Raw genomic sequence first — 114,744 nt, forward strand, 5'->3', positions numbered from 1 at the left:
TAAGAGACAGCCTCAACGCCCCCAGCCCACTTGCCGTCAGTATCCCGTCGGGCGTATCATCACGCCAATTGATTGGAGAAATAATGACTATCAAAGAAAATGATTTCCGCAAAATCGATCTCAATTTGCTGATCGCTTTTGCCGTGCTGTTTCGTGAGCAAAGCGTCTCACTGGCAGCGGACAAACTGCATCTCGGGCAACCCGCGGTCAGTGGCGCACTGGCGCGGCTGCGCGATATGTTTGACGACCCACTGTTTATTCGCAGCGGCCATCGCATGCAGCCGACCGCTCGCGCAAGCGAACTGCATACCGAACTGATGCCCCTGCTGGAACAGCTGCAAAGCGCCCTTTTCCAGCAGGCGGAATTCTGCCCGGCAAGCGCCAAAGCAACCGTCACTATCGGCATGACTGACTGGGTTGAAATGTGGCTGATGCCAAAACTCATTCCCGCGCTAAAACAGGACGCGCCGGGCATGCGCATTAACGTCGTGGCAAGCGATCCGTTTACCGATGCTCAACGGCTGGAAGGCGGCGAGCTGGATATGGCGATAAGCGTGGCGAACCAAAGCGCCCGCTGGCTGGAGCGCGAGGTGCTGACCAGCATGGATTTTGTGACGCTCTGGCAACCGCAGCAACTAGGGGCCAGCGCTCCGCTGTCGCTGGAAGAGTATGTGGCCCACCAGCACGTGCTGGTGAGCTACCGCGAAGCCACCAGCAGCCAGATAGATACACTGCTGGCAAAAACCGGCCGGACGCGCCAAATCACCTACACGACACCGCATTTTGCCGCCCTGCCGGGCCTGCTGATGCAGATGCCCGCGTTGGCAACGGTGCCTGCGGGGCTGTCAGACAGCTGGCAGAAAACCTGGGGGCTGACTGCCAGCCCGGTTCCCGTTGAAGTACCGCCGTTTGAGGTCGCGCTGCTCTGGCACCAGCGCCACAACAGCGACGCCGCGCTGATGTGGCTGCGCGGGTTTATTCAGCGGCTGGTGAATGTGGCGTAACAGGAGACAAGATGAAGAAGGGAAAGTGTTTTCCCTCCCGGACTACTGACAAAGTGCATTTTTCTTAAAAGGTTTGCTGCCTGAACGAATAGAAACAATGAATTATGTTCTCTGATTTGCCCCAAAGAGCTAAAAAACACGTTTTTTGGCTCTTTGTCATAAAGTGAAGAGGGAAAACGAATTTTCCCTCCTGTGGACGCAGCTTAGCGTTTCAGGCTGCCGCCGTTAGTGGCTATCACCGCTTTGTACCAGTGGAAACTTTTCTTCCTTGAACGCGCAAGCGTGCCGTTCCCCTGGTCATCACGGTCAACGTAGATAAACCCGTATCGCTTCGACAGTTCGGCCTTCGAGGCGCTGACCAGGTCAATTGGCCCCCAGCTGGTGTAACCCATCATTTCTACACCGTCCTCAATCGCTTCCCCCACCTGCACCAGATGGTCGTTCAGGTAGCTGATGCGGTAGTCATCGTTGATCGTGCCGTCGGCTTCGGGTTTGTCCTTCGCCCCCAGGCCGTTTTCAACAATAAACAGCGGCTTCTGATAGCGATCCCACAGGGTGTTAAGCAAAATGCGCAGCCCGACCGGGTCAATCTGCCAGCCCCACTCGGAACTTGCCAGATGCGGATTCGGCACCATGCTGAGAATGTTGCCTCGCGCCTTCGCATTCAGCTCTTCGTCCGCCGTGACGCAGCCGGTCATGTAGTAGCTAAATGAGATAAAATCGACGGTATTTTTCAGAGTTTCACGATCGCTTTCACTGATTTCAAGCTGAATGCCGTTATCACGGAAGTAACGCAGCATATAGCCCGGATAGCTGCCCCGGCACTGGACGTCGCCGAAGAACAGCCAGCTGCGGTTTTCCTGCAACGTTTCCAGCATGTCTTCCGGTTTACAGGTAAGCGGATACATCAGCCCACCGAGCAGCATATTGCCAATTTTGGCGTCCGGGATAATGTCGTGGCAGGCCTTTACCGCCAGGCTGCTGGCGACCAGCTGATGATGAATAGCCTGATAGATTGCGCCTTTTCCCGGCTCCCCTTCCAGCCCGACGCCGGTCAGCGGCGCGTGCAGCGACATATTGATCTCATTGAAGGTCAGCCATAGCTTCACCTTATGCTGATAGCGGGTGAACACGCAGCGGGCATAGCGTTCAAAACAGTCAATCACTTTGCGATTGCCCCAACCGCCGTATTTCTTGACCAGGCCCCACGGCATTTCGTAATGGGACAGGGTCACCATCGGCTGAATACCGTGCTGAGCCAGTTCATCAAACAGTTTGTCGTAAAATGCCAGCCCGGCCTCGTTCGGTTCAGATTCGTCCCCCTGCGGGAAGATGCGCGTCCAGGCAATGGAAACGCGCAGGCAGCTGAACCCCATTTCGGCAAACAGCGCGACATCCTGCGGATAGTGATGGTAAAAATCGATCGCCACGTCTTTAATGCCACTGTCTCCCGGTGCTCGTTCTTTCACCGGGCCAAATACTCCCTGCGGCTGGACGTCTGAGGTAGAAACGCCTTTGCCGTCCTCCAGCCATGCTCCTTCGACCTGGTTTGCGGCGATAGCACCGCCCCACAGAAATGTTTTTGGAAATGCTGTCATATCACTCTCCTTTGTTTAACGTTCTACCGTCAGGAACGGCATACCTGAATCGAGGGTGGACTGCTGCGTCACGCGCGTAATATCCCGGTAATCATCGCTATTACTGATGATTACCGGCGTGGCGAGATCGTACCCGGCGGCGAGGATCGCCTCGCGGTCAAACTCAATCAGCAGGTCACCGGGTTTAATTTTGTCACCCGGCTGGACGTGTGCGGTGAAGTACTGCCCGCCAAGCTTCACGGTGTCGATACCTATGTGGATCAAAACTTCAATGCCGCTTTCGCTCAGTAGGCCAATGGCGTGGCGAGTCTGGAATAAAGAGGCAACTTCACCGTAAAACGGCGCGCGGACTTCGTTATTCAGCGGGATAATGGCCGCCCCCTGCCCCAGTAACCCGCCGGCAAAAGTGGCGTCCGGGACCTGGTCCATCGCCAGCATAGTGCCGCTCATTGGGGCCAGGATGTCATCATCCCCGGCAATCGCAGTAGGTGACGCGGCGAGCTGTGTACTGCGCGGCAGGCCAAAGGCCCATGTCAACGCGCAGGCCAGCACCAGCGACAACGACGTGCCGATAATCGCCCCCCATACCGTGCTGTCCATGCCACCCGGAGGAAGCATCTGTGCCAGACTGAAAATGCTCGCCAGCCCGAAGGAGTAAAGGTTGCTCTGGCTAAAACCGACGATAGCCCCACCGATTCCTCCGGCAATACAACCAAAAATAAACGGACGACGATGAGGCAGCGTCACGCCGTAAACCGCAGGTTCTGTGATGCCAAAAATACCGGCGGTGACCGCCGAGCCGGCCAGCACTTTGAGCTTTGCGTCTCGCGTGGAGAGGAATACCCCGAGCGTGGCCCCCACCTGCCCCATCACCGCTGGGAGCAGGAGCGGCATCAGCGTGTCCTGTCCCAGCACGCTGAGGTTATTGATCATAATGGGCACCAGCCCCCAGTGCAGGCCGAAGATCACGCAGATCTGCCAGATGGCGCCCATCACGGTTCCCGCAAGCCAGGGAGCAAAGGCATAAATAGCCTGATAGCCGTGCGCCAGCATCTGACTAAGCCAGGTTGCCGCAGGGCCAATAACCAGAAACGTGAGAGGAACCACGACGCCAAGGCAGACCAGAGGGGTGAAAAAATTCTTCATCGCCGCAGGGAACAACCTGTTGCAGCGCTTTTCCAGCCAGCAGCAGATCCAGGCCGCAAAGATGATGGGAATAACCGATGAGCTGTAGTTGATAAAGGTCACCGGTATACCCAAAAAACGTTCGGGCTGGGTTGCGGCTTCAAAGGCCTGGGTAATCAGCGGATGCGTTAAGGCTCCGCCGATAGCCATCGTCAGGAACGGGCTGCCGCCGAATTTTTTCCCGGCGGTGTAACCCAGTACCAGCGGGAAGAAGTAGAACAGAGAATCGCTGGCGGCAAACCAGATTTTATAAGTGGCCGACTCGGTATTCAGCCAGCCACAAACGACACTAAGCGCCAGCAGCCCTTTGAGGATACCGGAGGCGGCCATCACGCCGAGAAATGGCGTGAAGATCGCCGAAACAATGTCAATCAGGCGATTGAGCGGGTTACTTTTCCCTCTCTCATCTTCCTGCGGCGTGGCCTCTTCGCTGATCCCCGCCGCCGCGCAAACCGCGATGTAAACATCGTGTACGTGGTTACCAATCACGACCTGAAATTGTCCACCGCTTTCCACCACCATGATAACGCCTGGGTTATTTTTCAGCGCCTGGGCATCAGCCTTCGCGTTGTCTTTTAGCTTAAAGCGCAGCCTGGTGGCACAATGCACCAGGCTAACGATGTTCTCCTTCCCGCCGACATGCTTCAGGATCTCCTGCGCCAATCCTTGATAGTCCATAACCGCTTTCCTTCTACGTCACGCCCGCAGGCGAAATGTGCTGAGTAAGGTTAAAAAAAAACCTGAGCCAGCCGCCGAAAAGGGAAGCTAACGCTCAGGTTTTGCCTGCCGAAGCAGTAACAATCCGTCTTGTTGTTTAGGCCTTGCGGCTCTCTTTACGCACTCGCTCGATATGGATCGCGAGGAACATGATTTCTTCGTTGGTCAGCTCACGCTGATAGCTTTTCGCCAGGTGCCGCTCAAGTTTCTCCGCGCAGCGCCACGCCAGCGGGTAGTTGTCCTTGACCGCCGCGTGCAGCGTTTCGTCATCGTCCGCCACCGTGGTTCGGTTCAGCATCCTCTGAGCAAAGAATTTTAAATGGGTCACGAAACGCTGGTAGCTCAGACTCTCTTCATGGTACTCAATTTGCAGCTGGTACTTCACGATATGCAGGATCTCCTGCATCACGCGGGTGACGCCCATCACCTCCGGCATCTCCCCCTCAAGCTGGGCGGTCACCAGATGCAGCGCAATAAACCCCGCCTCATCTTCCGCCAGCTGTATGCCAAGGCGCCGACGGATAATGCCAAGCGCCTCCAGGCCCAGGGCGAACTCTTTTGGGTACAAGCGTTTGATATCCCAGAGCAGCACATTGCGGATCGCCATCTCTTTTTTCTGACGTTCAATCGCAAAGTGGCAGTGGTCAGTGAGCGAAATATAGAGGCTTTCCTGTAGCTTGCCGAGGCGCTCTCGCGCCAGCTGAATAATCCTGTCGCAGGTGGTCATGACCTCCAGCGGGATCTGATTAAGCAGCTCGCTTAGCCTTGCCACCAGCTCGTCGCTTTGCAGGGCGAAGACTTTTTCAATTTTACCGCGGTCAAGGCTGTCTCCCGGCTGCTTTTGGAAGCCCAGCCCTTTTCCCATCACCACCTGCTCACGCTGGTGCTCGTCAAGAATAACCACTACGTTGTTGTTCAGTATCTTGGCAATTTCCATGGTTACCCCAGAAACAAAAAAACCTGACCTCTGGCAGAGCCAGATAATCAGGTTTTGCCTGCGAAGTGCAGTAACAATCCAACGTTTACACTCTAACACGGAGGATATATCGCTCAAGCCACCAAAGTGAAAAGCGTGATAGCGATCGCGGCTATGCAGGGCTATTTGGCCTTGGCTTCCGTGGCGAACAGCTTGCGATACTGCCCTTCAAACTGCGGCGCATTCCATTCCCCATCAAAAACAGTCCAGGTGATGTACCCGCGGTTCAGCCAGCCGGTATCGGTGTCAGAATCGACCGGCGTCAGCACTTTTTCACTCATGATTTGCTGTGCTTTGCCGTCAGGCAGCAGCTTGTACTCGTGCTGCGGTACCGGGTGTCGCTCGTTCTCGACGAATTTCACGCCCTGAATTGCTTTCTTTTCCAGCGGCGGATAGTTAATGCTTAACCCCGAACCGGCAGGCAGTACCGGCTGACCAGGCTGCCAGGTTTTTGCCAACGTGTCTACCAGACCCACGACATAGTCAACGGAATCAGGCCAGTATTTATGGGTGCTCGGCCATCCGGCCTTCATCTCCTGCTCGTTGAGAATATAACCAATACTCGCGGCGATCGACGGATAACCGTAACGTACCGCGCGGGCAGCAGCGCCGATAGTGCCGGAGTTAAGCTGTGCAACACCAGTGTTCGGGCCATCGTTAACACCGGAGATAACCAGATCCGGCGGCGTCTCTTTCATCACGCCGAGTACGCCAAAATCAACGGAGTCCGCCGGGGTCCCCGGGAAGCAGTAGCGCTTATCAGCAACCTTTTTAACGTCAAAGATTTTATTCGGCTTAAAGGTAATCGCCGAGCCGATACCGCTTTGGTTGGTGGCGGGCGCAACCATCCAGACGTCATACCCTTTCGCCGCCAGTTTTTCCTGCAGCGAAGTGGTCCCTACAGACCGGCAGCCGTCGTCATTAACCAGTAGAATACGCATCGGGCGTTCAGCGGCAAAGGCAGAACCGGCAATGAATGTCAGCGCCAGCCCGGCGATTATTTTCTTTTTCATTTTCACTCCTTACTTATTATGTAATCAGAATAAATTAAAGCGATATTCAACGCGTACGGTTCCTCCCAGGCCTTTTGCGCGACGGAAGCTGTGGTTATTTTCACTCAGGGAAGGCATTTTGGCCGACGTTAATTTCCAGCTGTAGCTTGGGCCAAACCCGGCAAATACATTCAATCCTTTTAACTGTGGGCTACTCCAGAGGAAATAGCCGCCATACTCCCACTCATTTAAATCAACGCCTTTATACTCCATGCCAAAACCATAATTGCCATACATACCAATTAATAATTCTGGCAGAATCTGATATTGGCTGTATAAATACAGTATCTGCTCACCGTCATTGATATAATCATTACCCTCGCCGTCGGCTTTACTATTAAATGCTCCGCGAGTATTTTTACCAAAATGCCAGTAAAAATGGCCCAGTCCATTATCCAGTCGGGCGCGGGTATGCGACCAGCCGACTCCGGACTCAGAACGCCCATATTGATAGCCGACCAGAGCAAACAGGTGCTGTGCGCTGCGGCTAAACCCGCGCGCACCTTCCCATTCGCTGAGCCCCCTCGCGTAATAGTAAGTGCTCCTTGCCAGCAGATTGAACGCTTCGGTCATCGGTACCACGGCGTTGGCTTCGATGCCGTGGCGCATAAGGTAGCTTTCGCTTTCCGCCGCGATATAACTCACCTTGCTTCCTTTGGCAGGCATCCAGCTCAGCTCGCCGGTAGCGATATAGTCAATTTGCTTATTGGTTTTTAGGGTCCTGAAGCGGCGCTTTTCCGGCTCGTCTCGCTCTGAAAAACGGTTAACAACGGCGGCTTTCGCGCCAAACTCATCCCAGACAAGCTCCGAGCTCACGCCTTCCTAGGTGCTGGGCGCCGCGCGGCTGCGGGTCACGTTTAGTGCGGCAAATTTATAGAGCTGTCGCCAGCCGGCCCAGAAAGAAAGATGCCGCTGCGAGTCGCCCCAACGCGCTTTAGCATACAGCTGCCCGAGCTTGTTGAAGCCTTCGGCTTTGCCGTTATTATCACGCAGTAAATCCCTGCCATAGAATGCATCGTTGGCGTACAGCTTCGCTACGCCGTACCAGGAAGCATCGACCCCAACGTGATCCCAAAGCCAGCCGCTTTGCCAGTCCAGATGCAGCGCCTGAGCCCAGGCATTCTGATCGCCGATCCCCTGATCTGCCATCGCATCGGTGGTATTAAGCATCCAGACATTTTTTAAGGTTAAATCGAGATGGCTATCACTAAACAAGCCGCCGTCATAACGAGAATAATCGGCCAGGACCTCAGGAATGGCGCCCCAGCTAAGCAGCAGCATCAGGCCACCTGTTATTTTTGTGTGTGAGTACATGGTAAACTTCCTTGTTTTTTAAAAAAAGAAGCAAAAAAAACCTAAGTTTCTTCCCCGACAATCGGAGAATAAACTTAGGTTTTGCCTGTTAGACAGTAACAATCCTTTATGTAATTTATGTCGCCATTCTGGCACTACGCTTAAATAAGCTCCAGCACTAAATAAAGCGAATATGCAAAAGTGTGAACCAGATTGCGAATTGTGTGAAAACAAGGAAATAGATTAACAAAGAAACGCAGCACCCGTTGATTAAAGAAAGCGTAAACGGGCACTGCAAATAGATTATTTCAACTCGCCAATGACACGTGAGATTTCACCGGAGGTTTTTAGCGTGCGGATAATTGTAAATAAATCCGTTGCCTCAGAATATTCTTTTCTCAAATAGCCAAGCCACTGCTTAATACGCGCCACGTGATACAATCCGGTATCCCCCTGTTTTTCCAGGCGGCTGTATTTTTGCAAAAGCGTAACGACGTCGGCCCACGGCATACGTGCTTCGTTGTATTTAATCACGCGGCTCAGGTTCGGTACATTTAACGCCCCGCGGCCGATCATCACTGAGTCACACCCCGTCGCCGCAAGGCAGTCCTGCGCGCTTTGCCAGTCCCAGATTTCACCGTTAGCGATGACCGGAATCGACAGCCGCTGGCGAATTTCGCCGATAGCACCCCAGTTGATAAGCTCGGCTTTATAGCCATCTTCTTTGGTGCGCCCGTGAACCACCAGCTCCGTCGCCCCCGCCTGCTCCACAGCGTCGGCAATTTCAAACTGCCGCGCGCCGCTGTCCCAGCCGAGGCGAATTTTTACCGTGACCGGTAAATGCGCGGGAACGGCCTCACGCATGGCTTTCGCCCCGCGATAAATGAGTTCAGGATCTTTCAGCAAAGTAGCGCCGCCGCCGCTGCCGTTGACCAGCTTTGACGGGCAACCGCAGTTCAGGTCAACGCCCCAGGAACCCAGCTCGACCGCGCGAGCGGCGTTCTCAGCCAGCCACTCTGGGTACTGCCCTAACAGCTGAACGCGCACCAGCGTTCCGGACGGCGTGCGGCTGGCGTGGTTAAGTTCAGGGCAAAGTTTGAGAAAGGATTTAGCCGGTAAAAGCTGATCGACCACGCGAAGAAATTCGGTGATACAGAGATCGTAGTCGTTAACCTCGGTAAGAAGTTCGCGAACTAAGGAGTCGAGAACGCCTTCCATCGGGGCAAGAAGAACACGCATGACGCATCCGATAATATTTGTGTTGTTGTCCCCTCACCCCGGCCCTCTTCCAGAGGAAGAGGGGGAAAACACAGGGCGTCTTTAATCCCCTCTCCCTTTTAGGGAGAGGGTTAGGGTGAGGGTATAAAAAATTACTGCGCTGACGCTGGCTTACGCGGTGGACGACGACGACGGGCGTTTTCACCTGCCGGCTTCGCTGCACCTTCGCCCTGCGGTTTACCGCTGCGGCGCGGGCCGTTGTTACGTTCCCCGGAGGCATTAGCGCTGCCGCCGTTACCGCTGCGACGCTGACCCTGCCCCTGGCTTTGTCCACCGCGACCGCCCTGGCCACCACGACCACCGCCGCCGCCGCGCTGCTGGCGACCGTTCACGATAGGCTCGGCCGGAATCGACGGATCGACGTCGTATCCCGCCAGCGCCATGCGCGGGATCTCACGCTTCAGCAGACGCTCGATATCGCGCAGCAGCTTATGCTCATCGACACAAACCAGAGACAGTGCTTCGCCGGTGGCCGCCGCACGACCGGTGCGGCCAATACGGTGAACGTAGTCTTCCGGGACGTTTGGCAGCTCGTAGTTAACGACGTGCGGCAGCTCTTCGATATCCAGCCCGCGAGCCGCGATATCGGTCGCAACCAGGACGCGAATGCCGCCGCTTTTAAAGTCGGCCAGCGCGCGAGTACGGGCACCCTGGCTCTTGTTACCGTGGATTGCCGCCGCGGTGATACCGTCTTTTTGCAGCTGCTCAGCAAGGTGGTTAGCGCCGTGCTTGGTGCGAGTAAACACCAGCACCTGCTGCCAGTTACCTTCGCCGATCATCTGCGACAGCAGTTCCCGCTTACGCTTTTTGTCCACAAAGTGAACGTGCTGAGTAACCTGCTCAGAAGCCGTGTTGCGGCGAGCCACTTCCACTTCTTCCGGGTTGTGCAGCAGCTTTTCAGCCAGCCCTTTAATGTCGTCGGAGAAGGTTGCCGAGAACAGCAGGTTTTGCCGACGCGCAGGCAGCTTAGCCAGCACGCGACGGATATCGTGGATAAAGCCCATATCCAGCATGCGGTCGGCTTCATCCAGCACCAGGATCTCGATCTGGTCGAGTTTCACGGCGTTCTGATGCTCAAGATCCAGCAGACGACCCGGAGTCGCGACCAGCACATCCACGCCACCGCGCAGTTTCATCATCTGCGGGTTAATGCTCACGCCGCCAAAGACAACCAGCGAACGGATATTCAAATATTTGCTGTAGTCGCGGACGTTCTCACCAATCTGTGCCGCCAGTTCGCGGGTTGGGGTGAGGATCAGCGCACGCACCGGGCGACGGCCCTTCAGGTGAGGCGCACTGTCGGTCAGACGCTGTAACAGCGGCAGGGTAAAACCTGCGGTCTTGCCGGTACCGGTTTGGGCACTGGCCATCAGATCACGGCCTGCTAACACTACCGGAATTGCCTGGCGCTGGATGGGGGTAGGCTCGCGATAGCCCTGCTCTTCCACAGCACGCAAAATATCGGCATTCAGGCCGAGAGAATCAAAAGACATAGGAACTCCAGAACCGCCCTGACCACATTGTGCGGTGTAGTTTCCAGGGGGAACATCACGCGCCAGCCCTAAGCTGGCGAAGAGAGGAGGCGCAAACCACGGCGCCGTTCGCGTGCAGTGTAGCAGTTTTTGTGATCTTCCGCATAAATTCTCACTTTATGCCTCATCAGCAGAATAAAGACTTGAACTGGACAGGGTTGATAACTTTGCTTACTCTTAATCAATCGATTGATTAACTTTTTAAGAGGTCGGTATGACACCCTCGCCGACGCCCGCCACCAGCCGCGGTGAGCAGGCTAAAAATACGCTAATTGCCGCCGCCATCGCGCAATTTGCCGAGTACGGCATGCACGCCACCACGCGTGATATCGCCGCCCTGGCTGGGCAAAACATTGCCGCCATCACCTATTACTTCGGTTCTAAAGAAGCGTTGTATATGGCTTCCGCCCAATGGATTGCCGACTTTATTAGCGGTAATTTTCACGAGCATGTTGCCGCCGCAGAGGCCATTCTGAGCGAGTCCAGGCCGGACAATCAGAAAATACGCCACCTCATTCATACCGCGCTCGGGCAAATGATCGCCCTGCTGACCACTGACAACACGCTCAACCTAAGCAAGTTTATCTCCCGCGAACAGCTTTCCCCGACCGCCGCTTACCAACTGATCCACCGGCAGGTTATCGACCCCATGCACTCTCTGCTAACCACTCTGGTCGCACACTACACCGGGCGGGATCCTTTCGATACCGACACGATTTTGCATACCCATACGTTGCTCGGCCAGGTACTGGCCTTCCGGCTTGGGCGAGAGACGATTCTGTTGCGCACCGGCTGGCCGCAGTTTGACCAGACCAAAGTGCAGCAAATTACCCGCGTGGTGCTGAGCCACGTTGATTTCATCCTGCAGGGATTATCCGTAAACAGAGGAAACGCGAGTGATGAACAGTAAGAAGCCGGTAATTGCCGTCATTGTCATTTTAGCGCTGGTAGCCGCGGCATTTGGTGGCTGGAAATGGTATCAAAGCCAGCAGAACAGCGCGCTAACGCTTTACGGCAACGTGGATATTCGCACCGTTAACCTGAGCTTCCGCGTTGGCGGTCGTCTTGCAGCGCTTGAGGTTGACGAGGGTGATGCCATCAAAGCCGGTGAACCCCTGGGGCTGATTGACAAAGCGCCATATGAAAACGCCCTGCGTCAGGCAGAGGCAAACGTGGCGGCGGCGCAGGCCAAATACGATTTGATCATTGCCGGCTATCGTGACGAAGAGATTGCTCAGGCCGCCTATGATTATGCGCAGAACTTTTACCAGCGCCAGCAGGGGCTTTGGGCGACAAAAACCATCTCGGCGAATGATTTAGCCAACGCCCGCTCCTCAAGCGACCAGGCAAAGGCCACGCTGAAAGCAGCCCAGGACAAGCTCAGCCAATATCGCAGCGGCAACCGTCCGCAGGAAATTGCTCAGGCTCAGGCCAGCCTGCAGCAGGCTAAAGCGCAGCTGGCACAGTCTCAGCTCGACCTGCAGGACACCACCCTGCTCGCCCCTTCAGACGGCACGCTGTTAACCCGCGCCGTTGAGCCCGGCAGCATGCTTAACGCAGGCAGCACGGTACTCACGCTTTCACTTACCCGCCCGGTGTGGATCCGCGCCTATATCGACGAAACTAATCTTGGGCAGGCAAAACCCGGCAGCGAACTGCTGATTTACACCGATGGCCGCCCGGACAAGCCCTATCACGGCAAGGTAGGTTTTGTTTCACCGACCGCGGAGTTCACCCCTAAAACCGTAGAAACGCCTGATTTACGCACCGATCTGGTATATCGCCTGCGGATTATCGTCACCGATGCGGATGACGCCCTGCGCCAGGGGATGCCGGTTACGGTGAAATTCAACGGCGGAACCCAGCATGAGCAACAATAAAGCGACAATTCGCCTCCAGGGGTTGATGAAGCGCTTTCCGGATCTGGAGAAACCCGCTGTCGCCAGCCTGGATTGCGAAATTCATGCCGGGGCAGTGACCGGTTTAGTCGGCCCGGATGGGGCGGGCAAAACCACCCTGATGAGGATGCTGGCCGGATTATTGAAACCCAGCGAAGGTAAGGCTTCGGTGATTGGCCTGGACCCGATTAAGGACGATCGCGCCCTGCGTGCTGAACTGGGCTATATGCCGCAAAAGTTTGGCCTGTACGAAGATTTAACGGTGATGGAAAACCTCACGCTTTATGCCGACCTGCGAGGCGTGACCGGGGAGCAGCGTAAGAACACGTTTGCCCGGCTGCTGGAGTTTACTTCCCTGGGCCCGTTTACCGGTCGCCTGGCGGGCAAGCTCTCCGGCGGGATGAAGCAAAAGCTTGGCCTCGCCTGCACCCTCGTTGGCCAGCCGAAGGTACTGCTGCTGGATGAGCCCGGCGTGGGCGTTGACCCTATCTCAAGGCGCGAACTGTGGCAGATGGTGCACGAGCTGGCGGGCGAAGGCATGCTGATCCTCTGGAGCACGTCATACCTGGACGAAGCCGAGCAGTGCCGGGAAATCCTGCTGATGAACGAAGGTGAGCTGCTTTATCACGGCGCGCCGAAAGCGCTGACGCAGAAGATGGCCGGGCGTTCGCTGCTGGTCAGCCATGAGTACGAAAACAACCGCCAGCTTCTTCAGCGGGCCCTGAAACTGCCGCAGGTCAGCGACGGCGTGATTCAGGGGCGATCGGTACGGCTGATCCTTGCTAAAGACGCTAGCATCAGCGAACTGGCAAACGCGCTAAATGTATCTGAGTCCAGCCTCAAAGAAACCGACCCGCGTTTTGAAGACGCCTTTATTGATTTACTGGGCGGTGCCGCCGCTAGCGAATCTCCGCTCGGCGATATTCTTCATACCGTTGAAGGGGAGTCCGGCGAGACGGTGATTCAGGCCGAAGCGCTGACCAAAAAATTCGGCGACTTTGCGGCGACCGACCACGTTAACTTTGCCGTGAAACGCGGCGAAATCTTCGGTCTGCTCGGCCCCAACGGCGCGGGGAAGTCCACCACCTTCAAGATGATGTGCGGTTTGTTAGTCCCCACTTCGGGTAAGGCGCTGGTGCTGGATATGGACCTGAAAACCAGCTCCGGCAAGGCGCGCCAGCATCTTGGCTACATGGCACAGAAATTCTCGCTTTACGGCAACCTGACGGTGGCGCAAAACCTGCGCTTCTTCTCCGGGGTTTATGGCCTGCGCGGGCGTGCCCAGCAGGAAAAAATTAACCGCATGAGCGAAGCATTTGCGCTGCAGCCTATCGCCAATAGCACCACGGACTCGCTGCCGCTGGGCTTTAAGCAGCGGCTGGCGCTCGCCTGTTCGCTGATGCACGAGCCGGGCATTCTGTTTCTTGATGAACCAACCTCAGGCGTTGACCCGATTACCCGGCGTGAATTCTGGCTGCATATCAACAGCATGGTGGAGAAAGGCGTCACGGTGATGGTGACCACTCACTTTATGGATGAGGCCGAATACTGCGACCGTATAGGCCTGGTGTACCGGGGCAAGCTGATTGCCAGCGGCACGCCGGACGACCTGAAGCAGCAGGTGGCAGATGACGAGACGCCGGACCCCACCATGGAGCAGGCGTTTATCGGGCTGATTCACGAATGGGATAAGGAACATAGCGATGAGCGAACATAGCCAGAGGGTATCGTGGCGCCGCGTCCGTGCCCTGTGCGTGAAAGAGACGCGGCAAATTGTGCGCGACCCCAGCAGCTGGTTAATCGCCGTGGTGATCCCTTTGCTGCTGCTGTTTATCTTCGGCTACGGCATTAACCTGGACTCCAGCCGCCTTCACGTTGGCGTTCTGATCGAGCAACAGAGTGAAGACGCGCTGGATTTCACCCACGCCATCAGCGCCTCGCCGTTTATTCAGCCCACCATCAGCGATAACCGCGAGCAGCTTATTCAGCTGATGCAGGCCGGGAAAATTCGCGGCATGGTGACAATCCCCACTGACTTTGCGCAAAACATGGCGCGCCCCGGCGCCACGGCTCCGATCCAGGTAATAACGGACGGCAGCGAGCCGAATACGGCTAACTTTGTGCAGGGCTATATGCAGGGAATTTGGCAGCTTTGGCAGCAGCAGCGGGCGGAGGATCGCGGTGAACATTTTGAGCCGCTAATTGACGTCCAGCTTCGCTACTGGTTTAACCCCGCTGCCATTAGCCAGCACTTTATTATTCCCGGTGCGGTGACCATCATTATGACGGTGATTGGCGCGATACTGACGTCTCTGGTCGTGGCCCGTGAATGGGAGCGCGGCACCATGGAGGCGCTGCTTTCAACTCAGGTAACGCGTACCGAGCTGCTGCTCTGCAAGCTGGTGCCTTACTATGTGTTGGGCATGCTGGCGATGCTGATATGTATGCTGGTGACGGTGTTTATCCTCGGCGTACCGTGGCGCGGTTCACTGATTCTGCTGTTTCTGATAACCAGCCTGTTTTTACTCAGCACGCTGGGTATGGGGCTGCTTATTTCCACCATCACACGCAACCAGTTTAACGCCGCTCAGGTCGCGCTGAACGCCGCCTTTTTACCCTCAATCATGCTGTCAGGCTTTATCTTCCAGATAGACAGCATGCCGGCCATTATCAGGGCGGTGACCTATGTCATTCCGGCTCGCTATTTCGTCAGTACCCTGCAAAGCCTGTTTCTGGCCGGAAATATCACCTCGGTGCTTATCGTTAACACGCTGTTTTTAATCGCTTCGGCGGTGATGTTTATCGGCCTGACGGCGCTGAAAACCAAACGTCGGCTCGATTAAGGGAGAAAGCATGTTTTATCGTTTATGGACGTTAATCCGCAAAGAGCTGCAGTCGTTGCTGCGAGAACCGCAGACCCGCGCCATCCTGATTTTGCCGGTGCTGCTTCAGGTTCTCCTGTTCCCGTTCGCCGCAACGCTTGAGGTGACTAACGCCACTATCGCCATCTATAATGAGGATAACGGCAGTCAGTCGGTAGAGCTGACCCAGCGCTTTGCCCGCGCAAGCGCCTTCAGCAACGTGCTGTTGCTAAAAAGCCCGCAGGAAATACAGCCGACTATCGACAACCAGAAAGCATTACTGCTGATTCGCTTTCCGGCAAATTTCTCGCGCGATATCGCCAGCCAGCAGCCAGCTAAGCTGCAAATTCTGCTCGACGGACGCAACTCAAACAGCGCACAGATTGCGGCAAACTACCTCCAGCAAATCGTCAATAACTACCAGCAAGAACTGATGACGGGCATGCCAAAGCCAAACAATAGCGAGCTGACGATCCGCAACTGGTATAACCCAAACCTCGACTACAAATGGTTCGTGGTGCCGTCGCTGATTGCCATGATCACCACCATCGGCGTGATGATTGTGACCTCGCTTTCGGTCGCTCGTGAGCGCGAGCAAGGTACGCTCGATCAGCTGCTGGTTTCGCCGCTGGCGACCTGGCAAATCTTCATCGGCAAAGCGGTTCCGGCACAGATTGTCGCGCTGGTTCAGGCTACTATTGTGCTGGCGGTGGGGATTTGGGGCTATCACATCCCCTTCTCAGGCTCGCTGCTGCTGTTTTACTTCACGATGATTGTGTACGGGCTGTCGCTGGTCGGATTTGGGTTGCTGATTTCCGCCCTCTGCTCAACCCAGCAGCAGGCGTTTATCGGCGTATTTGTCTTTATGATGCCGGCGATTCTGCTTTCCGGCTACGTCTCGCCGGTAGAAAACATGCCGGTGTGGCTGCAGGATTTAACGTGGATAAACCCGATTCGCCATTTCACCGACATAACGAAGCAAATTTACCTGAAGGATGCGAGCTTTGGGATTGTCTGGCAAAGCTTATGGCCGCTGTTGGTGATTGCGGCCACTACCGGCTCAGCGGCGTACTGGATGTTTAGGCGTAAGATTGCGTGATTTGTCTTTCGCGAGCAGAGAGAAGATAGCCGGTCCGGCGAGCATCGCAAGGCCGGCCAGCGCCAGAATCAGGTGGCTCTGCACCACACGTGACAGCAGCCACAGGGCAATCATCGCGTTGCCAAAATACCAGGTGGTGGTCAACTCTTCGAGGAAATCACCAATGTCGCGCAGCAGGCCGGTGTGAACACGCTGGAAGATAAACATCATCACCACGGTGGCGACATAAAGCAGGCACAGCCCAACGCCCACGGGGATCAGGGTTGCCGTTTTCCAGCCAACGAGCAGGGCAGCGATCACCGCAAGATGCAGCATAATCTGCCAGCAACCCAGTCCGGTTCTCACTCTCACACGTTGTTGCCACTTCATGGTTTATCTCCTGGAGTATTTCTTCCTGTTAATCAGAGTACGCAAGTGTACGGAAATTTCCTCAATACGCCCCCTTTTTGTGACAGGTATTGCAATATATTTCCGTTCAGGCAGGCAAAAGTGCAGGAAAGAAAAGGGGAAAACCCTCTTCCGGGAAAGAGGGTACGGGCATATTAGCGGCGGTTACCGAAGATACGCAGCAGCATCAGGAACAGGTTAATAAAGTCCAGATACAGCGTCAGGGCGCCCAGAATGGAATACTTACGCAGCATTTGCGCGTCGCGGGTATCAATTTGCTCGCCGATGTTTTTCAGTTTCTGCGTGTCATAGGCGGTTAAGCCCACAAACACCACCACGCCGATGTAGGTAATCGCCCACATTAACGCATCACTTTTCAGCCAGAAGTTAACCAGAGAGGCAAGAACGATACCGATCAGCGCCATAAACAGCATATTGCCGAAGCCGCTCAGGTCACGTTTTGTGGTGTAGCCATAGAGGCTCATGGCACCAAACATCCCGCCTGCAACAACGAAGGTGCTGGCGATAGACGAATAGGTGTACACCAGGAAAATACTCGCCATGGTCAGGCCGGTCAGCGCCGAGTAAAGCATAAACAGCGACGTCGCCACCCCGGCGCTAAGCTTGTGCACCATACCTGAGAGCACAAACACCAGCCCCAGCTGGACGATAATCAGGCCAAAGAAGGTGATTTTACTGGAGAAGACAAACTCCATGACCGCTGGAGTATTGGCTGCATACCAGGCAATAAAGGCGGTCAAAAGCAGGCCGCAGGTCATCCAGCCATAGACTTGCGCCATAAAGGTCTGGAGGCCAGTATTGGCACGCTGCACGATAGTCTCATTGGGACGCGGGAATCGGTCCATGATGCTTCCTCTGTGTTGTGAATTTAGCTTCTGACGCGAGCGGTTTGGCTCACCCGCTTTAAGATTAACACATCCCGCAGGCCGCGTAGCCTACCAGCGTTTAGCCGCCTGTTTATCGCTGTCTCTCGCCTCAACCCAGCGATTGCCTTCCTGAGTCGCTTCACGCTTCCAGAATGGCGCCCGGGTTTTCAGATAATCCATAATGAACTGGGCCGCTTCAAAGGCAGAGCTGCGGTGCGCGCCCGTCACGCCGACAAAAACAATTTCATCCCCTGGCCACAGCTCACCGATGCGGTGAATCACCGTCACGCGCTGCAGCGGCCAGCGGCTTCTGGCATCTTCAACGATTTCGGCCAGCGCTTTTTCGGTCATCCCCGGGTAGTGTTCGAGCGTCAGGGCGCTAACGCTATCTCCAAGATTGTGATTGCGGACCTTGCCGGTGAAGGTCACAACCGCGCCGTCTTCATCACACTGAGAAAGCCACTGGTACTCTTCGCCAACGTTAAAATTCTCGCGGCCAACAATAATACGCGTGCTGTCCACTTAGCCCCCTGTCACAGGTGGGAAGAAAGCGACTTCGTCACCTTTCGCTAGCGGATGGTCGAAGCTCACCAGCGTTTGGTTTACCGCCGCCAGCAGCTTGCCGGACTCCAGCGCCAGCGCCCAACGGTCGCCTCTGGCGGCTAACGCCGCGCGCAGCTGCTCCACATCCTGATAGGTTTCTTCCAGCGTCAGGCTGTCGCAGTCGACCAGCTCGCGTACCTGGGCAAAAAACAGAACATTAAGCATCGCTTTCCACCCTGAAGTCACCAGATTTACCGCCGCTTTTTTCCAGCAGACGTACCGGGCCGATAACCATGTCTTTTTGCACAGCCTTGCACATATCATAGATGGTCAGCGCCGCGACGGACGCCGCCGTCAGGGCTTCCATCTCAACGCCGGTTTTACCGGTCAGTCGGCACAGTGACTCAATGCGTACTCGGTTGTGCCCGGTCTGTGCCTCCAGCTGCACTTCTACTTTGCTCAGCAATAGAGGGTGGCATAGCGGGATCAGTTCCCATGTCCGTTTAGCGGCCTGGATACCCGCGATGCGCGCCGTGGCAAACACGTCACCTTTGTGGTGGCTGCCGTCAACGATCATTGCCAGCGTTTCCGGTTTCATGGTAACAAACGCTTCCGCGCGAGCTTCGCGCACCGTTTCGGCTTTGGCGGAGACATCCACCATATGCGCTTCTCCGGCGGCGTTAATGTGGGTCAGTTGCGACATAACTTACTTCTTAAGATGTGGGTGGAAATTGCAAGGACGCTGGCGGGCATCCAGCTGTGCCTGAATGATATTTTCCCAGGCGGTGCGGCAGGCTTTTGTTGAGCCCGGCATGGCGAAAATCAACGTTTTGTTTGCCATACCCGCCACGGCGCGGGACTGCAGCGTAGAGGTCCCAATTTCTTCAAAAGAGAGCATGCGGAACAGCTCACCGAAACCTTCGACTTCGCGATCGAACAACGGGAGTAGCGCTTCTGGGGTCTGATCTCCATCCGTAAACCCGGTTCCGCCGTTAATCAGCACCACTTGAATCTGTTCATCGGCGATCCACTGCGAAACCACGGCCCGAATGGCATAGCGGTTTTCTTTTGCGATAGCCTGATCCACCACCAGGTGCCCCGCCTCCGTTGCAACCTCACGCAGATAATGCCCTGAGGTGTCGTCTTCTTCGCCGCGGCGGCTGGACACCGTCAAAATAGCAATACGTGCCGGGATAAACTCTACGCTTACCTGACTCATCGATATTCTCCTTTTGGGCAGGCTTTAGCCGCCGATATACGACAAATTTTGGGTGATGCCGGTGTTACCGTCATGCAGGAAATGGGTTTGCTTTTTCTGCGCCAGCGCGGAAGCGATACGCCCTTCCAGCTCACCTTGTTGGGCGTCATCCGCCAGCAGATCGCGGAGCGCAATCCCCTGTTCGCCAAAAAGGCAAAGGTGCAGGTTGCCAACCGAGGAGACGCGCAGCCGGTTACAGCTGGCACAGAAATCTTTCTCGTACGGCATGATGAGCCCGATTTCCCCTTTATAGTCGGGGTGGCAGAAGACCTGAGCGGGGCCATCGCTGCGCTGGCGTAGCTGGTGTACCCAACCACGTTCAAGCAGCTGGTCACGGATGGTTTTACCAGAGATATGGTGTTTGCGGAAAAGCGTACCGCCGTCGCCGGTTTCCATCAGCTCAATAAAGCGTAGCTGGATAGGACGAGGTTTGATCCAGGCAAGGAAGCTTTCAAGCTGATTGTGATTTACGTCACGCATCAGCACGGTGTTCACCTTTACGCGTTCAAAACCGGCGTCAAAGGCGGCATCAATCCCTTCCATCACCTGGCGGAATTTATCCTGGCCGGTGATGGCGTGGAACTGACGGGCATCGAGGCTGTCGACGCTGACATTAATGGCGGTCAGCCCGGCATCACGCCACGCGTTAACATCTCTCGCCAGTCGATAACCGTTGGTTGTCACGGCAAGCTGGCGAATAGAGGCGTTTTCACGCACCGCGGCGATGATGTCGGTGAAGTCACGGCGTAGAGAGGGTTCACCGCCGGTCAGGCGTACCTTTTCCGTCCCCAGGGCGGCAAAAGCTCGGGTGACACGACGGATCTCATCGACGTTGAGGAAGCTTTTATTCGCCACACCGTGGGGCTTATAGCCGTCGGGCAGGCAATAGCTGCAGCGGAAATTGCAGACGTCGGTTATTGATAAGCGCAAGTAATAGAACTTACGCGCAAAAGCATCGGTAAGCTGGGACACTGAGTACACCTTTCCAAATACGGGAGATGCAGTCATTTCTTCCTGCACCCTGGCAGCCTCAGGGGCTGCGGCCAGGGCACCTTATCGTATGACTTAGGTACCAGGGCTTGAGTGTGTGTTACTGCGATAGTAGCGCGACATCTTCCTTCGCGCTATATCAGTTTTCGCTATATAAATCCATACATAACGAGATAATTGCTTAACTTCGCTACAGAGTACTTAAAAAGATAACTTTTACCTTGATTTGCATCATTATCCACAGAGCAAGAATCGTCTTTTTAGCGCTTTTACGCTACCTTAAGCGCCTGTATGCCTCTTAAGGATTATCTTTTCTATGCGTAATCGCACGCTTGCAGATCTTGATCGGGTCGTCGCGCTGGGCGGTGGCCACGGTCTGGGCCGCGTAATGTCATCGCTTTCCTCCCTGGGCTCACGTTTGACCGGTATCGTTACCACGACCGATAACGGCGGTTCTACCGGGCGTATTCGGCGCTCGGAAGGCGGTATTGCCTGGGGAGATATGCGTAACTGCCTGAACCAGCTGATTACCGAGCCGAGCGTGGCGTCAACCATGTTTGAGTACCGTTTTAGCGGTAATGGTGAACTTTCAGGGCATAACCTTGGAAATCTGATGTTAAAAGCGCTGGATCACCTCAGTGTGCGCCCTCTGGAAGCGATAAATCTAATTCGTAACCTGCTTAAAGTGGATGCGCAGCTGATCCCAATGTCAGAACAACCGGTAGATTTAATGGCGACCGACGACCAGGGCAATGCGGTTTACGGTGAAGTGAGCATCGATCAGTTAATCAGCCCACCTCAGGATCTGGCGGTCTACCCAAAAGCCCCGGCTACCCGTGAGGCGCTGGAAGCTATCGCTGAAGCCGATTTAATTCTTATTGGCCCTGGCAGTTTTTATACCAGCCTGATGCCTATTCTACTGCTTGATGAAATGGATCAGGCGCTGCGCCGAACACCAGCCCCGATGGTGTATATCGGTAATTTGGGCAAAGAACTCAGCCCCGCGGCGGCAAGCCTGTCATTGCGACAGAAGCTTGAACTGATGGAACAACATGTAGGAAAACGTATCGTGGACGCCGTGGTCGTTGGCCCTCAGGTTGACGTAAGCGAAATGACCGACAGGCTGATTATCCAGCAACCGCTTGAAGCCAGCGATATCCGATACCGCCATGACCGCCAGCTGCTGCGGGCTGCACTTGAGCAGGCCGTACAACAGCTCGGTTAAGCGCGCCGCTTACGAAGCGGCGATAAACAGCTCACGCAGCTTATGAAGCTGGTCACGAACCTGCGCCGCCTCTTCAAACTCAAGGTTCTGTGCATGCTCCAGCATCTTCGCTTCGAGCTGGTGGATTTTCTGCTGTAGCGCCTTCGGCGTCAGGACAACTTCGTCGTCTTCAATCACGCTGCGCGCTTTGGTTTTGACTCGCCCTTTGGTTTTTGCCATGCCTTCGCCAAGCTGCAGGACGTCCACTACTCGCTTATTCAGGCCCTGAGGCGTAATGCCGTTTTCTTCGTTGTAGCGCTGCTGCTTCTCGCGACGGCGTTCAGTTTCGCCAATCGCCTTCGCCATGGACGGGGTAATTTTATCGCCGTAAAGGATCGCTTTGCCGTTAACGTTTCGCGCCGCGCGGCCAATAGTCTGGATAAGTGAACGCTCTGAACGCAGGAAGCCCTCTTTATCCGCATCCAGAATGGCCACCAGCGACACTTCGGGCATATCCAGGCCTTCGCGAAGCAGGTTTATCCCTACCAGCACGTCAAACTCACCAAGCCGTAAATCGCGAATAATTTCCATTCGTTCCACGGTGTCGATATCCGAATGCAGATAGCGTACGCGTTCGCCGTGTTCTTCCAGATATTCAGTCAGGTCTTCTGCCATCCGTTTAGTCAGCGTCGTCACCAGCACGCGCTCGTTAATGGCCACGCGCTTGCGGATTTCTGAAAGCAGGTCATCGACCTGTGTGGCCACAGGACGTACTTCAATAATCGGGTCAAGTAGCCCCGTAGGACGCACCACCTGATCGACAATATCCTCGCCGGATTTTTCCAGCTCGTAGTTGCCCGGCGTGGCGGAAACGTAGATGGTCTGCGGAGCAAGCGCTTCGAACTCTTCGAATTTAAGCGGACGATTATCCAGCGCGGACGGAAGGCGGAAGCCATATTCCACCAGCGTCTCTTTACGCGCGCGGTCACCGCGGTACATCCCGCCGATTTGCGGAATTGTCACGTGGGATTCATCAACCACCAGCAGGCCATCCGCCGGAAGGTAGTCAAAAAGGGTTGGCGGCGGCTCGCCGGGACCACGCCCTGAAAGATACCGAGAGTAGTTTTCGATGCCCGAGCAATAGCCCAGCTCGTTCATCATTTCGAGATCAAACTGGGTACGCTGAGCAATACGCTGCTCTTCCAGCAGTTTATTATTGGCCAGCAGAAATTTACGGCGCTCGGCCAGCTCCACTTTGATGTCTTCCATCGCCTGCACAATACGCTCACGCGGCGTAACGTAATGCGACTTAGGGTAGATGGTGAAGCGCTGAATCGTTTGATCGATTTGCCCGGTCAACGGATCGAAAAGTGACAGCCTCTCCACTTCTTCATCGAACAGCTCCACGCGCAGCGCAAGGTCATCCGACTCCGCCGGGAAGATATCAACCACCTCTCCTCTCACGCGGAAAGTCCCGCGCTGGAATGCCTGATCGTTACGTGTGTATTGCAGTTCGGTCAGACGGCGCAGGATCGCCCGCTGGTCGATGATCATGCCCTTCGTCAGATGAAGCATCATTTTCAGGTACAAATCCGGGTCGCCCAGACCGTAGATTGCCGACACGGATGCCACCACGATAACGTCTCTGCGTTCAAGCAGCGCTTTCGTCGCCGACAGACGCATCTGTTCAATGTGTTCGTTTACCGAAGCGTCTTTTTCAATGAAGGTATCTGAGCTTGGGACATAAGCCTCAGGCTGATAGTAGTCATAGTAGGAGACGAAAAACTCAACCGCGTTATCCGGGAAAAACTCTTTCATCTCCCCGTAAAGCTGTGCCGCCAGCGTTTTATTCGGAGCCAGTACCATCGTGGGGCGCTGAAGGTCAGCAATTACGTTGGCGACAGTGAAGGTTTTCCCGGACCCCGTCACCCCCAGCAACGTCTGGTGGGCCAGCCCATTTTCAAGCCCGTCTTTCAGGCGATGGATAGCTTCAGGCTGGTCGCCAGAAGGTTTAAATGCAGAATTAAGTTTGAACGCTTTACTCATGAACGGGCTACCTGATGAAGAAACGAGCGGGCCGGAGAGTAATTTTACCCGGCAACGTAATTTTTGCCAGTAGAAAACTGTATAAAACACCAGTTCTCATTTTTACTACGCCTGCCAACAAATGTATTTTGCCGTTTTGTTTGCCCACAATTTCACCCTTCGCCAGATAAATCTCCAGCTTCTGGCGGTTATCCCCAAATTTTTTCGCCTTTTAACATTTGTCAAGGGAGGTCAGGACACCACAGGCCCATTGTTTGACACTTTTATTGCAGCAGTTGATTTTATTTAACAGATTGAATTTAAATAGATATTTAGCAAAGACCGGTTTCGCGTCAATTTGGCTGCAGGCCGCGCCCGCTCTCGCTTCCGTGAAGTTTTCTAACTCTAATGCACAAGGTTATCCACAGGAATAGTGGATAACTGCAGCAAGCCCTTTTAGTTCGCCACTCGGGAAAACCCCTAATTTTTCTGTGTCAGGGGCGAAAAAAAAATTTCGCTAATTTTTTTGCTTTTATTCATTCGATTTCGCTATACCGCGCCGGTTTGAAGCAGATCCCGAAATCGAGATATATCCTGAGGTTAAAACGCGTTTTATTGCACCAAATTCGTTCTTCTTTAGCACTCGTCAGGTGCAGCGAAACGCGAACCTGAGCACCATCAATTTGTTTAACGAAGTAAATACTAAGTTTTATCCTGGAGTGACGGTGGTTTTCAGGGAATATCACCAAGCTGGCAAGCTAATTGCAGAATATCACTGGGGGAAGCCTCCTCCCAACCAAGGAGATGAACCATGCTGAGCTTACGCGCTGTAAATCAGTTCTACGGTGACAATCACATATTGTGGAACCTCGACCTCGAACTGGCACCGGGCGAATGCACCTGCGTCCTTGGTGCTCCCGGGCAGGGAAAAACCACGCTGGTAAACTGCATTACCGGCTATTTGCCCGTACAAAGCGGCAGCATGCTCTGGCAACAAGCGGGGCTGCCTCCTGAAGACCTGGTCAATAAACCTGTTGAGAGCCGGGCCGCGCTGGGAATTGGCTATGTCCCGCAGGACAGGCGCATCTTCTCCCAGCTTAGCGTTGAAGAAAACCTGCAGATCGCCATGATGGCGGGCCACCACGCGCCCCGGGTTATCCCTTCGCTTATCTATGACCTTTTTCCGGAGCTCTATAGCCTGAGGCAGGTAAAAAGTGGCGAGCTCCACGTTGATATGCAACAGCAGCTGGCGCTTGCCCGGGCGCTGGTTCTACAGCCAAAGTTACTGATACTGGATGAACCAACCCTGGGCGGTGGTCAACGGTTTATCACTGAGATGGGTAATCTAATTCGGCGCTTAAACCGTGACTTCGGCTTGACGATTCTGCTGGTTGAACAGCGGCTGTCGTTTATACGCCGGGTAGCAGATAAATTTTGCCTGCTGCACAAGGGCAGGAATATCGCTCAGGGTCATGTGTCGCAGCTGGATGATAAGCTTGTCGCGGGCTGGCTGGAGCCCTGAACGCATCTACTCTCCAGCGCTACAGATTTGCCAGCCGCGCCTGAAATGCCGGATTCAGGGCGGTCAATGCTCTGCGAAGGTTGCACTGGCGAGTCACTTTTGCAATATCCAGCAACGGCGCAGGTATCGCCTTCACGCCGGTGCTATTCATCCAATGTAAAACCGTTTCGAGATTCCACAGTGCGGTTTTTCCGTCATGTACCGGCGTCGGGAACGCTTCGCGGGAGACCATGACTTTTCGAATATACTGCCGAGAAACGCCCAGCAGTTCAGCTACGTCACTCAGCCCAACTAAGTCAGGTGCGGCTTCAACCAACGACGCGCCTGGAATAATATGAGAGACCTCCTTCAGCGCGCTAAGCAGCGCGTCTTCGGCACCGTTAGCTTCACGGGTGAAGTTCAGGGCGATGCGCCCCGTTACGCCTATACCAATAAGAGCATCATCGCACCCACCGGCACCCAGTACGCCAACCCACGGCTCAGGATCCTTCTGGCCATCAGGCAGGTTGAAAATAAGCGTAAACGTGTATTCCGCCATGATACGTTCTCCTTGTTAGTGCAGCACGCTGCGGGATGCTATGTTTGCGCACCCATCCACAAGCCTGCGAATTTGCCTGGCATGGTTCTGCGCGTTTCGCGGCGTGCTCCAGACACAGCTAATGCAAAACTCTCCGCAGCGGCAGGCTTTATCATTCCACGGGCAATAAAGCTTTCCCCAGCAGTGAGCGCCCCCCTCTTTTACCCGCCATCCCTGAAATTCGGCGTAGCTTAGTGCCGCCTCTATCTCTTTTTGCGGGTGCCGTTGTCTTGCCATATTTCCTCCGGCTAAAAAAGCATCTCATAAAGGTTGTCACATGACAACTTAAACTATGAAATACTCTATACCCTTTGCCGGTGGGGAAGAATCGTTGTTTATGAGGAAAGCACTAAAGAGGGAGCCAGCCCGCAGCGCGGCTGCGAGCGTGGCTTTTGTTGCATCAGACTTGAGGCTTATAGCGCAATGACGGAGAGATCGAGATAATGACCAAGCGGGGTTTCATCGCTTATTCCCTCAAGCCAGGGGATCTCCCCCAGCAGAGGTGCCGGCAGCCGCTGCTTAAGCGTGGCAAGATATTCTGCGTGCCTTTTGCCTGCTGGCTGAACCCCGTTTGCAATCCAGCCAACAAGCGGTAATCCCGCAGCACACACGGCCTGCGCCGTCAGCATTGCATGATTAATGCAACCAAGTTTCACCCCAACGACCAGAATGACCGGCAGTTGCTCACCAATGGCCCACTCGGCAAACGTGGTGGTATCCGAGAGCGGCGTAAACCAGCCTCCCGCGCCTTCTACCTGGATCCAGTCGGCTTTGCTGGTGAGGTTTTCCAGCCCTTCAGACAGTGCAGAAAACGTAATGGGGCGCTGCTCTTCCACGCTAATAATGTGTGGCGAGGTCGGTTCAATAAAAGCCAGCGGATTAATTTGCTCATATGGCAGCATAACCGAGCCATTACGCTGTAAGGCTAACGCATCGCTATTACGTATGCCCTCAGGCGTCATTTCGCTGCCGGAGGCAACGGGCTTATAGCCTACCGAACGATACCCGGCGGCATTAGCCGCCTGCAGTAGCGCACAGCTGGCGACGGTCTTTCCAACTTCGGTGTCTGTCCCGGTTACAAACCATTTTTTAATCACGTTCAATTACTCCAAAAACTATCTGCCAGCTGAGGGAAAATTGCCCATCCTGCCGGGGCCATGTTTCGCTAAGCCGCTTTAGTTGCCCGCGCGTCATCAGCGTGTTTTTTCGGCCTTCATGCAGGTGTGTCGCGCCAACGCCTTTCAGCGAACGCATGGCGCTCATGACGTCGGGAAAACGCTGGCTGACCGTGCGGCTGGCGACGACGGACCGCCACGGCCGACACGCTTGTTCAATCTCGGCCACGGATAAAAACTGATTGGCATGCGCCCGTTCATCTATCCCGCGCCAGGCCTCGTGCAGTTCAGGCAGTGAGCCTGCTGCAAGCGTAGTAAATGCAATGCACCCACCCGTTTTTGTCACGCGGTAAAGTTCGGATAAGCCTTGCTGCAGATCGCTACACCACTGAACGGCAAGATTACTCCACGCCAGATCTACTTGTTCATTCGCCAGAGGAATAGACTCGATATCGCCCTCAAGGACACGATGCGCCGACTGGGTTTGCTGGCACTGCTCAAGCATCGCTTGCGAAATATCCAGCGCCAAAACTTCGCTTCCTTTATCCCGCCAAATTCGGCTGTACCAACCGGTGCCGCAGCCTGCATCCAGCACACTGACTGCGGGGCGGCCTGCCACCTCTGTCAGCAGGTTATCGCCGCAGACTCGCTGCAACTCGGCAAAACGCTCGTAACTTCCCGCAGCCCGGCCAAACGCCGCGGCTACAGCGGCCTTATCGACCTGTTTCGTCATAAAGCGCCTCCAGCAGTGCATCAATATCGTGTGATATATGGGCGGCCGTGAGAGTAATACGCAGGCGTGCGCTGCCGGGCGGCACGGTTGGAGGGCGAATGGCCGTTAACCACAATCCACGCTCTCGCAGACGAGAAGCAAGATCCAGCGTGCGCTGATTCTCTCCCACAATTAACGGCTGAATAGCGCTGCCGGAGTCAGCAAGCCTCAGCGAAAGCTGTGCAGCCCCTTGCCGAAAGCGTTGGATATTCGCCGAGAGCCGAGCTCTGTAGGCATCCCCCTGCCGAATAACCGTTAAGGCAGCCTGAAGCGCCACGGCCTGCGCCGGCGGCATCGCGGTGCTGTAGATCAGATGACGAGCAAACTGCAGCAGATAGTCGGCGGTTTCCTGGCTGCACAAAACCGCAGCGCCGCTTCCGCCAAACGCTTTGCCAAACGTAATGACCAGAATCTCTGGGCTGATATTTTGCTGATGACAGCTGCCGCGGCCTTCGTCGCCCAGGACGCCAATACCGTGCGCATCGTCGACCATCAACCAGCCACCGGCCTGATGGGCAACACGTGCAATTTCAGCCAGCGGCGCGCTGTCGCCGTCCATGCTGAAAATACCTTCGGTAAAGATCAGCCGTTCGCCGTCATGCGCCTGACTAAGCAGCGCCGCAAGCGCCGGAATGTCGTTATGATGGAATCTTCGCAGCTGGGCCGAACTTTGCATCGCCGCCTCCATCATTGAGGCATGGCAAAGCTTATCGGCGATAAGCGTATCCGTTTTTTGCGCCAGCGCGGAGATCACCGCCTGATTCGCGCTGTAGCCTGAAATAAACAACAGCGCTCGCTCAAACCCCAGCCATTCAGCCAGCTGTTCTTCAAACGCCTGATGCGCGCGGCTATAGCCGGTCACGTGCCCGGAACCACCGCTGCCAACGCCAAACTGCGCCGCGCCTTTTTGCCATGCATCAACAATCTGCGGATGGTGGCTAAGCCCCAGATAATCATTGCTGGAAAAATTCAGATACTCCCGCCCGTTAGCCGAAAAAATACGCCCGTTTCCGAGCGTATTGGCCTGCCGGGTGCGGAAGCTTGCGCTCGCCCGCCGTTCGCTTAAGGCTTCAGAGATTCGCTGCTGCCAGCTCATACCGCCGCCGCGTTGTAGTAACTGTCGGTATCGGCGTTCAGCAACTGCCCTGCCAACTGTTGCTGCTGCTCGTTATCCCCCATTTCGGTGGTGGTTTGCTGCGGATTAAGCCCCAGCTTACGGAACAGCTGCAGATCCTTGTCCTCTTCCGGGTTTGGCGTCGTCAGCAGTTTGCAGCCGTAGAAGATGGAGTTTGCCCCGGCCATAAAGCACATCGCCTGTGTCTGCTCGCTCATTTGTTCGCGGCCTGCTGAAAGGCGCACGTAAGAGGCTGGCATCATGATTCGCGCCACGGCAATGGTACGAATAAAATCAAAGGCATCCACGTCTTCGTTATCCGCCAACGGCGTGCCCTTCACTTTTACCAGCATGTTAATCGGCACGCTTTCCGGCGGGATGGGTAGATTGGCTAGCTGCAGCAGCAGACCCGCCCGGTCGGTCACGGTTTCGCCCAGCCCGACGATGCCGCCGGAGCAGACTTTGATCCCCGCATCACGCACTTTATCGAGGGTATCAAGACGCTCCTGATAGGTACGGGTGGTGATGATATTGCCGTAGAATTCCGGTGAGGTGTCCAGATTATGGTTGTAATAGTCCAGCCCTGCCGATGCCAGACGCTGCGCCTGTTCATTGGTCAGCGTACCGAGCGTCATACAGGTTTCCAGTCCCATGGCACGAACGCCCTGCACCATCTGCTCAAGATAGGGCATATCGCGCTCATGCGGGTTTTTCCAGGCCGCGCCCATACAGAAACGGGTCGACCCTGCGTTTCTTGCCTTACGAGCAGACGCCAGAACCTGCTCAACTTCCATCAGGCGCTCGGACTCAAGACCGGTTTTATAGCGTGCGCTCTGCGGACAGTATTTACAGTCTTCCGGGCAGGCGCCGGTTTTAATCGACAGTAAGGTACTGACCTGTACCTGATGCGGATCGAAATGTTTGCGGTGGATCTGCTGGGCTTCAAACAGCAGATCCAGCAAAGGTTTTTGAAATAAAGCAGTGACCTGCGACAGTGTCCAGCGTGCGTGGTGAGCCATGGGGCCTCTCCAAAGGGGTGTTATAGTGAATCGATTGACGTTATAATTGTAAACCTAAATGTTTTTCAAATGGTTTACAAGTCACCCTATGAGCCCTGCTGATTTAGCATTCGACCAACGACATATCTGGCACCCTTACACTTCAATGAGCCAACCGCTGCCGGTTTACCCCGTAGTCGCGGCAGCCGGCTGCGAATTGCAGCTGGAAGATGGACGTTTGCTTGTGGACGGCATGTCTTCCTGGTGGGCCACCATTCATGGCTACAATCACCCGCGCCTGAATCAGGCGATGAAGGCCCAGATAGACAGCATGTCGCACGTGATGTTTGGCGGAATCACCCACCCGCCTGCCGTTGAGCTTTGCCGCAAGCTGGTGGCGATGACGCCCGCGCCGTTGGATTGCGTGTTTCTGGCCGATTCCGGTTCAGTGGCCGTCGAGGTCGCCATGAAAATGGCGCTGCAGTACTGGCATGCAAAAGGCCAGCCGCGCCAGCGCTTCCTGACCTTCCGGAACGGCTATCACGGCGATACTTTTGGCGCGATGTCGGTCTGCGATCCCGATAACTCTATGCATAGCCTGTGGCAGGGCTATTTGCCTGAACATCTGTTTGCTCCGGCTCCGCAGTGTAGGTTTGGCGATGAGTGGAACGAGATGGACATGGTTCCGTTTGCACGCCTGATGGCCGCACATCGGGAAGAGATTGCTGCGATTATTCTGGAGCCGGTAGTACAGGGAGCCGGGGGAATGCGTTTCTACCATCCTGAATGGCTACGTCGCATCCGCCGCATGTGCGATCGGGAAGGAATCTTGCTGATTGCCGACGAAATTGCAACGGGCTTTGGCCGCACCGGAAAACTGTTTGCCTGCGACCACGCGGATATTTCACCGGATATTATGTGTCTGGGAAAAGCATTGACCGGCGGCACGATGACGCTCTCCGCAACGCTTGCCACCCGTCACGTTGCGGAAACCATCAGCAACGGTGAAGCCGGATGCTTTATGCATGGCCCAACGTTTATGGGGAATCCTCTCGCCTGCGCGGTTGCCTGCGAAAGCCTGGCGCTGCTGGAAGATGGAGACTGGCAGCAGCAGGTTCAGGCTATCGAGCATCAGCTGCAGGAAGGCCTGCTGCCACTGGCCGCGAGCGAGCACGTTGCCGATGTTCGCGTTCTGGGCGCAATCGGTGTTGTGGAAACGCACAGGCCGGTCGACATGGCGGCTTTACAGCGTTTCTTTGTCGAACAGGGCGTCTGGATCCGTCCGTTTGGTCGCCTGATTTACCTGATGCCGCCTTATGTCATCAGCCCCGCGCAGCTGGACAAGTTGATGACCGCTGTTGCACGGGCGGTAGCAAATCCTGCGTTTTTCAAGCCGTAATATTCGGCGAACGCCCCCGTCTATACTAGACTGAGCGGGTCAAATACGGATTGAGGAGGGTTGATGAAACTGATCTCTCAGGATATTCGCGACGGTGAAAAGCTGCCTCCGCGTCATGTCTTTAACGGGATGGGCTATGAAGGGGATAATTTGTCTCCTCACCTGGAATGGGACGCCGTACCGTCCGGGACAAAAAGCTTTGTCGTGACCTGCTACGACCCCGACGCACCTACCGGCTCGGGCTGGTGGCACTGGATTGTGGCAAACCTGCCGGCAGAAACGCGCGTGCTGCCTCAGGGATCGGGTTCAGGTCTGGTGGCTTTACCCGGTAATGCCATCCAGACCCGAACCGATTTTGGCCAAACTGGCTACGGCGGCGCGGCGCCGCCGAAGGGCGAAACGCACCGCTATATTTTTACCGTGCACGCGCTGGATGTGGAAAAGATTGACGTTGATGAGGGCGCATCCGGCGCGATGGTCGGCTTTAACGTTCACTTCCATACCTTAGGTAGCGCTTCAATAACTACCTTATATAGCTAATCCCCAACGCTCTCTGGCTGGTGTACTTTGCCAGCCTTCTGCCTTTGCTGAGTAATCTTTTTCTGGAATTAATTTATACAAATAAATTCCGTTAAGTTATTAATCCCTCCCCGTCTCGCTGCCGATTAACATTGCACCAGTTTCACATCACAGAGAGACAGAAAATGAAGAGAATCGTTGTACTCAGCTTCTGCCTGATGGCGGGAAGTGTCTTTGCCGATACGGGTTCACCGCAGCTCAAGGCGGAATCACAGTCGGTGATTCGCCAGGCGGGCTACCAGTGCGATACCGTGAACAGCGTTTACCCGGCCGCTTTTGGCGGCTCGCTCACCGTCTCCTGCGACAGTGACCACAAATATATTATTCGCAAGAAAGACGGCCAGTACACCGTAGAAAAAGATTAACCACGCCCTTTTCATCATCGGATAATGCCCTCTTCCCTCTTTCTGAAGCCGATTTGCACAAATCGGCTTCCCGTTTCGCTCAACTTAGTATAAAAAGCAGGTTTTGAAATAACCCTCTATTCCACCGTACAGCAAGGAGCAACCTTGAACACATTATCGGTTTCTCGTCGCGCCGCAGCCCTGGCTTTCGCCGTGGCGCTGAGTGCATGTAGCTCAACCCCACCCCAGGACAAACCGTCTACTCAGGTGGCGCCAGGAACCCAGTCCCGCCCGATCCTGGCGGCTGACGAAGCGCAGAATTTTGTGGCTGCACGCTACTTCACATCAATGAACCCAAATGAAGCCGCGTGGACGCCATCCTCGATTCGTACTCCTCAGCAACCTGATTTCGTGGTTGGCCCTGCTGGCACAGCCGGGGTAACCCACACGTCAATTCAGGCCGCCGTCGATGCAGCGATTATCAAGCACAGCAGCTCCCGACTTTATATCGCCATTATGCCGGGTGAATATGAAGGTACCGTGTATATTCCGGCCGCCTCCGGGAGCGTAACGCTGTACGGGACTTCAGGTAATGCAGACGATGTTAAAATTGGCCTGACGCTGGACTCCGAAACCGACCCGGCAACGTGGCGCCGCACCGTTAACCCGGCGGGTAAATACATGCCTGGGAAACCGGCATGGTACATGTTTGACAGCTGCCAGAGCCGCCGTAGCGCGACCGTGGGCGTGATGTGTTCCGCCGCAGTTTGGTCGCAAAATAATGGTCTGCAGCTCCAGAACCTGACTATTCAGAACACCCTGGGTGACAGCGTGGATGCCGGTAACCACCAGGCCGTGGCGTTGCGCAGCGATGGCGATAAAACGCAGCTGAACAACGTTCACCTGCTGGGCCGCCAGAATACCTTCTTCGTCACCAACAGCGACGTTCAGAACCGCATGCTGACCAACCGCCAGCCGCGCACGCTGGTGACCAACAGCTATATCGAAGGTGATGTGGATGTGGTCGCAGGCCGTGGCGCTGTGGTGTTCGATAACACCGATTTCCGCCTGGTGAACAGCCGTACCAAAGAAGGCTATGTGTTCGCACCAGCAACCCTGCCAAACATCTACTACGGCTTCCTGGCGACAAACAGCCGCTTTACCGCAGCCGGTGACGCTCAACTGGGCCGCTCATGGGATTTAGCCGGTGAAAACGGCCAGGCCGCGAATGGCCAGGTTGTTATCCGCGACAGCGTGATCAACGAAGGTTTCAACACGGCTAAACCGTGGGGCGATGCGCTGGAGTCTAAGCGTCCATTCGCAGGCAACGTTGGCACCAAAGACGATAAGGGCGCGATCAAACGCGATCTGAATGACCCAAGCTTCAACCGCATGTGGGAGTTCAATAACCGCGGTTTAGGTAGCCCGGTCGTCGAAGAGAAGTAATTTTTAACTCAGTAAGAAAAAACCTCGCCGCGGCGAGGTTTTTTTTATGTCTGACAATCAGTGCGCGTGAATCACAACCCACATAGGGCCCTGCCCGACTGCATAGCGGCCTTTTTCTTCCAGCAGCCCCTGCTCACCATTAATTTTATACACGGCCGCATGATGGGATTTCTGCCCGACGGCCACCAGGAACTTACCGCTATGGTCAACGTTGAAGCCGCGAGGCTGCTCTTCCGTTGGCTGATAACCTTCGATGTTCAGCACGCTACCGTCTTCGGAAACGCTGAACGCGGTGATAATACTGGCGGTACGGTCACAGGCATACAGGTGGCGGCCATCCGGCGTGATATGGATATCCGCAGCCCAGCGGGTCCCGGAGAAGCCTGGCGGCATAAAGTCCAGCGTCTGAACGCATTCGATTTTGCCGTGCGGGTCGCGCAGTTCCCAGACATCAACGGTGCTGTTCAGCTCGTTAACGCAGTACGCATACTGCTGGTTCGGATGAAACGCCATATGGCGTGGGCCTGCGCCCTCAACCGTCGTCACCTCAGCAGGCGTTTGTGCCACCAGCTTGCCGTCTTCGGACAGCGTGAACAGGCAAATACGATCCTGCTTCAGGGCCGGCGTCCAGAGCGTGCGGTTATCCGGAGAGATGTTCGCCGAGTGGCAGCCGTCCAGCCCGTCGACCACATCAACGGTTTCGCCCGGCAGGCCATCGTTTTCAAGGCTTATCACCGCAACGTTTGCTGCATTGTACGAGGCACTGAACAGGAAGCGGCCTTTACGGTCGGTAGAAATATGGGTTGGACTGCCCGGCAGCGGGGCGACGCCCGCTTCCGTCAGGGAGCCATCATCCGGCGTAATGCGGTAAGCGATGACGCGAAACTCAGGACGCACGCCAACGTACAGAAAACGTTTATCCGGGCTAATGACCATCGGCTGAACCTGCCCTGGAGCATCCACCACCTGTACAAGGGTCATTTCACCGCTGGCGTGCAGCGTCCAAACGTGGATCTGCTGGCTTTCCGGGCTGGCGGTATAGACTGTCTGTTTCATGCGTTTACTTTCCTCCTGACGTCGTAAGTAATAATCATAAGGTGAGCCCCAGGCCGCTCGCTATTTTGCGCTTCAGCGCGAGCGGTGTACCATCGGAACAAACCTTATGAATAATGACTGGAACCCTAAATGAGTTATCGCGTAATCGCTCTCGATCTCGACGGCACCCTGCTGACCCCGCAAAAAACGATTCTTCCGGAGTCCATTACGGCCCTTCACCGCGCCCGCGAGGCGGGAGTGAAAGTGGTGATCGTGACGGGTCGCCATCATGTCGCCATACATCCTTTTTATCAGGCACTGGCGTTAGATACACCTGCAATTTGCTGCAATGGCACTTATTTGTATGATTATCATGCAAAAAAGGTTCTGGCCTCCGATCCCCTTCGCCCAGACCAAGCTGCGCAAATGGTAGATTTGCTCACCGCTCACCGCGTACATGGCCTGATGTACGTCGACGATGCGATGCTTTATCTGGAAAGCTCGGAGCACGTGAAAGCCCACGTAGCCCGAACTCAAAACTGGGCACAATCATTGCCTGAAACCCAGCGCCCGGTGTTCCGCAGCGTGCCTTCCCTTAAAGAAGCCGCTCAGGACGTGAAGGCTATCTGGAAATTCGCCCTGACGGACTCAGACATTCCTAAGCTCAAGCAGTTTACCACGGAGGTAGAGCGCGAGCTGGATCTCTCCTGCGAATGGTCCTGGCACGATCAGGTTGACGTTGCCCAGCGAGGCAACAGCAAAGGCGCACGACTGGCTCAGTGGGTTGAGTCTCAGGGACTGTCGATGGATCAAGTGATTGCTTTTGGCGATAACTATAACGATCTGAGCATGCTGGAAAGCGCCGGGATGGGCGTCGCGATGGGTAATGCGGACGAGGCGATAAAATCGCGTGCCGATATGACCATCGGTACCAATCTCGAAACCGGCATCGCCGAAACGCTGTACAAATACGTGCTGTAATCAGGCCGTAATCGACACGCTTTTCACCTGCGCATACAGCCACTGACCGGGTTTCACCGCCAGTTCATCCCGGGCCCAGGGGCTGATGCGCGCCCACAAGGTACGGGAACCCACTTCAAGCTGAACCTCTACCTGCCCCTCGTCATCAAAGCACTGAGCAACCTTAGCCCGCAGCACGTTACGAATACTGCTGTTAACCGGCGGCTGCAATGCCAACGATACGTCAGAAGCCTGAATGCGAATACGCAGCGGGGCCTGCACCGGCTTGTCGAGCTTATTGACCCACAGATGCTGGTCGCCCAGCGCCAGCGCCGTCATAGCGTAATGCGGATGGTGTTCCAGCACGGTGACTTTCAGCACGCTGCTTTGCTGCTCCTTGGGCAACCAGGGATGCATCACGCTGCTGCCCCACACCTCTTCAAGGTTGCCAAACGCCTTCACGTTTCCCGCATCCAGCACCAGGACTTTATCCGCCAGATGTAAAATCTCCTCCAGCGAATGGCTAACATAGAGCATCGGGATATTAATCTCACGCGCCAGACGCTGGAGATAAGGTAGCAGCTCGCGTTTACGGGGGATGTCCAGCGAGGCCAGCGGCTCATCCAGCAGCAATAGCTCAGGCGCGGTTAACAGCGCGCGGCCAATGGCAACTCGCTGCTTTTCGCCCCCGGACAGGCTCCACGGGAAGCGTTCCAGCAAATCTTCGATGCCGAGCAGCGCCACCAGCTTGTCAAACTGGCCTGCCATACTTTTTGCCATTCCGTATTTTAAATTGCCGCGAACCCGGTAATGCGGAAACAGTCGCGCATCCTGGAATACATAGCCAACCCGGCGTTTTTCTGGCGGCAGATAAAGCTGTTTTTCCGCGTCCGTAAGGACACGGTCATTGAGGACGATGCGCCCCTGTTCTGGACGAGTCAGCCCGCTGATAGCATTGATTAATGACGTTTTCCCGGCACCGGACACGCCAAAAACGGCGGTAATGCCCTGCCCCGGCAGGGTTTCATTAATTTCCAGCCGATGCGTGCCAAGCGTTTGAATAAAGTTAAGCTCCAGCATCAGCTCGCTCCCATACGTTTACGGCTCACTCGAGCCAGCCACTCAGCCACCAGCAGCGAAGCCATCGCCAGCACAATAGCAATCAGGCACAAACGCGCGGCAGCGCTTTCACCGCCGGGGGTCTGGATCAGGGTGTACATGGCCGATGGCAGCGTTCGGGTTTCACCGGGAATGTTGGAGACGAAAGTGATCGTCGCGCCGAACTCACCGAGCGATCGGGCAAATGCCAGCACGGTACCGGCAATAATACCCGGCAGCGTTAACGGTAAAGTGATAGTGCAGAAGACACGCCAGCGCCCTGCGCCCAGCGTTCTTGCCGCCTGTTCAAGACGGAGATCAACGCCTTCGAGCGCCAGGCGAATCGCACGAACCATCAGCGGGAACGACATGACCGCCGCCGCCAGCACCGCGCCACGCCAGCTAAAGGCAAAGGTAATGCCAAACCAGTCATACAGCCAGGCGCCGATAAACCCGCGACGGCCAAAAGCGACTAATAACAGATAGCCCACCACCACCGGCGGCAGGACTAAAGGAAGATGAATCAGACTGTCGAGCAGGGCTTTGCCCGGGAAACGGCAACGCACCAGTACCCAGGCAAAGAAGATCCCGATGGGAAGGCTAAACAGTACCGCAATAGATGACACTTTTAGGCTTAGCAGCACCGCCTGCCATTCGGGATCGCTCAATATCATTGTTTCGTCGTAAATCCGTATTTTTGGAAGACTTTCGCCGCTTCCGGTCCTTTCAGATAGCTATAGAACGCGGTCACTGACGGGTTATCGTGGCCTTTAACGATCGCAATCGGGTATTCCACCTTCTTGTGGGAATCTTCCGGGAAGGTGCCCACAACTTTCACGCCTTTTCCGGCCACGGCATCAGAGCCGTAAACAATACCCAGCGGGGCTTCGTCACGCTGAACCAGAGCCAGCGCACCGCGAACGTCTTCAGCAGGGGCAAGTTTACTGGATAAGGTGTCCCACGCGCCCAGTTTTTGCAGCGCTTCTTTGGCGTAAATCCCCGCAGGCACGTGGTCAGGATCGCCTACCGCCAGACGACCGCCTTTTAACAGCGAGGCCCAGTCAGTTTTCGCGTCAATGGTGATTTCACCCTGCTTGCTGGCAGTCGGGGCGACCACCACCAGGCTGTTGCCCAGCAGCGTCTCACGGGTATCCGTTTTGATGGTGTCTTTCTCAACAGCATAATCCATCCATTTCTGATCGGCAGAAATAAACAGATCGGCAGGTGCCCCGGCTTCAATCTGGCGAGCCAGAGTAGAAGAAGACGCAAAGGAAGAGGCAACCTCAACCTTCTTCTCTTTCTGATACTGCGCCGCAATATCCTGCATCGCATTGGTTAACGATGCCGCCGCAAAGACGGTAATTTTGTTCCCCTCAGCCAGCGCCTGGCCTGCCAGAGAAACCGATAAAGCCGCGCCCAGGGCGAGGCGTACCCAACGTTGTTTCATGTTTTCACTCCGTTTGTTTCGTTATGTAACCTGAAATATAACGATTGCCATGCGGAAGATACAGAATTTATCGGCAGAAAGGAGAAGGGCTTTAAAGTTCTTGACTGAGATCAACAGAAAGACGGCGTGTGCGGGGCTAATACGGCAGAAAGAGAAAGCCCGGCGAGTGCCGGGCTTTCAGGGAATCAGTGATGCTGTTTCGGCTGTTGGTCGCGATGACCGACTTTTGAAAAGACGTTAAACACTTCACCCAATCCATAGATAAGACCCAGGATCACTGCCATCACAACCGGCACCATGACCACGGCAAACACCAGGCTTTTCAATAACTCGAACATAGTTGCCTCCGGCAAAAGCGAGAATGATTATTCTAGCGGCAGTTGCGAAAAACGCACTCTCCTTTTGTGCCATTTGCCCGGATCGGCACAATAGAGGAAAATAAGGGTTTTTCTGGCACGGAGAGACCATGCAAGCTGAAATTTTGTTAACGCTGAAACTCCAGCAACGGCTGTTCGCCGACCCGCGACGTATTGCGCTGCTTAAACAAATCCGCCACACAGGTTCCATTAGTCAGGGTGCGAAACTGGCAGGCATCAGTTACAAAAGCGCCTGGGATGCCATTAACGAAATGAACCAGCTGGCAGAATCAAGCCTGGTCGACCGTGCTACCGGCGGCAAAGGCGGCGGCGGCGCAGTGCTCACCCGCTACGGCGAGCGCCTTATTCAGCTCTACGACCTGCTGGCGCAAATTCAGCAAAAAGCGTTCGACGTTTTGCAGGATGATGCCCTGCCGCTGGACAGCCTGCTTGCCGCCATTTCCCGCTTTTCACTGCAAACCAGCGCCCGCAACCAGCTGTTTGGCACCGTGCTCAAACGCGATGACGAACAGGTTCAGCAGCACGTCGATATTCTGCTGGCTGACGGTGAAACTCGCCTGAAAGCGGCGATTACCCGCCAAAGTGCAGAGCGGCTGGGGCTGAACGAAGGCAAAGAAGTTCTGGTGCTGATTAAAGCGCCGTGGATAGACATCGCCGCGGATGCCAGTGCGGCAGGAAATGCAGATAACCAGCTGCCGGGCAAAATCAGCAGCATTGAGCAGGGTAAAGAGCAAACCGAAGTCCTGGTTCAGCTTGCCGACGGCCAGACGCTTTGTGCGACCCTGCCGAATCTCCACGTCGAGCAGCAGGCGCTGGCGGAAGGTGCTGAGGTCACAGCATATTTCAATGCAGATCGGGTGATCGTCGCCACACTCTGCTAAAAGCAGCGTTCTCATTGACATCGACGCGGACAGGTCGTATTCCTGTAGCCTTATCGCTGCAAAAAATGGGATAAAACATGTCTGCGTTGCAAATTTCGCAAGGTACGTTTCACCTTAGCGACACAAAAACCCTTACCCTGAACAATCTTACTCTGCGCGCCGGCGAGAGCTGGGCGTTTGTCGGTGCTAACGGCAGCGGAAAATCTGCCCTTGCTCGCGCCCTGGCCGGCAGCCTGCCGGTAATGAAAGGCGAACGCCGCTGCGACTTCACCCGTATCGCCCACCTCTCTTTTGAACAACTGCAAAAGCTGGTCAGCGACGAATGGCAGCGCAATAACACCGATATGCTGAGCGTCGACGAAGATGACACCGGCCGCACCACCTCAGAAATCATCCAGGATGAGGTCGTGGACGAAGCCCGCAGCCGCGAACTTGCTACGCTGTTTGGCATTGAACATTTACTCACTCGTCGTTTCAAATATCTGTCGACGGGTGAAACGCGCAAAGCGCTGCTTTGCCAGGCGCTGATGTCGGAGCCGGAGCTGCTGATCCTTGATGAGCCGTTCGACGGGCTGGACGTGAAATCTCGCCAGCAGCTGGCAGAGCTACTGGCACAGCTGAGCGCTCAGGGCTATACCCTGGTGCTGGTGCTCAACCGCTTCGATGAGATCCCGGATTTTGTTCAATTTGCCGGCGTGCTGGCAGACTGCACGCTGACGGAAAGCGGTGAAAAGCAGGCCCTGCTGGAACAGGCGCTTATCGCGCAATTAGCCCATAGCGAAAAGCTGGCTGGCGTGGCGCTCCCGGAGGCAGACGATCCCTCGGCCCGCTATACCCTGCCCGAGCATCAACCGCGAATTGTGCTCAAAGACGGCGTGGTGGAATACAACGATAGCCCCATCCTGCACAAGCTTAGCTGGACGGTTAACCCAGGCGAACACTGGCAGATTGTAGGGCCTAACGGCGCCGGAAAGTCGACATTGCTCAGCCTGATCACCGGCGATCATCCTCAGGGCTATAGCAACGATCTGACGCTGTTTGGCCGCCGTCGCGGCAGCGGTGAAACGATTTGGGATATCAAGAAACACATCGGCTATGTCAGCAGCAGCCTGCACCTGGACTACCGGGTTAGCACCACCGTTCGTAACGTTATTCTTTCGGGCTATTTCGACTCGATTGGGATTTATCAGGCGGTTTCAGATCGCCAGCAAAAGCTGACCCGAGAATGGCTGAACATGCTGGGGATGGATAACGCCACCGCCGACGCTCCTTTCCACAGCCTCTCGTGGGGCCAGCAGCGCCTGGCGTTAATTGCCCGCGCGCTGGTTAAACACCCGACGCTGCTTATCCTGGATGAGCCTCTGCAAGGGCTGGATCCCCTGAACCGGCAGCTGATACGCCGCTTTGTCGACATTTTGATTGGCGAAGGGGAAACACAGCTGCTGTTTGTTTCTCACCATGCCGAAGATGCACCGCAATGCATTACCCATCGGCTAACCTTTGTGCCGGAGGGGAATAAGTACGGCTACCGGATAGAAAACATTCTTCCCGCATAATCCTTTAAGGCGCTACGGCGCCTTTTTCATTGACTGCCACACGCAGACTTTCGGAATAGACGCACGCTTTCTTCTTTACGTATTTGTTTTACAATGCGTTACGCCCCTTTTATTTACGGTAAGCAATGCTGTGTAAACGATACCACTAATCTAGCACATATCACATTTTTCGGCTCTCTGTTATGCTATGGTTATCTTAACCCATAGGCTATATGGAGCGAAAAATGAGAGTTCTGGTTACAGGTGGTAGCGGTTACATTGGAAGTCATACCTGCGTGCAGTTACTGCAAAACGAGCACGACGTAGTGATCCTCGACAACTTGTGCAACAGCAAGCGCAGCGTACTGCCGGAGATTGAACGCCTCGGCGGTAAGCACCCGCTGTTCATCGACGGCGATATTCGCGACGAAGCGCTGCTGGCAGAGGTTTTCCGTGACCATCGTATTGATGCCGTCATCCATTTTGCCGGCCTGAAAGCCGTCGGTGAATCGGTGAATAAGCCGCTGGAATATTACGACAATAACGTTACCGGCACCCTGAAGCTCATCTCCGCCATGCGCTCGGCAAATGTCACTAACTTCATCTTTAGCTCCTCCGCCACCGTATACGGCGACCAGCCCAAAATCCCTTACGTAGAAAGCTTCCCTACCGGCAAACCTGCCAGCCCTTATGGCCAAAGCAAGCTGATGGTTGAACAAATTCTTACCGACCTGCAGAAAGCACAGCCGAACTGGAGCGTTGCGCTACTGCGCTATTTCAACCCGGTTGGTGCGCATCCGTCAGGCGACATGGGTGAAGATCCGCAGGGTATCCCTAACAACCTGATGCCTTACATTGCACAGGTTGCCGTAGGCCGCCGCGACTCGCTGGCTATCTTTGGTAACGATTACCCAACCGAAGACGGCACTGGCGTGCGTGATTACATCCACGTGATGGATCTCGCCGACGGTCACGTCGCCGCTATGCAGGCGCTGAACGGCAAGCCTGGCGTCCATATTTACAACCTCGGCGCGGGCGTCGGCAGCAGCGTACTTGACGTTGTGAACGCGTTCAGCAAAGCCTGCGGCAAGCCGGTGAACTACCACTTTGCACCGCGTCGCGATGGCGACCTGCCTGCCTACTGGGCAGACGCCACCAAAGCCGATAAAGAACTCAACTGGCGTGTCAGCCGTACGCTGCAAGAAATGGCAGACGATACCTGGCGCTGGCAGTCACGCCACCCCCAAGGTTATGAAGACTAAGGATATGTGATGGAGCAGTTTAACCCGGTCGATCATCCGCATCGCCGCTATAACCCCCTAACGGGTCAATGGATTCTGGTTTCGCCACATCGGGCGAAGCGTCCCTGGCAGGGCGCGCAGGAAACGCCAGCGCAAGAGAAACTCCCGGCTCACGATCCGGACTGTTTTCTCTGCCCCGGCAACACGCGCGTCACCGGGGATAAAAACCCTGATTACGCCGGCACTTTCGTTTTTACCAACGATTTCGCCGCGCTGATGACGGACACGCCCGATGCACCCACCAGCCATGACCCACTGATGCGTTGCGAAAGCGCGCGGGGTACCAGCCGGGTTATCTGCTTCTCTCCCGATCACAGTAAAACGCTGCCGGAGCTTTCCATTCCTGCTCTGGAAGAAGTGGTAAAAACCTGGCAACAGCAAACCGCCGAGCTGGGGCAGACATACCCGTGGGTTCAGGTCTTCGAAAATAAAGGCACGGCCATGGGCTGCTCCAACCCACATCCTCATGGACAGGTTTGGGCGAACAGCTTTTTGCCTAACGAGGTCGCCCGTGAAGATTACCAACAACGTGAATATTTCGCCCACCAGGGCACGCCTATGCTGTTGGACTATGTGCAGCGTGAACAGGCGGACGGTAGCCGCACCGTGGTTGAAACCGAACATTGGCTGGCAGTCGTCCCTTACTGGGCTGCCTGGCCGTTCGAAACGCTGCTGCTGCCCAAAACACACGTCCTGCGTATCACCGACCTAAGCGCAGAACAAAGTACTGACCTGGCACTGGCGCTGAAAAAGCTCACCAGCCGCTATGACAACCTGTTCCAGTGCTCTTTCCCTTACTCCATGGGCTGGCACGGCGCACCGTTTAACGGTGAGGACAGCCAGCACTGGCAACTTCATGCCCATTTCTACCCGCCGCTGCTACGCAGCGCCACGGTGCGTAAGTTTATGGTCGGCTATGAAATGCTGGCTGAAACGCAGCGAGATTTAACCGCAGAGCAAGCCGCAGAACGCTTGCGTGCCGTCAGTGATATCCATTTCCGCCAGTCAGGAGCGTCATTATGAGTCTGAAAGAGAAAACCCAGCGTCTGTTTGCTGAACAATTTGGCTACCCGGCAACCCACACCATTCAGGCTCCGGGCCGCGTTAACCTGATTGGCGAACATACCGATTACAACGACGGTTTTGTGCTGCCCTGCGCCATCGATTACCAGACGGTTATCAGCTGCGCGAAACGAGATGACCGCACCGTGCGGGTCATCGCCGCTGATTATGACAACCAGCAGGACAGCTTCTCGCTGGATGCGCCCATTGTGAAGCACGAAACGCAGCAGTGGGCAAACTATGTCCGCGGCGTGGTGAAGCATCTGCAAAAACGTGATAAAAACTTTTCCGGCGTGGATATGGTGATAAGCGGCGACGTGCCGCAAGGTGCTGGACTAAGCTCTTCTGCGTCGCTGGAAGTGGCGGTAGGCAAAGTGTTCCAACATCTTTACCATCTGCCTCTTGATGGCGCACAGCTGGCGCTCAACGGCCAGGAAGCAGAGAACCAGTTTGTCGGCTGCAACTGCGGCATCATGGACCAGCTGATTTCCGCCCTTGGTAAGAAAGATCACGCGCTGCTGATCGACTGCCGTTCTCTCGGCACAAAAGCCGTTTCGATGCCAAAAGGCGCCGCGGTGGTGATCGTCAACAGCAACTTTAAGCGCACGCTGGTTGGCAGCGAATACAATACCCGCCGCGAACAGTGCGAAACCGGCGCCCGCTTCTTTAGCCAAAAAACGCTGCGTGACGTCGAGCTGGCAAAATTCAATGAAGTGGCGCACGAGCTGGATCCCATCGTTGCCAGACGCGTTCGTCACGTGCTGACCGAAAATATCCGTACCGTGGAAGCGGCTGACGCGCTGGCGAAAGGCGATCTTGTTCGCATGGGGCAGCTGATGGCCGAGTCACACGCCTCCATGCGCGATGACTTCGAAATTACCGTGCCGCAGATTGATACCCTCGTGGACATCATCAAAGCCACGATTGGTGAGAAAGGCGGCGTACGCATGACCGGCGGCGGTTTTGGGGGCTGCATTGTCGCGCTGGTGCCTGAAGACCTTGTCCCGGCCGTTAAGCAGGCGGTGGAAGAACAATACGAGAGCAAAACAGGTATTAAAGAAACCTTCTACGTTTGCAAAGCCTCCGAAGGAGCGGGTCAATGCTAAAAGAGACCCCGAAGCTGGCGCCGGACGGCCAGCCGTTTCGTCTTATCACCCTGCGTAACAGCGCAGGGATGGCGATCACGCTGATGGACTGGGGCGCGACTTTGCTTTCCTGCCGCGTGCCGCTTAAAGACGGCAGCGTGCGGGAGACGCTGCTGGGCTGCGCTTCGCCGGAACACTATCTGCAGCAAAGCGCCTTTATGGGCGCGACCGTGGGGCGTTACGCTAACCGTATTGCGGGAGGGAAACTCACCGTCAGCGGCGAGACTCTTCAGCTAGACATTAACCAGGGTGAAAACCAGCTACACGGTGGGCCGGAAGGCTTCGACAAGCGCCGCTGGCGTATTGCCGTACAAAATGAGCAGGAAGTGATTTACGAGCTGGACTCATGCGACGGGGACCAGGGTTTCCCCGGCAAACTCCGCGCGACGGCCCGTTACGCCCTGACGGAAGATAACCGCATCAGTATTAAGCTTCGTGCCACCGTCGATAAGCCCTGCCCGGTCAATCTCACTAACCATGCCTACTTCAATCTGGACAACGCTCAGAACGACGTTCGTCAGCATCGGCTTCAACTGATGGCCGACAGCTACCTGCCGGTTGATTCCAGCGGGTTGCCCACCGATGGCCTGAAAAAAGTGGACGGTACCAGCTTCGACTTCCGTGAGCCGAAACCCATCGGACAGGATTTCCTGAGCGATGCCGATCAGCAGGCCACCAAAGGCTATGATCACGCGTTCCTGCTGCAGGCAAAAGGCGATCTCAGCCAGCCGGTGGCCCAGGTCTGGTCAGCGGACGGCGAGCTGGAAATGGCGGTCTATACGACGGCACCGGCGCTACAATGCTACAGCGGCAATTACCTGGCGGGTACGCCAGCGCGCGACGGGCAAAACTACAGCGACTGGAATGGTGTGGCGCTGGAAAGCGGATTCTTACCGGACAGCCCAAACCATCCGGAATGGCCGCAGCCGGACTGCTGGTTAAAGCCGGGAGAAACATACCTCAGCATCACGGAATACCAGTTTTTGCCTCATTAAAATTTGTTGCCCTTTTCATTAAGGGCAATATCTCACCAAATCGCTGACTTTACCGCCAAATCACGCCAAAAATATAACAACCTTTTACAACCACCTTACACTCCACGCGCTTTTTCGCTATGTTAAACGTTTATCATTGCCGAGCCTTATCGCTCGGCAATATAATGATAATTGTTATCATTAACCCCAGGCTCATTAAGGAGTAAATTATGGCTGTTACTAAGCTGGTTCTGGTTCGTCACGGCGAAAGCCAGTGGAACAACGAAAACCGCTTCACCGGTTGGTATGACGTTGATCTGTCTGATAAAGGGCGTACCGAAGCCAAAGCCGCGGGTAAGCTGCTGAAGGATGAAGGTTTCACCTTCGACTTCGCTTACACTTCTGTGCTGAAACGTGCCATCCACACCCTGTGGAACATCCTCGATGAACTGGACCAGGCCTGGCTGCCGGTCGAGAAATCCTGGAAACTGAACGAGCGCCACTACGGTGCCCTGCAGGGTCTGAACAAAGCTGAAACCGCTGAAAAATACGGTGACGAGCAGGTTAAACAGTGGCGTCGCGGCTTCGCGATCACCCCTCCTGAGCTGTCTAAAGACGACGAGCGCTTCCCTGGCCACGATCCACGTTACGCTAAATTAACCGATAGCGAGCTGCCAACCACCGAAAGCCTGGCGCTGACCATCGACCGCGTAACGCCGTTCTGGAATGAGTCCATTCTGCCACGTATGAAATCCGGCGAGCGCGTCATCGTTGCGGCTCACGGCAACTCCCTGCGTGCGCTGGTTAAATATCTGGATAACCTGAGCGAAGATGAGATCCTCGAGCTGAACATCCCTACCGGCGTGCCGCTGGTTTATGAGTTTGATGAGAACTTCAAACCGCTGAAACGTTACTACCTGGGCAACGCTGACGAAATCGCAGCCAAAGCCGCAGCGGTAGCCAACCAGGGTAAAGCGAAGTAATTCGCCGCCCATAAAAAAAGGCGTGGTGCTTACCACGCCTTTTTTATTTATGAAAACAAGCGATTAGCCGCGACGAGCTTTTACCGCAGCGGCAAGCTTGCGCAGCGCCACTTCGGTATCTTCCCAGCCAATGCAGGCATCGGTGACGCTTTTGCCGTAGACCAGCGGTTCGCCACTCTCCAGATTTTGGTTACCTTCCACCAGATGGCTTTCAATCATCACGCCGATGATAGCCTTCTCACCCCCGGCAATCTGACCACAAACGTCATCAGAAACGTCCATCTGCTTTTTAAACTGTTTACTGCTGTTGGCGTGGCTGAAGTCGATCATCACCTGTGGCTCAAGACCCGCTTTCACCAGGCCTGCCTTCACCTCCTCTACATGCTTCGCGCTGTAGTTAGGCTCTTTACCGCCACGCAAAATAATGTGGCAGTCGCCGTTCCCACTCGTGTTGACGATGGCGGAATGACCCCATTTGGTCACGGACAGGAAGCAGTGCGGTGCCCCAGCTGCATTAATGGCGTCAATGGCGACTTTGATCGTACCGTCGGTGCCGTTTTTAAAGCCAACCGGGCAAGACAGGCCTGAGGCCAGCTCACGGTGAACCTGCGACTCGGTGGTACGTGCGCCGATTGCTCCCCAGCTCATAAGATCCGCAAGGTACTGCGGAGTGATCATATCAAGGAATTCCCCTGCGGCTGGCAGGCCAGAATCGTTGATATCCAGCAGCAGCTTACGCGCGATGCGCAGACCATCGTTAATTTGATAGCTGCTGTCCATGTGCGGATCGTTAATCAGGCCTTTCCAGCCCACGGTGGTACGCGGCTTTTCAAAGTAAACACGCATAACCACTTCCAGCTCGCCCTGAAGCTCTTCACGCAGCGCCAGCAGGCGTGCGCCGTACTCTTTGGCAGCCTTCGTGTCGTGAATGGAGCAAGGGCCAATCACCACCAGCAGGCGATCGTCGCTGCCTTTAAGGATTTTATGGATTGCTTTTCGCGCCTGAGAAACAGTCCGGGCGGCGTTTTCAGTGGCGGGAAATTTTTCCAGCAGTGCTACAGGAGGGAGAAGCTCATTGATCTCTTTGATTCTTAAGTCGTCGTTCTGATAATTCATGATAGTTCCGGGGTCATCCTGATATTTTTCTTCGTTGCAATCCTTTCAATCTAACTCGCATAACCACAAGTGTAAACGGGCTTTTACACTTCTCACAGATTAATCCTGAAAACTCGAAAAAAACAGCGGAAACATGGCGAACACTCTCCTGCTAACTACACTTTCCAACTGTTAACGCTGAAAAATATTAAATTTTCAATATTGAATACCATTTTGAAGATTAAGATTTAAAACACTCACTTGTACTGCACGGTTTTTCAGCATTTATCACTGCACTGTTGGACGAAGTTATCCAGCAATAACGACCCGAACAGGAGCATTAACATGAAAAAATTAACCACACTGTTATTAACCGCTACTCTGGCGTTCGGCAGCGGCATCGCCTTTGCGGCAGATTCAACGTCAGGAGCAAACAACGGACAGGCAAACGCCAGCGCCGAAGCGGGCCAGGTCGCGCCTGACGCACATCAGAAAGTTGCGCCTAATGGCGTCAGCAATGACAAAATCAACGGCTCTCACCATAAAATGAGCAAAAGCGAAGTGCACAAAAACAGCATGTGCAAAGATGGACGTTGCCCTGACACCAACAAAAAGGTTGAGACCGGCAGCGGGCACGACGTGAATAAGAAAGTGGACGGGACGTCACAGTAATTTCTGCCTTTCAAACAGAGGTAGCCTTTCAAATCACAGTGCCTTTTAACAACCTTCTCAAGAGAGCCAGCCGGCTCTCCTTTTTTATCAGCATCTTTCAACTAGTTGAAGCCAGGAAGCGGTTATAATTAGCGCATCGTGACTGATATTTGTGAGAGATTATGGCGCATTCACACCAACACACACCTTCTGACGGTAACGCAAAACGCCTGTTATTTGCCTTCCTCATCACGGCGATTTTCATGATTGCCGAAGTTGTCGGCGGCCTGCTTTCCGGCTCCCTTGCCCTGCTCGCCGACGCCGGTCATATGCTAACCGATGCAGCCGCCCTGCTGTTTGCCCTTATGGCCGTACATTTTGCTCGCAGACCGCCCAACGCCCGCCATACATTTGGCTGGCTGCGCCTCACTACACTCGCGGCATTTGTGAATGCCATTGCGCTGGTACTGATCACTATTTTAATTGTCTGGGAGGCGATTCAGCGCTTCTCTCACCCTCAGCCTGTTGCGGGTTGGGCGATGCTGGTTATCGCTATCGCAGGCCTGCTGGCTAATCTGTTTTCATTCTGGATATTGCATAGCGGTAGCGGGGAGAAAAACCTTAACGTCCGTGCAGCTGCGCTGCATGTTTTAGGGGATTTGCTGGGTTCAGTGGGGGCCATTGTGGCGGCGGTGGTGATCCTCTGGACGGGCTGGACGCCTATCGACCCGATTCTCTCCGTGCTGGTTTCCTGCCTTGTACTGCGCAGCGCCTGGAGCCTGCTGAAAGAGAGCGTCAATGAACTGCTGGAAGGTGCGCCGAGCGCCATTGATATTGCCGCTCTGAAACGCAATCTGTCACGTTCGATACCGGAAGTACGTAATGTGCATCACGTGCATATCTGGCTGGTTGGAGAAAAACCGTTAATGACGCTGCATGTTCAGGTTGTACCGCCCCACGATCACGATGCCCTGCTTGAGCGCATACATCACTTTCTGGCGCACGAATACCAAATTGAACATGCCACGGTGCAGATGGAGTATCAGCTTTGCCACGGGCCCGATTGTGACCTGAACGAGCATGACCATACGGCCGGCCATGCTCATCACCATCACTGATCAGGAGAAGGCGCGCGAGCCCGACTGCCGCGCGCTTTTGATCCACATCCGGCTACCGTTTAGCGCAATGAAGGTCAGGATGAGATATTCCAGCGACATCGCGTAAACGCCCTGCAGGGCAAAGATAACCACGCTGATAACGTTAATGACAGTCCACAGCAGCCAGTTTTCCACGTATTTACGCGTCATGAGAATCATGGCCACAATCGACAGCACCATCATGCACGAGTCCCAGAACGGGTAAGCATCTGGCTGGAGTTCTGGCAGGGTAACGTTCATCCCCAGGCTTTGCATCACCGTCACGGCAATCCGGGTGAGGAAAACAAAGACCGGGTCGATAAACATCGTCATTAGCCCAATCGAGGCGATGATAATCACCAGCCAGGCAATAGCCTTAGGCAAAGGAAGCCAGCGGATTTTCAGCAACGACTGATTATTGCTGCTTTGCCGTGACCACGCATACCATCCGTAAATATTCGCCACGAAAAAGAACAGCTGCAGCAGCAGGCTGGCGTAGAGCTGGATTTGAAAGAAAATGATGGCAAACAGCGTGACGTTGATTAACCCGAAAGCGTAGTTTCCAATTTTCTCCAGGCTGGCAAGCCAGATGCAAAGCAAACCCGCCAGCGTCCCCACGGCCTCAATCCATGATAAGTCATACCCACCCGCCCCAATGGGAATGTGGACAAGTATGTTCTGCGTACTAAAAAAATCCATGAACTCCCCAGAGCGTAATTCTCTTACGCGTTACCTTTTACCGTCCGACGTAACTCTGCCGCAAAGTCGAGCATACGATTAAGCGGAACGAGAGCCCCTTCACGCAGCGCAGCGTCTACTTCTATAGTGTGCGCAGCGCCACCCTGCTCCAGCCCCTCTGCAATCGCTTTGAGCCCATTCATTGCCATCCACGGGCAATGTGCACAGCTACGGCAGGTTGCTCCTTCCCCTGCAGTAGGCGCCTCCAGTAACTCTTTGTCCGGGCACGCCTGCTGCATTTTATAAAATATCCCGCGATCCGTTGCCACAATAAGCTGCTGATGAGGCAGCGTTTTTGCCGCGTTAATCAGCTGGCTGGTCGATCCTACGGCATCGGCCATATCAACCACCGCCTGGGGTGACTCGGGATGTACCAACACCGCGGCGTCAGGGTACATCGCCTTCATGCGCGCCAGCGCCTGAGTTTTAAATTCATCATGCACAATGCAGGCTCCTTGCCAGCACAGCACATCGGCACCCGTTTGCTTTTGAACATAACTGCCAAGGTGGCGATCCGGCGCCCAGATGATTTTCTCACCCAGGCTGTCCAGATGTTCAATCAACTCTACCGCAATACTGGATGTGACCACCCAGTCGGCACGGGCTTTTACCGCCGCAGAGGTATTAGCATAGACGACCACCGTCCGATCCGGGTGCTGGTCGCAAAAAGCGTTAAACGCCTCAATCGGGCAGCCGAGATCTAATGAACATTCTGCATTGAGGGTTGGCATTAAAATTGTTTTTTCAGGGCTGAGGATTTTCGCCGTTTCCCCCATAAAACGAACGCCCGCCACCAGCAGCGTAGAAGCCGGATGGTTAGCACCGAAGCGAGCCATCTCAAGCGAGTCAGAGATACAGCCTCCGGTCTCTTCTGCAAGAGACTGGATTTCCGGGTCAGTGTAGTAATGCGCCACCATCACCGCATCACGCTCTCTCAGCAAGCGCTTGATTTTTTCACGATAAAATTGCTTTTCTTCCGCCTTTAGCGGGGCCGGTTTAGGTGGAAATGGATAAATCGCGGTTTCCGGGTCAAACATTACGCTCATCATGCAATCTCGTTTTACTGACTTAACATAACAGGCCACAGTTAGCGTGATTCACGCTATTACCTGCATTCATTGTTTTATATGCTAAACAAGATAGCGAAATTTAATCAAAATGTCGTGAGGAATTGTTTGATGGGTCAGGTCAGAATCAAGAAAGTAGCGTCGAGTTTGTTCGGTGGCTGGGTTCTTAAATCTCAGATAGCAAAAAGGCGCCTTTAGGGCGCCTTTCTACATTGGTGGGTCGTGCAGGATGACTCGCTTTGCTCGCCCTTCGGGCCGTCGTCGCAAGCAACGACGTTATCCTGCACATAATAGTCCTTGCTCCAGAGACAACTAAAGCGCCTGAAGGCGCTTTAGTTTGAATTTGGTGGGTCGTGCAGGATTATTATCACCCTCTGGGCCGTTGTTATCACAACGTTGTTTCGCTTTCGCTCAACTCGAACCTGCTGCAGGCTCGAATCCTCTATCTTGCAGATAGCAAAAAAGCGCCTTTAGGGCGCTTTTTTACATTGGTGGGTCGTGCAGGATTCGAACCTGCGACCAATTGATTAAAAGTCAACTGCTCTACCAACTGAGCTAACGACCCGCTTTGTGCGGTTACTGCTTTGAAGTTTTGCTTCGCTAGATTAGAACCTGCTGCAGGTTCAAACCCTTCACGATTCACTTACATTTTTCATCTTAAAAGATGGTGGGTCGTGCAGGATGATTATCACCCTTCGGGCCGTTGTTATCACAACGTTGTTTCGCTTTCGCTCAACTCGAACCTGCTGCAGGTTCAAACCCTTCACGATTCACTTACATTTTTCATCTTAAAAGATGGTGGGTCGTGCAGGATTCGAACCTGCGACCAATTGATTAAAAGTCAACTGCTCTACCAACTGAGCTAACGACCCGCTGTGCGGCTTATGCAAACTTCTTTACTGCTTTTACTTTAAAGCGGTGGGTCGTGCAGGATGATTATCACCCTTCGGGCCGTTGTTACCACAACGTTGTTTCGCTTTCGCTCAACTCAAACCTGCTGCAGGTTCGAACCCTTCACGCCTGACTACAGCTTATTACTTTAAAGTGGTGGGTCGTGCAGGATTCGAACCTGCGACCAATTGATTAAAAGTCAACTGCTCTACCAACTGAGCTAACGACCCACTTTTGCGTCACTTTGGGTTTGTTTCGTATCCCTTGGCAACGGCGGCATATATTACTGATTTAAGATTTTGACGCAACAATAATTTTGACGCAGATCGCTCAACTGCTTATGTTTCGCACGGCAAGACCAGAAAAACGACGATATCTGGTCAGGCCGCACGCATTATTGCGCATTCAGACGTTTTTGAGCCTGCTTTGCACCGTCAGTATTGGGATACTGTTTAACGACCTGCTGGTAGACGGCTTTCGCTTTTGCAGCGTCGCCTTTGTCCTGCATGATCACGCCAACCTTAAACATGGCGTCCGGTGCTTTAGGAGATTTTGGGTAGTTTTTCACCACGGAGGCAAAATAAAACGCCGCATCATCCTTTTTGCCTTTGTTGTAATTCAACTGACCAAGCCAGTAGTTGGCGTTAGGTAGATAAGTTGAATCCGGATACTTCTTCACAAAGGACTGAAACGCGTTGATAGCATCGTCCTGACGCGATTTATCCTGCACCAGCGCGATAGCAGCGTTGTAATCGCTATTAGCGTCACCGCCCTGCACCGGGGCAGCAGGAGCCGTGTTTGAGGCCCCAGCGTCCGGCGTGGCAGTCTGGGTAGCTCCGGCAGCAGGCTGTTGCCCTGCTCCCGCAGCCGCGCCGCTAAGGCTATCCATTTGCAGCAAAATTTGCTTTTGACGTTCCACAACCTGATTCAGCTGATACTGATTTTCCTGAATCTGACCGCGCAGGGAATCAATATCATTCTGGTTATCGGAGAGTTGTTGCTGGAGTTGGGTCAAAAGCTGACTGTGAGCGTTAGAAATACGCTCGAGTTGAGTGACGCGGTCTTCGACCGAGCCTGAGCCGACACTACTGATTGGCGCCTGAGCAGTAGCGGCCCAGGGGGCCGCTATGCCAACCAGTAACGACAGACTCAACACGTGATGTCTGAAGTTACTGCTCATGCGATTCTCTTAGTAAACCAGTACGGCACGACGGTTTTTAGCGTAAGCCGCTTCGTCATGACCCAGTACTGCAGGTTTTTCTTTACCGTAAGAAACGATGGAGATCTGGTCTGCAGAAACGCCTTTACCTTGCAGGTACATTTTAACAGCGTTAGCACGACGTTCGCCCAGTGCGATGTTGTACTCTGGGGTACCGCGCTCATCCGCATGACCTTCTACGGTCACTTTGTAAGACGGGTTGCTACGCAGGAAGTTAGCGTGTGCATCCAGCATTGCAGCGAATTCAGAGCTCACATCGTATTTGTCCAGACCGAAGTAAACGATGTTGTTCTGCTGCAGCTGTTGCATCTGCAGACGAGCCTGCTCTTCAGAAGACATGTTGCCGTGGCCGTTAGCGTCCATACCAGTGCCGGCACCCAGCATACCTTCACCGCTCTGACCATTGTTGGCGCTCTTGTTAGAAGAACACGCCGCGATAGCCATAACCGGCAGAGCAATCATCAGCCCTTTCAGCACTTTGTTCAGTTGCATTTCTTTGATCCTTTAATAATCAATATTGTTATCACAGATACGGCGACCAGGCAGGGAATTTGACCTGTCCATCAGTTGCCGGAAGACGCGCTTTGAAACGCCCATCTGTTGAAACCAAATTCAGCACGGATCCCATCCCCTGAGAAGAGCTGTAGATTACCATAGTGCCGTTAGGTGCCAGACTTGGCGTTTCATCCAGGAACGTTGACGATAAAGTTGTTACGCCACCCGCTACCAGATCCTGTTTGGCAATGTGCTGCTGACCGCTAGCGGAGCTGACCATTACCATAATTTTACCGTCGGCACTGACATCGGCATCCTGGTTCTGAGAACCTTCCCAGGAAAGACGCTGCGGAGCACCGCCACTAATACTGACTTTATAAATCTGTGGACGACCCGCCTGGTCAGAGGTGTAAGCCAGGGTTTGGTTGTCCGGGAACCAGGTTGGTTCGGTGTTGTTGCTGCGACCTTCAGTCACCTGACGAATCTGACCAGAGCCAAGGTCCATCACGTACAGCTGCAGGCTGCCGGTTTTAGACAGCGCGAACGCCAGCTTAGAACCATCCGGAGAGAATGCCGGTGCACCGTTGTGCTGCGGGAACGACGCAATCTGACGCACTGCGCCGTTAGCCAGCGTCTGCACCACCAGCGCAGAACGACCGCTTTCGAAGGTGACGTAAGCCAGTTTGCTGCCGTCCGGAGACCATGCAGGAGACATCAGCGGCTGCGGAGAACGGTGAACCACAAACTGGTTGTAGCCATCGTAATCAGAAACACGCAGCTCATACGGGAACTGGCCGCCGTTAGTCTGCACAACGTAAGCGATACGGGTACGGAATGCGCCCTTAATCCCGGTCAGCTTTTCAAACACTTCGTCGCTGGCGGTGTGGCCAGCATAGCGCAGCCACTGTTTGTTCACTTTATAGGAGTTCTGGGCCAGAACCGTGCCCGGCGCACCTGAGGTGTCGACCAGTTGGTAAGCAACGGTGTAACTCCCGTCGCCGTTTGGCGTAACCTGACCTACCACGACGGCGTCGATGCCGAGCGCGGTCCAGGCCGCAGGCTGAACTTCCTGAGCAGAACCCGGCTGCTGAGGCAGGCGAGATCTGTCGAGAGGGTTGAATTTACCGCTGTTACGCAGGTCGGCAGAAACAATACCACCAATATCTTCAGGCGCGGCGCCAGGGCCTGCCCAGGTAAACGGAACCACACCAATAGGGCGAGCAGAGTCGACACCCTGGGTGATCTCGATACGAACTTCTGCGTGCAGCACCGCTGCCCACAGCATTAAGAAACTTAACGCTACACGAAATGCCTGCTTCATCATATCTCCCTTATCCAGGCGGAAAGCCCACGATAATTTAGCAGAATGTTAACAAACTCAAATACACAAAACTACCAAAACCCTGTAACTCAGCTTAGTGTGCTTTCCCCGCGTTGGCGGGGAAAACGGCGTTAAGGCTTAAAGTCGATCGGTGCGTTTTTGAAGACTTCATAAACGGCTTCAGTTGGCGGTTTCGGAATCTTAGCCAGACGCGCTGCCGCAATAGCAGCCTGACAAAGAGCCGGATCGCCACCTTCGGATTTAATATCCAGCAGCAGCCCATCTGGCGCCAGCTTAACGCGCAGTGAACAGGTCTTACCGGCGAACGAAGGATCGTTATAGAACTTACTCTCGATCGCTGCTTTTATCTGACCTGCGTAACCACTGATCTCGGCACCGCTTGCGCCGTTGTTTTTATTATTCCCTTTTCCGGCAGCGGCTGCGGCATTACCTTTCGCCCCACCGCCGGTTTTCGGTGCATTCTTACCTGAGCTTAAATCACCGAACAGGTCATCAACGCCCTGCGCTGCGGCTTTGTCAGAAGCGGCTTTCTCAGCAGCCGCCTTTTTCTTCGCGTCAGCTGCCGCTTTCTTATCTGCTGCGGCTTTCGCTGCCGCAGCTTTATCAGCGGCGGCCTTCTCGGCAGCCTTTTCAGCCGCTGCTTTTTCGGCAGCAGCCTGTTTAGCCGCTTCTGCTTTTTCGGCGGCGGCCTCTTTCGCGGCCTCAGCGGCGGCTTTCTTCTCGGCTTCCTGCGCAGCTTTCTTAGCGGCAGCATCTGCAGCTTTTTTCTCAGCATCCTGCTGAGCTTTCTTCGCTGCTGCTGCAGCGTCTGCGGCCGCTTTTTTCTCTGCGTCAGCCGCTTTCTTAGCGGCTTCTTCAGTGGCTTTCTTCTGAGCGTCCGCCGCGGCTTTCTTCGCCGCTTCTTCCGCAGCCTTCGCCTGGGCATCAGCCTGAGCTTTCGCCTGTGCGTCTGCCTGGGCCTTCGCCTGCGCATCGGCTTTTGCTTTCGCGGCTGCTGCAGCGGTCTCAGCCTGTTTCTGCTGTTCCTGAGCCTGCTTCGCGGCCGCTTCAGCCTGCTTCTGCTGCTCGGCCTGCGCTTTTGCCTGCTCCTGCGCGGCTAAACGCTCTTTCTCCAGCGCTTTCAGGCGCTGTTGCTCCGCCGCCTGTTTTTGCTGAAGTTCTTCTGCCTGCTGCTGCGCCTGTTTTTCACGCTGCTCGGCAGCACGTTTACTGCTTGCCTGCTGCTGCTGTTGGCGATTGTAGTTATCCACTACCGCACCCGGGTCAACCATCACCGCGTCAATAGAAGAACCACCGCCACCACCCGCGGATGCATCAATGTGCTCATCAAACGAGCTCCAGATCAGGATGCCAATCAAAATGATATGCAGCACCACTGAAACGATGATCGCTCGTTTTAATTTAGCGTTTTCTTCGGTTGCCTTTGACACTATCGGTTCCCAAACGTTTTAAGCGAGATGGATCAGATTGGCTGCGTCATCAGACCAACGGACTTCACGCCCGCCTGATGCAACAGATTCAGCGCCTTGATGATCTCGTCATACGGAACATCTTTTGCGCCACCGATCAAAAAGACCGTTTTAGGATTCGCCTGCAGACGGCGCTGCGCTTCCGCAACAACCTGCTCTGACGGCAGCTGATCCATACGATCTTTTTCAACCACTACGCTGTACTGCCCTACCCCGGACACTTCAATAATGACCGGCGGCTCATCGTTACTGCTGACGGTCTGGGAATCTGTCGCATCCGGCAGATCCACCTCAACGCTCTGAGTGATGATAGGTGCCGTCGCCATAAAGATAAGCAACAGCACCAACAGCACGTCCAGCAAAGGAACGATGTTAATTTCTGACTTCAGCTCACGACGACCACGTCCACGTCTGGCCATGACTTACCCCTTGTTACTGCTTTTCGCTGCTGGTAAAAGCCTGACGGTGCAGGATAGCCGTGAACTCTTCCATGAAGTTGTCGTAATTCAATTCCAGTTTGTTCACGCGTTGGTTAAGGCGGTTGTACGCCATAACGGCCGGGATAGCAGCAAACAGACCAATCGCGGTTGCGATCAGCGCTTCAGCAATACCGGGCGCAACCATCTGCAATGTCGCCTGCTTCACCGCACCCAGGGCGATAAACGCATGCATGATCCCCCACACCGTACCAAACAGGCCGATATACGGACTGATGGAACCAACGGTGCCAAGGAAAGGAATGTGGGTTTCCAGCGTTTCCAGCTCGCGACTCATTGAGATGCGCATCGCACGAGATGCCCCCTCAACCACGGCTTCTGGCGCATGGGTATTGGCGCGGTGCAAACGCGCGAACTCTTTGAAGCCAGAGTAGAAGATCTGCTCGGAACCGCTCAGGTTTTCGCGACGGCCCTGGCTTTCCTGATACAGACGAGAAAGTTCGATCCCGGACCAGAACTTGTCTTCAAACGCCTCAGCTTCACGGCTGGCGGCATTAAGGATACGCGTTCGCTGAATGATGATTGCCCATGATGCGATGGAAAAACCAATCAAAATCAACATGATAAATTTGACCAGAAGGCTAGCCTTCAGGAACAAATCAAGGATATTCATGTCAGTCACTGCTTGAACTCCGCGACAATAGACTTGGGAAGCGCACGAGGCTTCATTAGGTGTGGATCAACACAAACAATCAGCACTTCAGCTTGGTTCAGTAACTGATTTTCAGCGTTGACTATTCGCTGCGTAAACACCATAGAAGTGCCGCGCATCGATGTAATTTCACTTTGGATTTCGAGTAAATCGTCGAGTCGGGCAGGCGCAAGATAATCAACAGTCATCCTGCGTACGACAAAGGCGACACGCTCCGCCAACAGGGAATGCTGGTTAAAGTTGTGCTGGCGCAGCATCTCTGTGCGTGCTCTTTCATAAAAAGCAACATAACTGGCATGGTAAACCACACCACCGGCGTCTGTGTCTTCATAGTAAACACGAACCGGCCATCGAAACAGCGTTGTACTCACTTTACATCCCGGTAATGCAATTTAACGCTGCTTACTATACGCAAGAGAATGAGGGTTTGGAATGGATTGTTTTAAACGTTAAGTAAATTTTTATGGGCTTGTTAAAGCCCATAATTTCTGCATCGTGCGGGGGAATGCGCGACGGCATTCAGAAGAAGAAAAACAGCAGTCCAGCGATGAGCACTAAATCGGCAATCAGCGGGCAGAAAATACCCTGCCAAAGTACTTTGGTTGGGCGGAAGCCCACGCCGTGAACGATCCCGGCACAAACGCCCCACATCAGCAGGAAGCCGTGCCAAATCTCCAGCTCACTCGTTTTCGCGGCGAAACGAGACGGGTCCCAAAAAATGCACCCTGCCAGCACCAGCGCCATCACTAAGGAAAGAGCCCGCAAGGGGCTCTTGTCCATTACCGCGTATAGTTTCGCGATAACGTATTCCATCAGTGCTCTTCTTTTCCGGCTTTGCTCGCCTCAACGTGCTCGAGAGCCAGCGCGGTAATAATCCCGAATGCACACGCGAGAAGCGTGCCCAGAATCCATGCAAAATACCACATAATCAGCTCCTTATTAGTACAGAGAGGTGGAGTTGCTTTCGATGTGCTCTTTGGTGATACGACCGAACATTTTCCAGTAACACCAGGTGGTGTAGAGAAGAATGATGGGTACGAACACGATAGCAACATAGGTCATCACATTCAGCGTCAGCTGGCTGGATGTCGCATCCCACATGGTCAGGCTAGCGTTCATCATGGTGCTGGAAGGCATCACGAACGGGAACATAGCAATACCGGCGGTCAGGATCACACAGGCCAGCGTCAGTGAGGAGAAGATGAACGCCAGAGCGCCCTTCTCCAGACGAGACATCAGAATGGTCAGCAGCGGCAACACAACGCCCAGCGCAGGAATTGCCCACAGGCCTGGCATATTGTTGAAGTTAACCATCCAGGCACCGGCCTGACGCGCGACTTCTTTAGTCAGCGGGTTAGAGGCAGCATGATGATCCAATACGGAGGTCACAACGTATCCATCGATGCCGTAAACCACCCAAACGCCTGCCAGTGCGAAGCAAACCATCATTACCAGCGCGGCAATCTGAGCCGCCGCTTTAGCACGCAGATGTAACTCACCGACGGTACGCATCTGCAGGTAGGTTGCACCCTGAGCAACAATCATCGACACGCTGACAACGCCGGCCAGCAGGCCAAACGGATTCAGCAGCTGGAAGAAGTTACCGGTGTAGTAGAGACGCAGATATTCATCTACGTGGAACGGCACGCCCTGCAAGAGGTTGCCGAACGCCACGCCAATGACCAGCGGCGGCACGAAGCTGCCGATGAAAATGCCCCAGTCCCACATGTTACGCCAGCGGGTATCTTCAATCTTCGAACGGTAGTCGAAACCTACCGGGCGGAAGAACAAAGAAGCCAGCACCAGAATCATCGCCACGTAGAAGCCGGAGAACGCTGCGGCATAGACCATTGGCCAGGCGGCAAATAACGCACCACCGGCGGTGATCAACCAGACCTGGTTACCGTCCCAGTGCGGCGCAATGGAGTTCACCATAATGCGGCGCTCAACGTCGGTGCGGCCAATCACGCGTGACAGCATGCCCACGCCCATGTCGAAGCCGTCGGTGACGGCGAAGCCAATCAGCAGGACGCCGACCAGCAGCCACCAGATAAAACGCAATACTTCATAATCAATCATTTGACGACTCCTGTCTTAGCGTGCCGGCTGAGAAGCCACGTTGGACTGCTCAAAGTGATAGCGTCCTGTTTTCAGACTGCTCGGCCCAAGGCGAGCAAATTTGAACATCAGGAACAGCTCCGCCACCATAAACAGCGTGTAAAGGCCGCAAATCAGTATCATGGAGAACAGCAGGTCACCCACGCTTAGCGAAGAGTTGGCCACTGCCGTCGGCAGAACTTCACCTACCGCCCACGGCTGACGGCCGTATTCAGCCACAAACCAGCCGGACTCGATAGCGATCCACGGTAGCGGAATGCCATACAACGCGGCGCGCAGCAGCCATTTTTTCGAACCGATGGCGTTGCGGGTCACGGTCCAGAAGGACGCAGCAATAATGAACAGCATCAGGAAGCCACAGCCCACCATGATGCGGAACGCGAAGTACAGCGGCGCTACGCGAGGGATAGAGTCTTTGGTCGCATTCTGAATCTGCTCTTCGGTCGCGTCGGTGACGTTTTCCGTGTAGCGCTTCAGCAGCAGGCCATAGCCAAGGTCTTTCTTCACATGGTTGAAGTCATCACGCACGCTTTGATCGGCCGAGCCTTTACGCAGCTGCTCGAGCAGGCTGTAGGCCTTCATCCCGTTACGGATACGCTCTTCGTGCTGCACCATCAGCTCTTTCAGGCCGGTAACCTGCTTATCAACGGAACGGGTAGCAATAAGACCCAGCGCGTAAGGGATCTGAATAGCAAAGCGGTTTTCTTGTTTGTCCTGGTCCGGGATACCAAACAGGGTGAAGGCAGCCGGTGCAGGCTGAGTTTCCCATTCGGCTTCAATCGCCGCCAGTTTGGTTTTCTGCACGTCACCCATTTCATAACCGGACTCATCACCCAGCACGATAACGGAGAGAATAGCCGCCATACCGAAGCTTGCAGCAATCGCAAAGGAACGCTTCGCAAACGCGAAATCACGGCCTTTCAGCATGTAGTAGGAGCTGATGCCGAGAACAAACATTGCGCCACACACATAGCCGGATGCCACGGTGTGAACAAATTTAACCTGCGCAACCGGGTTGAGGACCAGCTCGGAGAAGCTGACCATTTCCATGCGCATGGTTTCGAAGTTGAAGTCGGAAGCGATTGGGTTTTGCATCCAGCCGTTGGCGACCAGAATCCACAGTGCGGAGAGGTTGGAGCCCAACGCCACCAGCCAGGTGACGGCCATATGCTGAACTTTGCCGAGGCGATCCCAGCCAAAGAAGAACAGACCAACGAAGGTGGACTCGAGGAAGAACGCCATCAGACCTTCGATCGCCAGCGGCGCACCGAAGATATCCCCGACGTAGTGAGAATAGTAAGACCAGTTAGTCCCGAACTGGAACTCCATGGTTAAACCGGTTGCCACCCCCAGCGCAAAGTTGATTGCAAACAACTTGCCCCAGAATTTGGTCATATCTTTATAAATCTGCTTACCTGACAGCACATAGACCGTTTCCATGATGGCCAGCAAAAACGCCATACCGAGCGTTAATGGCACAAACAGGAAGTGGTACATCGCGGTCAAGGCAAACTGTAAGCGCGACAGTTCGACAATATCAAACATCTTGACTCCTTGCTCTTCGCATGAAGACTTCGACTGTGGTTCACCGGGAGGTTTGCCACAAGCATGCCCTAATACAAATACATTCGCTTCCAGACCCCTTTTGCTCGCCCACTTTATTCAAATGTGAAATCAAAAGGTGAAAGGTTACAAACACGTTAATAAAATCAAAAATAACCCGTAATTATATTACCCTGCAATTCCCTTACAATAAACAGGTCATTGCTTAATGTTTTTTACGTTTTACGACGGCGATCAATTTATAGCTAAAGCACACATATTCAGCCAGTTTGATCTAAGGCAATTTTGCCCCTTTATACCCCGCAATGCCAGCTTTAAACATTGATCCAAAACAATTTACGCTGGACATGTTAATTATTTTTCAATAGAGAATTAATCGTGAGTTTGTTGTTAATGATATGTTTTAGCACTTCGCTTTGCGTTAAAATCAAAACGCTTATTATCAACATAAAGCGAGAACTGGGGCGTATAGCGACAATTTATCGGCGGCCCTTACCCTTTCCCAAACGTTATTTAACTCACATTATTTCGCCCTTATTGGTAGTATCTTTTTAATATTCACAAATACTTCACTTTTGATAAAAAATAAATTAACAATGCATTATTTTTTATAAGGTTACAGAGCGTAAATATCGCGGAAGGAAACAATTATTGTTTATGAATAGAAAAGGGTTGAAACACGGAATATCGGCAAAAGAACCGAGCGAACGGAAGAGAAAACATAAAAAAAGGCCACCCAGGGTGGCCAACCATGTCGAACACTTATTATTGCTGTTTCCCCCGCTTACACGGGGGCATCTGCTTACTGCGGCAGAATAGCTTTCAGCGCGTCGCCGATGTCGGCGAGGCTGCGAACGGTTTTCACGCCAGCGGCTTCGAGCGCGGCGAATTTCTCATCCGCAGTCCCCTTCCCGCCTGCGATGATGGCGCCAGCATGGCCCATACGCTTGCCTTTAGGCGCGGTTACGCCAGCAATGTAGCCTACAACAGGTTTGGTCACGTGCTCTTTAATATAAGCAGCCGCTTCTTCTTCTGCGCTACCGCCGATTTCACCGATCATCACAATGGCTTCTGTTTTCGGATCGTCCTGGAACATCTTCAGGATATCAATGAAGTTAGAGCCAGGAATCGGGTCACCACCGATGCCGACACAGGTCGACTGGCCGAGGCCGATGTCGGTAGTCTGCTTAACAGCTTCATAGGTCAGCGTACCGGAACGGGAAACGATGCCCACTTTGCCCGGCAGGTGGATATGGCCCGGCATGATGCCAATTTTGCATTCGCCTGGGGTGATAACGCCCGGGCAGTTTGGTCCGATCATGCGCACGCCTGCTTCATCCAGCGCAACCTTCACGGTCAGCATATCCAGCGTCGGGATACCTTCGGTAATGGTAATAATCAGCTTGATGCCTGCATCAATCGCTTCCAGGATGGAGTCTTTGCAGAACGGAGCTGGAACGTAGATAACGGAAGCGGTCGCCCCGGTCGCTTCTACGGCTTCACGCACGGTATTGAATACCGGCAGGCCCAGATGTTCAGTACCGCCTTTGCCTGGCGTCACGCCGCCAACCATTTTCGTACCGTAGGCAATCGCCTGCTCGGAGTGGAAAGTCCCCTGGCTGCCGGTGAAGCCCTGGCAAATTACCTTGGTGTTTTTATCGATCAAAATGGACATTATTTCCCCTCCACGGCAGCAACAACCTGCTGTGCTGCGTCCGTCAGACTTTTCGCTGCAATGATGTTCAGGCCGCTATCCGCCAGTTTCTTCGCGCCCAGTTCGGCGTTGTTACCTTCCAGACGAACCACAACCGGCACGTTAACGCCCACTTCGGCTACCGCGCCGATGATGCCGTCGGCAATCAGGTCGCAGCGTACGATACCGCCGAAGATGTTCACCAGAACGGCTTTCACTTTGTCGTCTGACAGGATGATTTTGAAGGCTTCGGTAACGCGCTCTTTGGTCGCGCCGCCGCCCACGTCAAGGAAGTTAGCCGGCTCACCGCCGTGAAGCTTAACGATGTCCATGGTGCCCATTGCCAGGCCCGCACCGTTAACCATACAGCCGATGTTGCCGTCCAGCGCAACGTAGTTCAGTTCCCACTGTGCAGCCTGAGCTTCACGCGGGTCTTCCTGAGACTGGTCGCGCATTTCACGCAGATCCGGCTGGCGGAACAGCGCGTTGCCGTCAGCGCCCAGTTTGCCGTCGAGGCAGATCAGGTCGCCCTGCTTAGTGATAACCAGCGGGTTGATTTCGATAAGCGCCAGGTCGCGCTCGAGGAAAATCGCCGCCAGCCCCATAAAGATCTTAGTGAACTGCTGAACCTGTTTACCTTCCAGACCCAGTTTGAACGCCAGCTCACGGCCCTGGTAAGGCATTGGCCCTGCCAGCGGATCCAGCGCTACTTTGTGGATCAGGTGCGGGGTTTCTTCCGCCACTTTTTCGATTTCCACGCCGCCTTCGGTGGAAGCCATGAAGACTACGCGGCGAGAGCTACGGTCAACAACCGCGCCCAGGTACAGCTCTTTGTCGATGTCGGTCGCGGCTTCAACCAGAATCTGGTGTACCGGCTGGCCGTTTGCATCCGTTTGATAAGTTACCAGGCGTTTGCCCAGCCAGTGCTCAGCGAAAGCGCGAATATCTTCTTTGCTGTTAACCACTTTCACACCGCCCGCTTTACCGCGGCCACCGGCATGAACCTGACATTTCACCACCCAAGGATCCGCGCCAATTTTAGAGGCGGCTTCTTCCGCTTCACGCGGTGTGGTGCAGGCGTAACCGACGGGTGCCGGTAAACCATACCGAGCAAACAACTGTTTCGCCTGATATTCGTGTAAGTTCATGAGTTCTATCCATCCAGATAAAGAGCATTAACGCTCGGGGTAAGGTTAGATTAGGTTGTAGGGGCGGGTGTCTAAGCACCCGCCAGAGTCTTATTCGACTATACGTCCAGCAGCAGGCGAGTCGGATCTTCCAGCAGCTCTTTAATCGCGACCAGGTAACCCACGGACTCGCGGCCATCGATCAGACGGTGATCGTAAGACAGCGCCAGGTACATCATCGGCAGGATCTCAACTTTACCGTCAACCGCCATTGGGCGGTCTTTGATGGCATGCATACCCAGAATCGCGCTCTGCGGTGGGTTGATGATCGGCGTAGACATCAGGGAACCGAAAACACCGCCGTTGGTGATGGTGAAGTTACCGCCGGTCAGCTCTTCTACGGTCAGCTTGCCGTCACGGCCTTTCACCGCCAGCTCTTTGATGCGTTTTTCGATGTCGGCCATACCCAGGGTATCAACGTCTTTCAGCACCGGCGTCACCAGGCCACGCGGAGTAGAAACCGCGATGCTGACGTCGAAGTAGTTGTGGTAAACCACGTCTTCACCGTCGATGGAAGCGTTCACTTCCGGATAGCGTTTCAGTGCTTCAACCACGGCTTTAATATAGAAGGACATGAAGCCCAGACGCACGCCGTGACGTTTTTCAAACGCTTCACCGTACTGCTTACGCAGTTCCATGATTGGCTTCATGTTCACTTCGTTGAAGGTTGTGAGCATGGCGGTGGAGTTTTTCGCTTCCAGCAGACGCTCGGCCACGCGCTTGCGCAGGCGGGTCATCGGAACGCGTTTTTCGCTGCGGCCAGCCAGCGGTGCAACCGGTGCCTGAGTCGCTTCAGCTGCTTTCGCCTGTGCAGGCTGCTTCGTTTTTGCTTCGCTCAGGTGTTTTTCAACGTCTTCACGAGTGATACGGCCGCCTACGCCGCTGCCTTTGATAGCGCTGGCGTCGAGGTCATTTTCTGCGATCAGACGGCGGATGGCCGGGCTGAGGGCATCGTTATTCTGCTCTTCCAGAGAAGCCTGCTGGCGCTGAGCCGGAGTGGACTCTTTGCTGTCAGATTTCACGGAGGTTTCTTTCCCGCCGCTGTTGCCTTCACGCAGGCGGCCCAGGATCTGGCGGGAGGTGACGGTGGTACCTTCGTCTTCCAGTACCGCATCCAGAACGCCGTCCGCAGATGCCGGTACTTCCAGCACCACTTTGTCAGTTTCGATCTCAACCAGTACTTCGTCGCGCTTGACGCTGTCGCCCGGTTTTTTATGCCAGGTTGCCACTGTCGCGTCGGCTACGGACTCTGGCAGGTCAGGAACTAGAATATCTACGCTACTCATTATTTATCCTTTAATTTATTCGACGTTCAGCGCGTCATTAACCAGATCTTGCTGCTGCTTCTGGTGAACGGACATATACCCTACCGCCGGAGAGGCGGAGGCTGGGCGACCTGCATAACGCAGAGCGGACCCAAACGGAATCACTTCGCGGAGGTGGTGTTGGCTGCAGTACCAGGCGCCCTGGTTCAGCGGCTCTTCCTGGCACCAGACAAAATCATGCACGTGAGCGAACGGCTTCAGCGCTTCCTGTACCGCCTGATGCGGGAACGGATAGAGCTGCTCGATACGCACAATCGCCACATCCTTCTGGTCGTTCTTGCGACGCTGCTCAAGCAGGTCGTAGTAAACCTTACCGGAACACAGTACTACACGCTTCACGCCTTTAGGATCCAGTTCGTCAATCTCACCAATTGCCGGCAGGAAAGTGCCGTTGGCCAGTTCGTCGAGGCTGGAAACCGCCAGCGGATGGCGCAGCAGAGATTTCGGTGACATCACGACCAGCGGACGGCGCATCCCGCGCAGCGCCTGACGACGCAGCATGTGATAAACCTGAGCCGGCGTAGACGGGACGCAAACCTGCATATTCTGCTCGGCGCACAGCTGGAGGTAACGTTCCAGGCGCGCGGAAGAGTGCTCTGGCCCCTGGCCTTCATAACCGTGCGGCAGCAGCATCACCAGGCCACACATACGGCCCCACTTCTGCTCGCCGGAGCTGATGAACTGGTCAATGACGACCTGAGCACCGTTAGCGAAGTCGCCAAACTGGGCTTCCCAAATGGTCAGCGTGCGTGGTTCTGCCGTGGCGTAACCGTATTCAAAGGCCAGAACCGCTTCTTCAGACAGTACGGAATCCCAGACTTTGAAGATGCCCTGGCTGTTATGCACGTGCGCCAGCGGGGTATAGGTAGAACCGTTGGTCTGGTTATGAATCACCGCATGGCGGTGGAAGAAGGTACCGCGACCCGCATCTTCACCGGACAGACGGACGGACACGCCCTCGTCGACCAGCGTGGCGTAAGCCAGATTCTCGGCAGCGCCCCAGTCGAATAGCTTGTTACCGCTCGCCATTTCCTGACGATCGCCGTAAATCTTAGCCACGCGAGACTGCATTTCTACGGCTTCCGGCACGGTGCTGATGCGCTTAGCCAGTTCCTGCACGCGCTTCATCTCAACCTTGTTCGGGTAGCTTTCGTCCCACTCGTGGTTGAGGTACGGCGACCAGGTAAAGGAGTGCATGTTCATCGGACGCCATTCGTTGACGACGCATTCGCCGGCATCCAGCGCATCGCGGTACAGATTCACCATTTCGGTGGCATCTTCCAGCGTTGCCAGCTTAGCTTGCTCAAGCTTATCAGCGTAGATCTTACGTGGGGTCGGATGTTTTTTGATTTTCTGGTACATCACTGGCTGAGTTGCGCTTGGCTCATCCGCTTCGTTATGGCCGTGGCGACGGTAGCAAACCAGGTCGATAAACACATCGCGTTTGAAGGTATTACGGAAGTCCAGCGCCAGACGAGTCACGAAGGCAACGGCTTCCGGGTCGTCCGCATTGACGTGGAAAATCGGCGCCATCACCATCTTACCGATATCGGTACAGTACGGCGTGGAACGCGCATCCAACGGGTTAGAGGTGGTGAAACCAATCTGGTTGTTGATAACGATACGCACGGTACCGCCCACTTCATAACCACGCGCTTTGGACATGTTCAGGGTTTCCTGAACCACGCCCTGCCCGGCTACAGCGGCATCACCGTGAATGGTGATCGGCAGAACCTGGTTGCTGCCTGGCTTATCCAGACGATCCAGGCGCGCGCGCACGGAGCCGATAACCACCGGGCTAACGATTTCAAGGTGAGACGGGTTAAACGCCAGCGCCAGGTGAACCAGGCCGCCTTCGGTTTCCACGTCTGATGAGAAGCCCATGTGGTACTTCACATCACCGGTGCCGAGGTGCTCTTTATGTTTACCGGCAAACTCATCAAACAGATCCTGCGGTTTTTTACCCAGAACGTTGATCAGCACGTTAAGACGACCGCGGTGCGCCATACCCAGCACCACTTCGCGCGTGCCGCTCTTGCCCGCGTGGCGAATCATCTCTTTGAGCATCGGCACCAGCGCGTCACCGCCTTCCAGCGAGAAGCGTTTCGCCCCGGGGAATTTGGCACCCAGGTAACGTTCCAGGCCTTCTGCTGCAGTCAACTCGCTCAGGAAGCGTTTTTTCTCTTCCGGCGTGAAGGTTGACTGACCCACCACAGATTCAATGCGCTGCTGGATCCAGCGTTTCTCTTCTGTGTTGGTAATGTGCATGTACTCGGCGCCGATAGAGCCACCGTAGGTTTGCTGCAGCGCCTCAATCAGATCCGCAAGCTTCATGGTTTCTTTGCCGCCGGCAAAAGAACCCACGTTAAAGCTCTGCTGCAGATCCCCATCCGTCAGGTTGTGGAAAGCCGGATCCAGATCGGGAACGGACTCTTGCTTCCACAGGCCAAGCGGATCAAGGTTTGCTGCCTGATGCCCGCGGAAACGCCAGGCGTTGATCAGCTGCAGAACCTTAACTTGCTTAACGTCAGTATCAGGATCGGTGATTGCGGTGGAGTAACGTGAGGCATCCTTCGCCAGACGACGGAAATAATCACGCGTTTTTGAATGGAATTGATCCGGTCTGGCTCCGGTGCCAGCTAACTGCTGGAACATGGTGCGCCAGTGCGCATCAACAGAGTCAGGATCGGTTAAGAAGTCTTCATAGAGCTGCTCTATGTAGGACTGGTTTGCGCCCGCCAGCCAGGAAGAGTCCAGCCAGGGCTTCATCGCGCCGTTCTGCATCGTGATCCCTTAAGCAAATTTATGCTTATTTCGCCGTGGATAACTATAACGCACACCGTAGGGTATACAGGTATACGTTCCAGGGTTCACTTTCTTCGAGCCTGTTGCCGTGGAGGGCGGCCCGCGAAGGAACCTTTAGAAACTGTCTTAAGGGTTTCCCCTCACCCCTTCCCCCTCTCCCCACAAGAGAGAGGGGGAAGATCGTCGGCAGTTTTTAAAGATTTCCTGCAATTTGTACCCTCTCCCCTGCGAGGAAAGGGTACTTTTCTTACTTAAGCGCTTTTCTGCAACAGCATCGACTTGATATGGCCGATGGCCTTCGCCGGGTTCAGCCCCTTAGGACAGACACTGACGCAGTTCATAATGCTGTGACAGCGGAAAACGCTGAAAGCATCGCTCAGGCCGTCCAGACGCGCGTCCGTTTCCGTGTCGCGGCTGTCGATCAGGAAACGATACGCCGCCAGTAGGCCAGCCGGACCGATGAACTTGTCCGGATTCCACCAGAACGATGGGCAGGAGGTCGAGCAGCAGGCGCACAGAATGCACTCGTACAGACCATCCAGCTTTTCACGCTGCTCCGGCGACTGCAAATGCTCACGAGCGGGTGGATTTTGCCCATTATTCAACAAGTAAGGCTTAATCTTCTCATATTGAGCATAGAATTGTCCCATGTCTACAACCAGATCGCGGATCACCGGGAGACCAGGTAGAGGGCGGATGACAATTTTCTGCTTGCCGTTGCCGAGCGCCGAAATTGGCGTAATGCAGGCCAGACCGTTTTTGCCGTTCATATTCAGGCCGTCAGAGCCGCAAACCCCTTCACGGCAAGAACGACGGAACGACAGACTTGGGTCTTTTTCTTTCAGCTGCATCAGGGCGTCCAGCAGCATCATGTCGCGACCCTCTTCCGCTTCCAGGGTGTAATCCTGCATACGCGGAGCGTCGTCTACGTCCGGGTTATAACGATAAACTGAGAATTCGAGTTTCATTGTCCTGTCTCCGCATTAATAAGTACGAATCTTCGGCGGGAACGCCGGACGCAGTTTCGGTTCCATGTTGACGCTACGACGCGTCATGGACTCCGACTCTGGCAGGTACAGGGAATGGCACAGCCAGTTTTCGTCATCACGATCCGGGAAGTCGAAGCGGCTATGCGCGCCACGGCTCTCGGTACGGAAGTTTGCCGACACCGCAGTGGCGTAGGCGGTTTCCATCAGGTTATCCAGCTCCAGACACTCAACGCGCTGGGTGTTGAACTCGCTGGACGTATCATCCAGACGGGCGTTTTTCAGGCGCTCGCGGATCGCTTTCAGCTGCTCAAGACCTTTGGCCATCGCGTCACCTTCACGGAATACCGAGAAGTTGTGCTGCATACATTCCTGAAGCGCTTTACGGATTTCCACCGGATCTTCACCGTTACGGTTACCGTTCCAGCGGTTGAGGCGCTCAAGGGACGCATCGATTTCGGCTTCGGTCGCGTCAAGCAGGTCGCCCTGCTCGGCAATCGACTCCTGCAGATGCAGGCCGACCGCACGACCGAATACCACCAGGTCAAGCAGGGAGTTGCCGCCCAGACGGTTTGCACCATGTACGGATACGCAGGCAATTTCGCCCACGGCGAACAGGCCAGGGATAACAACATCTTCGCCCTGCTCGTTCACGGTCAGCGCCTGACCGGTCACTCTGGTCGGAATGCCGCCCATCATGTAGTGACAGGTCGGGATAACAGGAATCGGCTCTTTCACCGGATCTACGTGGGCGAAGGTACGGGACAGTTCCAGGATACCCGGCAGGCGGGATTCCAGCACTTCTTTACCCAGGTGATCCAGTTTCAACTTGGCGTGTGGACCCCACGGGCCATCACAGCCGCGACCTTCGCGGATTTCGATCATGATGGAACGCGCCACCACGTCACGACCCGCCAGGTCCTTAGCATTCGGGGCATAACGCTCCATGAAGCGTTCGCCGTGTTTGTTCAGCAGGTAACCGCCTTCACCACGACAGCCTTCTGTAACCAGAACACCCGCACCGGCGATACCGGTTGGGTGGAACTGCCACATCTCCATATCCTGCACCGGCACGCCAGCGCGGATAGCCATACCTACGCCATCACCGGTGTTAATGTGGGCGTTGGTAGTGGACTGATAAATACGGCCCGCACCGCCGGTTGCCAGCACGGTTGCGCGGGCTTTGAAGTAAACCACTTCACCGGTTTCGATGCACAGTGCGGTACAGCCAACAACTGCACCATCGGCGTTTTTAACCAGATCCAGCGCATACCACTCCGAGAAGATAGTGGTGTGGTTTTTCAGGTTCTGCTGGTACAAGGTGTGCAGCAGCGCGTGACCGGTACGGTCAGCCGCCGCGGCAGTGCGTGCCGCCTGCTCGCCGCCGAAGTCTTTCGACTGGCCGCCAAACGGACGTTGATAGATGGTGCCATTTTCCAGACGGGAAAAAGGCAGGCCCATATGGTCAAGCTCCAGAATCGCTTCCGGACCGGTCTTACACATATATTCGATGGCGTCCTGGTCACCGATATAGTCGGAACCTTTTACCGTGTCGTACATGTGCCATTCCCAGTTGTCTTCATGGGTATTACCCAGCGCAACGGTAATACCGCCCTGCGCAGACACGGTGTGGGAACGGGTTGGGAAAACTTTGGACAGCAGGGCACAACTCTGGCCCGACTGGGAAATCTGTAGCGCGGCGCGCATACCTGCGCCACCAGCACCAATCACTACAGCATCAAATTCTCTGACTGGCAGTTTCATTACACACCCCACACCACAACGAATCCATAAATGACGTAAACCAACAGCGCAACAACAATCAGCAGCTGTAAAGGAAGGCGAATCGCCAGCGGTTTAACGTAGTCGGTCAACACCTGCCACATGCCAATCCAGGCATGGATCAAAATGGAGAACAGTGCCAGCAGGGTGAAAACTTTGGTGAAGGCAGAGGCAAAGAAGCCGTGCCAGACGTCGTAGGTCAGCTCGCTGGTGAAAGCGAAGAAGCCAATCATATAGATGATGTACAGGGTTAATACGATGGCGGTAGCGCGAACCAGCACATAATCGTGCACGCCATTGCGACCCAATGCGGAGGCATTGCTTACCATACGAGGACTCCTGCAAGAATTGAAAGCACGACGGTAATAACAAAGGAGATATGTGCGGATCGTTTGCCCGCTACAAGGGTTTCGTCCAGATAGCCGAAGTCCATCAGCAGATGGCGAATACCGACCACCACGTGATAGGCCAGTGCCGTCAGAATACCCCACATTATGAATTTAACGATAAAGCTGCTCATCACGGCAGAAGCGGTGATAAAACCTTCCGGGGAGGAGAGTGACAGTCCCAGCAACCAAAGCAGAATGCCGACCGCCACAAATGTGATCACGCCGGAAACGCGGTGGAGGATGGAAGCGATTGCAGTGACGGGGAACCGAATCGTTTTCAGATCCAGATTGACAGGTCGTTGTTTTTTCACGTTTCTTATCATGAATAGCGCCCACATGCTCTTCTTATTGTTTCCTTCCTCCGGATCTGCATTCGGGGTCAGACAGCGCTAACTTTCTATAACTGTGCGTCATGCAAAAAACAGCTACATCCAGAGGCCAAAAAAATGGCTACAACGCTGGGTGGCTCCCGGTAGCAGGGTGTTCCGGAGACCTGGCGGCAGTATAGGCTCTTCACAAAATCATTACAATTAACCCACATAATGTTTGAAGGGTTTTGCTCGGAACAGTGAGCAGGATCACGATAACAACATTATTTTAAATTTTAACCATCCGATTTGACAAAAGTTAAACATTATTGTTACAAACAGGGCCAGAAAAGCCGTATAATGCGCAAAAGTTATAGGGGCAGCCTTTCACCTGAGTAATAGTTATGTAACAGTGGATGGGTATTGACCCGAGTAATCAGGACAGTTATTAGTGGTATACAGGTTTGAATGATACTGATTGCTAAGACGCTGATTTGTTGTAGTTTCACCCTCAAAGCGAGTGTTACCTGCAAGCGCCCATCGCTCTGTACCCTGGTTGTACTCCTCTAAACAGAGCCGCGAGCCAATTAAAAAACTGGTAACCAACCATTGTGGGTTTGAATGCAAATTGGACGCCTGGCAGTCTTATGAAATAAGGCGCTAAGGAGACCGTAAATGACTGATACTAAAGCAAACCTCACCCTAAATGGTGACGATGCTCTCGAACTTGATGTGCTAAAGGGCACGCTAGGTCAGGATGTAATTGATATCCGTAGTCTTGGTTCTAAAGGTGTATTTACTTTTGACCCGGGTTTCACCTCTACCGCATCCTGCGAATCTAAAATCACTTATATCGACGGTGACGAAGGCATTCTTTTGCACCGCGGCTTCCCGATTGACCAACTGGCCACCGAATCCAGCTATCTGGAAGTGTGCTACATCCTGCTAAACGGCGAAAAGCCGACGCAGGAACAGTTCGACGAATTCAAAACCACCGTTACCCGCCATACCATGATTCACGAGCAGATTACCCGCCTGTTCCACGGATTCCGTCGCGACTCGCATCCGATGGCCGTGCTGTGCGGCGTGACCGGTGCGCTGGCGGCCTTCTACCACGACTCCCTTGACGTGAATAACCCACGCCACCGTGAAATCGCGGCATTCCGCCTACTGTCTAAAATGCCGACCGTAGCAGCAATGTGTTACAAGTATTCGATTGGTCAGCCGTTCGTTTACCCGCGCAACGACCTCTCCTATTCGGCTAACTTCCTGAACATGATGTTCTCTACACCATGCGAAGAGTACAAAGTTAACCCAATTCTGGAACGCGCAATGGACAGGATCCTGATCCTGCACGCTGACCATGAACAGAACGCGTCTACTTCCACCGTGCGTACCGCAGGTTCCTCCGGCGCTAACCCGTTTGCGTGTATCGCCGCGGGTATCGCTTCCCTGTGGGGACCGGCTCACGGCGGCGCGAACGAAGCTGCGCTGAAAATGCTGGAAGAGATCAGCACCGTTGAGCACATTCCAGAATTTATCCGTCGCGCCAAAGACAAAAACGACTCGTTCCGCCTGATGGGCTTCGGCCACCGCGTGTACAAAAACTACGACCCGCGCGCCACCGTAATGCGTGAAACCTGCCACGAAGTGCTGAAAGAGCTGAACCTGAAGGATAACAACCTGCTGGAAGTGGCGATGGAGCTGGAACACATCGCGCTGAACGACCCGTACTTCATCGAGAAGAAACTCTACCCGAACGTCGACTTCTACTCCGGCATCATCCTGAAGGCGATGGGCATCCCATCCTCCATGTTTACCGTCATCTTCGCGATGGCGCGTACCGTGGGCTGGATTGCGCACTGGAACGAAATGCACGACGACGGCATCAAAATCGCCCGTCCACGTCAGCTGTATACCGGCTACGATAAGCGTGATTTCAAATCCGACCTCAAAAAGTAATATTTTAACTTTCTGAGTAAAAAACGCGCCCGATGGCGCGTTTTTTTTATTTCTGACAGGCAGGGCACCAGTAGAATGGTCTTGAAGAGAGCATTGTTTTTTCAATTATCCCTCCGCAGCGCTCGCACGGCTCTCCGGCACGATGAAACACCCTGAAGCTAAAGATTGCTCCGTGATGTTTATTTTCATCCACCTGCCCTCGCGTCCGATAAGAAAGGCGTGGAATCGCCAGCAGAACCGCGGCAAAACGCTCAGCCTGCTCAGCGGTGAGATCTTCGGCGCGGTGATGAGGCGCAAGCCCGGCTTCCCAAAGAATCTCCACCCGAAGATAGTTACCCAGCCCGGCCAAAAACGCCTGCTCCAACAGCAGGCCGCTGAACTGCCTGCGGCGAAACCTCGGCGACAGCAGACGCGCTTTAACCTGTTCCACCGTCAGCGTCTCGTCCAGCACATCGGGCCCTACACGCAGCAGGAAGGGATGTTTCTCGAGCTGTTCCTGCTCCAGCATTTCAATGTCCGAAGCGCTATACAGCAAAATGGCCTTTTCAGCCGTTTGCAGACGAACCCGCAGCACTCGCTTAGTTTCTGGCTCTTTATTAGCCTCAACCACTCGCCAGACGCCGTACAGCTGGTTATGGCTGTACAACGTTAAGCCATTAGAAAAATGCGTCAGCATCGCCTTGCCTCGGGTTTCAATCCGCTCAATAGTCTTACCCTTGAGCATGGCCTCAAACGGCTTTAGCTCTTCAAAAGCAAACCAGGCTTCAGTTAACGGCTCACCGCCCACGGCGGCTTCAAGCTTGTCCGCCGCGCGGCGTATTTCTGGTCCTTCCGGCATACTAAACTCCCTGAAACGTTACTCTTCCTGCGCCAGTTGCCAGGCAATCTGTTCAAGATAAAGTGCCTGCTCGCGGCACGCTTTCAGCGCCTCTTCCAGCGAACACGGCACAAAATGAATGGGCTCCCCCAGCCTGACCTGTGCCAGATGGTAAAGATCGGCCTCAATCACACAGGCAATGCGGGGGTAGCCGCCGGTGGTCTGGGCATCATTCATCAGCACAATAGGCTGGCCATTAGGCGGCACCTGAATGACCCCGGGCAGCAGACCGTGGGACAGCATCTCTCGCTGAGTCGTTCGTTCCAGCTCCGGCCCCTGTAGCCGATAGCCCATGCGGTTGCTTTGTGGGCTGATTTGCCAGGCAAGACGCCAGAAACTCTCCTGTGCCGCCTGACTAAACTCCCGGTATTCCGGCCCGGCTAATGCGCGAATGCGGTTACCCCACAGCAGCTGTTTTACGCCCCGTGAACGCTGAAATTTGTGCTGAGATTTCCGTAAAGGAATCTGGTCGCCATCACGCAACAGGCGTCCGTCATGGCCGCCAATACCAGCTTTAAGGTCAGTGCTGTAAGAGCCCATTACCTCTGGGACATCTAAGCCACCGTCAACGGCAAGGTAGCTACGCATTCCGTGCGTCGGTTTTTTTAACGTTAACCTTTGCCCTTTTTTAACCGGCAGCCGCCAGCCTGTCCACACGACTTTGCCATCCAGATCCGCATGACAACCTGCGCCAGTCAGTGCAAACCAGCCGCTGCGCCCAAACTCTACAACACACTGTCCAAGTGTGATTTCCAGCGCCGGCGTGTCTGGCCTATTCCCCACCAATAAATTGGCCGCTGAGATAGCCGGTGTATCCAGCGCACCGCAGCGGCTAACGCCGAGCTGGCGAAGCCCTTCACGACCGGTATCCTGCACGCTGGTCTGTAGACCGGCGCGAATAATTTTCAGCATATGCCTTCCTTCTGCGGCACAAAACGCACGCTGTCTCCGGGCAATAATAAAGTGGGTGATGATTTGCCAGGGTTAAACAAGCTGAGCGGAGTGCGGCCGATAATTTGCCAGCCGCCCGGCGTCGCCAGCGGATAAATGCCGGTTTGGCTACCGCCGATGCCCACGGAGCCGGCGGCAACCTGTAGCCGTGGTTCGGCGCGCCGGGGCGTCGCCAGGATGTCTGGTAACCCGCCCAGATAGGCAAACCCGGGCTGGAAGCCGAGGAAATAGACAATGTATTCAGCACTGGAATGCAGGGCGACCACCTGAGCGGGAGTGAGATCGTTCTGGCGAGCTACTGCGTCAAGATCGGGCCCGGCTTCACCGCCATAAACTACCGGGATCTCAATCCGGCGAGGCGTGGGTATTACCGCCTCACTTTCTTCCCACCAGCGCTGGAGCCATTCAATGCCATCCAGCGCCAGCCGCTGAGGATCTTTCAGCACAACGGTGATGTTATTCATGCCCGGAATGGCCTCTTTCACCTCATCAGAGGCATTCAGGCGATCCAACAGCCCCCAAATACGCTGCTGGCTGGCGAGCATGACGGGAGGCTCCAGTTCCAGAACCACCGCTTTTTCACCGAGTAAATAACAGCGAGCTCGTTGCACAGGCCCTCCAGAATCAGGCTGGGTTTGGGATATCGATAAAAATAACGTCGAGATCGGTTTCGCTGTTTAGCCAGTCGCTCAGCGCCTGGATACCGCCGCGTTCAGTGGCATGATGGCCAGCAGCGTAGAAGTGCAGCCCCTGCTCGCGGGCCGAATGAATCGTCTGCTCGGAAACCTCGCCGGTAATAAACGCATCCACGCCAAAACGTGCCGCGCTATCGATAAAGCCCTGCCCGCCGCCGGTACACCACGCCACGCGGCGGATCTGATCCGGGCCGGTATCGCCGCACCACAGCGGCGTGCGGCCTAAGCGCATTTCAATCCAGGAGGCAAGCTCAACGCCGGAAAGCGGCGTCGGGAATTCACCCCACGGCACCAGAGGCTCAACTTCCCCTTTTGTTTCAATGCCCAGCAGCGCACCCAACTGGGCGTTATTGCCCAACTGCGGATGGGCATCGAGGGGTAAATGCCAGCCGTAAAGATTGATATCGTTCGCCAGCAGCGTCTTAAGGCGATTACGCTTCATGCCGCGAATGACCGGTGATTCGTTTTTCCAGAAATAGCCATGGTGGACGATCACCGCATCGGCCTGCTGACGCACGGCCTCGTCCAGCATCGCCTGACTGGCGGTGACGCCGGTAACAATCTTGCGGATCTCTGCCCGGCCCTCAACCTGCAGGCCATTCGGGGCGTAATCACTGATTGCCGCGCTGTTCAGCTTGTCATTAATCAGGCGTTCCAGTTCACTGTTTTTCATCATTATTCTCTTCGGTTATTTTCTTGCTGCTTCATAAGCGGCAAGCGTATTCAGTCGGGCCTGCTTATGGTCAACAATCGGACGCGGGTAGTCCAGCGTTTGCTTTTGTTTATCAGCCCAGGCCCATGGGGAATGGATTTGCTTGCCGGGAACCGCTTTCAGCTCCGGCAGCCAGTGGCGGATAAAGTCGCCGTCCGTGTCGAAGCGCTCGCCTTGGGTTGTCGGGTTAAAAATACGAAAATAGGGCGCGGCATCGGTACCGGTGGAAGCGGCCCACTGCCAGCCGCCGTTGTTAGCCGCCAGGTCGCCGTCAATCAGTTGGGACATAAAGTAGCGCTCACCCTGCCGCCAGTCGATCAGCAAATCCTTTACCAGGAAACTCGCCACAACCATGCGTAAGCGGTTATGCATCCAGCCCGTTTGGTTCAGCTGGCGCATCGCCGCATCGACAATCGGGTAGCCGGTTTTCCCCTGCTGCCAGGCTTCAAGCCGCGCATCATCCCCGCTCCAGCGAACCTTATCGGTCCAGGCGATAAACGGACGATGACGGCTAAGTTTCGGGTAAGCGACCATCAGGTGGCGGTAAAATTCGCGCCAGATAAGTTCGTTGAGCCAGGTCGCGCCGGCTTCACCTTCCAGCGCTTTAGGCTGCTCTTTTAACAGGCGATGCAGGCACTGGCGTGGAGACAAAACGCCGGTTGCCAGATAAGGCGACAGTCGGCTAGTCCCTTCAATGGCAGGGAAATCTCGCTGCTCCGGGTAGTCGGCTGCCGGCTGTCGGCAAAACTTACGTAGCATACCGATCGCCTCCTGCTCACCTACAGGGAAAATCTCGTGGTCAAATTTTTCACGTGGCACATCGAACGCAAACTGTTCGTTGAAGTGAACCTCTCCCCGAGTTTTGGGCGCAGGCACGCACTCCGGTAGCCCTTCCTGCAAACGCCGAATAAACGCCTTGCTGAAAGGAGTAAACACTTTATACATCTCGTGGTTACCGGTCGTAACGCTGCCCGGCGCCAGCAGCAGGCTGTCATCAAAACCTTGCACGGTCACGTCAACATCAAGCGCTTTTTCCACCGCGGCGTCCCGGGCGCGCTCGTTGACTTCATACTGGTAGTTGTAAAAAAGCGCATCAACGTTTTGCTCAGTGCAAAACGCTTTTATGCACTCCATCGAGGCGGCGAAATCCGCGACCTGCCTGATATGAAGTTCAATCCCCCGCCCGGCAAGCGCATGGCCCAATGCCTGAACATGCTCAAAAATAAATTCAGCCTGCTTTGGGGCCATCACATGCTGACGCCACTGCTCGGGCGTAACAACAAATACCCCGATGACTTTTGCATCGGGGTTGCGGCAGGCGGCGTGTAAGGCGTAGTTATCGTGAACACGAAGATCGTTGCGAAACCAGACCAGATGGGTGGTCATAACTCTCCCTGATTTAGTTGCCGTACCGCAGGCGTAGCGCTTCGGGATACGGTTCAAAGTAGCGTTGTTGTTCGAGATAGCGGTCCGGGTATTCTGCCATATAGTGTTTCAGCAGAGTGATCGGCGCGAGTAAAGGCTGCGTGCCCTGGCGGTAGCGGGCAATGAGTTCAGACAGTTCCTGTCGCTGGCGTGCATTCAACTGTCGGCGGAAATAACCCTGCACATGCATTAAAACGTTGGTGTGGTTGCGGCGCGTGGCCTGATGCTGCATTAAGGCCATCAGGCGCTGGCGATATTCAACGAAGAAAGCCTCCAGCGAATCCCAATCCTCAATGGACGCCACAAAGCGCCCCAGCTCGCGGTATTCAGGCTGAGAATGAGCCAGCAGCAGAAGTTTATAGCGGCTGTGGAAGGCGATGAGTTTGCCTCGTGTTAATCCACTTTTGCGCAGCTGGTTCAGCTCAAACAGCGTGTAAATGCGCTCGACGAAATTCTCGCGAATAGCCGGATCGCATAGGCGCCCATCTTCTTCAACTGGCAGCCACGGGAACTGACGCTGAAGCTCAGTGGTAAACACGCCGGTGCCGCTTTTACGGTTATTGTTACTCTCTTCGTCATAGACCCGGACTCGTTCCATCCCGCAGCTTGGCGACTTCGCGCAAACAATGTAGCCACAAAGATGCTCTAGCCCGCTGACATGGCGCGAGGAAAACGCCTGCATCGCGGCGGTAAAGTCGCCTTCGCTTTGGTTACTTAAACGCAGGGCAAGCTCGCCGTCGTTCAGCTTCACCAGCCTGAGCGCGGGCCGAGGCGTCGGCAAACCAATGGCCATTTCGGGGCAAACCGGTTCAAACCGCACCCAGGGCGCCAGCTCGTTAACGGCAAAGGCCAGCTTCTTATGCCCGCCGTCAAAGCGGACATTCTCCCCCAGCAGGCAGGCGCTGATACCAATCGGAATAGTGTCGTTCATTGTCTGCTCCTCAGTTGTTAACTAAGTGTAGCAAGACGCGGGCAACAAAAAAGCTACCCGAAGGTAGCTTTCGTCAAATCGATTCAGCTTTTAGTAAAAATCGAAGGCGCCAGCTTCTGATTGCGCCATCCATACCGGCTTGTCGCTGGTTTTGGACCACACGCGATGCAGATAACTGTAAAAGCGTGCGCGATCTTTCCAGAACAGCATCACCGGCAGGGCAAGCACGCCGGCAGCTACGGCGAAAGTGCGACGCAGGATGACCTGATGCGCAGGGTATTCTTTGTATAAAGACATAGGCTTCTCCTCATAATGTGTGACCGACACCGCATGTCGGAAAATCGAAACTTGTTATCTGGTCAAAATACTATCTCATTGTTTGAAAGTTTACTACTCCTCCGACCAGATAATTGCACTTTTTTGTGCGCGGCTTATCTTCCTTCCTGTAATTAAGTTACAAAATGGTTAAATAAATACTAATCATTAGTTAACTAATGGCTTTTGCCATTTTTATACTTTTTTTACACCCCGCCCCCGGACTTTTACGACATCTTTTCACCCGAAATCCTATTCTGCCGCGAAATGCTTAACGCACCGTTGGAGGTGGATTGTGAGTGCAGGCGTCATAACCGGCATCGTGCTGGTCTTCTTGCTGTTGGGTTACCTGGTTTATGCCCTGATTAAAGCGGAGGCGTTTTAATGGCTGCGTCCGGATTTTTACTGATCGCCAGCTTCCTGCTGGTGCTCTTCGCCCTTGCGAAACCGCTGGGAGCGGTGCTTGCCCGCCTGATCGAAGGTGAACCTCTGCCTGTGGTCGGCCGCATAGAACCGCTTCTGTGGTCGCTGATTGGCAGTAAAGGCGAAGAGATGGGCTGGAAGCGCTACCTGATGGCGATTCTGGCATTTAACGTTTTCGGGCTGCTGTTTCTTTTCGCGATCCTGATGTTCCAGGGCAGCCTGCCCCTCAACCCTCAGCAGCTGCCCGGACTCTCGTGGCATTTGGCGCTCAACACGGCGGTAAGCTTCGTTTCCAATACTGACTGGCAGTCCTATGGCGGGGAGACCACGCTTAGCTACTTCAGCCAGATGGTTGGCCTGACGGTGCAAAACTTTGTTTCGGCCGCAACCGGTATCGCGGTGGTGTTCGCGCTGATCCGCGGCTTCTCTCGCCATTCAGCCAGCACGTTGGGTAACGCATGGGTCGATTTAACCCGCGTGACCCTCTACATCCTGCTGCCTATTGCACTGCTAATGGCGTTGTTCTTCATTAGCCAGGGTTCACTGCAAAACTTTGCGGCCTACCAACCTTACACCACGATTGAAGGCGTTCAACATGTGCTGCCGATGGGGCCAGTCGCCTCTCAGGAAGCCATTAAAATGCTGGGCACCAACGGCGGTGGATTCTTTAACGCTAACTCCTCTCACCCGTTTGAGAACCCAACCGCGCTGACCAACTTCGTTCAGATGGTGTCTATCTTCCTGATCCCGACAGCCCTTTGCTTCGCTTTCGGTGAAGCAGTAGGTGACCGCCGCCAGGGACGCGCTCTGCTGTGGGCGATGACGATAATCTTCGTGGTTTGCGTGGTGGTGGTGATGTGGGCTGAGCTGCAGGGCAACCCACACTTCACTCAGCTAGGCGCTAACAGCAACATCAATATGGAAGGTAAAGAGAGCCGCTTTGGCATTCTTAACAGCAGCCTGTTCGCGGTTATCACTACCGCCGCGTCCTGCGGTGCGGTTAACGCAATGCATGACTCCTTTACTGCGCTGGGCGGTATGGTGCCAATGTGGCTGATGCAGATTGGCGAAGTGGTATTTGGCGGCGTCGGCGCAGGTCTCTACGGCATGCTGCTGTTCGTGCTGCTGGCGGTATTTATCGCCGGGCTGATGATTGGCCGTACGCCAGAATATCTGGGCAAAAAAATCGACGTGCCGGAAATGAAGATGACCTCGCTGGCCATTCTCATCACGCCTGCACTGGTGCTGATCGGCACGGCGCTGGCGTTGATGACCGACGCTGGCCGCAGCGGGATAGCTAACCCAGGCATTCACGGGTTCAGCGAAGTGCTGTATGCGGTTTCTTCTGCGGCTAACAACAACGGTAGCGCCTTCGCGGGCCTGAGCACCAATACGCCGTTCTGGAACGTGCTGCTGGCGGCGTGCATGTGGTTTGGTCGTTTCGCGGTGATTATTCCCGTGATGGCGATCGCCGGTTCACTGGCCGCGAAAAAATCACAGGCCGTCAGCATCGGTACGCTGCCAACGCACGGCCCGCTGTTTATCGGTTTACTGATTGGGACAGTGCTGCTGGTTGGCGCCCTGACCTTTATCCCCGCCCTCGCTTTAGGCCCGGTTGCGGAACACCTTTCTCTGGTTAATTTCTGATTACGAGGCTTCCATGAGTCGCAAGCAACAGGCGCTGTTTGAACCTGGTCTGATCCGTCAGGCGCTAATTGATTCTTTTAAAAAGCTCGCACCTCAGGTGCAGTGGCGCAACCCGGTAATGTTTATCGTCTGGGTCGGGAGCATCATCACTACCCTGCTCGGGATAGCCATGTTCACCGGGCTGCAGCAGGGTGATGCGCTCTTTACGCTCGCCATTAGCCTGTGGCTGTGGTTTACCGTGCTGTTCGCTAACTTTGCGGAAGCGTTGGCAGAAGGCCGCAGCAAGGCCCAGGCGAACAGTCTGAAAGGGGTGAAGAAAACCAGCTGGGCGCGCAAGCTGCGCAGCCCACAGCACGATGCACAGGTTGATCATGTTCCGGCGGCTGACCTGCGTAAAGGTGACGTCGTGCTGGTCGAAGCCGGGGACATCATCCCCTGCGACGGTGAAGTGCTTGAGGGCGGCGCATCCGTAGATGAAAGCGCCATCACCGGGGAATCAGCACCGGTTATCCGCGAGTCCGGCGGCGACTTCGCCTCGGTCACCGGCGGGACACGCATACTGTCCGACTGGCTAGTTATTCAGTGCAGCGTTAACCCGGGGGAAACCTTCCTCGACCGCATGATTGCCATGGTTGAAAGCGCTCAGCGTCGTAAAACGCCGAACGAAATCGCCCTGACCATTCTGCTGGTGGCGCTGACTATCGTGCTGCTGCTGGCGACTGCGACCCTGTGGCCGTTCTCCGCCTACGGTGGCCAGGCGGCAAGCGTGACCGTGCTGGTTGCCCTGCTGGTCTGCCTGATCCCAACCACCATCGGCGGCCTGCTCTCCGCCATCGGTGTGGCCGGGATGAGTCGTATGCTGGGTGCGAACGTTATTGCCACCAGCGGTCGTGCAGTAGAGGCCGCCGGGGATATCGACGTCCTGCTGCTGGATAAAACCGGCACCATTACGCTCGGCAACCGCCAGGCTTCTGCCTTCCTGCCGGCTCCGGGCGTGGATGAAAAAGAGTTAGCCGATGCGGCACAGTTGGCCTCGCTGGCGGATGAAACGCCGGAAGGTCGCAGCATCGTGGTACTGGCAAAACAGCGCTTTAACCTGCGCGAACGCGACGTGCAAAACCTGCAGGCAACGTTCGTACCGTTTACCGCGCAAACCCGCATGAGCGGCATTAACATCCAGGACCGCATGATCCGTAAAGGCTCCGTGGATGCCATTCGCCGCCATGTAGAGGTAAACAATGGTCACTTCCCGGCGCAGGTGGACACGCTGGTTGAAGGCGTTGCGCGTCAGGGCGGTACGCCGCTGGTGGTGGCCGAAGGCGCCAACGTTCTGGGCGTGATTGCACTGAAAGACATTGTTAAAGGCGGGATTAAAGAGCGTTTCGCGCAGCTGCGCCAGATGGGCATCAAAACGGTGATGATCACCGGGGATAACCGCCTGACCGCCGCCGCTATTGCCGCCGAAGCCGGCGTCGACGACTTCCTTTCAGAAGCCACGCCGGAAGCCAAACTGGCGCTGATCCGTCAGTATCAGGCAGAAGGCCGACTGGTCGCCATGACCGGCGACGGTACCAACGATGCCCCGGCACTGGCGCAGGCAGACGTAGCGGTGGCAATGAACTCCGGGACTCAGGCGGCGAAAGAAGCCGGCAACATGGTTGACCTGGACTCTAACCCAACCAAGCTGATTGAAGTGGTCCACATCGGGAAGCAAATGCTGATGACGCGCGGGTCGCTGACCACCTTCAGTATCGCCAACGACGTGGCGAAATACTTCGCCATTATTCCGGCGGCGTTTGCGGTGACTTATCCGCAGCTCAACGCGCTGAACGTGATGCACCTGCACTCCCCTGCTTCGGCCATTCTGAGTGCGGTCATTTTTAACGCGCTGATCATCATCTGCCTGATCCCGCTGGCGTTAAAAGGCATTAGCTACAAGCCGCTGAGCGCTGCGGCGATGCTGCGCCGCAACCTGTGGATCTATGGCCTGGGCGGTATCATCGTGCCGTTTATTGGTATCAAAGTGATTGATGTGATCCTGACCGTTCTGGGTCTGGTCTAAGAGGAAAAGAACATGGCTACGTTACGCCCCACTTTATTACTGCTGATTATTTTAACGCTGATTACCGGGGGGGTTTACCCCCTCATCGCCACGCTGCTGGGCCAGTGGTGGTTCCCGGCACAGGCCAACGGCTCATTAATCGTTGAAAGCGGTAAAGTTCGCGGTTCAGCACTCATCGGCCAGGACTTTACTAACGCAAAATATTTCCGGGGCCGCCCTTCTGCTACCTCAGATAGCCCCTATAATCCAATGGCATCCGGCGGCAGTAACCTTGCGGCAAGTAACCCGGAACTGGACAAAGAGGTTAAAGCTCGCATTAGCGCACTGCGTGCGGCTAACCCGCAGGCTAATCCGGCAGTGCCCGTTGACCTGGTCACCACGTCGGCCAGCGGCCTTGACGGACAGCTTTCGCCGGAAGCTACAGCATGGCAGATCCCTCGAGTGGCTCAGGCCAGAAATCTTCCGGTTGAACAAGTCGCCCGCCTGGTGGCTGAAAACACCACCACGCCGCTGGTGAACTTTATCGGCATGCCGGTCGTGAATATTGTTAAGCTCAACCTGGCGCTGGATAGTTTACAGGCGAAATAAAAAGGACGCGTTATGACCGAGGAGCCGCTGCGCCCCAACCCCGACAAGCTGCTGGAGAAAGTCAGCCGCCAGCCGCGTGGGAAACTGAAAATCTTCTTCGGCGCCTGTGCGGGCGTCGGGAAAACCTACGCGATGCTTCAGGAGGCGCAGCGCCTGCGGGCGCAGGGCCTCGATGTCCTGGTGGGCGTGGTGGAAACTCACGGTCGCCGGGAAACCGCCGACCTTTTGAAGGGGCTGACGATTCAGCCCCCTCGTCGTATCCATCACCGGGGGCGTCTGGTTCAGGAGTTTGACCTGGACGCCGCCCTCGCCCGCAACCCCGCACTGATTTTGATGGACGAACTGGCGCACAGCAACGCGCCGGGTTCACGTCACCCCAAACGCTGGCAGGACGTTGAAGAGCTGCTCGAAGCCGGCATCGACGTCCTGACCTCAGTCAACGTCCAGCATCTGGAAAGCCTGAATGACGTTGTTGGCGGCGTGACGGGCATTCAGGTCCGCGAAACCGTCCCCGATCCTATTTTTGACGCTGCCGACGAAGTCGTGCTGGTTGACCTGCCGCCGGACGATCTACGCCAGCGCCTGCACGAAGGTAAAGTTTATATCTCCGGTCAGGCCGAACGTGCCATTGAACACTTCTTCCGCAAAGGCAACCTGATTGCCCTGCGCGAGCTGGCGTTGCGACGTACCGCAGACCGCGTTGACGATCAGATGCGAGCCTGGCGGGATAATCAGGGACAGGAGAAAGTCTGGCACACGCGCGATGCTATCTTGCTGTGCATCGGCCACAGCGACGGTAACGAAAAGCTGGTGCGCACCGCCGCGCGCCTCGCCGCCAAGCTAGGTAGCGTCTGGCACGCTGTCTACGTTGAAACACCACAGCTTCACCGCCTGCCGGAGCACCAGCGCCGAACCATACTAAGCGCCTTGCGGTTAGCTCAGGAGCTGGGCGCTGAAACCGCCACGCTTGCCGATCCTAATGAAGAAAAAGCGGTGCTGCGCTACGCCCGAGAGCATAACCTCGGCAAAATTATTATTGGCCGCCACACTACGCGCCGCTGGTGGCATCGCACTTCTTTTGCCGACCGGTTAGCCAAACGCGCGCCGGACCTCGACCTGGTGATTGTCGCGCTGGATGAAAAGCCGCTCCCCTCCCCGGCCAGGGCACCGGACACCAGAACGCTAAGCGAGAAATGGCGTATTCAGCTACGTGGCTGTGCCGTGGCGGTGGTGCTTTGCGCGTTCATCACGTTTATCGCCAATCAGTGGCTGGTCGCCTTTGATGCCGCCAACCTGGTAATGATCTACCTGCTGGGCGTGGTTATCGTGGCGCTGTTTTATGGCCGCTGGCCGTCGGTACTGGCGACGATAGTTAACGTTATCAGTTTTGACCTGTTCTTTATTGCGCCGCGAGGCACGCTCGCCGTGTCGGATGTTCAGTATCTACTAACCTTCGGCGTGATGCTCACCGTGGGGTTGGTGATCGGTAATCTGACCGCTGGCGTGCGCTATCAGGCGCGCATCGCTCGCTATCGTGAGCAGCGCACCCGTCACCTGTATGAGATGTCTAAAGCGCTGGCCGATGACCGCACGCCGCAGGACGTCGCCGCCACCAGCGTGCAGTTCATCAATAATACTTTCCAGGCCCGCAGCCTGCTGCTGCTCCCGGATGAACACGGGAAGCTCAGCCGCATTGCTGCCGAAGGCGAACCCGCTCAGTGGGATGAGGCCATTGCCCGCTGGAGTTTTGATAAAGGACAGCCTGCCGGAGCGGGGACGGACACTCTGCCCGGTGTGCCCTACCGCATCCTGCCGCTCAGCACCACGGAAAGAACGCTGGGCCTGCTGGTCGTTGAGCCGGAGAATCTGCGCCAGCTGATGATCCCCGAACAGCAGCGCCTGCTGGAAACCTTTACCCTGCTGGTCGCCACCGCGCTCGACAGACTGCTGCTCACGGCCAGCGAAGAACAGGCGAGACTTTCCAGCGAGCGCGAGCAAATTCGTAACTCGCTGCTGGCGGCGCTTTCGCACGACCTGCGTACGCCTCTCACCGTCCTGTTCGGCCAGGCAGAAATCCTGACGCTGGATCTCGCCAGCGAAGGCTCAAAACATGCCCCGCAGGCCAACGAGATCCGCCAGCACGTGCTAAATACTACCCGGCTGGTGAATAACCTGCTGGATATGGCCCGTATTCAGTCGGGCGGCTTTAACCTTCGCAAAGAGTGGCTGACGCTGGAAGAAGTGGTTGGCAGCGCGCTGAAGATGCTTGAGCCGGGCCTCGGCGGTCGCCATATCGCCCTCAATCTGCCCGACCCGCTGATGCTCATTGAAGTCGACGGCCCGCTGCTTGAGCGCGTGCTGATCAACCTGCTGGAAAACGCGGTGAAATATGCCGGGTATAAAGCCGACATTGGCATTAAGGCCAGCGCCACGGCGGACAGGCTGGACCTGGAAGTTTGGGACAGCGGCCCGGGGGTTCCCGCTGGTAAAGAGCTGCTGATTTTTGATAAATTTGCCCGAGGTAACAAAGAGTCAGCTATTCCTGGCGTTGGGCTTGGGCTGGCCATCTGCCGGGCGATTGTTGAAGTCCACGGCGGCACAATTTATGCGCTTAACCGCCCGGAAGGCGGTGCCAGCTTCCACGTTGTGCTACCTTTATCGCCTCCCCCCGAACTCCCTGAAATGATTGAGGCGCTGTGACAACGGTTCTGATAATTGAGGATGAAAAAGAGATCCGCCGCTTTCTGCGCACCGCGCTGGAAGATGAGTCGTTACGCGTGTTTGATGCCGAAACACTGCAGCGCGGCCTGATTGAAGCCGCCACCCGCAAGCCGGATCTGGTGATTCTGGATCTCGGCCTGCCGGACGGCGACGGTATCGATTTTATTCGTGACTTCCGCCAGTGGAGCCAAACGCCAATCATCGTGCTGTCAGCCCGAAGCGACGAACAAGCAAAGATTGCCGCGCTGGATGCCGGTGCGGACGATTTTCTTAGCAAGCCGTTTGGCATTGGCGAACTGCAGGCCAGGCTTCGCGTTGCCCTACGCCGACACGCCAGCACCGTTCAGCCCGATTCGGTTTATCAGTTTTCCGAAATCCGGGTCGACCTCGCCTCCCGCCGCATTACCCGCGGCGAAGAGGAAATTCACCTCACGCCCATTGAGTTCCGCCTGCTGGCCACCCTGCTGAATAACCACGGCAAAGTCCTGACACAGCGCCAGCTCCTGAATCAGGTTTGGGGCCCGAATGCCGTGGAGCACAGCCACTATCTGCGCATTTATATGGGCCACCTGCGCCAGAAGCTGGAAAGCGACCCTGCCCGCCCTCGCCACCTGCTAACCGAAACCGGGATCGGCTACCGTTTTATGCTGTGAAAGAGTAACCTCTTGTCGGTTCAGGAGGAGTCTTTTATGAGCGCATGGTTAGTCTACGCCCTGTTGTCTGCCGCCACGGCAGCGCTGGTCGCTATTTTTGGCAAGGTTGGTTTGCAGCATCTGGATGCCAATACCGCCACGGCCGTTCGTGCCGTGGTCATGGCGTTATTTTTAGTTGGGGTGGTTGTGGTTCAGGGAAAACTGAACCTCATCAGCACCGTGTTTGCCGATAAAAAAGCGCTGCTGTTTATTCTGCTGAGCGGCGTGGCCGGTGCCCTTTCGTGGCTGTTCTACTTTATGGCGATAAAAAGCGGTGAAGTCTCGAAGGTCGCACCTATCGATAAGTTGAGTGTGGTGTTCGCCGTGATTCTGGCGGTCATTCTATTTGGCGAGAAGGTGTCGCTGATTGCCGGGATAGGCGTGGCGCTTATCACCTGCGGCGCGCTGATGGTGGCTTTAGGCTAAAAGAGAAAGGCTCCCGAGGGAGCCTTCTTTTGTTTTACTTCGCGTTCTTCAGCACTTCGCTGACAATCTCTACCGCTTCTTTCTCAATCTGCTCGCGGTGCTCTGCGCCCAGGAAGCTTTCGCAGTAAATTTTGTAGGCGTCTTCGGTGCCGGACGGACGAGCGGCAAACCAGCCGTTCTCGGTCATCACCTTCAGGCCACCGATTGAAGCGCCGTTGCCCGGTGCTGTCGTCAGGCGGGCGGTGATCGGGTCACCTGCCAGCGTGTCTGCACTGACCATTTCTGGCGACAGCTTAGACAGCGCGGCTTTCTGTGCGGAGGTGGCCGGAGCCTGAATACGGTTGTAGCTTGGTGCGCCAAAGCGTGCCGCCAGCTCGTCGTAATGCTGCTGCGGGTTTTTGCCCGTTACGGCGGTGATTTCTGCCGCCAGCAGGCACATGATGATGCCGTCTTTATCGGTCGACCACGGTGTGCCGTTGAAGCGCAGGAACGATGCCCCGGCGCTCTCTTCGCCGCCGAAGCCGAAGCTGCCGTCGAACAGGCCGTCAACAAACCACTTAAAGCCAACCGGGACTTCCACCAGCTTGCGGCCCAGGTCTTCTACCACCCGGTCAATCATCGCGGAGGAGACCAGGGTTTTACCGACGGCCACATCTTTGCCCCACTGTGGACGGTGCTGGAACAGATAGTTAATGGCAACGGCCAGATAATGGTTCGGGTTCATCAGGCCGGCAGGCGTAACGATGCCGTGGCGGTCGTAATCCGGATCGTTTGCAAACGCCAGATCGAATTTGTCGCGCAGCGCCAGCAGGCCAGCCATTGCACATTCGGAGGAGCAGTCCATACGGATTGCGCCGTCTTTATCGAGGTGCATAAAGCGGAAAGTCTGATCGACCTGATCGTTAACGATGGTCAAGTCCAGGTTGTAGTGCTTCGCGATACGGTGCCAGTATTCGATACCGGAGCCGCCGAGTGGGTCAACGCCCAGCTTCAGGCCTGCCTTTTGAATCGCGGCCATATCGACGATATCCACCAGCCCTTCGATGAAAGGCTGCACCAGATCCTGCTCCTGAACGTGGCCGCTTTCCCAGGCTTTATCCAGCGAGATACGCTTAACGCCTTTCAGACCATCGGCCAGCAGCGCGTTAGCGCGATCTTCGACCACTTTGGTGACGTTGGTATCCGCCGGGCCACCGTTTGGCGGGTTGTACTTAATACCCCCGTCGTCCGGCGGGTTATGGGATGGCGTGATAACAATCCCGTCCGCCTGAGCGCCGCCCTTTTGGTTGTGCACCAGAATGGCGTTAGAAACCGCCGGCGTTGGGGTGTAGCCGTTATCCTGCTGCACAATGACGTCCACGCCGTTGGCAGCCAGCACTTCCAGCACGGAGATAAACGCAGGTTCGGACAGCGCGTGGGTATCTTTGCCCACATAGCACGGACCGGTGATCCCATTCTTCGCACGCTCTTCAGCAATAGCTTGCGCAATCGCCAGAATATGAGGTTCGTTAAAGCTATGACGCGCCGCACTGCCGCGGTGGCCGGAAGTCCCGAATTTCACCGCGTGTTCACTATTACCCACCACAGGCTTAAGCACGTAATACTGCGCCGTAAGCTGGGCTACGTTAATCAAATCGCTCTGTTGTGCAGGCTGGCCCGCACGATCGTGGTTAGCCATTGGCTCTTCCTTACTGACGCCAGGTTTTTAAATAGTGCCGCAAACCTTTTCAATCAGCTCCGCAGGGAACTGCATTGACTGCATGATGTGTTCAACCATGCTGCATTTACGACCAGTATTCGTATTGGTGATCACCCAGTATGGGGTGCCCGGAACATGTTTAGGCTTGGTTTGATTGCCGTTTGCCAGCAGCGTTTGCTCATCACCGGCAAAATAGACGCGAGTGCGGCCATGCAGGGATTCAGTCGCTTCGCCGAAGGTTTTCGCGTCCAGCTGATACAGCGTGGACAGCACCATCATAAAGCGGTTTACGGCTTTATTCTGAGCAGCATATTCATCCGAAAGCAGCAGTTCACGAACGGCGCGCACGCGATTACGAGCGGTGTTCGCAGGCTTCTCTTCAACAACGGGAGCCGCAGAGCGCTCAGGCGCAGCGGGTGCAGGAGTGGCTGCTGGTGTTTGCCCGGCGGTAAATTTAAGCATACGCCGTAAAATGTCTGACGCGCTCTCGCCAATGTGCTTAGTCTGACTGGCAATGTAGCGGTAAAGCTCGTCATCAACTTCGATTGTTTTCATCTTAATCCAGTACGATATCTTTTCTGAATACAAGTCGTTGGGAGTATAGGGTCAAATCCCAACAGCGAACAGGAGGGGCGACTCAAAGTCAGAGTAAACTGAATATTTGCCGCACGCCCGCAGGAATGCCAACATGATACCCTAACCAAACGAACCAAAATAAAGAACTTTGCCATGAAATTAAATGCTCGCCTGCAAACTGCGCAACAATCGAATAGCAATTCCCCTATCGTACTGATCCATGGCCTGTTTGGCAGCCTGGATAATCTCGGCGTGCTGGCGCGGGATCTGGGTAAAGATCATACTTTGCTGCAAATAGATCTGCGTAACCACGGGCTGTCTCCGCGCAGCGACGATATGAGCTATGCCGCAATGGCCGGCGACGTTCTGGACACGCTTGATGATTATGGTATCGAGAAAGCCACGTTTATCGGTCACTCTATGGGCGGCAAAGTGGTGATGGCGCTGACGGCTCTTGCCCCCCAGCGCATCGATAAACTGGTGATGATTGATATCGCGCCGGTTAACTATCAGGTTCGCCGTCACGACGAGATTTTTGCGGCGATTCGTGCGGTCACTGAAGCAGGCGTTGAGACTCGCCAGCAGGCGGCGCAGATCATGCGCGAACACGTAGAAGAAGAAGGCGTCATTCAGTTTCTGCTGAAGTCTTTTGCCGACGGCGAGTGGAAGTTCAACGTGCCGGTGCTTTGGCAGCAATACGAAAGTATCGTTGGCTGGCAACCCGTTCCCGCCTGGCAGCATCCCGCCTTATTCATCCGCGGCGGGAACTCGCCGTATGTTGATGAAAGCCACCGCGAGGCGCTTTTAAGTCAGTTCCCGCAGGCTCGTGCGCACGTCATCGCTGGCGCGGGCCACTGGGTTCACGCTGAAAAACCGGAGGCAGTTTTACGCGCAATTCACCGATTTATCGACGCGGAACCGAAAAACTGATTAAAAACAGAACGACCGGCCAGCAGAAGTCGCTAACGCGTTGGCGGGAATGGCGCGCTGATGTATGATGGCGCGCTTAATTGCACCGGCACCCTGCCCCTGCAGCCAGAATTTCCTGTCAGTATCCTAATCATGGCAAAAGAACAAACGGACCGTACTACATTAGATCTGTTCGCGGACGAGCGTCGCCCCGGGCGGCCTAAAACCAATCCGCTCTCGCGCGATGAGCAGCTGCGTATTAATAAACGCAATCAGCTTAAGCGCGACAAAGTGCGTGGTTTGAAGCGAGTTGAGCTAAAACTGAACAATGATGCGGTCGACGCCCTCAACCAGCTTGCCGACGCCCGCAGCATCAGTCGTAGCGAACTGATCGAAGAGATGTTGCTCGAGCAGCTTAAAAAGCTGGGATAGCTCTTTCTGCTGCCCTGCCCGTCATCTGAAATCTCAAAAGGGTGAGCAAAACCATGTTGCAGACTGTGCACCCCGGCGTGATAGCTGTTTCCGCTGGTGGAGCTGTTCTGCTATGATTGCCCTATACGTGGGCATTGAACGGCCAGCATACTATTAAGTTTCAAGAGGTTATTTTACTCATGGCAATCGTAGGCATTTTTTTCGGCAGCGACACCGGTAACACCGAAAATATCGCAAAAATGATTCAAAAACAGCTCGGTAAAGACGTTGCTGAGGTGCATGACATTGCTAAAAGCAGCAAAGAAGATCTCGAAGGTTTCGACATTCTGTTGCTCGGCATCCCAACCTGGTACTACGGCGAAGCGCAGTGCGACTGGGACGATTTCTTCCCGACTCTCGAAGAAGTCGATTTCAACGGTAAGCTGGTTGCGCTGTTCGGCTGTGGTGACCAGGAAGACTACGCGGAATACTTCTGTGATGCGCTGGGTACCATTCGCGATATCATCGAACCGCGCGGCGCCGCTATCGTAGGCCACTGGCCGACCGCGGGCTACCACTTTGAAGCGTCAAAAGGCCTGGCAGACGACGACAACTTTGTCGGTCTGGCCATCGACGAAGACCGCCAGCCGGAACTGACCGCCGAGCGCGTTGAGAAGTGGGTCAAACAGATTTCTGAAGAACTGAATCTGGCCGATATTATTAACGCCTGATTTGCCTGGCGCAAATGCAGCGTTTGCGCCATCTTGATAGCTTGTAGCAATGAAAATAATTGCTACAAGTTTGTAACTTTCTTGTACATCCCTGTACAATGTCTTCCTGACAGCTTGGCTGATAATTACTGTAAATGGCGACGCCGCCACGATTTTTCAGCCTCATTTTGCACCATACTTGCGGTTCCCATTTAGAAGCAGCAGTTCTATAATGAGACGCATTACTCTTTACGCTCACTGCAGTTTGAGCGAATCGTTAAGCAACAGGACACTTTCCGCATGACTGACAACAATACCGCATTAAAGAAGGCCGGCTTGAAAGTCACGCTTCCGCGATTGAAAATCCTCGAAGTGCTGCAAGAGCCGGTAAATCATCACGTCAGCGCGGAAGACTTATATAAACGTCTGATCGACATGGGCGAAGAAATAGGCCTGGCGACGGTCTACCGCGTGCTGAACCAATTTGACGATGCCGGGATCGTGACCCGCCATAATTTTGAAGGCGGCAAGTCCGTTTTCGAGCTGACCCAGCAGCATCACCACGATCACCTTATCTGCCTCGATTGCGGCAAAGTAATCGAGTTCAGCGATGATTCTATTGAATCGCGCCAGCGTGAAATTGCCACACGCCACGGTATCCGCCTGACTAACCACAGTCTCTATCTGTACGGACACTGTGCCGAAGGCGACTGCCGCGAAGACGACACCGCGCACGATCCTAAATAAGTAATCCGCATTAACGAACGCTGCCGAACAGGTGGCGTTTAAAAGCAAAAAACCGGCAGGTTTCCCTTGCCGGTTTTTTTATTGACTGAAAAAACGTAATCAGCTGTTATTCGCGCGAATTTCTTGCCAGATTTTATCGCAGCGAACCTTCGCGGCTTCATCATTCCCGCTCTTTCTTGCCTGAATGCATTTCTGATAATCCAGCACGCTCACGGTCTCTTTTTCAACAAACGCTTTGTGCTGTTTTTCCTGGCGCAGTACGTTCAGCACGCTCTGGCAGGCTTCGATTTTATCCGGGTTGCCTTCTGCGGTATTGATACAAGCGCTGTAAGCCTGCTTCAGATGTGAATCTTCCGGCGGAGCCGGGGGCTGAACGCAGGCGGAGAGCGTGAAAGCCACGGCGGTAACCAGCAGGATTTTTTTCATGTTCAGTTCCTTATAAAAAACGGGCGCTTGCGCGCCCGATTTAGCATTAGAAGATGGTGAACGGAGCAATAACGATAAATTTCACGTCACGCTCGTCCTGGAACATGTTGCCGTAACCACCGCCCCAGCTTGGGATATCGGAGTGGTTGTCGTACTGAGTGAAGTGCAGTTTGAACAGCGTACCTTTCGCACGGCCTTCCTGCACGGTGTACATTGCGTCGAGGCTGTATGAAGACTCTTTGATCTTGTTGGATGCGATATCCTGACGGTTACCGGAAGCATCAAGCGCCCATGTGGCTGGTTTTGCATCCCATGCATAAACATAGGAGCCCCCAACAGCCCAACCCGGCAGATTCCAGTTGCTCAGGTCATACATCGCACCGAAGAACACGGCTTTTTCGCCGTTGGCGTTGAAGTCAGAGCGGTTATCCCACCATACATCGAGACGGCCGTTTGAAGAGGCATAGGTTGGCGTCATACGCTGCAGGAAGTAACCCTGCTGGCCTTCTGCCTTCACCATGGTCCCTTCCAGACGCAGGTCAACCTGGCCAATTTTGTAGCCTAAGGTCAGCGCCTGCAGCCACGCGGTACCGTCATAAATATCGTTGATGGTGTTGTTAGAGGCTTTATCACGGGTGCCGTAGAACTGGTAGCTGGTGCTCAGCGGGCTGCCTGCAACGTCAAATTTGTAGCTCGCTTTCGCGAAGTACTGGTCAACAAAACCTTCAGCCTGACCAAATGCCCCTTCCAGAATCAGGTCATTTTTGAAGTCATATTTCGCGCCGATGGAGTGCAGATAATCAACTTTGGTCTTTTTGTCGTTCTGGTAGAACTTGTCCGTTTCCAGATGCCATGGAGCCTTGTACTCGTTGGTCCACATGTAGGAGAAGCTCAGCGCACCTGCATCGCCATAGTCGAATGCCGCCCCAGCTTCAGCCCCCTGATAGGTACCAGGCATGAAGCTCCAGTGCGGCGCTAACAGCGTTTGGCCGGTTGGCTGGATATAACCCGCACGAGCCCAGACCGGGCCGTACTTAAATTTAGCGGCCGCTTTATAAAGGCTGATGCCGCCTTTATCGCCGGAGTAGTCTTCGCTGTAGCCTTTGTTTTTAGAGGAGAATGCGATTTCGTTTGGGTGGCCGCTGGCGCTGTCTTCGGCCATCTCAATGGCGGTGAAAGCGGCGATATCCAGGCCAAACATGTCGGCTGCGTAGCCGGACTGGAAGTCCAGGTTAGCGTTCCAGGTTGAGTGTGACAGGTTAGTTTTGTACTTACCGTCAGTCACGTCTTTACGGTCACGTTCGCGCTGCCAGTAATAGACGCCACCGGTCAGCGTTGAGTCATCAACAAAGCCCGCAGCGCTAACCTGCGGAGCAACAACAAAACCTGAAAGAGCGGTAACACTTGCAATAGCAAGAGCAAGCGCACTACGTTTGCCACTAAACGTACGCATAGTTAAATTCCTCTTTGACGTAAAAATCATCGTCTGACGTGAAAAGCGTCAATGACGAAAAAAGTAAAATTGCCTAACGGCTAAAAGCGGTTTTTACATTACTCACCCGCATTACTGCTGCTCATAGACTATTTTTCGCGACGCGAATTATCAATGATTTTGTATGAGAGATTTCCTGGAGTATGACAGAGAGCACATAATCTATGTGCATTTGTAACAAAATGACACCGAAGTTTATTAGGCCATAATTCTACTTATTTGGAACACAAAATACTTTTGAGAGCGCTTTCATTATAAGCATCAGAAGATTACGGGAAAAACATGATGTAGCGTGGGGATAAACTCAGGCGTGTGTAAATGAGAATTAATTCGCATCGCGAATGTGTACTACAGGTTAATACCATGTACTAATAAAGAAAAAACGCCGCATTCCGCGGCGTTTTTATCAGGCTATCTACAGTAATTATTCGCCGATTTTAGCCCAGGTATCACGCAGGCCAACGGTGCGGTTAAACACCAATTTTTCGGCCGTCGCATAGCGGCTGTCGAGGCAGAAGTAACCTTCACGCTCGAACTGATAAGCCTTACCTTTTTCTGCGTTCTGCAGGCTTGGCTCAACGAAGCCCTGACGAATAACCAGAGAGTCAGCGTTGATGGTCGACAGGAAGTCCTCCGCAGCACCTGGGTTTGCAACGCTGAACAGGCGGTCATACAGGCGGATTTCAACCGGCAACGCATGTGCGGCGCTCACCCAGTGGATCACGCCTTTAACTTTGCGACCGTCTGCCGGGTCCTTGCTCAGGGTTTCCGGGTCATAGGTGCAGTACAGTTCGGTGATATTGCCTTCCGCATCTTTTTCAACACGCTCGGCTTTGATCACATACGCATTACGCAGGCGAACTTCTTTGCCCAGCACCAGGCGCTTGTACTGCTTGTTTGCTTCTTCGCGGAAGTCAGCCCGATCGATATAGACTTCTCGGCTGAACGGCACTTCACGGCTGCCCATCTCAGGTTTGTTTGGGTGATTCGGCATGGTGACCGTCTCTTCCTCACCCTCAGGGTAGTTAGTGATAATTACCTTTACCGGATCCAGAACGGCCATTGCACGCGGTGCATTCTCGTTGAGATCGTCACGGATGCAGGATTCCAGAGAAGCCATTTCCACGGTGTTGTCTTGCTTGGTCACACCAATGCGCTTACAGAATTCGCGAATAGAAGCTGCGGTGTAACCACGGCGGCGTAGGCCGGAGATAGTCGGCATGCGCGGGTCATCCCAGCCTTCAACAATCTTCTCGGTCACCAGCAGGTTAAGCTTACGCTTGGACATGATGGCGTATTCGAGATTAAGGCGCGAAAACTCGTACTGGCGCGGATGTGCAGGAATAGTAATGTTATCCAGCACCCAGTCATACAGACGACGGTTATCCTGGAATTCCAGGGTACACAGCGAGTGCGTAATGCCTTCCAGCGCATCAGAAATACAGTGGGTGAAGTCGTACATCGGGTAGATGCACCACTTGCTGCCGGTCTGGTGGTGGTCGGCAAACTTAATGCGGTACAGCACCGGATCGCGCATGACGATAAACGGCGAGGCCATATCGATTTTAGCACGCAGGCAGGCGGTACCTTCGGCGAACTCACCGTTGCGCATTTTCTCGAACAGCGCGAGGTTTTCCTCAACGCTACGATCGCGGAACGGGCTGTTTTTGCCAGGTGCAGTCAGGGAGCCACGGTATTCACGAATTTGTTCCGGGCTCAGCTCATCAACATACGCCAGCCCTTTATTAATCAGCTCAACGGCATAGTTAAACAGCTGATCAAAATAGTCGGACGAATAACGCACGTTGCCGGACCAGTGGAAGCCCAGCCATTCAACGTCGTGTTTGATGGACTCTACGTATTCGATGTCTTCTTTTACCGGGTTTGTGTCATCGAAGCGCAGGTTGCACTGCCCCTGGTAGTCCTGGGCAATGCCAAAGTTCAGGCAGATAGACTTTGCGTGGCCGATATGCAGATAGCCATTCGGCTCAGGCGGAAAACGGGTGCAAATACTGGTGTGCTTACCGTTCGCCAGGTCTTCATCAATAATCTGACGAATAAAGTTAGTTGGGCGGGCTTCAGCCTCACTCATCGCGGGTTCCTCAAAGCGTATACCTTAGTTAACGGTGCATGATCTAATAAGCGGCCTCGGGAAACAACCTTTAGTTGCATAAATTAGGGTTATCCATATTTGCCTGGCGACAAGCAATAAAAAAGCGGCTGACGATATACGCCAGCCGCTTAAGGCACAAATGCTTACTCAGGAGCGATTACTTGCCTTTAATCTCATACAGTGGCGTTTGACCGGCAACCACCTGACCTTTCGCCTGGATAACCAGACCGCTGAAGTCGTCGATGTTGCTGCAAACAACCGGGCTAATCATGGAGCGAGCGTTGGCGTTCAGGAAATCAAGATCCATTTCCAGAACCGGCTGGCCTGCAACCACTTCCGCACCCTCTTCCACCAGACGCGTGAACCCTTTACCACCCAGAGCAACGGTATCGATGCCCATGTGAACCACAATTTCAGCGCCTTTTTCTGTTTCAAGGCAGAACGCGTGGTTGGTGTTGAAGATTTTCACGATAGTACCGGCGGCAGGAGAAACCACGGTTTTGTCGGTTGGCTTAACGGCTACGCCATCCCCTACGGCTTTGCTGGCAAACGCTTCGTCAGGAACCTGATCAAGCTCAACCACTTCACCGGTGACCGGAGAAACCAGGGCAGCAATAGTCGTACTGGTCGCATTTGGTACAGCCTGTGGTTTAGCGGCTGGGGCCGGGGCTGCACCCGCAACAGGCGCGGCTGCTTCGACAGTACCCGCGGTTTTCATTGCGTTAGCAATTTTTTCTGCTGCAAAGCCAACGATGATCTGCACGCTGGTTTTGTTCAGGCGAATAACGCCCGTCGCACCCAGACGTTTAGCCAGCGCTTCGTTTACTACGGAAGAGTCTTTCACGCTCAGACGCAGACGAGTGATACAGGCATCAATACCGGTCAGGTTGGCAGAGCCACCTACCGCAGAGATGTACTGACGAGCCAGACCTGAAACGTCCTGGTTCGCATCGCCGCTCACATTCACGTCCTGGCCATCAGCTTCGTCACCGGCGACAGCCAGTTCACGGCCTGGGGTCAGCAGGTTGAATTTGGTGATGGTGAAACGGAACACCACGTAATAAATAACGAAGAACACCAGGCCCTGAGGGATCAGCATGTACCATTTGGTTGCCAATGGGTTACGCACCCAAAGCATCATATCCACCAGACCTGCGCTGAAGCCAAAACCAGATATCCAGTGCATGCTTGCCGCGATAAATACGGAGATACCGGTCAGCACGGCGTGGATCACGTACAGTACCGGCGCAACGAACATGAAGGAGAATTCCAGCGGCTCGGTGATACCGGTGAAGAACGCGGCGAAAGCACCGGCCATCATGATACCCAGAACTTTCGCTTTATTTTCAGGACGTGCACAGTGGTAGATGGCCAGCGCTGCACCCGGCAGACCGAACATCATGATCGGGAAGAAGCCCGCCTGGTAACGACCGGTGATACCGACAACCGCTTTACCTGCTTCGATGGACTGAGCGCCACCCAGGAAGTTAGGGATGTCGTTAATGCCGGCCACGTCAAACCAGAACACGGAGTTCAGGGCGTGGTGCAGACCAACCGGGATCAGCAGACGGTTGAAGAAGGCATAGATACCTGCGCCGGCAGAACCGAGTTTTTGGATGTGCTCACCGAAGTTAACTAAAGCATCGAAGATCATCGGCCAGACGTACATCAAGATGAAGGCAACGGCAATCATCACGAAGGAGGTCAGGATAGGCACCAGACGACGGCCGCTGAAGAACGACAGCGCTTTCGGCAGCTCAACGCCGCTGAAGCGGTTGTAGAGTTCTGCAGAAATGATACCCACCAGAATACCGACGAACTGGTTTTCAATTTTGCCAAACGCCGCCGGAACCTGGTCCGCCGGAATTTTCTGGATCATCGCAACCGCTGCCGGTGAGCAGAGGGTGGTCAGAACCAGGAAGCCAACAAAGCCGGTCAGTGCAGCGGCACCGTCTTTGTCTTTGGACATACCGTAAGCGACGCCGATGGCGAACAGCACGGACATGTGATCGATAATGGCGGAACCGGATTTGATCAACAGTGCAGCAAAGGCGTTATCTCCACCCCAACTGACTGGGTCAATCCAGTAACCAACCCCCATTAATATTGCTGCTGCTGGTAGTGTAGCCACCGGCACCATAAGTGCCCGGCCCACGCGCTGTAGATAACCTAGAATACTCACTTTATTCCCCCTATGAGACCCCGTTAAGGCTCGCTCAAGCAGTGTTTTTATTGTCTTACTTACATTGAATACACGGCGACGATTCACATCACACGGTGAAGTGTGAAAAAAATTAATTCGTACCGCAAATTAAACGCACCTTTTTTGTGATATTTATCACCAAATATCGCTTAAACCCTCCCCTCTCACTGGCTATCTCCGAAAACTTATTTTATGATTCAAAAAATCAAAGCGGATTGATCCCTGTCGGTTCAGTATAAAAGTGGTTTACCCTTATGCTTATCGAGATCGATTCAGCTAACCCTATTTTTACTCTTAAACTACGAGGTGAATGATGAGACTGATTCCCCTGGCTACCCCGGCACAAGTCGGCAAATGGGCAGCTCGCCATATTGTAAATCGCATCAATGCATTCAAACCAACTGCGGACCGTCCTTTTGTTCTGGGTCTGCCAACCGGCGGTACACCGCTGGAAGCTTACAAAGCTCTGGTTGAGATGCATAAAGCAGGCCAGGTTAGCTTTAAAAACGTCGTAACGTTCAATATGGACGAATATGTCGGCCTGCCGAAAGAGCACCCAGAAAGCTATTATACTTTCATGCACCGCAACTTCTTTGATCACGTTGATATCCCAGCGGAAAACATCAACCTGCTGAACGGCAACGCCGAAGATGTTGATGCAGAATGCCGCCGTTACGAAGAAAAAATCCGCTCCTACGGCAAAATCCACCTGTTCATGGGCGGCGTGGGCAACGACGGTCATATCGCGTTTAATGAACCCGCTTCCTCCCTGGCGTCCCGTACCCGTATTAAAACCCTTACCCATGACACTCGCGTGGCAAACTCCCGCTTCTTCGGCGGCGACGTGACTCAGGTGCCAAAATATGCGCTGACCGTGGGCGTGGGTACGCTGCTGGACGCAGAAGAAGTGATGATTCTGGTACTGGGCGGTGTGAAAGCGCTGGCGCTGCAGGCGGCCGTTGAAGGTAACGTCAACCATATGTGGACAATCACTTGCCTGCAGCTGCATCCGAAGGCGGTTATCGTTTGTGATGAGCCGTCCACGATGGAGCTGAAAGTGAAAACGTTGAAATATTTCAACGAGCTGGAAGCTGAAAATATTAAAGGTCTTTAAGCATTAGTTATTACCGGGGGTAGGATATGTATGCATTAACCCACGGTCGGATTTACACCGGCCATGAAATTCTGGATGACCACGCGGTAGTCATTGCCGATGGCCTGATTGAGCGTATCTGCCCTGCCGACTCTCTGCCGGCAGGTATGGAAACACGTGATGTGGGCGGTGCCGTCATTGCCCCCGGATTTATTGATGTGCAATTAAACGGCTGCGGCGGCGTACAGTTTAACGACACCGCAGAAGCCGTTTCGGTCGAAACGCTGGAAATCATGCAGAAAGCGAACGAACGCTCAGGCTGCACCAGCTACCTGCCTACGCTTATCACCACCAGCGACGAGCTGATGATGCAGGGCGTAAAAGTTATGCGTGAATACCTGGCCAAATACAATCATCAGGCACTGGGTTTACACCTTGAAGGCCCATGGCTCAACATGGTGAAGAAAGGTACACACAACCCAGGTTTTGTACGCAAACCGGATGCAAAGCTTGTTGATTTCCTGTGTCAAAATGCGGATGTGATTACCAAAATCACGCTCGCACCCGAGATGGTTGAGCCGGAAGTGATTCAGAAACTGGTCGCGGCAGGCATTATTGTTTCCGCAGGTCACTCCAATGCGACAGCGAAAGAAGCTAAAATCGGCTTCCGTGCCGGAATCACCTTTGCGACTCACCTTTTCAACGCAATGCCTTATATTACCGGCCGTGAGCCAGGCCTTGCGGGCGCTATTTTCGATGAAGCCGACGTTTACTGTGGCATCATTGCAGATGGGCTGCATGTGGATTATGCGAACATTCGCACCGCAAAACGCGTGAAGGGCGATAAACTGTGCCTGGTCACCGACGCCACTGCTCCTGCAGGCGCGAACATCGATCGGTTCATTTTTGCTGGTAAAACAATATACTACCGTGACGGTCTGTGCGTTGATGAAAACGGCACCCTTAGCGGGTCTGCGCTGACCATGATTCAGGGCGTTCGCAACCTGGTGGAGCACGCAGCAATCGCGCTGGATGAAGTTCTGCGCATGGCAACACTCTACCCTGCTCGCGCAATGGGCGTGGATAAACAACTGGGCACAATCGAAGCCGGCAAAGTGGCTAACTTAACCGTGTTTACCCGCGACTATAAAATTATCAAGACCATCGTTAATGGTAACGAGGTCGTAACTGAGTAAATAGCATGACAACTGGCGGACAAGCCCAAATTGGTAACGTTGACCTGGTAAAACAGCTGAATAGCGCGGCGGTTTATCGCCTGATTGATCAGCACGGTCCTATCTCGCGCATCCAGATTGCCGAACAAAGCCAGCTTGCGCCCGCCAGCGTCACAAAAATTACTCGTCAGCTTATCGAGCGCGGCCTGATAAAAGAAGTCGATCAGCAGGCCTCCACCGGCGGCCGCCGCGCTATCTCTATTATCACCGAAACGCGTAACTTCCATGCCATCGGCGTGCGCCTCGGGCGCCACGACGCCACTATCACCCTGTTCGACCTGAGCGCGAAATCCATCGCCGAAGAGCATTATCCGCTGCCGGAACGCACGCAGGAAACGCTCGAGCATGCGCTGCTCAACGCCATCAGCCACTTTATCGAAACCTGGCAGCGTAAAACCCGCGAACTGATCGCTATTTCCGTCATCTTGCCCGGGCTGGTTGACCCCGAAAGCGGCGTGATCCGCTATATGCCGCACATCGCCGTCAATAACTGGGCGCTGGTCGACAGCCTGGAAAAACGCTTCAAGGTGACCTGTTTTGTCGGGCATGATATTCGCAGCCTGGCACTGGCCGAGCACTATTTCGGTGCAACTCACGATTGCGAAGACTCTATTTTAGTGCGCGTTCACCGCGGCACCGGGGCGGGCATCCTGTCAAACGGGCGGATTTTTATCGGCCGCAACGGCAACGTCGGTGAGATTGGCCACATCCAGGTAGATCCATTAGGCGAGCGCTGCCACTGCGGTAACTTTGGTTGTCTGGAAACCATCGCCGCGAATGCCGCCATTGAAAAACGCGTCCGCCATTTGCTGGAACAAGGCTACAACAGTCGTCTGACGCTGGAAGATTGTAGTATTCAGGCCATCTGCAAAGCGGCTAATAAAGGCGATGCGCTGGCCTGTGAGGTGCTGGAACACGTTGGCCGCCACCTGGGGAAAGCCATTTCCATCGCCATTAACCTGTTTAATCCGCAAAAAGTCGTGCTTGCCGGTGAGATAATAGAAGCTGAAAAAGTGCTGCTGCCGGCCATCGAAGGCTGCATTAATACGCAGGTATTGAATGCCTTCCGTAAAAACTTGCCTATCGTCTGTTCGAAGCTCGATGACCGTTCGGCCATTGGGGCGTTTGCGCTGGTTAAGCGTTCAATGCTGAACGGCGTCTTGCTTCAGCATCTGCTGGAAAGTTAATGCTGCCCAGGCAGCATTTTACGCTATAGTTACCGACTTCATTCCGTGAGCCAGAGTTGTTAATGACCACCATCCAGAACGTAATTTGTGATATCGACGGCGTGCTGATGCACGACAACGTCGCCGTGCCGGGCGCTAATGAATTTCTGGCACGTATTCTTGAAAAAGAAATGCCGCTGGTGCTGCTGACCAACTACCCTTCCCAGACCAGCCAGGATCTTGCCAACCGCTTTGCCTCCGCGGGCATCGACGTGCCGGAGAGCGTGTTTTACACCTCCGCCATGGCGACGGCCGATTTCCTGCGCCGCCAGGAAGGTAAGAAAGCCTACGTCGTCGGTGAAGGCGCGCTGATTCACGAGCTCTATAAAGCTGGATTTACTATTACCGACATCAATCCTGACTTTGTCATCGTCGGTGAAACCCGCTCCTTTAACTGGGAAATGATGCATAAAGCAGCTTACTTCGTCGCAAACGGCGCCCGCTTTATTGCCACCAACCCTGACAGCCACGGCCACGGTTTTAGCCCGGCCTGCGGCGCACTGTGTGCGGGTATTGAGAAAATTTCCGGCCGCGAGCCCTTCTATGTGGGTAAGCCGAGCCCGTGGATTATCCGGGCGGCGCTCAACAAAATGCAGGCGCATTCCGAGCAGACGGTCATCGTTGGCGATAACCTACGAACCGATATTCTCGCGGGCTTCCAGGCGGGTCTCGAAACCATTCTCGTGCTCTCCGGCGTCTCCAGCCTGAACAACGTCGATGATATGCCGTTCCGACCGAGCTGGATTTACCCTTCGGTTGCGGAAATTGATATCTTCTGAAGATGATGCCGGCGCTCTGCTGGCATTTTTATTTATCGATAATGAATTGCCGCGTAGACGCAGCAAACCTCAACCATAATTGTTAAAAATTGACGATCCGCTAATTTTCACGGCCAAAACATCATCATTTTTCAGAGATCGGCAATCCCTACCTCACTATTTATTAGTCGAACGCTAAAACCCTTGCATTCCCTTCAGCGATTGAGCATTTTCATTACTAAGCAACGCAGCAAAGCCGCAGCAAACGCAAAAAATCGGCAACGCAGCACCACAACTTAAATCGCTCAGGCAAGTGTACGGAGAAGTTATATGTGTTCTATTTTTGGCGTTCTGAATATCAAAACCGATGCAGTTGAATTGCGCAAAAAAGCGCTGGAATTATCACGCCTGATGCGCCACCGTGGCCCGGACTGGTCAGGTGTTTACGCCAGCGATAAAGCGATACTTGTCCACGAGCGACTGTCCATTGTTGACGTCAACGCAGGAGCCCAGCCGCTGTACAACACGCAAAAAACTCATGCGCTGGCGGTAAACGGTGAAATCTACAACCATCAGGCACTGCGCGCCGAATATGGCGACCGCTACACCTTCCAGACCGGCTCAGACTGTGAAGTCATCCTGGCGCTCTATCAGGAAAAAGGCCCGGACTTCCTTGATGAGCTACAGGGTATGTTTGCCTTTGCTCTTTACGACAGCGAAAAAGACGCTTACCTGATTGGCCGCGACCATATCGGCATCATCCCGCTGTATATGGGCCACGACGAACACGGCAACCTGTATGTTGCATCTGAAATGAAAGCGCTGGTGCCGGTTTGCCGCACCATTAAAGAGTTCCCGGCGGGCAGTTATCTGTGGAGCAAAGATGGCGAAATTCGCAGCTACTATCAGCGCGACTGGTTCAGCTATGAAGAGGTGAAAGACAACGTAACCGATAAAAACGCCCTACGCCAGGCGCTGGAAGACGCCGTTAAGAGTCACCTGATGTCCGATGTTCCTTATGGCGTACTGCTGTCCGGTGGCCTGGACTCTTCGGTTATCTCTGCGATCACCAAAAAGTTTGCGGCACGTCGCGTAGAAGATGAAGAGCGCAGCGAAGCCTGGTGGCCACAGCTGCACTCCTTCGCCGTCGGTCTGGAAGGCTCTCCGGATCTGAAGGCCGCGCAGGAAGTGGCTAACCACCTGGGCACGGTTCACCACGAGATCCACTTCACCGTGCAGGAAGGTCTGGATGCGATCCGCGATGTCATCTATCACATCGAAACTTACGATGTGACAACGATCCGCGCTTCGACACCGATGTACCTGATGTCGCGTAAAATCAAAGCGATGGGCATCAAAATGGTGTTGTCCGGGGAAGGTTCTGATGAGGTATTCGGCGGTTATCTGTACTTCCACAAAGCGCCAGACGCCAAAGAACTGCATGAAGAAACCGTGCGCAAATTACAGGCGCTGCACATGTTTGACTGTGCCCGCGCCAACAAGGCAATGTCCGCCTGGGGCGTTGAAGCCCGCGTGCCGTTCCTGGATAAAAAATTCCTCGATGTGGCAATGCGCATCAACCCACAGGATAAAATGTGCGGCAACGGCAAAATGGAGAAGCATGTCCTGCGTGAGTGCTTCGAATCCTACCTGCCGGCAAGCGTGGCGTGGCGCCAGAAAGAACAGTTCTCTGACGGCGTAGGCTACAGCTGGATTGATACGCTGAAGGAAGTGGCCGCCGAGCAGATCAGCGACCAGCAGTTGGCCACCGCAGCCTACCGCTTCCCGTACAACACGCCGGGCTCGAAAGAGGCGTATTTATACCGTGAAATCTTCGAAGAGCTGTTCCCGCTGCAGAGCGCAGCAGAATGCGTACCTGGCGGCCCGTCTGTAGCCTGTTCTTCCGCAAAAGCGATCGAATGGGATGAGTCATTCAAAACCATGAACGATCCATCAGGACGTGCGGTTGGCGTGCACCAGGCCGCCTATTAATCCTGATTTAGCTTAAAACAACGGGCCCAGGGGCCCGTTGTTGTTTCTGTATTATCGCTGAGGCTTTATCCCTGTTTTTAACCGGAATTAAAAACAAAAACATGCGTTATTGTCGATATTTCAAGCAAGCTGTTCGCAAGTCATTCAAACGAACATTCTGAGCGAGTTTTCGGGAAAAAACTAGTTGACGCTGTACAGCCAACTCAGCATAATGCGCCCCGCAACGCCGATAAGGTAGCGCGTAAAAAGATGGCTACGTAGCTCAGCTGGTTAGAGCACATCACTCATAATGATGGGGTCACAGGTTCGAATCCCGTCGTAGCCACCATACAACGGAATTATTGATTAAGTTCGGTAAATCCTAAAAATTGTTGGGGTATCGCCAAGCGGTAAGGCTCTGGTTTCTGATACCAGCATTCCGAGGTTCGAATCCTCGTACCCCAGCCAATTTAAAAAGTCGTTCACTTTGTGAGCGCACCCTGTTGGGGTATCGCCAAGCGGTAAGGCTCTGGTTTCTGATACCAGCATTCCGAGGTTCGAATCCTCGTACCCCAGCCACACAATAAAAAGCCCGCGCAAGCGGGCTTTTTGCTTTCTGTCATTCCACCTCGTTTAACAGAGCGGTAAACCGCCCTGCTCTTATTCGCTATAATCCTAATGCGTATTTCAGCGCTTTACGCTTCAGACCGCCCGCTCTTTCCGCAGCCATCAGCCCAATATTACGCACCACGCGCAGCGGCCCCAGGTTATTACTAAACCCGGCATAGAATAGATCCATTCCGCTCTGCATCAGGAAGTTATCCGCCTGACGCCGCGTCTGGTAGCGTTTCAGGATCGTCGCACTGGCCCAATCTTCACCGTGACTGCGAGCATTGACCATCACGTCAAGCAAAGCATCCGCATCCCGGTAGCCGAGATTCACCCCCTGCCCTGCCAAAGGATGGATAGTATGCGCCGCATCACCTACCAGCGCTAACCCCTGCTGAACATACTGCAACGCATGTCGGCGAGTCAGAGGGAAAGCACCGCTGGCGATCGGCGTGACCGCCCCCAGTCGCTCAGGGAAGGTTGCCGCAATTGCTTTTTGCAGCTGCGACATCGACATCCCCTGCAGCTGCCGGATGCGCGCCGGCGTGTCGTACCAGACGAGTGAAGCCCAGTTATCAAACAACGGCAAGAAGGCATGTGGCCCGGTCGGCGTAAAATGCTGCCAGGTACTGTCGCCCGGTTCAGACTCACATTTGACGGTAATCAGCATGCAGGCCTGACGATATTGCCAGGCGTGAACCCCAATACCTGCCCATTGTCTCACCTGAGAATTGGCGCCGTCTGCGCCAATCACCATTGCAGCGTGAAGCGTACAGCCTTCGTCAAACTCAAGCATCCAGCCTGTTGGCTGGGGATGAATTTTTTTCAGCCTGGCCGGGCAACGCAAAGTGACGTGCTGATGCGCTTCCAGTGCTTCCCAAAGTACGCGCTGCAGCACGTTATTTTCCACCATGAAACCAAGCTCAGGCAGCCCCAGCTCCGCAGCATCAAAACTGACATGCGCACTCTCCCACTCCCAGGTTTCCAGGCGGCGATAGGGGTGCGCCCGCATAGCTAAAACCTTGTCCCAGATGCCAAGAGACTTGAGCAGCCCAACCGATGCGCTGCTGATGGCAGAAATGCGGACATCCGGCTGGCTGCCAGGAACAAAAGCCTCAGGTGCATGATGTTCAATCACCGCCACACGAAAACCGTGCTGCGCCAGCCCCAGCGCGGCCGCCGCGCCGACCATACCACCGCCAACAACGGCTACTTCAATTGGTTGATTTGCCATAAGTCTCTTTCCTTCATTCATCTTTGCTAATTCTACTGGCTTTTCCCAGGCTGGTCACATCCATAGCAAAGCATTACACTATCCGGCTTAATTCCTGACTTCACCTTGAGCAATGGCAAGTCGATGACAAAAAAACTCCATATAAAAACCTGGGGCTGCCAGATGAACGAATACGATTCATCCAAGATGGCAGACCTGCTGGACAGCACCCACGGCTTTACGCTGACCGATAACGCGAATGAAGCGGACGTTCTGCTGCTAAACACTTGTTCGATTCGCGAAAAAGCACAGGAAAAGGTGTTTCACCTGCTGGGGCGCTGGAAGCATATTAAAGCCAAACGTCCGGATGTGATTATTGGCGTCGGCGGCTGCGTTGCTTCTCAGGAAGGGAAAAAAATTCGCCAGCGCGCGCACTATGTGGACATCGTGTTTGGTCCGCAAACCCTGCACCGCCTGCCGGAGATGATCAATCAGGTTCGGGGCACCCGCAGCCCGGTGGTTGACGTCAGTTTCCCGGAAATTGAAAAATTTGACCGCCTGCCAGAGCCAAAAGCCGACGGCCCGACCGCCTACGTTTCAATAATGGAAGGCTGCAACAAATATTGCACCTACTGCGTGGTGCCATATACCCGTGGGGAAGAAGTTAGCCGCCCAAGTGACGATATTCTGTTTGAAATCGCCCAACTGGCGGAACAGGGCGTCCGTGAAGTCAACCTGCTCGGCCAGAACGTTAACGCATACCGCGGCGCGTCCTACGACGGCGGTATCTGCTCCTTTGCAGAACTGCTGCGTCTGGTTGCGGCGATTGACGGCATCGACCGCATTCGTTTTACCACCAGCCACCCTATTGAATTCACTGATGACATTATCGAAGTGTATCGTGATACCCCTGAACTGGTGAGCTTCCTGCATCTGCCTATTCAGAGCGGCGCTGACCGCGTACTTAACCTGATGGGCCGTACGCACACCGCGCTGGAGTATAAATCCACTATCCGTAAGCTGCGCGCTGCGCGCCCGGATATTCAGATTAGCTCCGACTTCATTGTGGGCTTCCCGGGTGAAACCAGCCAGGACTTCGAGCAAACCATGAAGCTGATTGCCGACGTTAACTTTGATACCAGTTTCAGCTTTATCTTCTCTGCCCGTCCGGGCACCCCGGCCGCAGATATGGTTGACGACGTGCCGGAAGAAGAGAAGAAACAGCGCCTTTATATTCTGCAGGATCGCATCAACCAGCAGGTAATGGACTGGAGTCGTAAGATGCTGGGCACCGTGCAGCGCATTCTGGTGGAGGGAACTTCGCGTAAAAGCATTATGCAGCTGTCCGGCCGCACCGAGAATAACCGCGTGGTTAACTTCGAAGGAACACCGGATATGGTAGGGAAATTCGTGGATGTTGAAATCACCGAAGTCCTGACTAACTCCCTGCGGGCGGAGCTGGTGCGCACTGAAAGCGAAATGGGCCTGCGTATTGCTGAAACCCCGGCATCCGTCATTGCTCGTACCCGCAAAGAGAATGAAATTGGGGTAGGGACTTACCAGCCTTAATCCTCTCCACAGCTTGCCGGAAAGCTAATTCCACGTCCCGGCAGGCTGTCTCAGTGTTTGCACTTGCATTCGGAAGACATCACCCAAATATCAATTGTGACGCTTGCGCCATCACGCTGCGGGATAAATAATTTCCCTGTAGCCGGGACTGTGTTTTCGGCTACGAGAGACCGTTTTACTCTAACTGGCCCCGAGTGACCCAGAGGATAAGTTTGAATATCGAAACACGTGAATTAACGCTGGAACCGGCGGATAACGCCCGTCTGCTTAGTCTGTGCGGCCCTTTTGATGACAATATCAAACAGCTGGAGCGCCGACTAGGGATTGAAATCAACCGCCGTGACAATCACTTCAGGCTCACCGGTCGTGAGCTTTCCGTTAACGCCGCTGCGGATATTCTGCGCCATCTGTACGTAGACACCGCACCAATGCGCGGCCAAAGCCAGGATATCGACCCGGAACAAATTCATCTGGCTATCAAAGAAAGCCGGGTGCTGGAGCAAACGGCAGACAGCGTGCCGGATTACGGCAAGGCCATCAATATTAAGACCAAGCGTGGAGTTATCAAACCACGTACGCCTAACCAGGCGCAGTACATCGCGAACATTCTCGACCATGACATTACCTTCGGCATTGGGCCTGCGGGGACAGGGAAAACCTACCTCGCCGTAGCCGCCGCCGTTGATGCGCTGGAGCGCCAGGAGATTCGCCGTATTCTGCTGACCCGCCCCGCCGTTGAAGCGGGTGAGAAGCTGGGCTTCCTGCCTGGGGACTTGAGCCAGAAAGTTGACCCGTACCTGCGCCCGCTTTACGACGCGCTGTTTGAAATGCTGGGTTTCGAGAAAGTTGAAAAGCTGATTGAGCGCAACGTTATCGAAGTGGCGCCGCTTGCCTACATGCGCGGCCGTACGCTGAACGATGCCTTTGTCATTCTCGATGAAAGCCAGAACACCACCACCGAGCAGATGAAAATGTTCCTGACCCGCATTGGCTTCAACTCCAAAGCGGTGATCACCGGCGACGTGACGCAGATAGACCTGCCGCGCAACCTGAAGTCCGGTTTACGTCATGCTATCGACGTGTTGTCCGAGGTGGATGAAATCAGCTTTAACTTCCTTAATAGTGAAGACGTGGTGCGTCACCCGGTTGTGGCACGCATCGTTAACGCCTATGAGGCCTGGGAAACCGCCGATCAAAAACGTAAAGACGAGCTTGCCGCCGAGCGTAAACGTGAAGCCCTTGCCCTGCAGGCCAGCGCTCAGGAGAGCAAATGAGTCAGGTTATTTTAGATTTACAGGTTGCCTGCGAAGCAGAAAGCGGCTTGCCGGATGAAACACAAATTCAGCGCTGGCTGGATGCGGTTATTCCTCAGTTTCAGCCAGAGTCAGAGGTGACCGTTCGCCTGGTTGATACGGCGGAAAGCCACGATCTGAACCTGACCTACCGCGGCAAAGATAAGCCCACCAACGTGCTTTCTTTCCCGTTTGAAGCGCCTCCGGGCATTGAGCTGCCGCTGCTTGGCGACCTGATCATCTGCCGTCAGGTGGTTGAGCAGGAGGCCAAAGAACAGGAGAAGCCGCTGGAGGCGCACTGGGCGCATATGGTTGTGCACGGTAGCCTGCATCTGCTTGGTTACGACCACATCGAAGACGATGAGGCTGAAGAGATGGAAGCGCTGGAAACAGAGATAATGCTTGCTCTTGGGTATGCCGATCCGTACATTGCCGAGAAAGAGTAGTCGGCTCAGGGCTTTCCCTTTGCCGCCGCCACGCGCAGGCAGCGCACCATCAGGCTGCCTGTTAGTATTTGATTAATATGAGGCCTAAAACCTAACGCCATGAGCGACGACAATTCACAGAATAGTGACACGCCGGAAGCCAAAAAGGGATTCTTCTCCCTCATTCTCAACCAGCTGTTTCACGGTGAACCGAAAAACCGTGACGATCTGCTGACGCTTATTCGTGATTCTGAGCAAAACTCTCTGATAGACCAGGACACCCGCGACATGCTCGAAGGGGTAATGGATATCGCCGACCAACGCGTCCGCGACATCATGATCCCGCGTTCGCAGATGGTGACGCTCAAGCACAACCAGACGCTGGACGAGTGCCTCGATGTCATTATCGAATCCGCTCACTCCCGCTTCCCGGTTATTAGCGAAGACAAAGATCACATCGAAGGGATTCTGATGGCGAAAGATCTGCTGCCGTTTATGCGCAGCGATTCCGAGCCATTTAGCATGGAAAAAGTGTTACGTCAGGTCGTTGTCGTGCCTGAAAGCAAGCGCGTTGACCGCATGCTGAAAGAGTTTCGTCAGCAACGCTATCACATGGCGATTGTGATTGATGAATTTGGCGGTGTCTCAGGTCTCGTGACCATCGAAGATATTCTTGAGCTTATCGTCGGTGAAATCGAAGATGAATACGATGATGAAGAAGATGGCGATTTCCGCCAGCTAAGCCGTCATACCTGGACGGTGCGCGCTCTGGCCTCTATTGAAGACTTTAACGACACCTTCGATACCCACTTTAGCGATGAAGAAGTCGACACCATCGGCGGACTGGTGATGCAAGCCTTCGGGCATCTTCCCGCGCGTGGCGAAACCATTGAAATAGATGGTTACCAGTTCAAAGTCGCCATGGCCGATAGCCGTCGTATCATTCAGGTTCATGTCAGAATTCCGGACGACTCGCCGCAACCTAAACTGGACGAATAACTCAGCTATGGCTATAGCTCAACTTCTTCAACGCCAGCGCACTCGCCTGCTGCTGGCGCTTTTCTTTGGTGCCTGCGGAACGCTGGCCTTTTCTCCCTATGATGTCTGGCCTGCGGCCATTGTCTCGCTTGCCGGTTTACAGGGGCTAACGCTAAATCGCCGCCCGGTGCAGAGCGCGTGGATTGGCTTCTTCTGGGGACTGGGACTGTTTGGCAGCGGCGTTAACTGGGTCTATGTCAGCATCGCGCAGTTCGGCGGTATGCCGGGCCCGGTGAACGTATTCCTGGTGGTGCTGCTCGCCGCTTATCTGTCGCTCTATACCGGCCTGTTTGCCGGTATTCTCAGTAAGCTGTGGCCGAAAACAACATGGTGGCGTGTGGCCATTGCCGCCCCGGTCGTCTGGCAAATTACCGAGTTCCTGCGCGGCTGGGTACTCACCGGTTTTCCGTGGCTGCAGTTTGGCTATAGCCAGATAGATGGCCCGCTAAAAGGCATCGCGCCGATTTTTGGGGTCGACGCCATTACGTTCCTGTTAATGATCGTCAGCGGCCTTCTGGTTTATGCATTACAGGCGCGTAAGTGGATGCCGGCCGTGGTATCAGCCGCGTTGCTGCTCCTGCCCTGGCCACTGCGCAGCATTCAGTGGTTCCAGCCGCAGGCGGAACGCTCCGTCGACGTGGCGATGGTACAAGGCAACATTCCTCAGTCGCTGAAATGGAATGAGAGCCAGCTGCTCGATACGCTGAAAATCTATTTAGATAAAACGCAGCCGGAGATGGGCAAGGCGCAGCTGATTATCTGGCCGGAATCGGCTATCTCCGATCTGGAAATCAATCAGCAGCAGTTCCTGACGATGATGGACGATCTGCTGCGTTCGAAGCACAGCTCGTTAATTACCGGCATCGTCGACGCCCGCCTTAACAAGCAGAACCGCTACGATACCTACAACACCATTATTACCCTCGGTGAAGGCAGCCCTTACAGCTACACGAGCAGCAATCGCTACAACAAAAACCATCTGGTTCCCTTTGGTGAGTTTGTCCCGCTTGAATCGATTCTGCGCCCGCTGGCACCGTTCTTCGATCTGCCCATGTCATCGTTCAGCCGTGGGCCGTATGTTCAGCCGCAGCTGCTCTCAAACGGCGTCAAGCTGACGGCAGCAATCTGCTACGAGATAATCCTGGGTGAACAGGTTCGGGACAATTTCCGGCCGGATACGGACTTCCTGCTGACTATCTCTAACGATGCCTGGTTCGGTAAATCTATCGGCCCGTGGCAGCACCTGCAGATGGCGCGTATGCGTTCGCTGGAGCTGGGGCGCCCTCTGCTGCGCAGCACCAACAACGGCGTAACCGCGGTGGTCAACGCCGAGGGTGATATCACCAATATCATCCCGCAGTTCACCCGCGAAGTGCTGGAGGCAAAAGTCACGCCAACCACTGGCCTAACGCCTTATGCACGCTTTGGCTTCTGGCCTCTGTGGGTCATTACCGCGTTATTTGGCTTTAGCGCCCTGGTGATGAGCCTGCGTAGCCGTAATAAAAAGTAACGTTCCCTTCTGATAAAAAGGCCGGCAAATTTGCTGGCCTTTTTCATTTCTGGCACGCCACTTGCTAGATATTAACTGTAAAAATCAAATAACTGGCGCAAAGACGCCCTGTGGCCTGGTCGTATCGGGCAATGAAAAGTGCATGCACCAAAAAGAGACATTGCAAGCACCGTTATAGTGCATCGGCATATCTTTGCCTTTAAACGGTGCGGCACGCCTCGCAAAAACAAACATCTTCTTAGCAATTTATTTACATTCAGCTAGGTTAGATGCTAACAAATGAGCATTGCTTGGCGCTTTTTGCAGCATGAAAAAACAACAAAACACAACACTCACATCGGATACCGGTGCCTCCTCTGGCACTAAGATTAAGGAGTTGGATATGCAATTACGTAAACTGACCACGGCAATGCTGGTAATCGGCATGAGCGCAACAATGGTTCATGCAGAAGATGTAAAACCTCAGCAATCAACGCTGGATAAGATCAAAGCCAACGGCGTTATCGTGGTCGGCCACCGTGAATCATCTGTACCTTTCTCTTACTACGACAACCAACAGAAAGTGGTTGGCTACTCTCAGGATTATTCTAACGCCATCGTGGACGCGGTGAAGAAGCAGCTTAATAAACCTGACCTGCAGGTGAAGCTGATCCCAATTACTTCCCAGAACCGTATCCCGCTGCTGCAAAACGGCACCTTCGATTTTGAATGCGGATCCACTACCAACAACCTGGAGCGTCAAAAACAAGCCGCGTTCTCCGACACTATCTTTGTTGTCGGCACCCGTCTGCTGGTGAAAAAAGGCGGTCCAATTAAGGACTTCCCGGACCTGAAAGGTAAAACCGTTGTCGTCACTTCAGGCACCACTTCCGAAATTCTGCTCAATAAGCTGAACGACGAGCAGAAAATGGGCATGCGCATCATCAGTGCCAAAGACCACGGTGACTCCTTCCGTACGCTGGAAAGCGGCCGTGCCGTCGCCTTTATGATGGATGACGCCCTGCTGGCCGGTGAACGTGCGAAAGCAAAACAGCCGGATAACTGGGAGATCCTCGGCAAGCCACAGTCTCAGGAAGCTTACGGCTGCATGCTGCGTAAAGACGACCCAGAGTTTAAAAAGCTGATGGATGACACCATCGCGAAGGCGCAAACCTCCGGCGAAGCCGCTAAATGGTTTGATAAATGGTTTAAACAGCCCATTCCGCCTAAGAACCTCAACATGAATTTCGATCT

108 protein-coding genes, 6 tRNA genes, 3 other RNA genes and 1 riboswitch (1 of these 118 only partly in view) are annotated in these 114,744 nt (G+C 54.5%); of the genes, 48 read left to right on the forward strand and 69 right to left on the reverse strand.

Going from position 1 to position 114,744, the window contains the following annotated elements:
- Positions 1-83 precede the first annotated feature (83 nt).
- Positions 84-1,004, forward strand: a complete 921-nt coding sequence (locus VGM55_RS10555) for a LysR family transcriptional regulator (RefSeq protein ID WP_154185112.1) — start codon at positions 84-86, stop codon at positions 1,002-1,004.
- 203 nt (positions 1,005-1,207) lie between these two features.
- On the opposite strand, the gene VGM55_RS10560 is transcribed toward VGM55_RS10555, so the two are convergent.
- From VGM55_RS10560 to rhlE, 8 genes are all read right to left on the reverse strand, one after another.
- The gene (locus VGM55_RS10560; protein ID WP_154185113.1) at positions 1,208-2,602 is read right to left on the reverse strand and encodes a glycoside hydrolase family 1 protein; all 1,395 of its coding nucleotides are present in this window, start codon (positions 2,600-2,602) and stop codon (positions 1,208-1,210) included.
- Positions 2,603-2,617: 15 nt separating this feature from the next.
- Positions 2,618-4,465 (reverse strand): PTS beta-glucoside transporter subunit IIABC, encoded by a 1,848-nt coding sequence (bglF, locus tag VGM55_RS10565; RefSeq protein WP_154185114.1) that lies wholly within the window; start codon positions 4,463-4,465, stop codon positions 2,618-2,620.
- Between the two features lie 136 nt (positions 4,466-4,601).
- Positions 4,602-5,441 carry a transcriptional antiterminator BglG gene (gene bglG / locus VGM55_RS10570; RefSeq protein ID WP_154185115.1) on the reverse strand — a complete coding sequence of 280 codons (840 nt, stop codon included), beginning with the start codon at positions 5,439-5,441 and terminating at the stop codon, positions 4,602-4,604.
- A gap of 161 nt (positions 5,442-5,602) precedes the next feature.
- The gene (gene surE, locus VGM55_RS10575; RefSeq protein WP_331635430.1) at positions 5,603-6,493 is read right to left on the reverse strand and encodes a 5'/3'-nucleotidase SurE; all 891 of its coding nucleotides are present in this window, start codon (positions 6,491-6,493) and stop codon (positions 5,603-5,605) included.
- A 24-nt stretch (positions 6,494-6,517) separates the two neighbouring features.
- On the reverse strand, positions 6,518-7,348 hold the full coding sequence (locus VGM55_RS10580; protein WP_331635431.1) for a hypothetical protein: 831 nt from the start codon (positions 7,346-7,348) through the stop codon (positions 6,518-6,520).
- A 6-nt stretch (positions 7,349-7,354) separates the two neighbouring features.
- A complete protein-coding gene (locus VGM55_RS10585; RefSeq protein ID WP_331635432.1) occupies positions 7,355-7,846 on the reverse strand; it encodes an OprD family outer membrane porin in 492 nt (163 codons plus the stop codon).
- Between the two features lie 282 nt (positions 7,847-8,128).
- Complete coding sequence (gene dusC, locus VGM55_RS10590) at positions 8,129-9,064, reverse strand: tRNA dihydrouridine(16) synthase DusC (protein ID WP_154185118.1); 936 nt, start codon at positions 9,062-9,064, stop codon at positions 8,129-8,131.
- A 131-nt stretch (positions 9,065-9,195) separates the two neighbouring features.
- Positions 9,196-10,596 (reverse strand): ATP-dependent RNA helicase RhlE, encoded by a 1,401-nt coding sequence (gene rhlE, locus VGM55_RS10595; RefSeq protein ID WP_331635433.1) that lies wholly within the window; start codon positions 10,594-10,596, stop codon positions 9,196-9,198.
- Between the two features lie 253 nt (positions 10,597-10,849).
- On the opposite strand from rhlE, the gene cecR reads away from it, so the two are divergent.
- From cecR to VGM55_RS10620, 5 genes are read left to right on the forward strand one after another with little or no spacing between them, the layout of a single operon-like run.
- On the forward strand, positions 10,850-11,545 hold the full coding sequence (cecR, locus tag VGM55_RS10600) for a transcriptional regulator CecR (RefSeq protein WP_154185120.1): 696 nt from the start codon (positions 10,850-10,852) through the stop codon (positions 11,543-11,545).
- Positions 11,535-12,515: a secretion protein HlyD gene (gene hlyD, locus VGM55_RS10605; protein WP_331635531.1), complete on the forward strand. Its 981-nt coding sequence runs from the start codon at positions 11,535-11,537 to the stop codon at positions 12,513-12,515. The genes cecR and hlyD overlap by 11 nt, the downstream gene beginning before the upstream one ends.
- Positions 12,502-14,250 carry an ATP-binding cassette domain-containing protein gene (locus VGM55_RS10610; protein ID WP_331635434.1) on the forward strand — a complete coding sequence of 583 codons (1,749 nt, stop codon included), beginning with the start codon at positions 12,502-12,504 and terminating at the stop codon, positions 14,248-14,250. Before hlyD ends, VGM55_RS10610 begins: the two co-directional genes overlap by 14 nt.
- Positions 14,237-15,376, forward strand: a complete 1,140-nt coding sequence (locus VGM55_RS10615) for an ABC transporter permease (RefSeq protein WP_331635435.1) — start codon at positions 14,237-14,239, stop codon at positions 15,374-15,376. Before VGM55_RS10610 ends, VGM55_RS10615 begins: the two co-directional genes overlap by 14 nt.
- Before the next feature lie 10 nt (positions 15,377-15,386).
- Positions 15,387-16,493, forward strand: coding sequence for an ABC transporter permease (locus VGM55_RS10620; RefSeq protein WP_154185123.1), 1,107 nt, complete (start codon positions 15,387-15,389; stop codon positions 16,491-16,493).
- Here VGM55_RS10620 and VGM55_RS10625 read toward each other — a convergent pair.
- The 7 genes from VGM55_RS10625 to moaA form a co-directional block, all read right to left on the reverse strand.
- Positions 16,455-16,862, reverse strand: a complete 408-nt coding sequence (locus tag VGM55_RS10625) for a YbhQ family protein (protein ID WP_331635436.1) — start codon at positions 16,860-16,862, stop codon at positions 16,455-16,457. The genes VGM55_RS10620 and VGM55_RS10625 overlap by 39 nt on opposite strands.
- 173 nt (positions 16,863-17,035) lie before the next feature.
- Positions 17,036-17,746, reverse strand: a complete 711-nt coding sequence (locus VGM55_RS10630; protein ID WP_008456273.1) for a Bax inhibitor-1/YccA family protein — start codon at positions 17,744-17,746, stop codon at positions 17,036-17,038.
- 90 nt (positions 17,747-17,836) lie between these two features.
- The gene (gene moaE, locus VGM55_RS10635) at positions 17,837-18,289 is read right to left on the reverse strand and encodes a molybdopterin synthase catalytic subunit MoaE (RefSeq protein WP_331635437.1); all 453 of its coding nucleotides are present in this window, start codon (positions 18,287-18,289) and stop codon (positions 17,837-17,839) included.
- Positions 18,290-18,535: a molybdopterin synthase sulfur carrier subunit gene (gene moaD / locus VGM55_RS10640; RefSeq protein WP_154185125.1), complete on the reverse strand. Its 246-nt coding sequence runs from the start codon at positions 18,533-18,535 to the stop codon at positions 18,290-18,292.
- Positions 18,528-19,013, reverse strand: a complete 486-nt coding sequence (moaC, locus tag VGM55_RS10645) for a cyclic pyranopterin monophosphate synthase MoaC (RefSeq protein ID WP_154185126.1) — start codon at positions 19,011-19,013, stop codon at positions 18,528-18,530. The genes moaD and moaC overlap by 8 nt, the downstream gene beginning before the upstream one ends.
- 3 nt (positions 19,014-19,016) lie before the next feature.
- Positions 19,017-19,529 carry a molybdenum cofactor biosynthesis protein B gene (moaB, locus tag VGM55_RS10650; protein ID WP_154185127.1) on the reverse strand — a complete coding sequence of 171 codons (513 nt, stop codon included), beginning with the start codon at positions 19,527-19,529 and terminating at the stop codon, positions 19,017-19,019.
- A 24-nt stretch (positions 19,530-19,553) separates the two neighbouring features.
- Positions 19,554-20,576, reverse strand: a complete 1,023-nt coding sequence (gene moaA, locus VGM55_RS10655; protein ID WP_154185128.1) for a GTP 3',8-cyclase MoaA — start codon at positions 20,574-20,576, stop codon at positions 19,554-19,556.
- Positions 20,532-20,666, reverse strand: a riboswitch (molybdenum cofactor riboswitch). (Overlaps the previous gene by 45 nt.)
- Positions 20,667-20,874: 208 nt before the next feature.
- On the opposite strand from moaA, the gene VGM55_RS10660 reads away from it, so the two are divergent.
- Positions 20,875-21,783, forward strand: coding sequence for a gluconeogenesis factor YvcK family protein (locus tag VGM55_RS10660; RefSeq protein ID WP_154185129.1), 909 nt, complete (start codon positions 20,875-20,877; stop codon positions 21,781-21,783).
- 9 nt (positions 21,784-21,792) lie between these two features.
- Here the strand turns inward: VGM55_RS10660 and uvrB are convergent, their stop codons facing one another.
- Positions 21,793-23,808, reverse strand: coding sequence for an excinuclease ABC subunit UvrB (uvrB, locus tag VGM55_RS10665; protein WP_154185130.1), 2,016 nt, complete (start codon positions 23,806-23,808; stop codon positions 21,793-21,795).
- A 790-nt stretch (positions 23,809-24,598) separates the two neighbouring features.
- On the opposite strand from uvrB, the gene VGM55_RS10670 reads away from it, so the two are divergent.
- On the forward strand, positions 24,599-25,309 hold the full coding sequence (locus VGM55_RS10670) for an ABC transporter ATP-binding protein (protein WP_331635438.1): 711 nt from the start codon (positions 24,599-24,601) through the stop codon (positions 25,307-25,309).
- Between the two features lie 19 nt (positions 25,310-25,328).
- Here the strand turns inward: VGM55_RS10670 and VGM55_RS10675 are convergent, their stop codons facing one another.
- The 6 genes from VGM55_RS10675 to bioB all read right to left on the reverse strand — a co-directional run bounded on the left by VGM55_RS10675 (position 25,329) and on the right by bioB (position 29,906).
- Positions 25,329-25,847: a helix-turn-helix transcriptional regulator gene (locus tag VGM55_RS10675; RefSeq protein WP_154185132.1), complete on the reverse strand. Its 519-nt coding sequence runs from the start codon at positions 25,845-25,847 to the stop codon at positions 25,329-25,331.
- Between the two features lie 15 nt (positions 25,848-25,862).
- Complete coding sequence (locus VGM55_RS10680; protein WP_154185133.1) at positions 25,863-26,123, reverse strand: hypothetical protein; 261 nt, start codon at positions 26,121-26,123, stop codon at positions 25,863-25,865.
- A 176-nt stretch (positions 26,124-26,299) separates the two neighbouring features.
- A complete protein-coding gene (bioD, locus tag VGM55_RS10685) occupies positions 26,300-26,983 on the reverse strand; it encodes a dethiobiotin synthase (protein ID WP_331635439.1) in 684 nt (227 codons plus the stop codon).
- Positions 26,976-27,734, reverse strand: coding sequence for a malonyl-ACP O-methyltransferase BioC (gene bioC / locus VGM55_RS10690; RefSeq protein WP_154185135.1), 759 nt, complete (start codon positions 27,732-27,734; stop codon positions 26,976-26,978). Before bioC ends, bioD begins: the two co-directional genes overlap by 8 nt.
- Positions 27,715-28,869, reverse strand: a complete 1,155-nt coding sequence (bioF, locus tag VGM55_RS10695) for an 8-amino-7-oxononanoate synthase (protein ID WP_331635440.1) — start codon at positions 28,867-28,869, stop codon at positions 27,715-27,717. The genes bioC and bioF overlap by 20 nt, the downstream gene beginning before the upstream one ends.
- Positions 28,866-29,906, reverse strand: coding sequence for a biotin synthase BioB (bioB, locus tag VGM55_RS10700; RefSeq protein ID WP_331635441.1), 1,041 nt, complete (start codon positions 29,904-29,906; stop codon positions 28,866-28,868). Before bioB ends, bioF begins: the two co-directional genes overlap by 4 nt.
- An 88-nt stretch (positions 29,907-29,994) precedes the next feature.
- On the opposite strand from bioB, the gene bioA reads away from it, so the two are divergent.
- From bioA to VGM55_RS10720, 4 genes are all read left to right on the forward strand, one after another.
- Positions 29,995-31,284 carry an adenosylmethionine--8-amino-7-oxononanoate transaminase gene (gene bioA / locus VGM55_RS10705; RefSeq protein WP_331635442.1) on the forward strand — a complete coding sequence of 430 codons (1,290 nt, stop codon included), beginning with the start codon at positions 29,995-29,997 and terminating at the stop codon, positions 31,282-31,284.
- A gap of 63 nt (positions 31,285-31,347) precedes the next feature.
- Entirely contained in the window at positions 31,348-31,824 is a 477-nt protein-coding gene (locus VGM55_RS10710) for a kinase inhibitor (protein WP_154185139.1), read from the forward strand.
- A 164-nt stretch (positions 31,825-31,988) separates the two neighbouring features.
- Positions 31,989-32,228 carry a hypothetical protein gene (locus VGM55_RS10715; protein WP_331635443.1) on the forward strand — a complete coding sequence of 80 codons (240 nt, stop codon included), beginning with the start codon at positions 31,989-31,991 and terminating at the stop codon, positions 32,226-32,228.
- A gap of 144 nt (positions 32,229-32,372) precedes the next feature.
- Entirely contained in the window at positions 32,373-33,653 is a 1,281-nt protein-coding gene (locus VGM55_RS10720; protein WP_331635444.1) for a putative acyl-CoA thioester hydrolase, read from the forward strand.
- Between the two features lie 57 nt (positions 33,654-33,710).
- Here the strand turns inward: VGM55_RS10720 and pgl are convergent, their stop codons facing one another.
- A complete protein-coding gene (gene pgl / locus VGM55_RS10725) occupies positions 33,711-34,709 on the reverse strand; it encodes a 6-phosphogluconolactonase (RefSeq protein ID WP_154185142.1) in 999 nt (332 codons plus the stop codon).
- A gap of 129 nt (positions 34,710-34,838) precedes the next feature.
- On the opposite strand from pgl, the gene VGM55_RS10730 reads away from it, so the two are divergent.
- Positions 34,839-35,669: a pyridoxal phosphatase gene (locus VGM55_RS10730; protein WP_331635445.1), complete on the forward strand. Its 831-nt coding sequence runs from the start codon at positions 34,839-34,841 to the stop codon at positions 35,667-35,669.
- On the opposite strand, the gene modC is transcribed toward VGM55_RS10730, so the two are convergent.
- The 4 genes from modC to VGM55_RS10750 all read right to left on the reverse strand — a co-directional run bounded on the left by modC (position 35,670) and on the right by VGM55_RS10750 (position 38,531).
- Entirely contained in the window at positions 35,670-36,728 is a 1,059-nt protein-coding gene (modC, locus tag VGM55_RS10735) for a molybdenum ABC transporter ATP-binding protein ModC (RefSeq protein ID WP_331635446.1), read from the reverse strand. It lies immediately after the preceding gene.
- Positions 36,728-37,420: a molybdate ABC transporter permease subunit gene (gene modB, locus VGM55_RS10740; RefSeq protein WP_331635447.1), complete on the reverse strand. Its 693-nt coding sequence runs from the start codon at positions 37,418-37,420 to the stop codon at positions 36,728-36,730. Before modB ends, modC begins: the two co-directional genes overlap by 1 nt.
- Positions 37,417-38,193, reverse strand: a complete 777-nt coding sequence (modA, locus tag VGM55_RS10745; RefSeq protein WP_331635448.1) for a molybdate ABC transporter substrate-binding protein — start codon at positions 38,191-38,193, stop codon at positions 37,417-37,419. The genes modB and modA overlap by 4 nt, the downstream gene beginning before the upstream one ends.
- A 185-nt stretch (positions 38,194-38,378) precedes the next feature.
- Positions 38,379-38,531, reverse strand: a complete 153-nt coding sequence (locus VGM55_RS10750; RefSeq protein ID WP_008456213.1) for an AcrZ family multidrug efflux pump-associated protein — start codon at positions 38,529-38,531, stop codon at positions 38,379-38,381.
- A gap of 128 nt (positions 38,532-38,659) precedes the next feature.
- Here VGM55_RS10750 and modE point away from each other — a divergent pair, with 128 nt between their 5' ends.
- From modE to gpmA, 7 genes are all read left to right on the forward strand, one after another.
- Complete coding sequence (modE, locus tag VGM55_RS10755; protein ID WP_154185147.1) at positions 38,660-39,451, forward strand: molybdenum-dependent transcriptional regulator; 792 nt, start codon at positions 38,660-38,662, stop codon at positions 39,449-39,451.
- A gap of 77 nt (positions 39,452-39,528) precedes the next feature.
- A complete protein-coding gene (modF, locus tag VGM55_RS10760; RefSeq protein WP_331635449.1) occupies positions 39,529-41,007 on the forward strand; it encodes a molybdate ABC transporter ATP-binding protein ModF in 1,479 nt (492 codons plus the stop codon).
- 224 nt (positions 41,008-41,231) lie between these two features.
- Entirely contained in the window at positions 41,232-42,248 is a 1,017-nt protein-coding gene (gene galE, locus VGM55_RS10765) for a UDP-glucose 4-epimerase GalE (RefSeq protein WP_331635450.1), read from the forward strand.
- A gap of 9 nt (positions 42,249-42,257) precedes the next feature.
- A complete protein-coding gene (gene galT, locus VGM55_RS10770) occupies positions 42,258-43,310 on the forward strand; it encodes a galactose-1-phosphate uridylyltransferase (protein ID WP_154185150.1) in 1,053 nt (350 codons plus the stop codon).
- The gene (gene galK / locus VGM55_RS10775) at positions 43,307-44,455 is read left to right on the forward strand and encodes a galactokinase (RefSeq protein ID WP_331635451.1); all 1,149 of its coding nucleotides are present in this window, start codon (positions 43,307-43,309) and stop codon (positions 44,453-44,455) included. Before galT ends, galK begins: the two co-directional genes overlap by 4 nt.
- Positions 44,449-45,489: a galactose-1-epimerase gene (gene galM / locus VGM55_RS10780; RefSeq protein WP_331635452.1), complete on the forward strand. Its 1,041-nt coding sequence runs from the start codon at positions 44,449-44,451 to the stop codon at positions 45,487-45,489. Before galK ends, galM begins: the two co-directional genes overlap by 7 nt.
- A gap of 209 nt (positions 45,490-45,698) precedes the next feature.
- Positions 45,699-46,451 (forward strand): 2,3-diphosphoglycerate-dependent phosphoglycerate mutase, encoded by a 753-nt coding sequence (gene gpmA / locus VGM55_RS10785; RefSeq protein ID WP_008456186.1) that lies wholly within the window; start codon positions 45,699-45,701, stop codon positions 46,449-46,451.
- 63 nt (positions 46,452-46,514) lie between these two features.
- Here the strand turns inward: gpmA and aroG are convergent, their stop codons facing one another.
- Complete coding sequence (gene aroG, locus VGM55_RS10790; protein WP_154185153.1) at positions 46,515-47,567, reverse strand: 3-deoxy-7-phosphoheptulonate synthase AroG; 1,053 nt, start codon at positions 47,565-47,567, stop codon at positions 46,515-46,517.
- A gap of 318 nt (positions 47,568-47,885) precedes the next feature.
- Between aroG and VGM55_RS10795 the strand changes: the two genes are divergently transcribed.
- Together VGM55_RS10795 and zitB are read left to right on the forward strand one after the other, a co-directional pair.
- A complete protein-coding gene (locus VGM55_RS10795) occupies positions 47,886-48,218 on the forward strand; it encodes a YbgS-like family protein (RefSeq protein ID WP_331635532.1) in 333 nt (110 codons plus the stop codon).
- A gap of 161 nt (positions 48,219-48,379) precedes the next feature.
- Positions 48,380-49,315: a CDF family zinc transporter ZitB gene (zitB, locus tag VGM55_RS10800; RefSeq protein WP_331635453.1), complete on the forward strand. Its 936-nt coding sequence runs from the start codon at positions 48,380-48,382 to the stop codon at positions 49,313-49,315.
- On the opposite strand, the gene pnuC is transcribed toward zitB, so the two are convergent.
- The 27 genes from pnuC to sdhC form a co-directional block, all read right to left on the reverse strand.
- Positions 49,316-50,032: a nicotinamide riboside transporter PnuC gene (gene pnuC / locus VGM55_RS10805; protein WP_331635454.1), complete on the reverse strand. Its 717-nt coding sequence runs from the start codon at positions 50,030-50,032 to the stop codon at positions 49,316-49,318.
- Between the two features lie 23 nt (positions 50,033-50,055).
- Entirely contained in the window at positions 50,056-51,117 is a 1,062-nt protein-coding gene (nadA, locus tag VGM55_RS10810; protein WP_331635533.1) for a quinolinate synthase NadA, read from the reverse strand.
- A 365-nt stretch (positions 51,118-51,482) separates the two neighbouring features.
- Positions 51,483-51,598: non-coding RNA, RtT sRNA (locus VGM55_RS10815), on the reverse strand.
- A 29-nt stretch (positions 51,599-51,627) separates the two neighbouring features.
- A tRNA-Lys gene (locus VGM55_RS10820) sits at positions 51,628-51,703 on the reverse strand.
- A gap of 100 nt (positions 51,704-51,803) precedes the next feature.
- Positions 51,804-51,919, reverse strand: a non-coding RNA gene (locus VGM55_RS10825) — RtT sRNA.
- 15 nt (positions 51,920-51,934) lie between these two features.
- Positions 51,935-52,010, reverse strand: a tRNA-Lys gene (locus VGM55_RS10830).
- A gap of 44 nt (positions 52,011-52,054) precedes the next feature.
- Positions 52,055-52,170, reverse strand: a non-coding RNA gene (locus tag VGM55_RS10835) — RtT sRNA.
- A 13-nt stretch (positions 52,171-52,183) separates the two neighbouring features.
- Positions 52,184-52,259, reverse strand: a tRNA-Lys gene (locus VGM55_RS10840).
- A gap of 164 nt (positions 52,260-52,423) precedes the next feature.
- On the reverse strand, positions 52,424-53,209 hold the full coding sequence (gene cpoB / locus VGM55_RS10845) for a cell division protein CpoB (protein ID WP_154185157.1): 786 nt from the start codon (positions 53,207-53,209) through the stop codon (positions 52,424-52,426).
- A 9-nt stretch (positions 53,210-53,218) separates the two neighbouring features.
- Entirely contained in the window at positions 53,219-53,740 is a 522-nt protein-coding gene (gene pal / locus VGM55_RS10850) for a peptidoglycan-associated lipoprotein Pal (protein ID WP_008456172.1), read from the reverse strand.
- A 31-nt stretch (positions 53,741-53,771) separates the two neighbouring features.
- The gene (gene tolB / locus VGM55_RS10855; protein WP_154185443.1) at positions 53,772-55,064 is read right to left on the reverse strand and encodes a Tol-Pal system beta propeller repeat protein TolB; all 1,293 of its coding nucleotides are present in this window, start codon (positions 55,062-55,064) and stop codon (positions 53,772-53,774) included.
- A gap of 131 nt (positions 55,065-55,195) precedes the next feature.
- On the reverse strand, positions 55,196-56,515 hold the full coding sequence (gene tolA / locus VGM55_RS10860; RefSeq protein WP_331635455.1) for a cell envelope integrity protein TolA: 1,320 nt from the start codon (positions 56,513-56,515) through the stop codon (positions 55,196-55,198).
- A gap of 32 nt (positions 56,516-56,547) precedes the next feature.
- Positions 56,548-56,973 carry a colicin uptake protein TolR gene (gene tolR / locus VGM55_RS10865; protein ID WP_008456166.1) on the reverse strand — a complete coding sequence of 142 codons (426 nt, stop codon included), beginning with the start codon at positions 56,971-56,973 and terminating at the stop codon, positions 56,548-56,550.
- Between the two features lie 13 nt (positions 56,974-56,986).
- Positions 56,987-57,673 (reverse strand): Tol-Pal system protein TolQ, encoded by a 687-nt coding sequence (gene tolQ / locus VGM55_RS10870; protein WP_061276741.1) that lies wholly within the window; start codon positions 57,671-57,673, stop codon positions 56,987-56,989.
- A complete protein-coding gene (gene ybgC / locus VGM55_RS10875; protein ID WP_331635456.1) occupies positions 57,670-58,074 on the reverse strand; it encodes a tol-pal system-associated acyl-CoA thioesterase in 405 nt (134 codons plus the stop codon). The genes tolQ and ybgC overlap by 4 nt, the downstream gene beginning before the upstream one ends.
- A gap of 148 nt (positions 58,075-58,222) precedes the next feature.
- Positions 58,223-58,516, reverse strand: a complete 294-nt coding sequence (gene ybgE / locus VGM55_RS10880) for a cyd operon protein YbgE (protein WP_038474565.1) — start codon at positions 58,514-58,516, stop codon at positions 58,223-58,225.
- Positions 58,516-58,629, reverse strand: a complete 114-nt coding sequence (cydX, locus tag VGM55_RS10885; RefSeq protein WP_008456153.1) for a cytochrome bd-I oxidase subunit CydX — start codon at positions 58,627-58,629, stop codon at positions 58,516-58,518. The genes ybgE and cydX overlap by 1 nt, the downstream gene beginning before the upstream one ends.
- A 13-nt stretch (positions 58,630-58,642) precedes the next feature.
- Entirely contained in the window at positions 58,643-59,782 is a 1,140-nt protein-coding gene (gene cydB, locus VGM55_RS10890; RefSeq protein WP_038474568.1) for a cytochrome d ubiquinol oxidase subunit II, read from the reverse strand.
- A gap of 15 nt (positions 59,783-59,797) precedes the next feature.
- Positions 59,798-61,366 carry a cytochrome ubiquinol oxidase subunit I gene (gene cydA, locus VGM55_RS10895; RefSeq protein WP_154185158.1) on the reverse strand — a complete coding sequence of 523 codons (1,569 nt, stop codon included), beginning with the start codon at positions 61,364-61,366 and terminating at the stop codon, positions 59,798-59,800.
- 820 nt (positions 61,367-62,186) lie between these two features.
- A complete protein-coding gene (sucD, locus tag VGM55_RS10900; protein WP_154185159.1) occupies positions 62,187-63,059 on the reverse strand; it encodes a succinate--CoA ligase subunit alpha in 873 nt (290 codons plus the stop codon).
- On the reverse strand, positions 63,059-64,225 hold the full coding sequence (gene sucC, locus VGM55_RS10905; RefSeq protein WP_331635457.1) for an ADP-forming succinate--CoA ligase subunit beta: 1,167 nt from the start codon (positions 64,223-64,225) through the stop codon (positions 63,059-63,061). The genes sucD and sucC overlap by 1 nt, the downstream gene beginning before the upstream one ends.
- 98 nt (positions 64,226-64,323) lie before the next feature.
- Positions 64,324-65,550: a 2-oxoglutarate dehydrogenase complex dihydrolipoyllysine-residue succinyltransferase gene (gene odhB, locus VGM55_RS10910; RefSeq protein ID WP_154185161.1), complete on the reverse strand. Its 1,227-nt coding sequence runs from the start codon at positions 65,548-65,550 to the stop codon at positions 64,324-64,326.
- Positions 65,551-65,565: 15 nt separating this feature from the next.
- Positions 65,566-68,373 carry a 2-oxoglutarate dehydrogenase E1 component gene (gene sucA, locus VGM55_RS10915; protein ID WP_154185162.1) on the reverse strand — a complete coding sequence of 936 codons (2,808 nt, stop codon included), beginning with the start codon at positions 68,371-68,373 and terminating at the stop codon, positions 65,566-65,568.
- A gap of 272 nt (positions 68,374-68,645) precedes the next feature.
- Positions 68,646-69,362 carry a succinate dehydrogenase iron-sulfur subunit gene (locus tag VGM55_RS10920; protein ID WP_331635458.1) on the reverse strand — a complete coding sequence of 239 codons (717 nt, stop codon included), beginning with the start codon at positions 69,360-69,362 and terminating at the stop codon, positions 68,646-68,648.
- Positions 69,363-69,377: 15 nt separating this feature from the next.
- Positions 69,378-71,144, reverse strand: coding sequence for a succinate dehydrogenase flavoprotein subunit (gene sdhA, locus VGM55_RS10925; protein WP_331635459.1), 1,767 nt, complete (start codon positions 71,142-71,144; stop codon positions 69,378-69,380).
- Positions 71,144-71,491 (reverse strand): succinate dehydrogenase membrane anchor subunit, encoded by a 348-nt coding sequence (gene sdhD, locus VGM55_RS10930; RefSeq protein ID WP_038474592.1) that lies wholly within the window; start codon positions 71,489-71,491, stop codon positions 71,144-71,146. Before sdhD ends, sdhA begins: the two co-directional genes overlap by 1 nt.
- Entirely contained in the window at positions 71,485-71,889 is a 405-nt protein-coding gene (gene sdhC / locus VGM55_RS10935; RefSeq protein ID WP_331635460.1) for a succinate dehydrogenase cytochrome b556 subunit, read from the reverse strand. The genes sdhD and sdhC overlap by 7 nt, the downstream gene beginning before the upstream one ends.
- A gap of 645 nt (positions 71,890-72,534) precedes the next feature.
- Here sdhC and VGM55_RS10940 point away from each other — a divergent pair.
- A complete protein-coding gene (locus VGM55_RS10940; protein ID WP_154185165.1) occupies positions 72,535-73,821 on the forward strand; it encodes a citrate synthase in 1,287 nt (428 codons plus the stop codon).
- 46 nt (positions 73,822-73,867) lie between these two features.
- Here the strand turns inward: VGM55_RS10940 and nei are convergent, their stop codons facing one another.
- The 7 genes from nei to VGM55_RS10975 all read right to left on the reverse strand — a co-directional run bounded on the left by nei (position 73,868) and on the right by VGM55_RS10975 (position 79,709).
- Positions 73,868-74,659: an endonuclease VIII gene (nei, locus tag VGM55_RS10945; RefSeq protein ID WP_331635461.1), complete on the reverse strand. Its 792-nt coding sequence runs from the start codon at positions 74,657-74,659 to the stop codon at positions 73,868-73,870.
- An 18-nt stretch (positions 74,660-74,677) separates the two neighbouring features.
- Positions 74,678-75,610 carry a 5-oxoprolinase subunit PxpC gene (gene pxpC / locus VGM55_RS10950; RefSeq protein WP_331635462.1) on the reverse strand — a complete coding sequence of 311 codons (933 nt, stop codon included), beginning with the start codon at positions 75,608-75,610 and terminating at the stop codon, positions 74,678-74,680.
- Positions 75,604-76,260 (reverse strand): 5-oxoprolinase subunit PxpB, encoded by a 657-nt coding sequence (pxpB, locus tag VGM55_RS10955; RefSeq protein WP_331635463.1) that lies wholly within the window; start codon positions 76,258-76,260, stop codon positions 75,604-75,606. Before pxpB ends, pxpC begins: the two co-directional genes overlap by 7 nt.
- A gap of 13 nt (positions 76,261-76,273) precedes the next feature.
- On the reverse strand, positions 76,274-77,017 hold the full coding sequence (locus VGM55_RS10960; protein WP_331635534.1) for a type 2 GTP cyclohydrolase I: 744 nt from the start codon (positions 77,015-77,017) through the stop codon (positions 76,274-76,276).
- A 15-nt stretch (positions 77,018-77,032) separates the two neighbouring features.
- Positions 77,033-78,442: a deoxyribodipyrimidine photo-lyase gene (gene phrB / locus VGM55_RS10965; protein WP_154185168.1), complete on the reverse strand. Its 1,410-nt coding sequence runs from the start codon at positions 78,440-78,442 to the stop codon at positions 77,033-77,035.
- Positions 78,443-78,455: 13 nt separating this feature from the next.
- Positions 78,456-79,412: a YbgA family protein gene (locus VGM55_RS10970; RefSeq protein ID WP_154185169.1), complete on the reverse strand. Its 957-nt coding sequence runs from the start codon at positions 79,410-79,412 to the stop codon at positions 78,456-78,458.
- Between the two features lie 90 nt (positions 79,413-79,502).
- Positions 79,503-79,709 (reverse strand): YbfA family protein, encoded by a 207-nt coding sequence (locus VGM55_RS10975; RefSeq protein WP_045781718.1) that lies wholly within the window; start codon positions 79,707-79,709, stop codon positions 79,503-79,505.
- A gap of 313 nt (positions 79,710-80,022) precedes the next feature.
- Here VGM55_RS10975 and kdpF point away from each other — a divergent pair, with 313 nt between their 5' ends.
- Genes kdpF through VGM55_RS11010 form a run of 7 tightly spaced genes read left to right on the forward strand, consistent with a single transcriptional unit; the run spans position 80,023 to position 88,286 of the window.
- Positions 80,023-80,112, forward strand: coding sequence for a K(+)-transporting ATPase subunit F (kdpF, locus tag VGM55_RS10980; protein WP_008456132.1), 90 nt, complete (start codon positions 80,023-80,025; stop codon positions 80,110-80,112).
- Positions 80,112-81,797, forward strand: a complete 1,686-nt coding sequence (gene kdpA / locus VGM55_RS10985) for a potassium-transporting ATPase subunit KdpA (protein WP_154185170.1) — start codon at positions 80,112-80,114, stop codon at positions 81,795-81,797. Before kdpF ends, kdpA begins: the two co-directional genes overlap by 1 nt.
- A 13-nt stretch (positions 81,798-81,810) precedes the next feature.
- Positions 81,811-83,859: a potassium-transporting ATPase subunit KdpB gene (gene kdpB / locus VGM55_RS10990; protein ID WP_331635464.1), complete on the forward strand. Its 2,049-nt coding sequence runs from the start codon at positions 81,811-81,813 to the stop codon at positions 83,857-83,859.
- A 12-nt stretch (positions 83,860-83,871) separates the two neighbouring features.
- On the forward strand, positions 83,872-84,447 hold the full coding sequence (kdpC, locus tag VGM55_RS10995; protein WP_331635465.1) for a potassium-transporting ATPase subunit KdpC: 576 nt from the start codon (positions 83,872-83,874) through the stop codon (positions 84,445-84,447).
- 12 nt (positions 84,448-84,459) lie between these two features.
- Entirely contained in the window at positions 84,460-87,147 is a 2,688-nt protein-coding gene (gene kdpD / locus VGM55_RS11000; RefSeq protein WP_331635466.1) for a two-component system sensor histidine kinase KdpD, read from the forward strand.
- Positions 87,144-87,821: a two-component system response regulator KdpE gene (kdpE, locus tag VGM55_RS11005; protein ID WP_331635467.1), complete on the forward strand. Its 678-nt coding sequence runs from the start codon at positions 87,144-87,146 to the stop codon at positions 87,819-87,821. The genes kdpD and kdpE overlap by 4 nt, the downstream gene beginning before the upstream one ends.
- A gap of 36 nt (positions 87,822-87,857) precedes the next feature.
- Positions 87,858-88,286 carry an EamA family transporter gene (locus tag VGM55_RS11010; RefSeq protein WP_154185173.1) on the forward strand — a complete coding sequence of 143 codons (429 nt, stop codon included), beginning with the start codon at positions 87,858-87,860 and terminating at the stop codon, positions 88,284-88,286.
- 34 nt (positions 88,287-88,320) lie between these two features.
- Here the strand turns inward: VGM55_RS11010 and pgm are convergent, their stop codons facing one another.
- Together pgm and seqA are read right to left on the reverse strand one after the other, a co-directional pair.
- On the reverse strand, positions 88,321-89,964 hold the full coding sequence (gene pgm, locus VGM55_RS11015; RefSeq protein ID WP_154185174.1) for a phosphoglucomutase (alpha-D-glucose-1,6-bisphosphate-dependent): 1,644 nt from the start codon (positions 89,962-89,964) through the stop codon (positions 88,321-88,323).
- 27 nt (positions 89,965-89,991) lie between these two features.
- On the reverse strand, positions 89,992-90,540 hold the full coding sequence (gene seqA / locus VGM55_RS11020; RefSeq protein ID WP_331635468.1) for a replication initiation negative regulator SeqA: 549 nt from the start codon (positions 90,538-90,540) through the stop codon (positions 89,992-89,994).
- A 174-nt stretch (positions 90,541-90,714) separates the two neighbouring features.
- Between seqA and ybfF the strand changes: the two genes are divergently transcribed.
- From ybfF to fur, 4 genes are all read left to right on the forward strand, one after another.
- Entirely contained in the window at positions 90,715-91,491 is a 777-nt protein-coding gene (ybfF, locus tag VGM55_RS11025) for an esterase (RefSeq protein ID WP_331635469.1), read from the forward strand.
- Positions 91,492-91,623: 132 nt separating this feature from the next.
- Positions 91,624-91,902, forward strand: coding sequence for a LexA regulated protein (ybfE, locus tag VGM55_RS11030; protein WP_052049066.1), 279 nt, complete (start codon positions 91,624-91,626; stop codon positions 91,900-91,902).
- Positions 91,903-92,081: 179 nt separating this feature from the next.
- Positions 92,082-92,612 carry a flavodoxin FldA gene (gene fldA, locus VGM55_RS11035; RefSeq protein ID WP_081948222.1) on the forward strand — a complete coding sequence of 177 codons (531 nt, stop codon included), beginning with the start codon at positions 92,082-92,084 and terminating at the stop codon, positions 92,610-92,612.
- A gap of 279 nt (positions 92,613-92,891) precedes the next feature.
- The gene (gene fur / locus VGM55_RS11040) at positions 92,892-93,338 is read left to right on the forward strand and encodes a ferric iron uptake transcriptional regulator (protein ID WP_008456106.1); all 447 of its coding nucleotides are present in this window, start codon (positions 92,892-92,894) and stop codon (positions 93,336-93,338) included.
- A gap of 99 nt (positions 93,339-93,437) precedes the next feature.
- Here fur and chiQ read toward each other — a convergent pair whose 3' ends face one another.
- From chiQ to nagE, 4 genes are all read right to left on the reverse strand, one after another.
- Positions 93,438-93,764, reverse strand: a complete 327-nt coding sequence (gene chiQ / locus VGM55_RS11045; RefSeq protein ID WP_154185177.1) for a ChiQ/YbfN family lipoprotein — start codon at positions 93,762-93,764, stop codon at positions 93,438-93,440.
- A gap of 46 nt (positions 93,765-93,810) precedes the next feature.
- Complete coding sequence (gene chiP / locus VGM55_RS11050; protein WP_038474657.1) at positions 93,811-95,217, reverse strand: chitoporin ChiP; 1,407 nt, start codon at positions 95,215-95,217, stop codon at positions 93,811-93,813.
- 463 nt (positions 95,218-95,680) lie between these two features.
- Positions 95,681-97,348 carry a glutamine--tRNA ligase gene (gene glnS, locus VGM55_RS11055; RefSeq protein WP_331635470.1) on the reverse strand — a complete coding sequence of 556 codons (1,668 nt, stop codon included), beginning with the start codon at positions 97,346-97,348 and terminating at the stop codon, positions 95,681-95,683.
- 178 nt (positions 97,349-97,526) lie between these two features.
- The gene (gene nagE, locus VGM55_RS11060) at positions 97,527-99,551 is read right to left on the reverse strand and encodes an N-acetylglucosamine-specific PTS transporter subunit IIBC (protein ID WP_331635471.1); all 2,025 of its coding nucleotides are present in this window, start codon (positions 99,549-99,551) and stop codon (positions 97,527-97,529) included.
- A gap of 334 nt (positions 99,552-99,885) precedes the next feature.
- Here nagE and nagB point away from each other — a divergent pair, with 334 nt between their 5' ends.
- From nagB to VGM55_RS11100, 8 genes are all read left to right on the forward strand, one after another.
- Positions 99,886-100,686 (forward strand): glucosamine-6-phosphate deaminase, encoded by an 801-nt coding sequence (gene nagB, locus VGM55_RS11065; protein ID WP_008456097.1) that lies wholly within the window; start codon positions 99,886-99,888, stop codon positions 100,684-100,686.
- A 26-nt stretch (positions 100,687-100,712) separates the two neighbouring features.
- Positions 100,713-101,861 carry an N-acetylglucosamine-6-phosphate deacetylase gene (nagA, locus tag VGM55_RS11070; protein WP_154185179.1) on the forward strand — a complete coding sequence of 383 codons (1,149 nt, stop codon included), beginning with the start codon at positions 100,713-100,715 and terminating at the stop codon, positions 101,859-101,861.
- Between the two features lie 5 nt (positions 101,862-101,866).
- Positions 101,867-103,087 carry a DNA-binding transcriptional regulator NagC gene (gene nagC / locus VGM55_RS11075; RefSeq protein ID WP_331635472.1) on the forward strand — a complete coding sequence of 407 codons (1,221 nt, stop codon included), beginning with the start codon at positions 101,867-101,869 and terminating at the stop codon, positions 103,085-103,087.
- Between the two features lie 62 nt (positions 103,088-103,149).
- The gene (locus tag VGM55_RS11080) at positions 103,150-103,905 is read left to right on the forward strand and encodes an HAD-IIA family hydrolase (RefSeq protein ID WP_008456091.1); all 756 of its coding nucleotides are present in this window, start codon (positions 103,150-103,152) and stop codon (positions 103,903-103,905) included.
- 309 nt (positions 103,906-104,214) lie between these two features.
- Positions 104,215-105,876 (forward strand): asparagine synthase B, encoded by a 1,662-nt coding sequence (gene asnB / locus VGM55_RS11085; protein WP_331635473.1) that lies wholly within the window; start codon positions 104,215-104,217, stop codon positions 105,874-105,876.
- A 251-nt stretch (positions 105,877-106,127) separates the two neighbouring features.
- Positions 106,128-106,204, forward strand: a tRNA-Met gene (locus tag VGM55_RS11090).
- 44 nt (positions 106,205-106,248) lie between these two features.
- Positions 106,249-106,323, forward strand: a tRNA-Gln gene (locus VGM55_RS11095).
- 36 nt (positions 106,324-106,359) lie between these two features.
- Positions 106,360-106,434: transfer RNA gene (locus VGM55_RS11100), tRNA-Gln, on the forward strand.
- 88 nt (positions 106,435-106,522) lie between these two features.
- Here the strand turns inward: VGM55_RS11100 and ubiF are convergent.
- Entirely contained in the window at positions 106,523-107,698 is a 1,176-nt protein-coding gene (gene ubiF / locus VGM55_RS11105) for a 3-demethoxyubiquinol 3-hydroxylase (RefSeq protein ID WP_331635474.1), read from the reverse strand.
- Between the two features lie 123 nt (positions 107,699-107,821).
- Here ubiF and miaB point away from each other — a divergent pair, with 123 nt between their 5' ends.
- The 6 genes from miaB to VGM55_RS11135 all read left to right on the forward strand — a co-directional run.
- Positions 107,822-109,246 carry a tRNA (N6-isopentenyl adenosine(37)-C2)-methylthiotransferase MiaB gene (gene miaB / locus VGM55_RS11110; RefSeq protein WP_331635475.1) on the forward strand — a complete coding sequence of 475 codons (1,425 nt, stop codon included), beginning with the start codon at positions 107,822-107,824 and terminating at the stop codon, positions 109,244-109,246.
- A gap of 212 nt (positions 109,247-109,458) precedes the next feature.
- Positions 109,459-110,520 carry a PhoH family protein gene (locus VGM55_RS11115; RefSeq protein ID WP_061277496.1) on the forward strand — a complete coding sequence of 354 codons (1,062 nt, stop codon included), beginning with the start codon at positions 109,459-109,461 and terminating at the stop codon, positions 110,518-110,520.
- Positions 110,517-110,984: an rRNA maturation RNase YbeY gene (gene ybeY / locus VGM55_RS11120; RefSeq protein ID WP_154185184.1), complete on the forward strand. Its 468-nt coding sequence runs from the start codon at positions 110,517-110,519 to the stop codon at positions 110,982-110,984. Before VGM55_RS11115 ends, ybeY begins: the two co-directional genes overlap by 4 nt.
- A 99-nt stretch (positions 110,985-111,083) precedes the next feature.
- Entirely contained in the window at positions 111,084-111,962 is an 879-nt protein-coding gene (gene corC, locus VGM55_RS11125) for a CNNM family magnesium/cobalt transport protein CorC (protein WP_038474686.1), read from the forward strand.
- A gap of 7 nt (positions 111,963-111,969) precedes the next feature.
- Positions 111,970-113,511 (forward strand): apolipoprotein N-acyltransferase, encoded by a 1,542-nt coding sequence (gene lnt, locus VGM55_RS11130; protein ID WP_331635476.1) that lies wholly within the window; start codon positions 111,970-111,972, stop codon positions 113,509-113,511.
- Between the two features lie 382 nt (positions 113,512-113,893).
- A protein-coding gene (locus VGM55_RS11135) for an amino acid ABC transporter substrate-binding protein (RefSeq protein WP_331635477.1) crosses the window boundary here: on the forward strand, positions 113,894-114,744 show its 5' portion. 55 nt of this gene lie beyond the right edge of the window; the window shows 851 of its 906 coding nt (coding positions 1-851); the start codon lies at positions 113,894-113,896; the stop codon falls past the right edge of the window.

Source organism: Cedecea sp., assembly GCF_036500665.1.
In the GTDB taxonomy this organism is placed as follows: Bacteria; Pseudomonadota; Gammaproteobacteria; order Enterobacterales; family Enterobacteriaceae; genus Cedecea.

What these genes read in the sequence shown, in the direction of transcription:
- galM (WP_331635452.1), top strand. Translation starts at nt 44,449, where the DNA reads ATGCTAAAAGAGACCCCGAAGCTGGCGCCGGACGGCCAGCCGTTTCGT.
- bioA (WP_331635442.1), top strand. Translation starts at nt 29,995, where the DNA reads ATGAGCCCTGCTGATTTAGCATTCGACCAACGACATATCTGGCACCCT.
- kdpA (WP_154185170.1), top strand. Translation starts at nt 80,112, where the DNA reads ATGGCTGCGTCCGGATTTTTACTGATCGCCAGCTTCCTGCTGGTGCTC.
- VGM55_RS11080 (WP_008456091.1), top strand. Translation starts at nt 103,150, where the DNA reads ATGACCACCATCCAGAACGTAATTTGTGATATCGACGGCGTGCTGATG.
- dusC (WP_154185118.1), bottom strand. Translation starts at nt 9,064, where the DNA reads ATGCGTGTTCTTCTTGCCCCGATGGAAGGCGTTCTCGACTCCTTAGTT.
- gpmA (WP_008456186.1), top strand. Translation starts at nt 45,699, where the DNA reads ATGGCTGTTACTAAGCTGGTTCTGGTTCGTCACGGCGAAAGCCAGTGG.
- sucA (WP_154185162.1), bottom strand. Translation starts at nt 68,373, where the DNA reads ATGCAGAACGGCGCGATGAAGCCCTGGCTGGACTCTTCCTGGCTGGCG.
- pxpC (WP_331635462.1), bottom strand. Translation starts at nt 75,610, where the DNA reads ATGCTGAAAATTATTCGCGCCGGTCTACAGACCAGCGTGCAGGATACC.
- VGM55_RS10675 (WP_154185132.1), bottom strand. Translation starts at nt 25,847, where the DNA reads ATGGCGGAATACACGTTTACGCTTATTTTCAACCTGCCTGATGGCCAG.
- pal (WP_008456172.1), bottom strand. Translation starts at nt 53,740, where the DNA reads ATGCAACTGAACAAAGTGCTGAAAGGGCTGATGATTGCTCTGCCGGTT.
- bioC (WP_154185135.1), bottom strand. Translation starts at nt 27,734, where the DNA reads ATGACGAAACAGGTCGATAAGGCCGCTGTAGCCGCGGCGTTTGGCCGG.
- galK (WP_331635451.1), top strand. Translation starts at nt 43,307, where the DNA reads ATGAGTCTGAAAGAGAAAACCCAGCGTCTGTTTGCTGAACAATTTGGC.
- aroG (WP_154185153.1), bottom strand. Translation starts at nt 47,567, where the DNA reads ATGAATTATCAGAACGACGACTTAAGAATCAAAGAGATCAATGAGCTT.
- cydA (WP_154185158.1), bottom strand. Translation starts at nt 61,366, where the DNA reads ATGTTTGATATTGTCGAACTGTCGCGCTTACAGTTTGCCTTGACCGCG.
- seqA (WP_331635468.1), bottom strand. Translation starts at nt 90,540, where the DNA reads ATGAAAACAATCGAAGTTGATGACGAGCTTTACCGCTACATTGCCAGT.
- VGM55_RS10960 (WP_331635534.1), bottom strand. Translation starts at nt 77,017, where the DNA reads ATGAAAAACAGTGAACTGGAACGCCTGATTAATGACAAGCTGAACAGC.
- hlyD (WP_331635531.1), top strand. Translation starts at nt 11,535, where the DNA reads ATGAACAGTAAGAAGCCGGTAATTGCCGTCATTGTCATTTTAGCGCTG.
- modA (WP_331635448.1), bottom strand. Translation starts at nt 38,193, where the DNA reads ATGAAACAACGTTGGGTACGCCTCGCCCTGGGCGCGGCTTTATCGGTT.
- VGM55_RS10630 (WP_008456273.1), bottom strand. Translation starts at nt 17,746, where the DNA reads ATGGACCGATTCCCGCGTCCCAATGAGACTATCGTGCAGCGTGCCAAT.
- kdpD (WP_331635466.1), top strand. Translation starts at nt 84,460, where the DNA reads ATGACCGAGGAGCCGCTGCGCCCCAACCCCGACAAGCTGCTGGAGAAA.
- nadA (WP_331635533.1), bottom strand. Translation starts at nt 51,117, where the DNA reads ATGAGCGTAATGTTTGACCCGGAAACCGCGATTTATCCATTTCCACCT.
- VGM55_RS10975 (WP_045781718.1), bottom strand. Translation starts at nt 79,709, where the DNA reads ATGTCTTTATACAAAGAATACCCTGCGCATCAGGTCATCCTGCGTCGC.
- VGM55_RS10585 (WP_331635432.1), bottom strand. Translation starts at nt 7,846, where the DNA reads ATGTACTCACACACAAAAATAACAGGTGGCCTGATGCTGCTGCTTAGC.
- VGM55_RS10970 (WP_154185169.1), bottom strand. Translation starts at nt 79,412, where the DNA reads ATGAACGACACTATTCCGATTGGTATCAGCGCCTGCCTGCTGGGGGAG.
- uvrB (WP_154185130.1), bottom strand. Translation starts at nt 23,808, where the DNA reads ATGAGTAAAGCGTTCAAACTTAATTCTGCATTTAAACCTTCTGGCGAC.
- bioB (WP_331635441.1), bottom strand. Translation starts at nt 29,906, where the DNA reads ATGGCTCACCACGCACGCTGGACACTGTCGCAGGTCACTGCTTTATTT.
- VGM55_RS10715 (WP_331635443.1), top strand. Translation starts at nt 31,989, where the DNA reads ATGAAGAGAATCGTTGTACTCAGCTTCTGCCTGATGGCGGGAAGTGTC.
- chiQ (WP_154185177.1), bottom strand. Translation starts at nt 93,764, where the DNA reads ATGAAAAAAATCCTGCTGGTTACCGCCGTGGCTTTCACGCTCTCCGCC.
- galT (WP_154185150.1), top strand. Translation starts at nt 42,258, where the DNA reads ATGGAGCAGTTTAACCCGGTCGATCATCCGCATCGCCGCTATAACCCC.
- VGM55_RS11010 (WP_154185173.1), top strand. Translation starts at nt 87,858, where the DNA reads ATGAGCGCATGGTTAGTCTACGCCCTGTTGTCTGCCGCCACGGCAGCG.
- VGM55_RS10680 (WP_154185133.1), bottom strand. Translation starts at nt 26,123, where the DNA reads ATGGCAAGACAACGGCACCCGCAAAAAGAGATAGAGGCGGCACTAAGC.
- cpoB (WP_154185157.1), bottom strand. Translation starts at nt 53,209, where the DNA reads ATGAGCAGTAACTTCAGACATCACGTGTTGAGTCTGTCGTTACTGGTT.
- tolB (WP_154185443.1), bottom strand. Translation starts at nt 55,064, where the DNA reads ATGAAGCAGGCATTTCGTGTAGCGTTAAGTTTCTTAATGCTGTGGGCA.
- VGM55_RS10555 (WP_154185112.1), top strand. Translation starts at nt 84, where the DNA reads ATGACTATCAAAGAAAATGATTTCCGCAAAATCGATCTCAATTTGCTG.
- zitB (WP_331635453.1), top strand. Translation starts at nt 48,380, where the DNA reads ATGGCGCATTCACACCAACACACACCTTCTGACGGTAACGCAAAACGC.
- cecR (WP_154185120.1), top strand. Translation starts at nt 10,850, where the DNA reads ATGACACCCTCGCCGACGCCCGCCACCAGCCGCGGTGAGCAGGCTAAA.
- tolR (WP_008456166.1), bottom strand. Translation starts at nt 56,973, where the DNA reads ATGGCCAGACGTGGACGTGGTCGTCGTGAGCTGAAGTCAGAAATTAAC.
- galE (WP_331635450.1), top strand. Translation starts at nt 41,232, where the DNA reads ATGAGAGTTCTGGTTACAGGTGGTAGCGGTTACATTGGAAGTCATACC.
- ybfF (WP_331635469.1), top strand. Translation starts at nt 90,715, where the DNA reads ATGAAATTAAATGCTCGCCTGCAAACTGCGCAACAATCGAATAGCAAT.
- lnt (WP_331635476.1), top strand. Translation starts at nt 111,970, where the DNA reads ATGGCTATAGCTCAACTTCTTCAACGCCAGCGCACTCGCCTGCTGCTG.
- cydX (WP_008456153.1), bottom strand. Translation starts at nt 58,629, where the DNA reads ATGTGGTATTTTGCATGGATTCTGGGCACGCTTCTCGCGTGTGCATTC.
- odhB (WP_154185161.1), bottom strand. Translation starts at nt 65,550, where the DNA reads ATGAGTAGCGTAGATATTCTAGTTCCTGACCTGCCAGAGTCCGTAGCC.
- moaA (WP_154185128.1), bottom strand. Translation starts at nt 20,576, where the DNA reads ATGACTGCATCTCCCGTATTTGGAAAGGTGTACTCAGTGTCCCAGCTT.
- VGM55_RS10560 (WP_154185113.1), bottom strand. Translation starts at nt 2,602, where the DNA reads ATGACAGCATTTCCAAAAACATTTCTGTGGGGCGGTGCTATCGCCGCA.
- pgm (WP_154185174.1), bottom strand. Translation starts at nt 89,964, where the DNA reads ATGGCTAACCACGATCGTGCGGGCCAGCCTGCACAACAGAGCGATTTG.
- VGM55_RS10940 (WP_154185165.1), top strand. Translation starts at nt 72,535, where the DNA reads ATGACTGATACTAAAGCAAACCTCACCCTAAATGGTGACGATGCTCTC.
- VGM55_RS10610 (WP_331635434.1), top strand. Translation starts at nt 12,502, where the DNA reads ATGAGCAACAATAAAGCGACAATTCGCCTCCAGGGGTTGATGAAGCGC.
- VGM55_RS10625 (WP_331635436.1), bottom strand. Translation starts at nt 16,862, where the DNA reads ATGAAGTGGCAACAACGTGTGAGAGTGAGAACCGGACTGGGTTGCTGG.
- nagB (WP_008456097.1), top strand. Translation starts at nt 99,886, where the DNA reads ATGAGACTGATTCCCCTGGCTACCCCGGCACAAGTCGGCAAATGGGCA.
- miaB (WP_331635475.1), top strand. Translation starts at nt 107,822, where the DNA reads ATGACAAAAAAACTCCATATAAAAACCTGGGGCTGCCAGATGAACGAA.
- VGM55_RS10920 (WP_331635458.1), bottom strand. Translation starts at nt 69,362, where the DNA reads ATGAAACTCGAATTCTCAGTTTATCGTTATAACCCGGACGTAGACGAC.
- moaB (WP_154185127.1), bottom strand. Translation starts at nt 19,529, where the DNA reads ATGAGTCAGGTAAGCGTAGAGTTTATCCCGGCACGTATTGCTATTTTG.
- modC (WP_331635446.1), bottom strand. Translation starts at nt 36,728, where the DNA reads ATGCTGGAGCTTAACTTTATTCAAACGCTTGGCACGCATCGGCTGGAA.
- moaD (WP_154185125.1), bottom strand. Translation starts at nt 18,535, where the DNA reads ATGCTTAATGTTCTGTTTTTTGCCCAGGTACGCGAGCTGGTCGACTGC.
- nagA (WP_154185179.1), top strand. Translation starts at nt 100,713, where the DNA reads ATGTATGCATTAACCCACGGTCGGATTTACACCGGCCATGAAATTCTG.
- modE (WP_154185147.1), top strand. Translation starts at nt 38,660, where the DNA reads ATGCAAGCTGAAATTTTGTTAACGCTGAAACTCCAGCAACGGCTGTTC.
- VGM55_RS10710 (WP_154185139.1), top strand. Translation starts at nt 31,348, where the DNA reads ATGAAACTGATCTCTCAGGATATTCGCGACGGTGAAAAGCTGCCTCCG.
- VGM55_RS10670 (WP_331635438.1), top strand. Translation starts at nt 24,599, where the DNA reads ATGCTGAGCTTACGCGCTGTAAATCAGTTCTACGGTGACAATCACATA.
- phrB (WP_154185168.1), bottom strand. Translation starts at nt 78,442, where the DNA reads ATGACCACCCATCTGGTCTGGTTTCGCAACGATCTTCGTGTTCACGAT.
- sucD (WP_154185159.1), bottom strand. Translation starts at nt 63,059, where the DNA reads ATGTCCATTTTGATCGATAAAAACACCAAGGTAATTTGCCAGGGCTTC.
- VGM55_RS10620 (WP_154185123.1), top strand. Translation starts at nt 15,387, where the DNA reads ATGTTTTATCGTTTATGGACGTTAATCCGCAAAGAGCTGCAGTCGTTG.
- ybeY (WP_154185184.1), top strand. Translation starts at nt 110,517, where the DNA reads ATGAGTCAGGTTATTTTAGATTTACAGGTTGCCTGCGAAGCAGAAAGC.
- kdpC (WP_331635465.1), top strand. Translation starts at nt 83,872, where the DNA reads ATGGCTACGTTACGCCCCACTTTATTACTGCTGATTATTTTAACGCTG.
- VGM55_RS10615 (WP_331635435.1), top strand. Translation starts at nt 14,237, where the DNA reads ATGAGCGAACATAGCCAGAGGGTATCGTGGCGCCGCGTCCGTGCCCTG.
- bglF (WP_154185114.1), bottom strand. Translation starts at nt 4,465, where the DNA reads ATGGACTATCAAGGATTGGCGCAGGAGATCCTGAAGCATGTCGGCGGG.
- sdhA (WP_331635459.1), bottom strand. Translation starts at nt 71,144, where the DNA reads ATGAAACTGCCAGTCAGAGAATTTGATGCTGTAGTGATTGGTGCTGGT.
- pgl (WP_154185142.1), bottom strand. Translation starts at nt 34,709, where the DNA reads ATGAAACAGACAGTCTATACCGCCAGCCCGGAAAGCCAGCAGATCCAC.
- sdhC (WP_331635460.1), bottom strand. Translation starts at nt 71,889, where the DNA reads ATGTGGGCGCTATTCATGATAAGAAACGTGAAAAAACAACGACCTGTC.
- moaC (WP_154185126.1), bottom strand. Translation starts at nt 19,013, where the DNA reads ATGTCGCAACTGACCCACATTAACGCCGCCGGAGAAGCGCATATGGTG.
- sdhD (WP_038474592.1), bottom strand. Translation starts at nt 71,491, where the DNA reads ATGGTAAGCAATGCCTCCGCATTGGGTCGCAATGGCGTGCACGATTAT.
- corC (WP_038474686.1), top strand. Translation starts at nt 111,084, where the DNA reads ATGAGCGACGACAATTCACAGAATAGTGACACGCCGGAAGCCAAAAAG.
- fldA (WP_081948222.1), top strand. Translation starts at nt 92,082, where the DNA reads ATGGCAATCGTAGGCATTTTTTTCGGCAGCGACACCGGTAACACCGAA.
- glnS (WP_331635470.1), bottom strand. Translation starts at nt 97,348, where the DNA reads ATGAGTGAGGCTGAAGCCCGCCCAACTAACTTTATTCGTCAGATTATT.
- ybfE (WP_052049066.1), top strand. Translation starts at nt 91,624, where the DNA reads ATGGCAAAAGAACAAACGGACCGTACTACATTAGATCTGTTCGCGGAC.
- bglG (WP_154185115.1), bottom strand. Translation starts at nt 5,441, where the DNA reads ATGGAAATTGCCAAGATACTGAACAACAACGTAGTGGTTATTCTTGAC.
- nei (WP_331635461.1), bottom strand. Translation starts at nt 74,659, where the DNA reads ATGCCGGAAGGACCAGAAATACGCCGCGCGGCGGACAAGCTTGAAGCC.
- ubiF (WP_331635474.1), bottom strand. Translation starts at nt 107,698, where the DNA reads ATGGCAAATCAACCAATTGAAGTAGCCGTTGTTGGCGGTGGTATGGTC.
- pnuC (WP_331635454.1), bottom strand. Translation starts at nt 50,032, where the DNA reads ATGGATTTTTTTAGTACGCAGAACATACTTGTCCACATTCCCATTGGG.
- fur (WP_008456106.1), top strand. Translation starts at nt 92,892, where the DNA reads ATGACTGACAACAATACCGCATTAAAGAAGGCCGGCTTGAAAGTCACG.
- nagC (WP_331635472.1), top strand. Translation starts at nt 101,867, where the DNA reads ATGACAACTGGCGGACAAGCCCAAATTGGTAACGTTGACCTGGTAAAA.
- kdpB (WP_331635464.1), top strand. Translation starts at nt 81,811, where the DNA reads ATGAGTCGCAAGCAACAGGCGCTGTTTGAACCTGGTCTGATCCGTCAG.
- cydB (WP_038474568.1), bottom strand. Translation starts at nt 59,782, where the DNA reads ATGATTGATTATGAAGTATTGCGTTTTATCTGGTGGCTGCTGGTCGGC.
- bioF (WP_331635440.1), bottom strand. Translation starts at nt 28,869, where the DNA reads ATGAGCTGGCAGCAGCGAATCTCTGAAGCCTTAAGCGAACGGCGGGCG.
- ybgE (WP_038474565.1), bottom strand. Translation starts at nt 58,516, where the DNA reads ATGGAATACGTTATCGCGAAACTATACGCGGTAATGGACAAGAGCCCC.
- VGM55_RS10750 (WP_008456213.1), bottom strand. Translation starts at nt 38,531, where the DNA reads ATGTTCGAGTTATTGAAAAGCCTGGTGTTTGCCGTGGTCATGGTGCCG.
- modF (WP_331635449.1), top strand. Translation starts at nt 39,529, where the DNA reads ATGTCTGCGTTGCAAATTTCGCAAGGTACGTTTCACCTTAGCGACACA.
- asnB (WP_331635473.1), top strand. Translation starts at nt 104,215, where the DNA reads ATGTGTTCTATTTTTGGCGTTCTGAATATCAAAACCGATGCAGTTGAA.
- modB (WP_331635447.1), bottom strand. Translation starts at nt 37,420, where the DNA reads ATGATATTGAGCGATCCCGAATGGCAGGCGGTGCTGCTAAGCCTAAAA.
- VGM55_RS10730 (WP_331635445.1), top strand. Translation starts at nt 34,839, where the DNA reads ATGAGTTATCGCGTAATCGCTCTCGATCTCGACGGCACCCTGCTGACC.
- rhlE (WP_331635433.1), bottom strand. Translation starts at nt 10,596, where the DNA reads ATGTCTTTTGATTCTCTCGGCCTGAATGCCGATATTTTGCGTGCTGTG.
- surE (WP_331635430.1), bottom strand. Translation starts at nt 6,493, where the DNA reads ATGAAAAAGAAAATAATCGCCGGGCTGGCGCTGACATTCATTGCCGGT.
- chiP (WP_038474657.1), bottom strand. Translation starts at nt 95,217, where the DNA reads ATGCGTACGTTTAGTGGCAAACGTAGTGCGCTTGCTCTTGCTATTGCA.
- sucC (WP_331635457.1), bottom strand. Translation starts at nt 64,225, where the DNA reads ATGAACTTACACGAATATCAGGCGAAACAGTTGTTTGCTCGGTATGGT.
- VGM55_RS10660 (WP_154185129.1), top strand. Translation starts at nt 20,875, where the DNA reads ATGCGTAATCGCACGCTTGCAGATCTTGATCGGGTCGTCGCGCTGGGC.